Below are 115,343 nucleotides of genomic sequence, written 5' to 3'. Positions count from 1 at the left end.
GCAAGCGTTTAGCATTTTTCAAATAGCCAAAGCCGGATTCATTGCTGAATCCGGCTTTGGCTATTTCTACTATTTTTCAAAAATTGCATTTGATAGAAGACGGAACAAGTAATCCGGGTGGTCGCGGAAACCTGCTTCTAACCCAATAAGAGTTACATCTTTATTCTGTTCTTTTACGATTACGGCTTGGCCCTTGGCGGTTATGTTATTTTTCCAGTGACCAGCTACGAAGAAATTATCTGAATCTGCAAGGGTCGCGACGACTTCATCATTATCCGTACCCGTGAACCATATTGGACGATAGACAAAGCCGATATCATCCTCTCCATATCCTGCTGTTATACCGGTTCCCTCATAATCGACTTTTACGATACCATTACTGTTGGAACCTCCTACATTAATGATGTCGTCTGTAAGACCAAGTGTCTTAGTTGCTCTAGATGCACCAGCACCTACAGCTATATATTTGCCTCCTTCATTTAAGAAGCTTGTCACATTGTCTTTAAACGCATTAAGTTGCCCGTCGTTCTGTAATCCAAATTCTTTATTAGCTTCAGATAGGTTGGTAGAAATGAGACTTTCCGTTCCACTATAGACAAAAATATCAAAACCGTTAAGGGTATTTTTAGCCACTTCGACTGGCGTAACTTCTGTCACATCAAAACCTAGTCTTTTCAAAGCGAGCTTTGTTCCTGCGTGTGATTTCTGTTTACCCATACCTCCATCCTTTAATATAGCCACTTTTAAAGACGTAATAGCCGCTGCATCTAATGGTACCTCAGCAGTTCCAACCTGTAACCCCGATTCTTTCACCGCTGCTGAAACCTGATTAGCTACTGCTTTTGCAAAGAAGTTGCCTTGAGCATCACGTACTATAGGTATTCCTTGCTTAAGCAATGCATTTACTAAATTTACCGATTGGACAGAGCTGTTCGGTATCAGAAACGGTCCTTTTCCTGAAACCGTTCCTTGACCTGTAATCTGTTTTACTTTCGTTGCATTGACTTTAATAGGATTTTGTGTGGCTACTGCCTCGAATCCCCAAAGCTCCGGTAAACTCCATGCGGAAATGTCGTACATTGCTGGGGTATCGTTCGTGATGTCTTCCCCATCCCAGAGCATCGTGTTTGCTAATCCGGCTTTCGCCTGATCCATCTCAACGAGATAAGTTCCTTTTGGATATGGCACTCCATCCGCTTCAAATGCATTCACAGCTTTAACAACTTCAATATCATTATTGATCAAATGATTTACTGCCTTATTCGTAACAGTCGGATCCATAGGGTCTAGTGGAAGTATGTAGTTTTTTGGAAATAACCCTTCCTTATGAAAAGGATGGTCAAAGTTAATTCCTCTTTTAAAAACTTCAATTTGATCAGTAATCATGGATTGCTTGTTAGCTGTTGCAAATTTCAGTGCCCCCATAATCGAATTATACATCCATCGTACGCCATCCCAATCATTTGTTGGCGCTTCTAATGTATGACCGTAAGCACCATGGTACATCGCATACATTGGTGTGAAAATTGGTGGGTAATCATCCCAGCCGGCGGAATCATCGCGCAACGGAATATAGGTACCTTTCATGTTTTGATACAAGGATCCTGAATAGTTCTCATGATCCTTCATTATTTCCGCTTCCATCGCTTCTGCCTGTTTATAGGCCCATTTTCCGTATAAGTCATACTCGTAATTAGGATTATGCGGTGGCGTACAAGGCTCAATTAACCCCTGCAGATTTGGCTGATAATTCTTCACATAACCATGAGTATCAAGGAACACCATCGGGTTCCATTCTTTAATGAGCTCAACCATCTCTTTTGTTTCTGGCTGCGACTGGGTGATAAAGTCACGATTTATGTCAATTCCTTCTCCATTAAAACGGGTGGCATCAATACGTCCATCAGGGTTTTGTACTACATTGAAAATAAGAATATTATTCTCTAAAACGTCTTTGGTTGTTGCATCATTTCGGGTAGCAAAACGTTCAATTAATTGAAGGATTGCATCGCTTCCGACAAATTCAGTCCCATGAATAGAACCATTAATCATGATTGGAACTTTAAAGTCAGGATTATTGGCAACCCATTCTTGAGCTTTGCCTGGATTCTTAAACATTTGCTTTCTAAGTGCCTTCAATTTTCCGAACTTTCCTTGCGTTGTTGGGTCAGCAATCGTGACAACGTAGAGTGGGTTTCCATCAGCTGATGTTCCACGGACTTCAACTTTCACACGGTTTGAAAGTTTTTCAATCTCTTTTAATTTGGAACCAATTTGTGAGAATTTCACAAAGTCATAGTTTTCGCTATTAAACTTGCTTCCGTCCTGTTCCTCATATGTATTCACATTTGTCCATTGAGGTTTCTCAGCATGTCCAGAACTCCACGGAATTACTGTTAGTAAACTCACAGCCATCAGGCCAGATAATGCTTTTTTCTTTTTCATCCTAAAACCTCCAGTATGTATATATAGTGATTTTTTTGTACATATTAATTTATTAATTAATACATAGTTTAATTGAATACAAATGGGCTGAACTAATTCTATTGAAAGCGCTTTAATTTTTAACGTTGAACAAACCACATCGTTAAAAATATTCTGTATAAAATTTGATAAGCTCCCCCAGTAAGTAACGCTACCTAAAGTTGACCGTCCGAAACTAGTGCTGCAATAGGAGCGAATCCCAATAAAATAAACATTGAACGACTTGGTGGAAACGCAATACCTAAACCCGCATTCCCAGCGGCTACTGTAGCTGCTTTAATTCCTTTCTAGACTAATAAATTTCTCCTTTTCTGCATCCTACTAATATTTCCTTTTAAAATAAATTTCCATACATGTTTAAGAGTATCGCCTCCTTATTAAGAAATAGTAACCCACAAACTTAAATAACTGTTTTATAATATTATACACTTATTTTTGTGTAAATTAAGAATTTTCAGTTAATAAACAGCTGAATTTTTATCCTATTTTAATCACTTTAGAAGTATGTTAGTATTTACAAATAATTTCCATGCGCTTCTAAATCGGTAAAAAGCTCGTTTAACTGTTTTGTAGTTTGTCCCCAACGGTCAAGTTACATGGAAAAGCTCTCGAATTCTATGAAATTCATGGGCTTTTTGATTTCCTCTTACCTGTATTATGTGAACAAATGATCTCTTTTAGGTTTGCTTCATCCAAAAATCCTTGATATAAGGATAAATCTTTATAATCGAGTTTGAACTCACCAACATCCCATGTGTTTCCACTTACACTCTACACATGTTGAGACTTTGGTTTTGCTGACAAATGTAAAGATTTGTTATAGGCTAAGAGAGATGGATTTGAGGGTCTTAAATCTAGGGGGAAAAACCTCCAAAAGAAGGAAGTGTTAAACGATGAATTTACAAATGGTTATGCAGGAGCTTGAAGTTCTCGGCAAGGAACGAACCAAGAAAATTTACGAATCCAATGGCGCGCACGAGCCGCTTTTTGGCGTGGCTACAGGCGCTATGAAACCGATCGCCAAGAAGATCAAAAAAAATCAACCTTTGGCTGAGCAGCTTTACGCCACAGGGAACTACGACGCAATGTACTTTGCAGGCATAATTGCAGACCCAAAAACAATGGCTGAGGCGGATTTTGAGCGTTGGATGGATGCGGCATATTTTTATATGCTGTCCGATTATGTGGTTGCAGTAACTTTAGCTGAAACAGATATTGCACAAGACGTTTCCGATAAATGGATCGCAAGCGGTGAAGAGCTGAGAATGTCAGCGGGCTGGAGTTGCTACTGCTGGCTTTTGGGAAATCGCCAAGACGGTGAATTTTCCGAAAGCAAGATTGCCAATATGCTTGGAAATGTGAAAAATACGATTCACGATTCTCCAGAACGAACTAAATACGCTATGAATAATTTTATATACACAGTGGGGATTTCATATTTGCCGCTCCATGATAAGGCGGTCGAGACCGCAAAGGCAGTAGGCCCAGTAGAAGTCAAACGGGACAAGAAAAAAGCAGTTTCCTACTCGCTTCCGAAAGTATTCAAAAGGAAGTAGATAAAGGGCGACTTGGTTTCAAACGCAAAAATGTAAGATGTTAAATAATAGCCTTGCATCGCGAACTATCTTCAATTATCGGGCGCTTTAATAGAAGAAGGATCACAGAAATGATCAAACTTTTTTATTAAGCTACTTCTATTATTTTTGACCATGCCAAATATCCCTCCAAAAATTTTGGAAGGATTTTTCTCTGTTTCACAAAACCATTAATTAGGATAAATCTAGGAACGTTTCTTTTCTCTTTAATAAAGCGTAAATCCAATGAAGCAACTTATTAATACAGGCAACGATTGACACTTTGGCAGGTTTTCCTTCTGATTTTTTCTTATCATAGAATTCTTTAAGCTTTTTGTTCCTTGAACTTCTTATGCCGCATAGTACGGCAAGATACAGAGAATGACGTAGTCTGCTCGAACCTCTTTTAGTCATACGATTAATGGTTGCCGTAAACTTACCCGATGAGTGAACACTTGGATCTACTCCAGCGAAGGCAACCAGTTTTTTCGGATGATTAAACCTATCGATTTCACCAATTTCAGAGATAATCGTGGCTGCGATTTTTTCTCCTATACCGGGAATCGATTGGATGATCTTATATTCTTCCATTTCATTTGCCAGGGCCACTATACGATCTTCCAAATCAGAAAGGTGTCCCTAGTAATGAAAAAGCAACTCAATATACATACGAAGATTGATTACGTGACTTTCATACACGTTTTTTTGAAATGGATTTCTAGATGCGGAATCCATTATTTTTTTTGCTTTCCCCATGCCCATTCACCTGATCGGCTAGAACAGAACTCTATAACACTCTCTGCTAGTCTACTTTCTCCGGCTGTTAATACCGCCTTTGAAGTGGAATATTCCTTTAACATCAATAAAGAAACCTTCGAATATGGATCCCCAAAAACCTTCCGGTATTCAGGAAACACTTGATCTAAAATGGTGTGAAACTGAAGTCTAGCTTTCGCATACATATTCGTTACGATTTCCTGTTGTCTTGAGAAAATTCCGCAGATCTAAAAGCTTAATTCCTCTAATTTTATGAGGTTCAAAATCCTCTTTATAATACAGCACACACAACTGATACACATCGATTGCTTCTGTGTTTACCTTTCGTAAACTGGTCTTCTTTGCCTGATAAGAAATAATCGGATTTAGTAAGATATATAGAATCCCTTGTTCCTCCAAGTATTGAATAACAGGGGTATGGTAATGCCCTGTAGATTCTAAAATGACCATAGGCATCTGCCCAGTCACCTCTTCAATCTCTTTTAAAAAGTCTAAAAAATGATCTAATTCCTCTTTGATGCTTCATTGAAAAGCTCTTCCCATACGGTTTAGATTGATCTAAAAATGCCTGAACTTGACTCTCTCCCTTTGCCACATCCAGACCAACAACTGGATTCATTGTTTTTTCCTCCTCTACTTACTTACTTACTTACTTACTTACTTACTTACTTACTTACTTACTTACTTACTTACTTACCAGTACCCCTAGTCCTCCATGTAGTGTCATAGCCTCGCTTGTTATACGAGATCTACGTCCCAACCAGCCTCAAACATGTTTCTACAAATAGGGGGCGGACAGTTTAGTTCACGGGATCAAGTCCCACGCACCCGTACGTCCAACCCTGGCTACTGATATAATAGATTTTATTAAAAAAGGTCAACCAGTAATTTTTACTGGTCGACCTTATAATACGAACGCACCTGTTAGCATTCCTGTAGATCGTTAAATATCAGGTTTGAAAAAAATAGAGCCCCCCACATTCTCACACCAATATTAGTATAAATATCCAGTTTTGTTTGTAAGTCTTATTCCATTAAATGGCCCTTAAATGTCAAAATGAGCGCTATCCTTCTTACAGGAAAGCGCACTTTTCTTGAATGTCAATTACTTTTATATAAATACTTTTGTTTGCTACCGAATTTGATTTAATTCTTCAATATATAAAACCCAAAATACTTTATGTTTACGAAATGAGAGTAGAAGATTTATCTTCATTTAAAATGGCTTAATGGGAATAGGGTGCATGATTTACACTGATTTTGGTTATGTTTTGGTAACTTGAATGTATAAAAGCGAGTCTAAGATGTCATCATCAATCTTTATTTTATACTCCGAGTGTGACTGAATCTCCTGGGACGTATCTTTTTATGGATTCGCCAACAATTTTTCTCCATTTGACCCAAGCTTGATCGTGTATTCAGTCGGTATCCATAAGCCTGTATTCTCATTTCTTCCTTGGAGAACATATTTCGGGTTGTTTTTGCCCATCCGTTCTGCAGCTGTTTTCGCAAGCTTGCCGATATCACCTGTTTTGAGGCGGTTGATAATTAAACCGAGTTTCAAACTCTTAATTGTCAGCATTTCATAATCTGTGCTGCTGTCTCCCGCTACGAATATCGGACCGTATCCGCCCCGCGTTTTGGAGATGGCGTGTTTGATCACTTCCACCTTACCTTCTCGAGCAGTGATCGGCCAATTTTCTTCATATTCTGCTTGAGTAATTCCTTCCTTCTTTTTTAATCTCATCCCAAAGACATTTTCCTTAGGAAGGTTGTAGCCGTATTTTGGATTTGACGAAAATACCTCCACCACCTCTTCCATCGAAGCCGAAATAACATAAACGTCAATCCCATTCTCCATAAAAGTATGCATTAAGTTTGCGATTTCCGAGGCCAGACGCAGTCCTGTTGTATATGTAACTTGAACAGTACCGGCTTTTCCTAACATGGCCCCAGGACTTATAAGCGTCACCGATGCCATTTCCGCCCCTAAATTATAATCATTTGAAGCCTCTGCAAGCTGCTGAACTTCTTCGGTCGACATGTTGGCAAATAAATAAAGCACCCATGGATATCCGATTTCAACACCGTATGTTTCCCCAATGGCTTCATACAGAAAGTACATTTTCGCTTTAAAATCTTTAAATTGATCAGTTGAATGAAGCGTTTCTAACCGCTCTTTTCCATTCATCCCATTATAGTTGGAATAAAGAAATTCGTAATCGCGCTTCAGATCCTCGGCAATTTCCTTGAGAGTGACCGCATCTCCTTGAAGGTTTTTAAACTCGTGTGAAAAGGGTCCATTCGGCACATTCTTTTTGATCACTTCATAAAACTCATCCGGTTGCATGTTATATGCCAAGTGATCGATTTGATAAAGAAAGAGGGCCTCCTCCGTATCATTCATGATGCTCGTATGATCCCAATCAAAAACAACATAAGGTTTTCGCTTTGGATCGTATCCTGTACTTCCAGCACCATGCTTATCAATTAGGTTTTGAACAGACTTATAGGTGTCAGGAGCCCATTTCCCTTTATCCAATACTTGAATACAATGGCCCTCCCTTTTTTGCGGAGTCGAAACTGCTTTTCCGCTTGCGACCGCTCCTAAGGGAGCATACAAAAACAAGCAAATAACGATCATGCCAAATAAAGCTTTTAATTTGGTTCTATTATTCATATTATCCCCCTAAAAAATGCAAAAGACGCCTGCCCAATAGCTCGTTATTAGCTATTGAAACAGGCGCCATTGCCGATTCATTCTTTTATGCGTAAATATTATCAAGAATTTTCAAAATAGTCAAATATTTATCCGTGGTTCTTTTCTTAACAATTGTAACTTTATAAAAAAGATTGATCATTTCTGTGATCCTTATTCAATTAAGCGCCCGTTTTGCTCAAAAATCACAAAAGAGCTACATTAGTAAGATTTTTAAAATTATGGACGATAAAGTAATATTTAGCTGAATTATCCAAAGAAAAAATTTTATATATTTCACTCTATTTCTTTAATTAAATAAAAAAATATCAGCTAAACAGTGGGATGATTATAAACAATTTTGATTAACTCATATAGTTTGCCTAAATGCCCTTGCCATGGCTGGGAACACTATTATTTCAGAAAACTATAACTTTTCATCTAATCAATTGAACACTACTAAAATTTCTAAGAATTTAAGTATATACAAAACATCGATTGGTCAAGTGAAGGAAGTTTATAATATTTAAAAGGAGTAAGTGGTTCTAAACTCTTAGCGGAGGATTTATACTGATTCTATGGCTGGGTGAGGAAGGTCGATGAACTATGGTGCCATTAGAGCCCATCCGTTAGTCTGACTCCAACGACCTCGGTGCATCACAGACTGTCACTCCCTTACGGGAAGCACTCATGGTAGATTAATCCTATTCTTTCTGGTTTTTGCACCAGCCTCTAATTTTTCGCCATAGGAAGGATGGTTTCAATGGAAGTTATCAGTGAACGAGTATGCGGAATGGATGTGCATAAAAACAACATTACCGCCTGCATTATGACCCCTGAAGGAAAGGAGATTCAAACATTTTCTACAAAAACGGTGTTTTTAATTCAACTGATGGATTGGATTTAATCACATGGTTGCACTAACGTCGCTATGGAAAGCACAAGTGTGTTTTGGAAGCCTATCGTGAACTTAATTGAGGCTGAAGAAATTTAATTTTTAGTTGTTAAACCACAACATATGAAAGCAGTCCCTAGTCGAAAAACAGATGCCAGGATGCTGAGTGGATTGCTCAACTTCTTCCGTCATGGGTTGTTGAAGGCAAGCTTTATCCCTGATAGAAATCAGCGAGAATTGCGTGAGCTTGTTCGGTATCGCAGAAGTATTATTAAAGATCGGCTAGTTTTTTTTCAAATGTAGAATATTTTACGTTTTTTTTGGACGGTGTGTGGAGGGCTGGGGATCCGATAATTGCGGATACATAAGATCAGTTTAGAGGGTTAGAAATTGCCGGATATATCGGTATTATGCTTGCTGGAGCGTTTCCACTGGCCGAAAGTGTAATTAGTGTATTTGACTTTGCATACTAACTAATTAATTAAAAATAGCCACCCCATTAAAGCTTAGAGAAGTGGCTGGTACACATTATTATTTATTTAATATCTTTTATCTGATTCATTTTAGGTGCCGCTCTTTGCTTATTGCCTCGGTCTCTTTTATTTTGAATTCTAATGCCATTATTCCACATAAGCACTATTCTTAGCTGTAAATTGAACTTCAGCAACAGATAGCATAAGAGGACCGCTATGTGATTCCTCAAAAACAATACCTACCTTTGTAAGCTTAGTACCATTTGGGATTTGTGTCTTAGCTTCAGCGATATTGAATGTTACAGATTTATCCTCTTTAGTAACCTCTTTAGTACCTAAATCATAAACTTTTCCAGCTTCATCATATGCTTTGGCACTTAACTTCTTGATTTTACCATTAGTGTATTGTGGACGGTTAAAAACTTCAAATCTAGTAATTTCTTGTGATTTATTAAAGTTAAACTCCACATTTAAAGGTAGTGAAATTCCATCCTCAGATGTTATGCTCCATTTCAATTCGGCCAATGAACCCTCGCTTAGATCTCCATCTATAAGCTTGTCAAAAGCCGCAGCTCCCCCTTGCATTTTTTCTGCTTCTCCTGTAACAGTCAGATCCCTTTTCGTTAATAATAATTCCTTTGGCTCTTCAGGTTGGTCTATCTCACCTGGTTCTTCACCTGAATTTAATACTTCTCCAATTTTATCAATTGTGTCAAAATCTGTATTAACCAGCAATGATCTTGTTATTGGCATATCAAAATCAATATCTTTCTTAGCCTTGAGCCTTATGGTGGCTAATGTATTTTTACCCTCTAATGTTTGTTGAGATCCTTTGTTGGAAAATGCCGCCATAATCCGTTGTTCAGTATTTCCTATACCTGCAAGTATAGAGTAATTTAACATACCCTTAGTTACATTGGTTGGTTGAACAATACTTGAATCACATTTACCATCTGGTTGACATTCTTTAACCAATTCATACTTATTCGGATCTAACTTCAACTCTAAATTAAAGGCATTGATATCCTTTAATCCTACTCCAATTATTTCTACTAAAAATTCTTCTCCTGCCTTTAACTGTTGTTTATTAGGTCTAATATCTAGTAAACCAGCAGTTGGCCTACCTGTTGCTTTAAGTGGTGTTTTTCCTAATTGTCCTGCTACATACATTAAATCATAAGCATCAATTACCCCATTGTAATTAATATCAACCTTTGATACCTGATCCCATGCTGTATCTGTGTTATCAACACCCATGTAGCTAGCAAAGAATAGTAAATCTTCATCATCAATTGCACCATTTGGTATATTTTCTCCCACAACAGTTCCTACTGTTTTATCTTTTTTATATGGTCTAAATTCTTGAGCAGAACCAAATCTTCCTACAGCATCAGTAATTGTCAACTTAATGTATCTAGCTGTCACGTTATCGTTAAAGGAAATGGTTTTAACATCTTTATTTCTTTCAAATGTTCCATTAGTGATAATATTTTTGTAAGTTTTACCATCTAAACTGACATCTAAATTATATTTTAAGATGGTTCCATTTCCAGCATCAGGTCTTGGAAGATACTCTAACTTATCTAATTGATAAGCTAACTTCATATCAATTTCAAAGGTATGAGGTAATACATTCCCATCTGACCATTTAGTATGCCATAAAGTATTATCATCACCATCTACAGCATTAGATCCTTCGCTTCCTGGTTGTTCACTACTTGCTTTTGCTGTCATATTCTTAGGAACGTTTCTATATCGATCAAGCTTTGTTCTAACTTTAGCTTCATCACTCCAGGATGATACTCCCTTTGAGTTTGCTGCTCTAACTTTGTAGGAATATTCTGTATCGGCTGTTAATCCTGAATGAACATAGAAAGGTACTTGTTCACTATCGGTTGCCTTAAACACATTTGTATAAATTACACCATTAATCAATAAATCATAAGTATTCTTACCATCAACTTTATTCCAATTTAATTTGATACTTTTATCCGTAATATTTGCATCTTTTGCTCCCAGGCCTGTTGGAACATTTGGTACTGCTTCATCTACTACATCCTTAACTTGGGTATTATTGAAACCATCTACCATTAATTTAATAGTATTTGCTGTAACATCCGTTTTCCCAACCTTAACATAGAGCTTAGGTGATGCAGAGCAACCTTAGTTTTTTCAAATTCTGAACCCGCTGTAGAATATTTATTTAAGTTTGGATTTTCATTAAAGAAATAAACATTATTAGAATTTTTGTATTCCTTTTCAGTTGTGACCTTTCTTAATACAACATCTTTGCCTCCAACCTTAATAGAAACTTTCTTTGGATTTTTACGTGTATTTACTATAAATTCTGTACCTCTTTTCTTAACCATGCCATTGTAGCCTTTTCCTTTTGCCTTCCCTACTGTTATAACAACTCTTTCACTTTTAACATCTGAAGTAATCTTGGTTTTAGTGTTTTTATCCTTTTTATATTCATTGGTTTTCCCATCATCTTCATATAATGTGAATTTCGACTTACCCGATGGGTACACGTCAAATACTCTATTTTCAGATCCATCTAATTGATTAATAGAATTGTTTTCAGGTGCCATTGGAATAATAGCTCCAGCCTTAACAAATACAGGGGTCTTCCATAATGGGGCACTAAAATTATTAATAACTGAACCACCCTTATACTGGTCACCTGTAAAATAATCGATCCAAACTTGATTTTCATCAGGAAGGTAAATTCCGTTTCTTACACCTGCTGTATGATCATTTTCATTATATACTGGTGCCACTAATAAATTAGGTCCCCACATATATTGATATTGTGTTTCTGTACCATACGTATATGGGTCATTAGGATATTCTAACATCATCCCTCTAATCATAGGCATTGATTTTGATGTTGATTCTTCTGCAATTGTATAAATATACGGCATCATTTGAGCTTTCAATTTTAGATACATTCTATTAATGGATGCATAGGGTTCTCCATAATTCCAAGGATTTTTCGATTTACTATAATCGTTACCTGAAGATGCCCATCCATCCATATCTATTTGAATAGGAGTGAATGCCTTCCATTGGTAATCACGTGTCTGAATGACCTTATCTCCTCCAAATATACCATCCATATCTGAACCAACATTTGGATTTCCTGATAAGCCTGCTCCAATGTAAGTTGGGATATGCATTCTTATATATTCCCAATCTCCGCCATATTGGTCACCAGACCACAATGACGCATAACGTTGCGTACCTGCCCATCCATCAAGAGAAATGACGAAAGGACGTGCTCCTTGAGAGTTTTCTGCTTTTTGTATTCCTTCTGCTGCTTGACGTGTTGCATTTAAAGCCATTGAATAACCTTGTCCAACCCATGCAACATCAGTCTTTATTGCTCTTACACCAGCTTGAACTTCTCCGTCAAGGTCTCTGCGTAAAGGGCTATCCTCTGGTAAACTAGGATCTGGATATAGATTACTTTGTGTCCATAAGCCTACCTCAACATCTTTCGTATTAGCTTCATCGACAAAACTCTTTAAATTGTCTAATCCTCCATAACCGCACCCATACCCATCATTTGGTAAAAACCAACCTAGAGGCATATCATTATTGCCGTATTCATTTAAGCTTTTTAGTCCATTATTTAGTAGTGTTCTTTGGTCCTTATGACCATTATGAGTTCCATTATAGCAATCAGCCTTTCCTAAATAAAACCCATATTTCGGCATAAGAGCAGCTTTACCGGTTAATTCGGTATATTCACCAATGATCTCTGGAATTGAATCTTCTACAAAATAATAAGCATCAAATCTTTTTTCATTATGAGAAAAGGTAGCTGTCTTAGAGAAATTATAGACTCCTGGCTTAAATGTATTACGCATCACACCATAGCCTTCTGTACTTAAATAAAATGGAATTGGACTAGAAGCAGCACCTGCATCCCAACCACCACCAATCGCAATATTTATTGAATTATTTCTATGCGAATAGTATCCATTTTGTTGTCCGCCACCATAAAAATATTCATTCTCTTTTGTATCTAGAGTTTGCAATGTTTTTTCATTATTATATTTAAGTGACACTTTTTCACTCCAAAGTACCTTGGATTTAGTTTTATCATATAAGCTCATCTTTGAAGTAGCTTTTTCAATTCTTAGCTCTACAGATTTTGTAGAAATCTTATAAAAATTAGCATCGCTTTTATTAACCTTTACATTTATTTTTCCGTATTTTTTATTGTAATCGCTCTCATTTTTGTCAATTATCTTTGTGACGTGATCAGGTTTATTAGGAGTCGGATATTCTGGAAAATCACCTGATGGGTCCAAGTGTAATCTAAATAGGTTATCCTTAAGGAAACTAATTTTTATTTTTTCACCTGTTGAAAAATCAAGATATACATTATTTCCGTCTTTTATGATTTTAGTTACTATGCCAATTTCTTTAAACGTTTCATTAGCAACAGCCGAATTATTTACACTATTATCCTCCAAGGCTTTACCAGTTAAAGGAACTACTGTTAACCATAGGATGACTAATACAAACAAGCTTGTAAGCTTTTTAAGATTATTAGAAATCTTTTTCTTTCTTTTTAACAAAATACTACACCTCCAAAAAATATTAATTATTCCCTTAAGCATTATTTTGCTTTTTTGCGACAAAACACTACTAAACTCTTTTCATAATACCCCTCCCTTCAAAAAATGTGATGCAACAATTTCCTAGATTGTCGGTGTACTTCGATTGTGTTTGCCTTTATTCCCCAAGCCCTTCTGTTTGCATTACTTGATTTACACATTTCAACACTTCCTCGTCATCGTCACCTTTAGCAATTACTTTTACTTGTGCACCTTCTGGAATGCCAAGTGACATAACACCCATAATTGATTTTAAGTTAACTTGTTTGTCTTTATACTCAATGAAAACTTCTGATGTAACTGCTTTAACCGCCCCCACTAATACTGTCCCAGGTCGAGCGTGGATACCTGAGTGACTTGTGAATGTATAGATTTTTCAACCATAAGTAATCCTCCATTCTTATTAACATCTTTTTACCATTACGAAATCAATATTCTTTTTCTTATGGTCCAACATGTTCTAATCAGCTTCTCTTCTAAACGAGAAGAATGAAATTAATGGACCGATTTTTAATAACTAATCGATGACCCAACAAAGTTGGGGTTATCGAAACAGTTCTGGTGAAAAACTTGAAACTCTATCAAGAAACAACTAAAACTATCACCTAAATTCCGAACATTATATTAACATTAACCCTAATGGTAGTAATTACGAATAAAAGATCCCTTTTTATTAGTTAAGCTTCATGTTGGTATTTCTATTTTGATTATTTTTGCTCCAGAACCACCAATTATAAGTAAGTTAAGTTGTATTACGGAAATTAAGACTTTAGCTCATACAAACGATGGTACAACCTTCCCTTCGCTGCCTACCATTCTAATTTTAGATTTAGCCATCTCTTTGGCAGCCTCTTTTGCTTTTTGTAAGTAAGCACGTGGGTCAAGACTTTCCGACTCATCCTCAAAATGCTTACGAATTGCTTCTGAGTAGGCATTTTTCAATTCTGTTGATACGTTGACTTTCGCCATACCTAGAGATACACAGCGATATACGTCTTCGTCAGGAATCGCAGAGCCACCGTGTAGAACGAGTGGAACGTCTACAAGTTGCGCAATCTGGGCAATTCTCTCAAAATCAATCTCTGGCTTGCCCTTGTAAATACCATGTGCAGTGCCAATTGCTGGTGCAAGTGTTAGTACACCTGTCAATTCAACAAATTGTTTACATTCTTCTGGTACGGCTTTTTGAGCATCTTCCTCCGCTACCACGATATCGTCCTCTACGCCTCCTACTTTGCCAAGTTCAGCTTCAACATTAACGCCAAGTGACTTAGCGAGATTCATCACTTCTTTTGTTTTTTCGACGTTTTCTTCAAACGGATACATAGATGCATCAATCATGACCGATGTATAGCCAGCTTGAATGGCTTCTTTAATCACTTCAAAGTCCGTGCAATGGTCAAGATGCAAACCAGTTGGAATATGGTAGTGTTCGGAAGCAGCTTTCGCGACCTGAACAATGTTTTTAGCACCGAGTGATTTAACCGTACTAACCGTTGTTTGTAAAATAACAGGTGATTTTAGTTCAGCAGCAGCTTCTAGCACCCAAAAGATGCTATCAAATGAGTGAACATTGAACGCGACAATACCGTGCATATCTTGTTTTGCTTTCTCAAGCATTGGTGTCGTTGATATAAGTGTCATTATTAGTTTTCCTCCTAAATTGTGATTGCATTTTCATAAGTACAGCAATGGATTCCTTAGTTTTTGCATCGAGTAGTTCTTGTCGCTTGTTATCTTTTGACGTAAAATCTATGTTTAGGAACTTACTGGTAATTGAATACGTGTATTTTCTTACTCTAAGAGTGTTAAACTTACAAATACCCTTCATCTAACATTTCAGTAAAACCCTTAACCCTACTATTAAAGGAATCGACATTATTTATATAATTTAGTAGTGATCATCAATATAATAATATTTCTTCTACATGTATCTGCTCGATACACCAATTAATGTTTTCAGGATTAATATGTCCGGTGTTTTCTTCTAGTGCATTCAGTACTCCCATTGCTAGTCCAAATTTTATTAAATCTTCACCTTTGAGCTTACGGGATAGCCCAGTCGCGAAACCCGCAATTACGGAGTCCCCCGATCCAACTGGATTTACTGCTTTAACTTTAGGTATTTGCACACGATAAACATTTGCATTACTCTTGATCATTGCCCCGTCTACACCTAACGTGACAACAATCCATGGCACACCTTCAAACATAGGTGACTTTAGAGCTTCAATAATTTGATCCTCATTTTCAAATTTTCCACCTAGTAAATCGGCTAATTCTTCCTGATTTGGTTTAATTAAGAAAGGTTTATTTTTACTATTTAATGCATTTTCAAGCAACTCACCCTTTGTATCAAGTAAAACTAATGTGCTATTTGCCCCGGCAATTTTAAGCAAATCATCATAAAAATCATTAGGCAAACCTATCGGCAAACTTCCGGAAATTGTAATAATTTCAACCTGCTGAACATAGGAAGTAAAACTTTCTAAAAAGGAAGTAGCTTCTTCATTCTTAATTTCAGGGCCACCTTCCAAGATTTCTGTTTGATTACCTTCATGAATTACAGCAATACAGTTACGAGTGTCGCCAGTAACCCCTACAAAAAAGTCTTGGATCCCAAGCATAGAAATTTCATTTCGTATAAAATCCCCCAAATTCCCGCCTAAAAACCCAGTTGCAGCAACTTCTTCCTCAAGCTGATGTAATACCCTAGTAACATTTAGCCCCTTTCCACCTGCTGTTTTCGAAACATCATTAACTCGGTTAACTGTATCAAGTGAAAATTTATCAAGTTTATAACTAATGTCCACAGAAGGATTCATTGTAACCGTCAAAATCACTTATATCACCCCCTAATAGGTTTTTAGTAATGATATTGAATGTTAAACGAAAAAGGCCAGAGTGATCTTATTTCAATTGCATCTTCAATGACAGTTTGAATGGTTTCTAAGTTATAATGTTAAAGGCCGGTACAGCATAACCTTCCTTTCTAACTTTACTCCCACGATACTTTCTCTTCATATGAAAATAGATTTTAGCTTTCTAGTTTTACAGGAAAATGAATATCACTATTATCCTAAATTTCTATCGGACGTTTATATACGTCACATCACTTCAATCTCTTCTATACCTAACTTCACCATCAACAGCTGTGGCTTGAACAATTAACTCCTCATCCAGGACTACGTAATCAGCTATTTTTCCACTTGATATGCTACCAAACTTCGTATCTTTTCCTATGCTTGCTGCTGGTGATAATGAGGCACTGTGCCATATTTTATACAATGGTTTATTGCTCCAACCTTGTAAATTCTTTACTCCATCAATAAGTTTCAGAGTACTACCTGCTAATGACCCTGTTTCTGTTCGGGCCATACCATCCTTCATTACAACAGTGAATTCTCCTAGTTGATATTCTCCATTGGGCATTAACCCTGCACGCATGCAGTCCGTAATTAGTACAAGCTTGTCCCCTTTAACACGTAATGCCAATGTTGCAATGTCTGGATGTACATGAAAGCCATCACAAATTAATTCCGAAAATGTGCGTGTATCCATTAATGCCGCACCCACCGCACCTGGGTTACGATGATGTAATCCTGACATACCGTTAAATAAATGAACAAAGTTTTGGGCACCCGCAGTAATTGCACTCTTACAGCATTCATAACTTGCTTCAGTATGTGCGATGGTGACAAATACACCATCTTTACTAACTTTCTCAATAAAATTTAAAGTGTTTTCTCGTTCAGGAGCTAGAGCAATTTTTATAATTTGCCCCTCCGAAAGCGATTGCCATTCTCGGAACTCTGAATAATCTGGATCTCGAAAATAAATAGGATTCTGTGCTCCTTTATGTTGTTCAGAAAAGTAGGGGCCTTCCAAAAAAATACCTTCTGATTGTGCGCCAGGTAGTCCTTGTCTGACCGCTTCTGTTATCGCGAAAATAGTTTGATCCAAATCTGTTTTAGACGATGTCAATGTTGTTGGTAAAAAACGCGTAACACCAAGTTGTAAGATTGCTTTCGAGATTTCATGAACTGCTTCCGTAGTTCCGTCCATTATGTCATATCCTTTAATTCCATGAATATGGGTGTCAAATAAACCAGGGGCAATTATATGTCCACTCCAATCAACCACTAAGGAACCTAATGGAATAGTCTCGGCAAATTCGCCGAATATTCCATTAATTATTTTCAAATATCCACCCGATTTTTCTTCATTTTCAAGTAAAAATCGATTTGCTTTTATATAGTATTCCATCTAGTATACGCTTCCTTTTTTCCACTTATATTCCAGCCACATCTTCTTCTGTTTGTTTTTGTTTTAATATAAATTCCTTAATATTTTCCCTACCATCTTTTAACATTTTATCGATAAACGTATCAAGACTGAGTTCTCGTTGAAATAAAGCACTTAACAACATTGGGGCATTTGTTCCACCTATCACTCGAACATTTTCTTTACCCGAAGCAATCTTGGAGCACACATTAAATGGTGTTCCACCCGCTAAGTCGGTAAAACATACAACACCTGCTCCTGTTTCAACATTGTCGATCGCTTTTACGACAATTTGCTTTAATTTTTCTACATCTTCTTCAAACGGAATAACCTCAACTTGCTTTATATCTCCTGCAATTAACTTAACTGACTCAAGCATACCAGTTGGAAAAGAACCGTGTCCTGTTATCACAATTCCAATCATTTACCTCATCCTCTCGCATCAACGATTTCTGTTTTTGTTATGAAATTTATAAAATATTAAAGAATGATCCAATCAAACCGACTACTACAGTTAGGCCAATCAACATTAAAGGTGAACGACCTTTTTTAAGTAACCAATACATTAATAACGTATATGCTAACGGAAGCATTGCTGGCATAATTTGGTCTAATACACCTGTTTGTATGTTTAATTTTGCCTCTCCAGATTTCCAAACATAATCAACTTTAAACGATACATATGTTGCAATTAATCCACCAACTACTGTTAAACCTACGATAGATGCAGCGCGGGATACAAATTTTGTACCTTCTTTTAACTTTGCAATTGCATTAACACCTGTTTTATATCCATACTTCATTAATCCAAACCGGACACCAAAGTGAATAATATTAAATGCGATTAAAAATACGAATGGTCCAAGGGGATTCCCCTCTACTGCTAATGAAGCACCAATACCCGCTGTAATCGGTAGTAAAGTAAGGTAAAACATTGCATCCCCAATACCACCAAGAGGGCCCATCATTGCAACACGAATTCCACGAATAGCCTCTCTATCTTCTTTCTTTTGTTCCATAGCTAAAATTACACCCATAATAAATGTTACTAAAAACGGATGGGTATTAAAGAATTCCATATGGTCTTTCATTGATTTACTTAAATCTTTTTTATTTTTATGAATGTGACGTAGACCTGGCAAAATGGAGTAAAGCCATCCAGCCGATTGCATACGTTCATAGTTAAAAGAAGCCTGCAATAGTAGAGAGCGCCATGCTAGGGTTCGTAATTGTTTCGGTTGTAAATCTGGGGCTTCAGTTACATCTTCATATTGATTAGATGCCATCGGTAATCTCCTCCTCGCCAGGCTGATATTTATTTGGACCTTGTTTTTCTTTATTTTGGTAAAAATCATACAATGCGATTGCCAAACCGATTAATGCAATTGCCAGAATAGGCATTTTTAAATAAGCAGCTACTACAAATCCGATAATAAAGAACATGATATATTCGACTTTCATCATAATTTTCAATAACATTGCAAACCCAATCGCTGGCATTATGCCCCCAGCAATGGACAAACCACCAATAATCCATTGTGGTATTGTTTCAACAAATCCTGCTGCTTTTTCTGCCCCAAAGAAAATTGGTAAAAACGCAATTACAGCATAAAATGTAAACAGAATCGCCAAGCCTAAATAATTTATTCGCTCAATACCTTTATAATTTCCTTCAAGTGCAAATTGATCGGCTTTGTGCATCATTGGTGCAAATGCTGTAAAAAATAAAGTGATTAACCCTTGTACTGCTACAGCAAAAGGAATTGCTACCCCAACTGCAACGGTAGGATCCTGACCAGCAATAATACCAAATGCGGTTCCAATTACTCCACCAATAACAACGTTAGGAGGTTGTGCACCAGCAAGTGGCACCATCCCCATCCAAATTAACTCCAAAGTTCCCCCAACCATTAATCCAGTCTGAACGTCCCCTAAAATAAGACCAACTACAAGCCCCGTAACTACCGGACGGTGAATATGTGTCAACCCATTAAATAGATCGACACCGATAATCCCAGCCCATAAAGCAATTAATAATGCTTCAATTAACATAGGTTTACTCTCCCTTGTAAAAATATAGGTGATTTAATGTTATCCACGATGTTCTTGGTGGCACTAGAAAAGACGGGACCTCGCTAGAGATTGAAGGATCTTTGCTAAATTTATTGCTGATCCTACACATACCTAAAAATGCGGACATCCCGTTGTTCACACACCAGACTTTTCTACTTTAATCCAATTATTTTTAAAATAAATCTAATATATTCTGTCCCTTTTCGCTTGGTACTCTTCTTAAATCTAACTTCACACCTAGTTCGTCCAGACGTTTAAATGCAGCCATATCTTTTTCATCAACAGATACAGTAGATGAAATCTGTTTTTTTCCTTCTTCATAATGCATGTTTCCAATATTCAACTGATCGATTGGCACTCCACCTTCTTTTAGTGCCAATGCATCATGCACATCTTTTACAACTAAGAATATTTTTTGACGAGGAGACGCTTTATGAATGACGTCAATCGTTTTTTGTATTGAAAAATAGCGTGATTGAATAACATCAGGCAATACCATATCCATTAAATTTTGTTGAACTTCATCTGTGGATACCTTGTCATTCGCAACGACAATTAAGTTTGCCCCCAAATGGTTGACCCATGTAACCCCCACTTGTCCATGTATTAAACGATTATCAATTCTGGTTAATAAAATATTTGGAGCTGACATAAAAATTCTTCCTTTCATAAATGAAATTTTTTTCTGACATTTTAAGATTTGAATTTCAACTTGGATTTAAAGTACGAATATTCCATTATTTAAAGTCATGAATTGTTACACCCTTAACAACATGATTTATCCGACCATTTGGACTTGGATTATCTGGAGTAACACCGAGTTGAATTGACTTTTTCATAGCCAGCGCTTAAGCGAAAATAATATTAACAGCACAATGTGAAAATCACAAAGTTTACTGAAACCTGATTGTTCTGCAGCTAATTCTCTTAATCTATCAATCTTGTGACATAAATAATTCATTTACAATTGATATCGGACCATTACGAAAACCTAGTGATGAATCATGAATCGTGACAACTTGACTTGCAGATAGTTCAAGCATCTTCAATGCTGCTTCGTATGAAAGCTGCCCTAGTATTCCTGAAAGACAAATTCTAAAATTGCCTCAATACTCCCTGTTATAGAATCGACTAACCACTCAGCATTACAAATAATCCCCCCTCTTATTCGAAAGCGCTTCCATACCAAATAAAGAAAAGGCAGTCAATGAACTCATAGATATACTAGGTTGCAGACGCCGGATTCTGTTGAGGTTTTTCATAAAAAAACTGATTAACTGATGAAGGAATAGCGGCCAGAAAGTTCACAATTTTGCTTGAATAAATTTCTTTTTCATCAAAATAATCTTCTATAATCCCTGAGCACGCATGTTCAATCATTTCCTCCAGTAACTCAGGGATTTCACGGTAAGCACCCCCTCCCCCGGCAGCTTCCACTTCGTAAAAATACATGCAGGACGATAGGATTTGATTGAGGGCATTGAATCTTACCTCTCAATTAGCTGAGTGACAACCGCTTGATTCATTAATTGTTGAACCAGTTGATGAATCGCTTTTTTTACCTCTAATTCCTGTCTTCATTAAAAGACACAGCGCTTAAATTGAATTATTTTTTTACTTTCTCGAACCAGGAACTGGCTGTCTCTTTCAATACTACATTCAGTTCTTCAATATTTCTTTTACCTGTATCTTGTAACCAGGCACGTCCTGCTTGTTCTCCATTTATAGCAAATGATGCCACACCATCTTTCCAGGTTGCCCGGCCACATAACACACCGTTAAAGGTAGAACCGGATTCTTTGGCAAATTTCAATGTTTCTTGGAATAGTTTTGCACTTACCCCTGCACTTAAGAAGATAAACGGCAGTTCTGTTGCTTCACTCTGTTCTTTGAAAAGAAATGCAGCTTCTTCTTTACTGTAAACAATTTCGCCTTCCGCATAACCTTCCACAAAGTACATATCTACCGGAACTTCAACTTTCAACACATCAACTTGATATTGAGGTTTGGAGAACTCCTTCATGGCCCTGATCACTTTATTCGGTTTCACTTTTGCGTACTCTTTACTTTTCACATCATTATTTCCAGCATCATAAGAGACTATTTCCAAGAAAAATGGAATATCTTCAGCCGCACACTCGGATCCAACCCGTTCCATATAGACATGCTTATAGTTATTGATTTTCTCTTCTTCATCTACATCATAATAAAGTAAGAATTTGATAGCATCAGCGCCGGCTTCCTTCAAACGTTTTACTGAACATTCCGGTAATAAATCAGGCAACCGGCCCACTTCTGACGCATCGTAACCGGTTTTTTCATAGGCCACTAATAAACCTGCGTTCTTGTCGCGGACCTTTGCTGCCGGTAAACCATATTCTGGGTCCAATAGAATAGCAGTTGCAAGCGGTGTTAATTCCTCAGAAACCAATTCTTTGAAACGGATGATACCTTCATCTCCCACTTGATTTGCATCCCCAGACGCAATCATTTTTTTCAATGAGCCACGTTGATCAATGGCTAATGCTCCAATCACGCCATTTTCATCCGATAAACGTTTAAGAGCTTCTAATTTATTTTTGGTGAGATCTAACATTTGCATTCTCCTATCAATCTATTTTTTCCACTTTTACTAAATCAAAGTACTGTTTAAATTTGTTTATATTAATAAAACCGGTTACGGCTTCCATGGTATTTAACATTCCTGTGGTCATAGCCGTTTTCAGTACAGACTCCACCGTTTGATTTCGGTTCAGTGCCACAGCTAACCCAGCAACGTTCGCATCTCCGGACCCTACAGGATTGACCACATCTATTTTTGGAATCGTAACCTGATAATAATCGTCCCAATGCCTGACAAAGGCGCCTTTATCACCCATGGACACGACAACCCCTTTAAAAATCTCATGGTTTAACATTTGTTTCAAATCGATGATTCCAGCCTCAGCTTCGAAGCCCAACAGCTGAGACAATTCCGCAGTATTCGGCTTGATGGCAAATGGTTTTTTCTCATGTATCAAGACTTGTTATAACGATTCCCCTGACGAATCAACTATCACGGGCTTTCCCTTATTACGACTGATTTCAACCATTTTACGGTAATAGTGAGTTGGTAACCCTTTCGGTAAAATTCCTGAAATCGTAACAAGTGAAGCGGTTGTAAGCAGGCATTCGAATTTTTCTAAAAAAGCTGTCCCTTCTTCTTTGGATAACGTCGGTCCAGATTCTAAAATCTCTGTTTGCATTCCCTCATGAATAATAGCGATACAATTTCTTGATTCATTTTTGATTTTCAAAAAGTCATTGGGAATATTACTTTTATTTAATTCCTGAACAATGTAATCACCAATCGTTCCGCCTAACACACCTGTCGACAAGACCTCTTCTTCCATCTGTGCGATCACTCGGGCAACATTCAAGCCTTTTCCACCAGCCCTTTTTCGTACCGTTTCTACCCGGTTGACATCGTCAAACTTGAATCGATCAACCGGATAATAAATATCGGCCGATGGGTTCATTGTTACAGCTAAAATCATCGAAATACTCTTTCTGGTTGTGTTTAGGTTTGATAACGACAAACACCATTCATGTAAGTCGCGATTAAATCAGCTCAGGATTAAACACAATATAGTCAGCAATTTTTCCCACATTCATTATCGAACTGAACACTCTTAGCAAGTGCAGTACATGCCATATAAATGGTTTCTGCGGCAGTGGCAATACCTCATTGCTGATCCATCGGGTCTATTTTCTTAATAAATATCGAATTCTCCATCTTTAATTTCCAGAAAACCAGGAACTACCACCTTCAAGAAAAACTTATCTGCGAAAATAAATGTTGACATGCTTCTTTCCCTTTATTCTATAAAACTACTTAAGCGTTCAAGTACATTCTATTTACTCATATTCGTATACGGTTACGCCTTTAACTACACGATTAACCGTTCCGGTCGGTGAAGGTGTATCCGGTTTATTACCGACTTTTACGGAAGCTAGTAGTGAGACAGTTTGCCCAATCATGACAAAAGGTAATGCCAGGTAAGCATCCGGTACGGATTGAGCATCTCTGCCGAATAAAAACGTGTTCCCAACAAATCTGGTTTTGCCTTCGACTTCAATGGCACAAATGTAGTTGGCAATGTTATCTCGCTGCAATTCATTTAACATATCCAAATCATATTGACGTGTATAAGGATGATTGGAAACAAAAACAAAAACCAACGCCTTTTCATTGACAAATGATTTAGGACCGTGTCGGAATCCCAATGGCGAATCAAATGCGGTAACAATTTTACCAGCTGTTAGCTCTAATACCTTTAACTGCGATTCTCTAGCTAAGCCTTCTAAACTTCCTGAGCCCAGATAAATGATCCGTTCAAAATCACGATCGATGATTTTTTGGATATCCTTTTCTCTACGAATAACACTTTCACCCATTTGGCGAATCGTTTGGACAATTGACCCTTTTTCCTCCAATGGAAGCGGATCAAAAACGAGTAATGTTGTTAGCGCCATGCATGAGTAGCTTCCGGTCATAGCAAATCCTTGATCATTGGCTCTTTCGGGCATCAATAACAAAAGATTGTGTTCATCACCTTTTGCCCTTATCGCTAACTCGCCATCATTTGCACAAGTAATCGTTAACTGGTAGAAGTTCGTTACGATTTGTTCAGCTAATTTTACGGCAGCCACACTTTCGGGGCTATTGCCACTTCGAGCAAATGAAACCAACAAGGTTGGGAAATTTGCTTTTAAAAATTCATAGGGGTTAGACACCAAATGGGTAGTCGGTACACTCAGCAATTCCCACTTTTTTTCATCCACTTTTCCTTTTAAATAAGGTGTGACCGTATCACCGACATAGGCAGAAGTTCCAGCACCTGTAAAAATGACACGAATTCGTTCATGTTGCTCAGCCAGTTTTTGCAAAAATGCTTGAATCTCTACGTGTTTCTTTGTATACAATGAATAGGTTTCATCCCATAAAACAGGTTGTTGCTTGATTTCCTCTGTTGTAATCGATGCACCTAACGATACTAATTTTTCTTTATCAAGTGTAAACATCTCCGACACTCCTCTTTTTTTATAATCTCTCGAATACTCGCAATCCTGCACCAACGACGCCATTGTCTTGCTTCAATGTGCTGATGCTCATTTGGCCTAAAATATGGTGTTGTTCAGGTAATTGGTAGCTTTTTAGCTTTTCTTTCATTAACTTAAGCAGAAAAGGATTGTTTACGATGACACTGCCTCCGAAAACCATTCTATGTGGATCCAATAAACAGGAAATCGTATAAAGTCCTTGAGCTAAGTTGTCAGTTACTTCTTCAATGATGGGTAGATATTCCCCAGTCCCATTTGCATAGCCTGCAAAGACTTCTTTAGTGGAAATTTTTTCAACTTGCAATTCCTTTTCTGCCAACTTTTCGATGGCAGGTCCAGCAGCCACTTTTTCCAATCGCTTATTTCCCTTATTGTCTGCCTTCGAAAGTACCGGTATCAACCCAAGTTCCCCGGCGAATCCGGCCCCCCTGAAAAATGAACCATTTTGAATGATGGAACATGAGATTCCGGTACTAATAGTCACATAGACAAATGTCTCATTCCGCTTTACCTGAGCAGCCTTCCACTCGGCAAATGCCGCCATATAGACATCATTGTCAATACTAATCTGCTCGAGTCCGAATTGCTCCCGTAAACGAGCAGTGATGGGGAACTGTTTCCACGGTAAATTATTTTGAAAAATAGCGATGCCATTTTCACAATCCACTTTACCTGGTACACCCACACCGATGCCCTCTATGTCAGCTAAGGAAAAAGATGATTTTTCAAGAACTTGTTCCACCGCTTCTATGACTCTAGCAAACATATTTTCCCGGTCTGAAGGATCACTTTTTACATCCTCGCGCTTTAGCAATTCTCCCGATTCCGTAATGATACCCGCTGCAATTTTTGTCCCTCCAATGTCAATGCCGATTGCCTTTTTCATTTTCCTGCACCTCTTATTCCTATCCATCGTCTACTTTGTGAACAAGCGATTCTCAACACTTCATAAACTTTTTCCCACTTCCACAAAGAAAATAGTCAATTCTTTCAGACTTTTTATATCCTCTTTACATAGTTGGGTTGTTGGTACAAGTTATATTTAATAAAAACTCATAGCCAAAATACTATGAGTTTTTTAAAACGTAAATTCAGTATAAAAGTGTCTACAATAAGCCTGCCTTCCAAAAACCATACTTACCATCTATACTTATTTATTTTATACCATCACTACTTGTTGGGTCAACCCAACATATTGCAATATTCTAGAAATATTTTAGATTTAGTTTAAAAGTTAGCCCTATTGAAGCATGTATATTTTTCTATTTATTTTCCGCCTGTTACTGCAATTCCTTCAATAAATTGTTTTTGCAAGATGATAAATAAAATCAGCATTGGCATTATCGCTAAAAAGGAGCCTGCCATAAGTATAGGATAGTTTGTTAAATATTGACCTTGGAGCGATGACAATCCGACAGAAAGTGTCATTGCTTCAGGAGAACTATTCACAATCATTGGCCACATCAATTCATTCCAGCTCCAAAGAGTAGTGAAAATACCCAAAGCAATCAAACCAGGTTTGGCGAGGGGAAGCATTATTTTCCAATAAATTTGGAAATGGTTACAGCCATCAAGTCTGGCTGCCTCTTCTAGTTCTTTTGGAAGCCCCATAAAGAATTGCCTTAGCAGGAACGTACCGAATGCACTAAACAGACCTGGGACTATTACCGCCTGTAATGTGTTTAACCAGCCAAGTTCCACCATAATCATATATTGCGGGAGTAAAAACACTTGGCCTGGTACCATTAATACCGATAAAGCTAACATAAACAGAATATTCCTGCCTGGAAATTCAATCCGAGCGAATGCATAGGCGGCTAACGAACACAAAAATAGCTGCCCTGCTGTCCGGACGACCGTAATTATAAAGGTATTAAACATAAATTTGAAAAAGGGCAGAAGTCCAAAAACCTCTATATAGTTCCCCCATTGGAAATCCTTCGGAATTATAACAGGCGGAACATGAATAGACTCAGCATAAGTTTTTAATGAGGTTAAGATCATCCATAAAAAAGGCATGACCATTGCCACAGATCCAACAATAAGGACGAAATGGATAAAGAATGTCTTACTTGTTACAAACTGTCTCGTTCTTTCCAATGGTTCTCCCTCCTTTAGTCATAATGAACCCATTTTTTCTGTAAGACCATTTGGATTGCAGTGATAATCAGGATTACTATTAATAATAGAACAGCGATTGCTGCTGCATATCCCTTATCGTTTAAAACGAAAGCGTGCTGATAGAATAAATAAACAACCGATTGTGTGCTTTCCAAGGCTGTACTACTTTTTCCAATCATCATGAAAATTAAATCAAACACCTGAAAAGCTCCAATTAAAGAAGTGATGCTTACAAAGAAAATAACAGGAGAGAGCAGTGGCAGTGTAATTTTAAAGAACACACTGATTGGACCCGCTCCATCCATTTCCGCTGCTTCATAATAGGACTTTGGAATTCCTTGTAGTCCGGAAAGGAAAATGACCATGTTATAACCAATTCCACTCCAGATTGCTACCACAATAATCGAATATAAGGCAATTTTCGGATCACTTACCCACTGTGGACCCTTGATCCCAAATAAAGACAAAAGATAGTTTAGCAGTCCGTAATCAGAATTATAAAGCCATTTCCAAACCATTGCGATGGCAGCAGGCATAGTAATTACGGGTAAGAAATATAATGTGCGATAAACGGATTTCCCTTTAATTTTCTGATTCAGGAGTACCGCTATTAGAATAGATAAGAAAATCCCAATTGGAACAGTAAAAATAATATAAATCCCCGTATTCTTAAACGATTTTATAAGGTTAGCATCCTCGAGCATCCGCTTATAGTTATCTAATCCCGTCCACTCATAATGACCAAATGCTCCCCATTCAGTGAAACTAAAGTAAAAGGTCTGAATGATAGGCCACAGGTAAAAAATGAACAAGCCTAACATGGTAGGAGCAATCATGACATAAGCCCAAAAGAAGTCTGAACTTTTCCTTGTCTTCGTTAAGTTAGAAACCTTAAGTTTTGTATTCGTTTTCACTTCAACCTGTAGAGGATGTTCCTTCACTGTATTCACTCCTTTTAAGGAAAGAAGAGAAGAAACATCTTCTCTTCTTCATTTTTCTATTTCTTAGATAGCGCCTCATTTGCCTTTTCTGTTAACTCTTTTACGGCATCTTCTACACTTTCTTCTTCGCTCCAAACCTTTTTAAGAACGTCCGTTTCATACTGCCATATTTCTCCTGTGCTTTTCACACTAGGCAGTGGAACAGAATAATCAACACCTTCAATAAAGGCTTGAAGATTAATATTTGGAACGGCTTGTATCCAAGCATCTTGTGTACCATTATAAGCTGGGATAACCGTCCCTGTTTTCGCAAATATCTCTGCTGCTTCTTTAGAGCCTAGGAACTGGACAAACTTCCATGCAGCATCTTTATGCTTTGTGTTAGCCGCAATAACATTGGCTAGCCCATGAATAGCAACCGCGCGCTGTTTTCCTTTTGGTACTACAGCAACATTTATATCAGGATTATTCTTATACTCTTGTACCATCCAAGGACCATCAAACATCATAGCTACTTTTCCTGAAGAGAATAATTCAGAAGCGGCTGTTTCTGTCATTTGAGCTTGTGTTGGAGATAATCCCTCCTTAATGAAACTAATATTATAATTAAGTGCATCAATGGCCTCCGGTTGATCAAAACCTACGGACTTGCCATCGTCAGAAATAATATAACCGCCATTTTGCCAAATGAAATCATAATAGCCACCTTGGTTACCCATTAATGCAGCATAGCCCCAAATACTTTTATCTTTATCTGTCAGTTTTTTAGCGACTTCCTTTAACTTATTCCAATCCCAAGTGTCATCTGGATATGGCACACCTGCTTCATCAAAAATTTTTTTGTTATACCATAAGCCTGTTGTATCAAAGTCTTTTGGAATACCAAATATTTCTCCTTTAACAGTATAAAGATCAATCAAAGATTTCGGATAATTATCTAAGCTAAGGTTTTCTTTTTTTGCAAGGTTAGTAAGTGGGAGGATTACCTTTCCTTCTGCATATTGGTCAACATGGGCACCATTCATCCACATAACATCTGGCAACGCCGCGCCAGTTGCAGCAGTTTCAAGTTTTTGGAAATACTGACCATAAGGAGTAATTTCCGTTTTCACTTTAATGTTCGGATATTTTTCGTTAAATAATTTGATAACTTCATCTATGGCAGTGACTTGCTTCTTATCCCAAAATCCATAAGTAATTTCAACCTTTCCGTCCCCTGATGCAGTGTCATCCTTACTACATCCGGCTAATCCTATTAATCCTAAAATTGCGGTTAAAAGCATTATTAGCCATTTTTTCATCATGTTACCCTTCTTTCAAATAAAGTTTAGTAGATTTCTAACAAAATACTCCTAGAACATGAATGGTTTTATGACAAGTTCCCCCATGATAGCCCTTACATTTATTTCATCCATTAAAACTTTTACTACTACATAACTGAGAAATAAGACGAATGCTGATTTGTATAACGCTTACCACCTCCACTAAATAAAATAGTCTCGGGAAATAATTTTTTTAATTTTTTAAAATACTTTAGTCATAAGACGATGGCTTTATTGTGTCAACCAGAACCCGGGATGTGAACAAACTTTCTTTATATTGAATTTACACTCCAAAGAAGATGGGAGATGGTACTTTTCTCTTAATATAGGGAACATTTATCTCTTGGTATTTTCTTCTAAACTATTAGAATAATCGTCAATATTAATGGATTGACCCTGTTTTAACCTTGACTCTTCAGCGACAAATGCCATTAGGTGACTTCTTACTGAAGCGAATGCGGAAGAAACGCTATCTTGTTTATTTCCATTTTGAATTTCTCTCAAGAAAGTTCTAATGATGCTGTTATCTCCACCACCATGTCCACCAATGGGATTGTCAAATTTTATTACCGTTTCATGCTTGGTAAGAAAATTAAAGATCGAAATACTATTTTCCTCCATATTTCCACGTATTTCTCCTTTTGTTCCCATTATTTGAACAATACGTGTTTGCTCCTTTGTGAATCCGCACATACTAAACGTCGCTGTTGCTCCACCCTCGAATTCCATATTTACAACTTGATGATCCACCACATTATTATCTGAGCGATATACGCATTTTCCAAATGGAGTTTCATTTAATGCTTTTATGATTCCTTCATTCGTATAGTCTTCTGTAAATTTCCTTGCCCATCCTTTTCCTTCACCAAGATAATACCTTCCAGCATGAAATGGACATTCATGTTCAACAGGACAGCCGTCTAAACATCTCTTCGGCGCTCCAATTGGTGCATTATCTTCCTTAAAATGCATAAGCGAACCATATGAACTGACACGTTTACACGCCTTGCCTATCACAAAAGAAATAATATCCATATCATGACATGATTTTTGCAGAATCATCGGACTTGTTCTTTCTTTATTATTCCAATTACCACGAACAAAGCTATGCGACATATGCATCACTTCTACATTTTCATTTAATTGAAGAGATACTACCTCTCCAATTTCCCCTTTGGAAATAACCTTTTTAATCGTTGCCCAAAATTCTGTATACCTCAATACATGGCATATTGTAAGATGTCGATTATACTTTTGGGCTGCTTTTTCCATCGCTATGCATTCCATTGGATCTGGGGACATAGGTTTTTCCAACAGAACATGATAACCCAGTTCCAATGCTTTCATGGTCGGTTTAAAGTGATTGCGATCAAGTGTACATATAATAGCAATATCTGCAATTTTTCTTTCTAGATTGAAAACATCTTCCCACGACTCATAACAATTTTCATTGGAAATATTATGTTCTAGTTGAAATTTAGTTCTTCTTTCTTTACACGGCTCAGCCACACCTGTGATCTTTAATTCATTAGGATAATCTAAGGCATAAGGTGCATAAGCTCTTACCCCTCTGTCACCTGCTCCGATAATTATTGCTGTCATTTGTTTCATGGTATACTCCCCTATCTTCCATTTTCCGAATGTTTTCCTGATTTACTCCAAACGTTTTCCAACAAGTTTCAAAAAAAGAACCGCTTAGGTTCGTTTAATGTTAGATGATTCCCGAAGGACTAATTCAAATGGCAATATGATTTTTATCGGAAGTTTAATTTTCCCTTCTACCATTTCCATAATGGTTTTAGCTGCAATTCTTCCCATTTCATATTTAGGGATTTCTACCGTCGACAGCTGTGGAGACGAATATTTGCCCATTTCAATATTATCGACCCCAAAGAAAGCGATATCCTCTGGAATTCTAAGTTTATTCTCTCTGACAGCTCTCATGGCAGGGATGGCCATCAAGTCACTCGCGCAAACCATTGCTGTTGGCAAATGCAATGGATCTCTTTTAATCAAACTTTTCATTTCCTCATAGCTAGTTTCCATTTTCCACTGTGTATTCTTTACCCATTCAGGTTGGATAGCTAGTCCGGCTTCTTCCATGGCATGTTGAAAACCTTTAAAACGATGTTCAGCATACATATCTTCAAAAGTTTCATTAACACCTCCACCAATAAACCCTATGTCCTTGTGACCTTGCTTAACCAAATACTGAACCACCATTTTAATAGATGCCTCGCGATCGTAGTCTACGATTGCTATATTTTTATCTGTATAAAAAAGTCCAATCCTAATAGAGGTATATTTTGTTGAATATATTCGATAATGCTATCATTAATCTTATCGATAAGAAGCAGTCCTTCAATCCCCGAATCATGTATAGTTTTAAGAAGTAGTGCCTCGTTTTCAAGTTCATCCCTGGTAATACTAATCAAGTTGTAATCATTAATTGTTAATTCATCACGAATACCTGTATAAATATTTGCAAAGTAAGGGTTAATTTCCGCTTGTTTTGGATTGGCTACCCATCCAATTTTCATTGTTCTTATGTTACTCTTTTCTTGCTTGTTAGCAACTAAATTTCGAGCATGCCGATTTGGTATATACCCTAACTCCTTAACAGCCTCCCAAATTTTCGCTTTTGTTTCCTGGTTAACATTTCGAGTCTGATCATTTTGAATTACTCTCGAAACAGTAGAAATAGAAACGCCTACATGTTCTGCAATATCCTTTAATCTTGTCACTAATAAAACACCTCTTAATTATGTACTTAAGCGCTTTCTTAAATAGGATAACAAATTTTTATCCTATTTAAGTAATACTTTTTGAATTTTTATAATGTTTTTAAGAGTAGTTTTACTTCGTTCAGCATACTCCTTTTCACTTAATAGTTAATGGGTTGTAGGTTCAACATTGATTAAAAAAAGTTTCCAAGCTCCGAGTTATTGACAGAAAATTATAACTAATACAAATATATACTCCTGCATGTTAACCTGTCAACCCAACAACTAAAAAAATAAAAAAACAAAATTTGATTCCTTTATACTGTAATATACTATTTTCTCGTATCTTTCATGTTAGCGGGTTTTGGGTATGAGTTGAACTAAAAAAACTCATAGACACAATGCTATGAGTGATTCAACCTTTACGTTAGTTCGGTGTAAAAGCGGCAGCGATCGCCCCGTACAATGGATATACAAAATTCAACAGGCATTCCATTGATATCATAGGCTGTTCGTTCAAGCAACAGTGCCGGACGGCCTTCTTCCGTTTGAAGGTACTCACTTTCTTCAGCACGAATGAGGACGGGTTCAAATGCCTCTTTTGCTTTGGTTACTACGATATTAAATTGTTGTGAAAATAAATCATATAATGAAATTTCGCCAACTTTTTTAAGTTGATCCGTATCAGAAACTACGTTTTTCGGAATGAACGATGATTCCAAAATATACGGCTCATCGTTGGCACAACGAAGGCGCTTCATTTCAATGACATTCTCATCTTCTCCAAGCAGCAACGCTTCCCTGATTTTTGCAGTTGGTTTAACTTCCTCTATTTTTAGAATGATATCTGTGGGGTTCATTCCTTTTTCTTTTAATACTTTGCTAAAGCTGTAAAACCCCATCAATGACTGTTGCAATTTTGGTTTTGCCACGAATGTACCTTTTCCTTGAATTCGGTAAAGGATGCCTTCCTGTACTAGTTCCTCAATTGCTTTTTTTGCTGTGTTCCGGCTCACACCGAATTGGTCCATTAATTGATTTTCAGATGGGATTTTATCACCAAGCGTCCAATTCCCCTCTTCAATAGAACCCTTCAGCCTCTCCATTAATTGGTGATAAAGTGGAATTACACTTTCGTGCTGCAGTGGTTTCATTAAAATAAGCCTACCTTCCATCCATACTTACATTCTTTTAACAAATTATATCATCGGCACTTATAGTGTCAACCCAACAAGTACAGATGGCTAAGGAATTGGATCTTCATTAAGCAGATATTTGAAGAGAAACAACGATAATCTTATCTGGATTGCAACCCAACTTATTATTAATCCTGATAGCCCTTTTTACAGCATCGGGCCTCTTATTGGTAAGAGAAATAAAGAAAAGCATATCACACTACAAAACATCCATAATTTTTTAAAATTATTGACAAGAAAGTTAGATTTAGCTGAATTACACTAAGAAAAAAATTTTATATATTTCACTCTATTACTTTAATGATATAAAAAATATATTGCCTAACCAATGGAGCGATTACAAAAAATATAGACTAACTCATATAGTTTGTTTAAATGCTCTATCCATCGCTGGAAATCACATTATTTCAGACAACTATAATTTTTCATCTAATCAATTGAACAATACTGAAATTTCTAAGAGTTTAACCAATATTCAAAACATTGATTGGTCAAGTGAAGGAAGTTTAAAATATTTGAAAGGAGTAAGTGGCTCTAATCTCTTAGCAGCAGATATAATTACCTCATTTAAAAATTAATTGTTAAAGGTTGGTTTGATATGGAATTACCATTAATGAACTATAGGCCCGCTTGAAAGCATTCCGAACACTTGCCCGTTATGGGGGTTACTCGTAAGGTTAATCAGCTCACTAAAAAAAGAACAAACCCTGTAAAAGGAAGAGAGGGTACCCCAAGGGAGTGACCTCACTATTATGTGGGGCTCTGACCCTTTGGGATAGCCTCTCATTCTTAAACAGTTTTACTTAGTTTCAGATTCATTTTTGCCCATATCTTCAGCTAATTGTTCAAATGATCTGACCTTACCATGTGGAATCTGCGATTGTTTACGATCTTTCCATTGGCGTTCTTGTTGTCGCTTAGATTGAGTCATCTAAATAAGCTCCTTTACATAAAGTTCAGTAAACATACTCGGTGCAGGCATCATTTATCATGAGTCGAGTCTGGCAACTATTAATTAATGCACGCCTTTCCACTCACCTTGATTTTTCGATGCTTTTTCTTTTTTTGCTTTATTTTTATATGCTTGATTAGCGTTTGCAACTGAACTGGAACTTATTATTCACTTTGTTTTTTACCCGAATTACAATCCACCTTCCCATGCAACAATTCAACCACAACAAAAGTGTAAGTGAAAACCTCGCGTTTCTACATTTCTGGATACAAGTAAAAAACACTAGTATTTAAATTTCGGATTAATCCTCCTGAATAGTTTCACATAATAGGAATCTGGTTTGCCATGCCACTCACCCCCTTTCATACTCTATATAAGCTTAAACGGGATGAAGTAGCATGGTCTTGAAATTTTTCAGGGTAACTCGTCAATCCAATAAGATCGAGAAATTCCTTTTACTTTTATTATTGAAATATAGATCAGATTTGAATAGGACATAAAAAAAGCCGCCCATCATTTGAGCGACTCTTTATTAGTAATTGTAGTTTTGGCTTTCAGTGTAAATAAGGGGCTTCTGGACTTACCACCCGTCAAGTAGGGAGTTCAATCTCTCCTCTAAAAAGCAACCGGCAGGGAGATTAACCCCTGTGAGCTCAGCATGAAGTGCCAGTTGACGTTCTCCCGAGGGACGCTGAGCTGCAGGTTAGGCATGCGTCTCAGTAGGGTCGAAAACGCAACGTCTCCTTCCACACGGGCTAGTGGCGCTCCCAAACACATATGGATGCCATGTCCAAAGGCGAGATGACGCTTGATTGCGCGCGTAATATCAAGTCCCTCTGGGTCCGTAAACTGGAGCTCATCTCGATTCGTTGATTTCAATACGGGAATAACCATATCTCCCTGTTTGATTTGCTGTCCTGCGAGCACAATATCTTCAATAGCAAAACGCGGTCCTGCGATTGTGGATGGCCCATTGAAACGCAGCAGTTCTTCCACGGCTGCAGGAACCAGATTGAGGTCGGCTTTTAGCTTCTCCAGTTGCTCGGGATGATCCAGCAACATCAAAGTGCCCGTTGCAATCAGATTCGAGGTTGTCTCATGACCAGCAAAGATCAATAGTGAGATCATCGAGATTAGTTCTGCTTCGTCGAGTCGATCTCCCTCCTCTTCGATAGAAACCAACTGGCTGATTAAGTCATCAGCAGGATGCTGGCGTTTGTCGGCCACAAGCTGCACGATGTATTCCCCAAAGGCTTGAATCTGCTCTGCGACCCCGGGATCTTGCCTTCCTAGGCCCAGACCGTGCGCGATGGCCTCAGACCAGACCCGAATCTGTGCCTGGTCTGCTTGAGGCACCCCAAGCATGTCAGAAATGACGTTGATCGGTAAGGGATAGGCATAGTCCTTGACAAGGTCCATCTCTCCTTTATCTTGTACCTGGTCAAGTAATTCTTCAGCAATTTTCTGAACGCGAGGGCGTAAGCTTTCCATATATTTGGGCGTAAAGGCTTTGGATACCAACCTGCGCAACCGTCGATGATCGGGTTCATCAACAGAAAGCATGGATTTTGCGTTAAGGAAGGTAGGGGGAGCAGATGGATCAGCAATGTTCTGCCTGATATCACTGTTACCATTGATGGAGCCCCCGTCTACAGTAAAGTGGGCATGATCTTTTAACACCTGCATTGCTTCTTCCATACGCGTGACCATCCATGTTTGGCCATATATCCCACCGATCGGGGACGGGATAGGAATAACGGCTCCCATTGTCCGCATCTTGGCGAATATCGGAAATGGGTTTTCAACACTTTTACCACTAAATACGTCCAATATAGATTTATCTGGTAAGTTTTGATCTAGATTTTCCATAACAACCTTCCTTTCTCCTTGTGCCCTTTATGGGTGTGATCTGTTTCTTTAAATATTGTCCTAAGCTCTCTGTTAACCTAAATACTATTTTCAAAAACCAACAGGATGATAATCTTTAGTGTTTATTTAACACCCCCTTAGAGTACAACTAGGATATTTTTATGCTTATTTTATATAGTTGATTTGCCTTCTAAATTCTTGCTGGCTTCTTTAAAGTTATTGTTTTTTCTTCCGAAGCGTTCTTAACACGTCTTATAAAGAAAGAAAGCAATAAACTAAAAATTCCGATGATAAGAATAACAAAATATGCGTCATTTATCCCCTGAATGGAAGCTTCCATAATCATATGTTTTTGTGTTTCACCCTGTGCTCCTCCCGTGGCTAAGTCCTGAAGATGATTCTTTGTACTGTTTGTCATTACTGTCACAAGTAGTGCAGTACCTATTGCGCCTGCTACTTGTCTGATAGTGTTGGAAATAGCTGTGCCATGTGCATAAAGACTGGATGGTAATTGATTTAAACCTGCAGTCTGTATAGGCATAAGGAACATAGCCATCCCAATACGACGAACTGTAGACATCAGAACGAGAAACGTATAGCTAGTCGAGTCCGTCAAATCTATAAAGCCTACGGTTGAGATGATAATAATTGCTATCCCTATAATAGTAAGCCATTTGGCTCCAAATCGGTCGAAGAGCTTTCCAACTGCAGGACTTAGCAACCCCATTAGGAGTGCCCCTGGAAGCATCAGTATACCTGACTCCAATGCAGTAAAACCGCGGGCATTTTGAAGGTATAGAGGAAGCAGCATCATATCTGCATACATCATCATGGTGACACCTATACTTATAAGGGTAGTCAAGGTAAACATATTGTATTTAAAGGCTCTAAGATTCAGTAGCGGATTTTTGGAGATCAGTTGCCGCCAAGTAAACAGGACAAGGGCCAGGATTCCTACAACTAGAGAAACAACTACCTCTGCACTTGACCAACCAGCATTGCCGGCTTCGCTGAAGCCGTACATCAAAGCACCAAATCCGATGGTTGAAAGGGCTATACTAATAAAGTCTACCTTGGAAATGACAGGTTCTGATACATTTTTCAGATAAATAAAACCGCAGATGATAACAATAATAGTAAATGGAATCATGCCATAAAACATGGCTTTCCAAGAAAATGTCTCAAGAACATAACCGGTAAGTGTTGGTCCAATTGCAGGCGCAAAAATAATCGCTAACCCGACGTAACCCATAGCAGATCCTCTCTTCTCTGGAGGGAAAAGGGATAACACAACATTCATGAGTAAAGGCATAATAATGCCAGCACCGGCTGCTTGAATCAGCCGCCCAGTCAGAAGTACAGGGAAATTGGTTGCGACTGCAGAAACAATCGTTCCGGCTAGAAAAATAATCATCGAAGTTTGGAACAATTGACGAGTGGAAAATCTCTGGATTAAAAAGGCGGTGATGGGAATTAAAACGCCATTCACCAACATATAACCTGTTGTAAGCCACTGAGCTGTTGAAGCTTTAATATTAAAATCATTCATTAATTCCGGAATGGCAACGCTCATGATTGTTTGATTAAACGTGGCAAGGAAAGCACCTATTATCAACACAAACATGATTGGTCCCTTTCTGATAGAATTTTTGATTGTTGCATTCTTACTCAATTTCATACATCCTCTCGGGTCTATCGTGGATTAAATTTACACTGTGTTGTATAATTTACAATGTATAAATGAGATTATAAGTACAATTTATAATGTTTTCAAGCTACAAAATTCCAAAAAGTGTATATTAATATACAAAAATAAGGTTTATGTTGTTTATCGAGAAGAAATACGACGTAACACTATGAAGTGTAGCTTACTATTTGATGAGAAAGGAAAGAGGCTATGATGGAAAAGAAACAGCTTCACACAGACCCTCGCATACTCCGTACAAGACAATTAATTAAAGATGCATTTGTTGAATTACTTAAGGAACTGGATCTCCAAAAAATAACGGTTAATCGATTGGCAGAGAGAGCAACCATCAATCGTGTTACCTTTTATCTACATTATCGTGATATTCCAGATATGTTGGAAAAGATGGCAGACGATATGATTGATGACATTTCAACGATTTTTAGTAATACACCAACGGACCAGACATCCTCTGATGAGATTAGTTGGAAAATAGTCGAAAATTTACTTGAGCATATAGCTGAACATTCGAATTTTTATAAAAACCTTCTGGCTTCTAAGAAAGTCCCAATCTTTAGAGAACGTCTAACAATGTTTTTAAGGGAGAGGATAGTTACTAAGATAGAGGAGAACGGAAGGTCATCCCATATTCTAACTGAAATTGTAAAAGAAGAAATTTTGATATGGTATGAAACTTCAGCTTTAATAGGGACAATCATTTCGTGGCTTCAAAATGATATGCCATATACACCAACTTTTCTAGCGAAACAATTCTCTTTGCTTCACCAAAGGAGGATAAATGTAGAAAGTTAATCATTTATAAAGTGTACCTAGTGTAGATATACTGAACCTTCGCTCACTGCATTATGGTTTCTAACTCTTGTAAATCTAATAGATTACGCCATAAAAAACTTGAAAGAATTCCAGAAGGTTTTCCAAAAATCAACTGGCTTATTTTTAGTGGGCTTTAGTATAAAAACAGGAATAAAAATCCTTTAACAACACATCTAAAATGTGTTTCCGTTCAGAAAACTGAACGGTTTTTTTCTTTAATTTCATCATTTAACTCTCCGTGTAACAAACTTTCTTCTTCGTGTCACCTACCCCTTTAGTTCCATAAGAAACTCCTATGGCGGCGCTCCTCGCCGCCACCATCTACCACGAAAACCTGCTCTTTACCCAAAATAAAGTCTAACCCATTAAGCCCTTGACAATAATGGATGATAACAATACAACCAGGCTGAACTTTTTTGGTGGATCTTAAGGAAGATACCCTGTATAAGAAACTGGTTGTGACAGTATTGAAGAACCATTTAGTGTACTACAAGTACGTATACAAAAATTTTTGTAACAAATCTCCTGTCATATGTATTGTTAATCTTTTATTGAGGTGATTCTCCTATGGAAGCAATGATTGAACGGTGTGCTGGCCTAGATGTACACCAAGAAACAGTAGTAGCCTGTGTATTATTTGGTCCATTAGATAAAAAGCCAAAAACCTCTATTGAAACGTTTTCAACTACAACAACGGGACTCTTGGCTTTAAGTGATTGGTTAACTACCCTTCAGGTATCCGATGTTGTGATGGAAAGTACCGGAGTCTACTGGAAACCAATATGGAATATTCTCGAAGATTCTTTTCACCTTGTTCTTGCCAATGCCAGGCATGTCAAAAATGTTCCAGGGCGTAAAACTGATGTGAAAGATGCCGAATGGCTTGCCAAGCTTCTAAGATGCGGACTTATTGAAAGCAATTTTGTTCCACCGGAGGATATTCGTGATTTACGGGATCTTACTCGTTATCGAAAAAAATTGATTCATCATCGCACATCCGAGCAGAATCGCATTCACAAAATTCTTCAAGATGCTAATATCAAGCTAACATCCGTACTATCAGACATTTTTGGTGTATCGGGACGCCGTATCCTTGAAGCGATTCTAAACGGTGAAAAAATAGAGACCGATGGTCTTCGAAAAATGGTGGATTGGCGAACAAAAGCTAGTATTACGGACATTGCCAGTGCAATTAATGGACGTATTCGCCGTCATCATCGTGATATGTTGCGTTACCATTGGGAGCATATGAGTTATTTAGAAAAAGCCATAGAAGAATTGGAAAAACAAATCGATCAACTCCTGTCCCCCTATCGTAAGGAAGTAGAATTATTGGATGGAATACCTGGTGTGAACAAAGGCTGCCGCGACTACTTTTATTGCAGAGATGGGCGTGGATATGTCCGTATTTAAGTCAGCTAAACATCTTGCCTCTTGGGCTGGTGTGAGTCCTGGAAATTACGAAAGTGCTGGTAAAAAAAACGAGTAAAACCACACAAGGTAACAAAGCTTTGAAAACGATGGCTGTAGAATGTGTACTAGCGACATCAAGACAAAATAATCGAATTGCTTCACATCGAAAAAGGATTACCAAACGGCAGGGAAAAATGAAGGGACGAATCGCTTCTGCTCATTTACTACTAACGATTGCTTACAACATCTTAAAAACAGGGGAACCCTATCAAGAACTAGGCTCAAATTATCTTGAAGAAAAACAAAATAACAAAGAATTAAAAATGATCGAATACCTAAAAAAGAAAGGCTATACAATCGATCCATCTGAACAACAAACTGCATAACCAGTTAAAATAACGACATAGTACATTTACGTCCTTCAAAAAAATTAGAATATGGTGGGCTTATTTAAGTATGGCCTTTCACTAAAGTGTTTTCATACAAAAAAGCTGCCTTAAAGACAGCTTCGATCTTTAGCTTCCGCACGTGTTAGTTTAAGTACATTTTTCGCAATCTTAAGTGGAGTAAAAATTCGGAGATTTTTTTTCCCAAAAAAAAGATGGTCTTTTTTAACTAAATTAGCACCCGTTAGTCAAAAAATGATTTTTTATCACGGAAAGGAAAGCCAAATGTCCATTCGGCTGTTCCTCCTTCAGAATGAACTACAGCAATAGAACGTACATCATCTGTCGGCGAGACCCTATTGATGCTACACATTTTCTGAGGTCTTTCGTTTCATTAAAATCTCATTTTCGTACATATCTCCCTAATCTCCCATGAGGTAGATAATAGGTTTTAATGTTTCCCCAAAAGCAGTAAGAGAATATTCGACTTTTGGAGGAATCTCTCGATATATTTCACGATATACAATACCATCTTGTTCCAATTCCCGAAGTTGTAATGTTAACATACGTTTTGTGGTATAGGGCATAAGTTTCCCTAACTCGTTAAAACGTTTAGGTCCGGAAATTAAGTTATATAATATGATCCCTTTCCATTTGCCGCCTATCACATCTACTGTAATTGCAACAGGGCAAGCTGTGGTATCAGGACACTTTTCTGTTTTAAAGTCCTTCATAGTAACACCCCAATTTTTTTAAGTATCAAATTGTATACTATATTACAAATTTTATCCTATTCCACAAAATTGTGCGTACTTTTAAATTTATAATATATAAAGTATCATTGATTTTACAAGTGAAGACTAAATATTCTCTCTTTTTGGACTATTCACCATTAAAGATGTTTTGTAAAAAAATCCGATGAAAATGTCACTAACTAGCACAGCAGTGGATTGGAACAAGATCATCTCATAACACATGAAGGAATCATTTTTATGATCGTTTCGAAGGGAGGGTAAGAAATTGGGATTGTTTTCGGGGATATTATTTACCATTTTATAGGCATCTGGAGCTGTTTCTGTTAAATTTGGTCTTCTGTCATCCCCTCCATTTACCAATGGAACCATCCGGTTTCTTTTAACAGATAATTTACAATTTAATAAATCACCTAGACATAGATTAGTGAAGAAGCTTGGATCATAAAGGTCAAAGGGAAAGTAAAAGTAGGTTTATATTAGCTTTATTCTTAGCACATACCATCATCCTGACCATGAATAGGTAATGAGACATTTTCCTATTTTTAGAAAAAAAAGGAGTGACTAAAATGAAATCACAAATTATTCAATCTTTTGGTGAACCATCCGTATTTCAATATAAAGAGATTTCAAAACCTGAACTGAAACCTGGACATGTACTTATTCAAGTAAAGGCTACAAGTGTAAATCCTATTGATACGAAAGTTCGTGCTGGTGCAGTTCCAGCCGTTGCACCCGAGTTTCCAGCAGTATTACACGGAGATGTGTCAGGGGTGGTATCTGCAGTGGGTGAAGGAGTAACCGATTTTAAAATTGGCGATGAAGTGTTTGGATGCGCGGGTGGATTTAGAGGCACTGGCGGTGCACTTGCAGAGTTTATGCTTGCAGATGCCGATTTACTTGCTCATAAGCCGAAAAATTTGACGATGGAAGAAGCCGCAGCTTTACCATTAGTTTCCATCACCGCTTGGGAAGCATTATTTAATCGTGCAAGGCTTATACCTGGACAAAATATATTGATCCATGGGGCCACCGGAGGTGTAGGACACATCGCCATTCAACTAGCCAAATGGGGAGGAGCAACAGTCTATACAGCTGCCTCTTCGCAAGAGAAACTGGAGATTGGCACGCGCCTTGGTGCTGATATAACTATTAATTATCGAGAAGAAAACGTTCATGACTATGTACAAAAATATACAAACGGAAAAGGATTTGACGTCGTGTTTGACACGGTAGGGGGTGAAAACCTTGATCGCTCTTTTGAGGCGGCAGCGGTACATGGAACGGTAACAGCCATTGCTACTCGTTCGACTCATGACCTCTCCCCCGTGCATTCAAAGGGACTTTCTCTTCATGTTACCTTTATGTTGTTGAAGATATTAAACAAGGACATGCATAAACATTATGGAGAAATTTTGATGAAGGTTGCTAGGATGGTTGAGGAAGGGAAACTGCGTCCGCTTTTGGATTCAAACATTTTTACGTTTGATGAAGTCTCAAAAGCCCATGAGTACATGGAGTCAGGCAAGGCGATAGGAAAAATTGTTTTGAAAAATAGCTGGTAATATTATTGCAAATTTGAAATGCCTCAACAATTTTACGTTCATTTAAAAGTAGATGGTCAATAGAATCTCTATAAGATTCTCGATGTACCGTCTGCTTTTATTTTTAATTACCGTAAAAACCAACAGGGCCTAGTAATAGAAATATCGGCAACTTTAAGATCATTTGAAACCACTACTACTCTTTAAATAAAAGTTTTTGTCAATTTCTTTTCGGTTACATCCTCTTGTTCTTCATTCCAAAAATCATACTTTATACCTCAAGAATTACATTTCTTAATGAACTAACCTGCCCCGTTTGTTCATTAAGAAAAAAGGCCACCAAATGTCAGCCCCGGATCTCAACTAACGCACTAGTCAGTTTAAGAATTTTCTATTTCGAATTGATGTAATAAACCAGATTATCAGTCCATTCACCAAATCTATTTTATTTAATTTTTGCATATAACGTGGAACGTGGAACTCCTGTAGCTTTTACAATGTCATTCACACTCATTCCGTTTGTTTCACGTTCATTATATAGCTGAATAGCTCGTTTTAAAGTCTTTTCATCTTGTCCTGCTCTTCCCATATGCTTCCCTTGCCTTTTTGCTCTCTCCCGGCCTTCTGTAGTTCTTTCTACAATCAAATCACGTTCAAATTGTGCGAATGAACCTTAAATATTAAAAAGCAGTGTTTGTAAGCTATTTCCTTCGTTTGAACCATCAAATTTCATATCCTCTTTTACAAATCTTACATTAACCCCTTTTTCAGCTAATTCATGAACTATCTTATTTAAGTCCATAATAGAATGAGCTAAACGATCTATTTCAGTTACTACTAAAGTATCTCCTTCTCGTGCAAATTCAATAGCTTCATAAAGTTGGGCTCTTTGTTTTGTACTTGTCCCGGTTACTTTTTCAACAAAAAGCTTTTCCCACCCTTCCTTTTCTAATATTTCCAATTGCCTTTCTAAATCCTGGACAGTAGTTGAAACCCTCGCATAACCAATTAACAATATGTATCACCCTTTGTCTAAAAGTCTTAAGTGTTTTATACTAATAATTACAGACTAACGTCTAGACATGAAACAAGAATAAATAAACAAATATGTCATTTTAGGTTTTATTTTGCACTATAAGTAAATATTAAAAGTCCAATTTTTCAGCATTAAAATTGAGAAATTGGACTTTTATCGTTACTACAGAAATGCTCCCGTTTGCTGAAGATCAATAAACTTATATAAACTTGTTTCCTGAATCATTATACCCACAGTTTCCCAAGACTACGTTCTCTCCTTCCAAAGCTTCATTGGATTTTTTTGCCCTTCATTTAATGGCATTTGTATCATCGAAAGTGAGCGTTCTGCTTTTGTTTTTTGTAAATCCTCATATATAATTTTAGATTTCCCTAATCCCACTTCAACCGCATTCTCAACTGAAGCACAATAAAAAACCTTTTCGATTCCAGCAAAGTACATTGCCGTTAGACACATCGGACAAGGCTCCCCACTTGCATACATTGTATAACCTGATAGATCATTCGTTTGTAATTGCTCTTGCGCGCGCCGGATAGCCAGTAATTCCGCATGTCCACTAACATCATAAGTTTTGTGCGACTCATTAACACCTTCAGCTACAACGTTGTTATTTTTCACAAGTACTGCACCAAAAGGTTGTCCACCCTCACGAACATTTTCTACCGCTAGTTCTACTGCTCGTTCCATGAATATATCCATTTCAAAACCTCCATTAATGATTTAAATTAAATACTGTTAATGTAATTATAAGACATTAACAATGGCCTTGCTGAATAATCGTTCACCTATAAACACTATAGTTTTAAAAATTTGAAATTGGGGATACCATTGTCGGAGGAAAAAGTTCAGTTGTCCAGGAATTACTAATTATTTCTTTTCTTGTTAAAGGAAAACAAAAAGGGAACGGAGAAACCCATTCCCTTTTTGACTAGATGCTAATCTTTTTTGACGTTTTTTATTTTATTGAATTTTGGTTTAAGATCACCTTTATAAGATTCATGCTCAACGTAAACGTTTATGTCTTTACCATTTTTGCTTTTATAGAAATTAGGCTTTTTTCGTTGCTCCATTAAATGGCCCTTTAATGGAATAGCGTGACTAACGTTTTAACGACAAAGAGAGGGTACCCCAAGGGAGAGACCTCACTATTATGTGGGGATCTGAACCTTTGGGATAGCCTCTCATTCTTAAACAGTTTTACTTAGTTTCAGATTCATTTTTGCCCATATCTTCAGCTAATTGTTCAAATGATCTGACCTTACCATGTGGATTCTGCGATTGCTTACGATCTTTCCATTGGCGTTCTTGTTGTCGCTTAGATTGAGTCATCTAAATAAGCTCCTTTACTTAAAGTTCAGTAAACAGTTTGAAGCATGATAAGCCTCCACCCTTTGTACTCGGTGCAGGTATCACTTATCATAAGTCGAGTCTGGCAAGTATTAATTAATGCATGCCTTTCCACTCACCTTGATTTTTAGAAGCTTTTTCTTTTTTTGCTTTATTTTTATGTGCTTGATTAGCGTTTGCACTGCCAAATTCTTGAGAGAATTCTGAATCAGCTTTGCTTGAATCAAATCCTTGTTTGTTCTTTTGGTCTGCATCATTTTTCTTTGTTCGTTTTGCCATGGATACCCCTCCTTCTTATCTTTAGTATGAGATCAGAAAGAAGAAATATACCCCGAATTAAAACCGATAGTAACTTGAATCTGTCATGTAATTCGGTTAAAAAACAAAGTGAATAATAAGTTCCAGTTCGGTTATTTTATAAGTTATTACCTACAATGTTGCCGTTTGTACATAAGATGTTTGAAATTAACTTAACACCAGAATTTCTTGACTTGGATTTCTACGAAACAATGGATACCCTAATGCACGAGATGGTTCACTTGTATAATCGGATACATGATGTTCAAGACGTTAGCATGAGTGGGACATATAAGGAATCCAAACTCATTTCCACTGCCAAAGTGTCAATCGTTGCCTGTATTAATAAGTTGCTTCATTGGATTTACGCTTTATTAAAGAGAAAAGAAACTTTCCTAGATTTAGCCTGATTAACGGTTTTGTGTAACAGAGGGAAATCCTTCCAAAAGGATTCTGGAGGGTTATTTGACATGGCCAAATAGTATATCATAAGGGAAATGAAAATTTTAGAGAAAGATATTGACATCCTATTAGCTGGTTTAGTTCTAAAAGGAATAACAAGGAGTGAGGTTTTCCTTCTGTATTCTATCTCATTTCTTGTTCAACAATCCTCCCCCGATAGTTGATAAAAGAAAAAGCTGCCTTAAAGGCAGCTCGGATCTTAAACTAACGCACCGTTAAGTTTAATAATAAGCAATCCCCGAAGTCGTCAGCTATAAAAGCAAATTCTTGCTCAACAACAGCAATAGATAGCCCTCCTTTTTTTGGATAACTATCGCCTCTGTTGAACCTTTACACCCTTAATCAAAAGCCAGAATGCTAATGAAAGCTCTCCAATCACACCGGGTACGGCTACAACCAGTAAGAATATCGTTTTGTAGTCGGTGTAGTTGGGTAGAAGAAAATGTGCAAAACTATCTATTAAATATCCAGCAGATGCAATGACCAAGAAGAACCCAATCATTCTTGGTATGTAGCCTCCTGACTTGATTATTAAATAACCAACGACAAACAAATGAAATCCAAAAAATACTAATCCAATAATCCATCCATTGTTAAAAGCATCGATTAGTAACATCACCTGAGCTTGGAACTGATCTGTTGTGAATACCGTCAAATATTCAGTACCACTTAGAAGTTGTAAAACATTCAAAAAATTATGCAAAGCGATACCAAAAATGGCGGTGTATACCAATCTAAACCACGCGGCGAGCATCGCAAGATTCTTATTAACGGGTTTGAGTAGAACATACAGTGCCCATGCTAACAGCACATCAAGAATAAGCACGATGACAAAGCTAATAAATCCACTTCTAAATAACATCTCATTAGTTATGATGTTATTAGCAGTTGTTGCTGCATCATCCGATATAATAAGACCATTAAAAACAGAAAAGTTAGAAAACATAGCAAGGATAGCCATAAGTAGAAGCCCGAACCCTGCGACTCTAGAATAATAAAGTGGTGAAGCTTCATTGTTACGGTTTGTCATTTCTAACTCCTCCTAATTTTTAACTATACATGAAGCTCTTGATACATTTGTAATTTCACAAATTCGATATGCAGATCATTCTGACTCGAAATCAAATTCAGATATTGTAGACCGAAATTCAAATTGCGATGAAATATCGCCTATTAATCTCGTACACATGAAGAAGTTTCTTTAGATACCAAAAATAATGATTCCAGCTGCTATATTTCCCCGCCAAAGATTGCCACATTCTGCCGGTCAGGACCAAACACATGCCCGTTCCATTTCAATACGGTCTGTACAAATCCGAGTGAGTCAGCATTGTACCTCCCTGCTATCCTCTGATAGGCTTCGAGCTCATAAGTGCCGTCCTTGTTAAAATCGACCGGATATAAACCGGACAAAGGATTGACCCAGCCTTCTATCGATGCCTTCAAAATACCATTCTTATTATAAATTTCAGTTAAATATTCATTTCCCTTGTAAGTAAGTTCAAGAATGTACTTTTCTTTTAGTTTATGACTAATCACAGTCGCTTTGTATTGATCTTGATAGGTCACACTGTACTTATAATCTTCATTGAATGCATCAGAATTAAAAATCTGCCTCATTTGACCGTTAATATAAGAAAATACATACGTATAAATCGTACCGGAGCTTCCTCCTGTATCCATGACTACTAAAATATCATCCACCTTGTTGTCTGTAAAATCACCAAGAAAGAGTGTGGGGTTGTATCCGAGGTTATCCTTTAAGGGGAATTGCTGATAGTGATTTGTTCGCCCATTTTGGATGACAAGAGTTATATTTTGCCATAGTGGACTATCAGGAGTTTTATTTGCTGTAAGAAGGACATTATCAATTATACCGTCTCCGTCAATATCTACCCGATTTTCAGTTACAATTGAAGGGTTGTTCTGATTTATTTCTCTTGAAAGAAAATGCTGGAGCTTCACCTTCATTTCCAGTAGCTCTTGCTTTGAAGGATACGGATTTGGGAACGACAAGGCGTTATCAATTGTTTCCAGTGCTTCGTCTGTTAATCCCACTCTTACCTGCGCATCAGCCAGAAAGAACCAATAATAAGGATCATTCGTTTCTTGTATTTTTGTTTGATAGTAATGGATCGCTTTTCTGAGATCATACATGTCCATATTCAGCCCACCTTCCTTTTTATCAATATAAAATTATATGCAGGAATTTGAGGCTATAGCCTTAAGATCTTTTTTATTGCACTATGAATGTACTACCCTAAATAAATAAAAAGCCAATCTTGCCTGATATGGTTAAAATCGCTCCGTTATTAATGATATGGTTCTCCGTAATGAATCTAAGTGTAGATGTTTATTTTTTCGCCGATAGACTTAGTGCGAATTTAAAGAAATGTCCAACAATCTGGCTCAATTGTTGAATAAAGGTCAAACAACACTCTTCAAGTATCCTGGCCCTTTAGTTCCACAAGAAAAAAAGGTTGCCGCAGCAACCCTTGTTATTGAAGTAAAGCACTGTTAGTGTAAGAAAACACAATCAGTACATAATCTGCCACAATGCAATTGCAAAAGAAAGATTTACATGCCCCTACTTAATAGGGCTTTTTCATGAATACAGGTCAGGTATTTTCGGGATACAGCATTAAAATATCCTACATCAATAATTGCTATTTCTCCTTTATTCGGGCATTGAATATGCGTCAGCTGAAGTGATTCATTGATTATGACCAAGTCAATTGCGTCCAATTCTTTTTTGCACGCCGAACATTTTACAGGTAGTAAGTTTTCTTTTTCCATTAAAGAAGTCCCCTTTTGATAATAGGTATTCTCTATGTCTAGTTGCTAATCCTACCTGTTCACATAACCGTCAAAAATCCCTTTTTCCATTACATATTAATTTTGGTGTCTACATAGCTTGATAAACTTACCTGCCCTTTTTGTTCCATAAGAAACTCCTATGGCGGCGCTCCTCGCCGCCACCATCTACCACGAAAACCTGCTCTTTACCCAAAATAAAGTCTAACCCATTAAACCCTTGACAATAATGGATGATAACAATACAACCAGGCTGAACTTTTTTTGGTGGATCTTAAGGAAGATACCCTGTATAAGAAACTGGTTGTGACAGTATTGAAGAACCATTTAGTGTACTACAAGTACGTATACAAAAATTTTTGTAACAAATCTCCTGTCATATGTATTGTTAATCTTTTATTGAGGTGATTCTCCTATGGAAGCAATGATTGAACGGTGTGCTGGCCTAGATGTACACCAAGAAACAGTAGTAGCCTGTGTATTATTTGGTCCATTAGATAAAAAGCCAAAAACCTCTATTGAAACGTTTTCAACTACAACAACGGGACTCTTGGCTTTAAGTGATTGGTTAACTACCCTTCAGGTATCCGATGTTGTGATGGAAAGTACCGGAGTCTACTGGAAACCAATATGGAATATTCCCGAAGATTCTTTTCACCTTGTTCTTGCCAATGCCAGACATGTCAAAAATGTTCCAGGGCGTAAAACTGATGTGAAAGATGCCGAATGGCTTGCCAAGCTTCTAAGATGTGGACTTATTGAAAGCAATTTTGTTCCACCGGAGGATATTCGTGATTTACGAGATCTTACTCGTTATCGAAAAAAATTGATTCATCATCGCACTTCAGAGCAGAATCGCATTCATAAAAATCTTCAAGATGCTAATATCAAGCTAACATCCGTATTATCAGACATTTTTGGTGTATCGGGACGCCGTATCCTTGAAGCGATTCTAAACGGTGAAAAAATAGAGACCGATGGTCTTCGAAAAATGGTGGATTGGCGAACAAAAGCAAGTATTATTGACATTGCAAATGCAATGAATGGTCGTATTCGCCGTCATCACCGTGATATGTTGCGTTACCATTGGGAGCATATGAGTTATTTAGAAAAAGCCATAGAAGAATTGGAAAAACAAATCGATCAACTCCTGTCCCCCTATCGTAAGGAAGTAGAACTATTGGATGGTATACCTGGTGTGAACAAAGCTGCCGCAGCTACTTTTATTGCAGAGATGGGCGTTGATATGTCCGTATTTAAATCGGCTAAACATCTTGCCTCTTGGGCTGGTGTGAGTCCCGGAAATTACGAAAGTGCTGGTAAAAAAAAACGAGTAAAACCACACAAGGTAACAAAGCTTTGAAAACGATGGCTGTAGAGTGTGTACTAGCGACATCAAGGCAAAATAATCGAATTGCTTCACATCGAAAAAGGATTACCAAACGGCAGGGAAAAATGAAGGGACGAATCGCTTCTGCTCATTTACTATTAACGATAGCTTACAACATCTTAAAAACAGGAGAACCCTATCATGAACTAGGTTCAAATTACCTTGAAGAAAAACAAAATAACAAAGAATTAAAAATGATCGAATACCTAAAAAAGAAAGGCTATACAATCGCTCCATCTGAACAACAAACTGCATAACCAGTTAAAATAACGACATAGTACATTTACGTCCTTCAAAAAAATTAGAATATGGTGGGCTTATTTAAGTATGGCCTTTCACTAAAGTGTTTTCATACAAAAAAAGGTGCCAAAGCAACTCCCTTATTTAAGTAAAGCACCTGTTAGTTGAAGAAAAAAGATATAATTAAAATAGACAATGTGTCAAAAGGGAGGTAAGGAAATTGTTAAATCAAGATTTAGAGAAGATTTTAGCAGATTTGAAGCACTCGAAACTAATGAGATTGAAATAAATTTTGAGGGCGTAGAAGAGGAAACGATCTCCGTTTCTTTTCATCTGTTTTCCAAAGATGAATTTGAAGAAGGACAACTAGGATATAGAGAAGATGAGGAAGGTAACTCCTTTGTAGGCAATAACGAAGGCGATTGGAAAGAAAGTTGGTTTGTTATAGGTTACGATGAAGATTTAGGAGACCCAATATTTGTGGATATACATAATAAAAATTATCCTGTTCTGACTGCTGAACACGGCATGGGTGAATGGGAACCATCTGTATTAAATGATTCCTTAGAAGAATTCTTAAAGGATATTAAATAAAGAGGGTAATAACTCTCTTTATTTAATAATCATCCGTTCGTCCATAAAAAAAGTTGTCGTAGCAACTCTTGTTCTAAAACTAAGCACCTGTTAGTTCAAGAACAACTATTATAGTTTAACCTTCTCAAAATGTTCAACTGTTGGAAATGGGTCATAAAAATTATGTAATTTCTTTTTCCATTCTTGATACTCTTTGGATTGTCTAAATCCAATTGTATGGTCTTCTAATGTTTCCCACTGCACCAGTAGTAAATATTTCCCCTCAACTTCCATACAACGCTGTAATTCGTGAGATATGTACCCTTTCATTGAAGAAATAATTTCTGATGCCCCACGAAATGCTTCTTCATATTCTGCTTCCATACCTTCCTTAACTTGTAGCATAACAGCTTCCAATATCATTTAATTTCCCCCTTATCAAAAGTATAACATTACTCTTTTTTAATGACTTTTTGTTGAACTAACCTGCCCCTTTAGCTCCATAAGAAAAGAGCTGCCACATCAACTCCCTTATTTAAGTGGGTTGATGTGGGATACACCAATCGAATCCTTCTTTTTTTAGATGCGAGTAACATTCTTTAAAAGTGTTACGAATTTATATGTTACTCCATTTAAGTTTCCTACACGGTAAGCGAACTACTTATATTTATACGAGTCTTTTCCGTCTATGCTTGAATTAAAGTGTGACAATAATCGGACCATTTTTAGTAAGGATAATCGTATGTTCCAATTGTGCTACATAGCTTTTTTCTGTAGCATAGGTCCAACCGTCTTCTTTTTGGAATACTTCTTCTTCAAAGGTTGAGATAAATGGTTCGAATGCAATAACCATCCCTTCCTTTAATATTTCATTATCCCATGGATCATTATAATTACAAATATGGTCAGGTGCTTCGTGTATTCTACGTCCAACACCATGTCCTGTAAGGTTTTTGATAACAGTGAATCCATGCTGTCTCGCTGTTTCGAATACTGCTTTTCCGATTCTACTTTTTTTGGAACCGGGTTTTGCTTTCTTAAGACCGGCTTCAAATGCCTTTTTAGCAACGTCGCATATTTTCGTTAATACTTCTTCTCCTTCTCCTACTACAAATGAGATTCCTGTATCTGCGAAATAACCGTTCTTTGAAGCAGATACATCTATATTTACAAGATCCCCTTCATGAATAACCCGATGACCCGGAATACCATGTGCCACTTCTTCATTAAGACTAATGCAAGTATAGCCAGGAAAATCATATTCACCTTTTGGAGCTGAAACTGCACCTGCTTTTTCTAAAAGTTCTCCGGCTATATCATCAAGTTCTTTGGTCGTTATGCCAGGAATTGTTCTTTGTACCAATTCATCTCTAATGGAGGCAATAATTTTGCCAATTTCCTTCAAACCATTAAAATCTTCTTCTGTTTTTGCAATCATTTTTTTCCTACCTCATTATCTTTTATCATCAATAAACTATATAAGTATTAATTGTACCTTTATTTTCTCTAAAAATAAAAGCAATGTAAATTATTTGGTACAATACTCCTCAGCTGAATTTTTCTTCGATCAAGAAATAGACCACAAAAAGGATCTAGTACAAATGACTATACTATTAATTGGATTTAGCTCCATAAGAAAAGAGCTGATCGTGAAGTGAATCCAAAAAGTTAGACACTTTATTTAATTAGGCAGCCTTGAGGGCATGAACCCGGAATTCTACCGGGCTCATGCCTTTTACCTTGATTCGTTGATGATTGTAGTAATGGATATATTCTTCTAATTCTTGTTTGAAATTTCTTGAAGATAAAGTAACTCTGATTTTAATAGGCCAAAGAAGTTTTCTATGACCGCATTATCGAGACAATTCCCTTTACGGGACATGCTTTGTGTAATGTTATGTCTTTTCAAATCATGCGAATATTGTTTCATCTGGTAATGCCAGCCCTGATATGAATGAAGAATGGGTGAATCTTTCGATTCCAAGCGGTCAAAGGTTTTCTCCAGCGTTTTGGAAACGAGGGGATAAACAGGCCGAGATTCGACATTATAGGCGATGATTTCTCCATTAAACAGATCAAGAATGGCCGATAAGTATAGTTTCTCCCCAGCTAGATGGAATTCTGTGACGTCTGTCACCCATTTTTCATTTGAGTTTGTTGCCTTGAAATCACGTGCTAGAATGTTGGGTGCAATCTTGCCGATTTTCCCTTTGTACGAACGGTATTTCTTCATGCGAACTAAAGACTTCAATCCTAGTTCATTCATCAATCGGAGAACTGTTTTATGATTGATGCGAGCACCTCTGTTACGTAATTCTAGGGTGATACGCCGATACCCATAGCGCCCTTTATGCGTATGGAAAATCTCTTCGATAAGGGATTTCATTTCTGTGTATTTATCCTCACGCCCGAAGGCGTTTACCCAATAATAGTATGTACTCCGTGCCATGTTAGAAATGGATAGAAGCAGATTTAAATCAAATTGTTTCCTTAGTTCATGGACTACTTTCGCTTTGTCTTTCTTTGTAGGGCTTCCTTTTCTTGAACTAAGGCATTCAACTTCTTTAGATAGGCATTCTCTGCACGTAAGTATTCTAATTCGGCAAGAAGTGCTTCTTGAGAGCCCTTAGCTGGTGATGTTTTTTTGGTTTCTTTTTTCATGGATAGACGCCCCTTTTTCTTTGGTTTAAGGGCGTCTATACCTCCTTCCTTCAACTGATTTGACCATTTCAAAAGTGTAGAATCGGAAGGAAGATTATAGTGTACAGCGGTCTCGCTGATCGATGCCCCATATTCGTTCATATAATTAAGTACCTCTAGTTTAAAGGGCAGAGTGTAATTTGTATAGGATGAAGCAATTCCTTCCATCCCATGTTCTAGATAGCGAGCGACCCATCTCTTCAGAGGGGATAAACCTACATTTCTTTCTTGTGCGATGGATTTATAGGATTTTTTCCCTTTCATGTACTCTAAAACTGCATGTAATTTTTCGTCTATCGTATATTTAGTCAAAAAAACTGCACCTCCAATTGTTAGATGTTGTCTAACAATTGGGGTGCAGTTCATCGTCACAGCTCTTTAATTCTTGCATCTGAGGGTTGAATAAAAATTGTGTTATATGTGATTTTTTAATCTCTTTTCCATTAGTTCTGCCATTTGTTTCGAATTTGGATTTCCTTCATTTTGTAATTTATCAATGATGTTAATATAATCTGTTTCATTTCGGTTCTGACTTAATTTATCAGCGACCTGAATTTCTCCCACCTTAATCTTAAATCCAACTATACCTTTCAGTTCACTTTCTAAGAGATAAGGAGAAAGTTTATCCCATAAAACAGGATTTTCACGATTTTCTTCATATTTTTCCAGCATTATTGTTAATTCTTCTATTAATTCATCTTTCTCTAAAATGCTTGCTTTACCATATACATGGACGGCTTGATAATTCCATGTTGGAACTTCTTCATGCCCATACCAAGAAGAAGAAATGTAAGCGTTCGATCCCTGAAACATTACAAGCACATCTTCACAGGTTTCAAATGTTCTCCACTGAGGATTTCCATAAGCCATATGCCCAGTAATATAGTAATCATCACCTTTTTTATTTAACCCCAAAGGCAAATGAGTGGCAATTGGTTTCCCTTGTTCTGTTGTGACAATCGTGCCAAAAGAGTTTTTTTGAACAAAACCCCAAATTTCATCAACATTTTTGACCTTATAATATTTTGGAATATACATAATAATCCACCTTTCAAAAAAAGTTATATGAGTGTTTTGGTCATTATAAAGTCCATTTGTCTTTCATCACCCATATAAAAAGAGTGGGCTCCAGTTTGAACAAACCCCAGTTTCTTATAAAAAGCAATAGCATTTTCATTTTTTTCCCATACGCCTAGCCAGATTTTCTTTTTATTACGTTCCATCGCAATTTCCATAGCTTTATTTAGCAGATATTTACCAAGCCCATGTTTTTGAAATTTTTTCTTTATATAAATCCTCTCGATTTCAAGTGATTCAGCACCCATTTCTTCAGACTGAGCATCATTGGTATTGACCTTTAAATATCCAGCGACTACATTATCAAAATAAACAAAAAGAATTGCGAAGAAATATTGGATAATTCTTTTTCTAATTGTTTTAAGTTAAATGCCCTTTCCAAATAGACATTCATATTTTCGGGTGAATTCTGATGCTTAAATGTCTCATTAAATGTTTCATAACTAATTTCTTGAAGTTTGCGTGAATCTTCAAGCGTACACTTTTTTATATTTATAGTCATATATGCCGCTCCTTTATATAATCAATAATTTCTCTTGTTTCCCTTTTTTACAAATTCCCAGTCTTTTTCTATATTTTTTCTTACTCTTTGAAGAAGATTGAAAATGGTTTCTACTTCTCTTTCGGAAAATCCCTCTAATGCAACGATATTGGAATAATCATTTTCTCTTTTTATAAAAGGATAAACATTTTTCCCTTTCTCTGTTGGAAAGAGTTTTTTAATTTTTTTGTTATGTTTATCTTCTTTCTTTTCAATAAAGCCATTAATTTCAAGTTTTTTTATAGCACGAGCTGCTGTTGTTCGATCTACTTTTATCATCTCAGCTAACTTTTCTTGAATGATTCCTGGGTTTTCACAAATTCGCACAAGGTACAAATACTGCCCTTTTGTAAGGTCATATTCTTTAAATTCTATATTACTTATAGAATCTAATGCCCTTGCAATCATTCCAATTTCACGAAGAATTTCATTCATAATTAACTCCTTAGTACATATTTTTGTTGCAAATGCAATAAAAATAACATATATTAAATTTAACCTAACTTTGTTGCGTTTGCAACAAAAAAATAATAATAAAGAGGTCTAGTAAAGTGAAATATGTTTTTATTTATTAGGAATTTTAATATTAACCCTTGGTATTTCTTTCACTATACAATCAGACCTTGGAACTTCACCTTTTGATGCACTTTTAGGACTGTCTATAAATGTGAGGCTTACTGTGGGAAGTTGGGAAATAATAATAGCTTTAATATTGATATGTTGTAATTCATTTTTAAAAAGACAAAGACCATAAGTTTTGGGGTTGTTAACGGCATTTATAACGGGTCTTGGTATTGATATGTGGCTTTTTTTATTGCACAATTTGATAACACCTGAACTATGGTACAGCAAAGATGTTTGTTTTGGAATCGGTTTAGTTGTTATAGGATTAGGAACTGCAACATATTTACATACAAATTTTGCACCGATTCCAGTTGTCCGATTAACATTAATCATACAAGAATTAACTAGAGCAAATATTTTTTTCGAGAACATTCATTTACCTCGTATTCTTGATAATGGCAATGATTTTAAATGGACCAATTGGCGTTGGAACATTATTAACCGTTTGTTAAAGGGGGGCTAATACTTATTTACTTTATGCCATTTACTGAAAAAGTATTAGACCGCATATTAACACACTCTAGTACATCACCAAATTATGATAAAGGTAAAAACCATTCAATATAGAATGCTTTTTATTTTTCTTGTTCAACTAACCTGCCCCTTTAGCTCTACAAGAAAAAACGACACTTCGTTATTGAAGTATCGCACTTTTTAGTTGAACAACAGAAATGTTTAATTCCATAACTACCTGTTTTTATTTTCATAGACTGGCCATGCACCTTGTAATTTTCGATTTACTATGATTTGCCCCGCATGATGAGCGTCATGACGGATTACACCATTAATATGTTTCCATAGGGGATGTTTAGATATATCATTTTCTAAATCTGTTATACTCAATTTTTGAACGTGCTCATATATTTCTTGATTGACTTGATGCATTCTTCTTATTAAAGCATCCCAATCTTCTTGAGAATCTCCCTCAAATGCAAAGGTATCATGGTTATTTGAAGTGTACTCTGCATTTTTTCCTTGTAACCGCAATAACAACCGCTCTTTGTAATATAGCAAGTGAACAGTAGTTTCCCAAATAGAATTTATTGTCTTGTTTTTAGGCTTCCATACTGCCTGCTCAACAGTCAGGTCATTTATTACAAGTTTTAATGGTGAGTACCAGTTATCTTGACTATAAGTATGTTCTATTTCATAAATTATCAGATTAATCACATTCAATGTTTTTCCCCCCTCTTAATAAACTCAATTTAATTTTTGGTCAAAGCAACATTAAATAAGAGCAAATAAACTACCACTTTTTGTTACACAAGTATATGTTTCTAGCATTTTAGAGAAAACCCTTCTTGAATAACCTGCCCCGATAGTTGTATAACAAAAAGCTACCTTAAAGACAGCTCTGATTTTCCTCCTCTACTTACTTACTTACTTACTTACTTACTTACTTACTTACTTACTTACTTACTTACTTACTTACTTACTTACTTACTTACTTACTTACTTACTTACTTACTTACTTACTTACTTACTTACCAGTACCCCTAGTCCTCCATATAGTGTCATAGCTTCGCTTGTTATACGAGATCTACGTCCCAACAACAGCCTCAAACATGTTTCTACAAGTAGGGGGCGGACAGTTTAGTTCACGGGATCATGTCCCCCGCACCCGTACGTCCTACCCTGGTCGCTGATATAATAGATTCTATTAAAAAAGGTCAGCCAGTAATTTTTACTGGTCGACCTTATAATACGAACGCACCTATTAGTTGAACAAAGGGGTTAATATCTTGTTTTTTCTTATTTCTTAATAATACGGACTATGTTATCTAAATCCCACCACTTTCAACTTTAGATATAAGAGAAATAACCTCATATGACAGTTTTTCGTATATGTTTTGCGGAATAGGTTCTTTGTCAATGAGTCGTGTTCGTCTGTTGGTTCAAGCCGTTTAGCTGGAACAATAGTGTTTACCTTATTAGGAGGAATATGCGGTCCACCGGCTACATAGCCGGTGGCTTTTTCATTATGTAAAACAATTAGTTTTTTCCAAGTCCAAAGACTGTACCTTCATTAAAAATCAAATGACAGTTCAGGCATGAATTGATTCATATGTTTTTGGATTTCGTTATATTTGTCGGACTGATCACTCAAGGCTTTCATTGGAATGATCTCATATGGCCGGTTGACCCAGGTTGGCAGGAATTTTGGATTTTGTAGTTCGATTTTCACATCATCCCCGGTTTGGATTTTTTTTACGCCAATTTGCATAATACCGCCGATGTCTTTGTAATCTCCCTGCTGGCCGGATAAGAAATTCCCAAGTGAATAAGCAACAAATGCCCGTTCGCCGTTTGGTTTTGTAAGCCATGAAACAGGCTGCAAAACGTGTGGGTGGTGGCCAATAATAATATCAGCACCTGCATTAGCTGTCGTTTGAGCAAGCAGCTTTTGTTCATCATTAGGCAACCGTTCATACTCTTTACCGAAATGCAGACTGACCACAACGACATCTGAAACTTTCTCTGCTTCTTTAACTTCCGCCTGGATTCTCGAGGTATCAATTAAATTCACAAGATGCGGTTTCCCCGCAGGAACAGGAATCCCGTTCGTTCCATACGTATAGCTGAGAAACGAAAAGGTAATATCGTTTCTTTTTAATACCCGAATGATCTGCTGGTCTACAGACGATTGATAAGCTCCTGTATAAGGCATCCCAATACTGTTCCAATGGTTAATCGCATTCAAAATGGCCTTTTCTCCCCGGTCAAGTGTATGGTTATTGGCGATTGTCACGAGATCAACCCCGTTTGACTTTAGAGCATCTCCCACCTCTACTGGTGAATTAAAGGAAGGATATGAGGAAAGCCCTATTTCTTTCCCGCCAATCATCGTTTCCTGATTAGCCACCGTAATATCCGTTTTTCCCAGATAGGGCTTCACAAATCGGAACATCGGATTAAAGTCATACGAGCCGTTTGACTTGCGGGCGGGTATATACACCCTATCGTGAATTAAAATATCTCCCACAGCGCCTATGGTTGCTGCCGTTACTTTTTGTTTCGGAACAGGTGTATGAGCGTGAGATGAAGCGTTTTCGGCTTTAAGTTTCTTTTTATTTTCAGCCTTTGTTTCCGAGACTTTTGGTTCCTCTTGAAATTGACCTTTTACAAATGGTGCAAGGATCCATAACAAACACATAAATGTAGCTAGAAACACTAGTATTCTTTTCATGGCAAATGCTACCTCCCTACTATTATAGTAGAGTGTTTTTAGGAAATAACAACAAAAATATCTATTTGATATTTAAAATGAACACTTCATTCGTTTGAAACAGAGTACGAAATAGGAAAAAAGTTAGGCATATCATGTGTTGCTATATCAGATGTGCTTGCTATCTCTGATATGCCTACTGTATCTGAAAACACTTGTATGTCACTTTAGGCGGTAATTTGCGTATATTTTAAGTACTATTTTGCACGCTAGATACAATCAAAAGCTTTAGTACGTTTGTTTGAAACTAAGCCGAGACTAATTAATTAGTCTCGGCTTTTGATATTTACGATAGAATAGAAGTAATAATATTTGCCTATAAGTTTCAGTGGATGAATCTTTAACACTAGGCAGAAAATTTTAAAACGAAGTGAGCAGGGAGGCAAATAGGTGAAGAAATGGATCATAATTTTAGTGGTGATTATAGCGCTAGGAACGTATTTCGCTTGGCCTAAAACGCATTTAAAAGAGCCAGTTGTCATGTCGGTTCAATTTTACGAAGCTCCTAAAACTCTAGCAGTCTCCTATATAGTTGAGCAAGATGATAGTATGTAATGGAAATTGCACACGATACAAAAGGTTTTTATCCGCCTCGTTCGAACGGTAATGGGGATGGGGAAACGGATTATACACAAGTATTAGCAAAGCAAAATGGCTATGAGCTGCGAGAAGATATTGTTGAACTGACAGACGATCAACTCGAGTATTTTCTATCTCTAGATGGACGTGCAGTACCCGTTGACATTTCGTTTGAAGCCTATTCACCAATTTAGACAATACTCGTGCTTTTATTGAAAGATGAGGGTGTTGAGGTAACAAAGCAAGATGAAGCACTTCTCTATACATATACAGCACCCGAAGATAAAACGATTGATTCGATTGGCCACTATGACAGCGTAGCGACGATTTCCTTTGAAGAAGCTGTGTTCCCCTTAACTCTTAAAAGAGGACAATCAGTCGATGTCTTCATATATGGCTTACCGTACCAAGTCCATCCAATTTCCAATCGCTTATTATTAAACTGAATATGTCCAAACCTTGTTGAACCAGCAATTTCATTGGTTCTTTTATCAATCACTAAAAAAGGATATGAATAGCCCAACATTCTTTGATTAACGGTTTCATCTATGTACTTGTTGAGTTCTGCATCATTCTTACACTCTATTGTAGAGTAAACCTCTTCATCATAAATGATATTTTTTTACTGCTCTTTGTATTTTTCTTCAAATGGAATTAACTTAACAAGATGATTTTCTAAAATTATTTGGCTTTAATAAAATTCATTCACCACGTTTAACATTTCCCCTTAACCTTACATTTTGATTATTCCAAATTATAGCACATGCGACTTTATTCTTAATAAACCTATCCTGCCCCGTTATTGCCATAAGAAAAAGGCTGCCTCAGCAATCTTCCTTATTGAAGTAAAGCATCTGTTAATTCTATAAGAAAAGCGATTCTTATTAAAGAATCGCGCCCAATTGCTGAAGAACCCTAAATGAAAGGTTACTAGTCTATCCCTTATTTGGGGTTTACTTCATTTTTTATCCAGTCAAGATCTAGTGATTTTTCCAAAGTTATTGTTGCATTTGGACTCCAAAAATTCTTTAACGTTACATGGGTATGTTCGATAATGCGGGGGGCTGATAGGTGATCTGCATCACTCGTGGTATGAGCATCTGTGATGAGGGTGACGTTATAATCTAAATCAAAGGCTCCTCGACATGTAGAATCAACACAGAATTCCGTCTGTGCCCCACAAATGTAGATGTGCGTTGCGTCTAGCTTGTCGAGTGTTTGTTTTAAAGGTGTGTGAGTAAATGAATTTGGTACGGTTTTATAGATGGTAACCTCTTGATGGAGGGGCTTCTCAAGTCGCGGGTGAAACTGCCATCCAGGTTCGCCCTTACTCATCGGACCTTCTGGATATTCGTGTTGAATATATATAATCGGTATCTGTTGCTCTCTTGCACAACGAATTAATCGGTTGATTTTGTCAATTGTCTTATCGCGTTTATACCCGTGTTCAACAACGGCCGTTTGCACATCAATGACAACTAATACTTTCTTTTCCAACCGTAAACACCTCCTTATTTCACTTATTTTTATAGTAACAAAACTCTTATTCGTTAAATATTAAGAAGTGATTTTATTCATAGTTTATTTAGCTATACTGCCTAAATATACCTTAAATGACCTTAACATAAAGAAAGAACACAATTCTTGCTACAGAATTGCGCCCATTGTGGGAATAAGTAAAGCACAATTTCTTTGTTTGTCTATTTAACATAAAATTTCTTATGGGCAATGAAAAAACCACAGAAACTGCCTATGCCCTCCAAGTAACTTCTGGGGTTGAAAATAACGACGTTTTTAATTTTCACAAAAACAAATGGAACTATATATCAATTTGGGAAATTTAAACGAAGTTATCAGATAGCCATCCTTATCCCCAGATGCCGTTCAAGTTTTCTTTTTACTCGTTGGAGAGCATTATCAATCGACTTTACATGCGTGTTTAGTTCTTCAGAAATTTCCACATATGATTGTCCATCCATATATAAGGCCAACACTCTTCTTTCCAAATCACTAAGCAATTCTGATATTTTTAGTTCTATATCATCAGCTTTTTCTTGGTTAATGATTAATGCTTCGGGATTCGTTATTTTTTCTCCGGATATCATATCCATAAGTGTATAGTTAGATTCTTCATCATAAAGAGGCTTGTCAAGAGAAACATACGAATTTAGAGGTGCATGCTTTTGACGAGTAGCCGTTTTGATCGCGGTTATAATCTGTCTAGTGATACAAAGTTCAGCAAAAGCTTTAAAAGAAGTCATCCTGTCCTCTCTAAAGTCACGAATAGCTTTATATAGACCAATCATTCCCTCTTGAACAAGATCTTCTTTATCTGCGCCAATTAAAAAGTATGGGGTTGTCTTCGCACGAACAAAATTCTGATATTTATTAATTAAAAAAGCCAATGACTCGCTATCTCCACTATGAACCATCTTTACCAAAACTTTATCTTCTAATTTAGCATAATTTTCAATCTGCTGTACTCCGATGTTTACCCTCACTCATATCCCTCCGCCAAACTTAATTGAGTTCTGATGTTTAATATACTGATAGATTGTCTTTTCCTTAAGGCAACTAAACCAATAAGAAATAATGTATTCATTATGAAACTAGCGCTTGTTTAATCCACTTTAATATCTCTTGATCATTTCTCTATCAAATTAAAAGTATAAAGGACAACAAATGAAAACGCTGTCGAAATATGAAAAAGTTAAAAATGTTATTGATCTAAGTTATGATTGATTAAACATTTTTGTTAAGATTCTTTTCTTATGCTAAAGGACGGCTTTAGTTTCATAACACATAGTGTATTGTTAAATGATCAAACACTTTTATAAACCAACATCATTTCTAGTAGGGGTAGGGCTTGTATATTCTTTTAGAGTGTGCTTTCTTACCTTCAAGCAATATATCGATTGAATCCATTTCATCATTGCTAGTACTAGCTTCAGTCTTTGCTTTAGCTTTTTGTTTCAATCGTACGAGTAAATACAATTTCACTTTTACTTTTATTTATGGGGCAATACAGTTAGCAGTAATGCCATATTGATCAAGTTCAAGAGCAATCGATTTTGTAAATCCAATGACGCCTTCGTTTCGAACTGGGCAGTTCAGATAGAAAAAAATGTATTATTTTTCTTTAATAGGAAAATATATATATAACTAAATCTCGAGAAGGAGGATACAAATGGAAGTAAGTATGAGTGTTGAAGAAGTCGTGAATCAAATTTCTGAATTAGTAGAAAAAGAAGGGAAGCCACCTCGGAAGAAAGAGGTAAAGAAGTCAGATCCAGAGTTAATGAAAAATGCATTGTATTATTTTCCCAGTTGGGATAATGCAGTAGAACATAGCATTGGAACTTAACCATAAACGATACATAAACATTTATTTTCCAAATTGGGGTATAATTCTTTCGCTTTTGTATTACAAATGTGTTGGATCCAACCACAGAAGCTACCTGAGTTGAAAAGGAAGTTTTTGTGGTTTTTTATATTTGTTCATAAGATAATTAAAGCTCTTTTTTTGATCTGACAAATATCGGTGGCCGCATTAACGTTCATTATTTCCCAATTCCCTGCCCATTTAAAAAGCACTTGTTATCATGACAGGCTAAATCTCTTTGGAAACGCAAACCATGTTTGGGGTAATACTATAATTTGAAACATCTAAATGGTTTACTGCAATTGCCTCTGTTACCAGCCTTAAAAAGTTGGGCAGGGGTATCTTTGTTTTTGCGTTAGTACTGCCCTAGTACCCCAAGTGATAATGATTTGAATGGGAGTAGATTGCTTTTTACACTCGATAAACACCGTTCATAAAAGTGTACTTTTACGGAAAGTAGCAATAATGCTATACCGCCCTTTTCGGAAATTTTATACGCTAAGAGAATTACAACAAAGTAGCCGTTTCGGCTGCTCTCCTTTTGTCTTTTATTCTTTTGATCTTTCAATCCTGATTTTCCGGTTTTCGGCTCGTTGGTATGGTGGCCTTAGCCGTAAATGGAACAGGAATCTACGGAATGTAGGCGTGAGCCGTACAGTCCGTGGTTATCAGTCCGAAGCGACACATACGGAATGACAGAAAGATGCTTTTTTTATCAAGACCTAAATTGTAAAAAGTTATAAAAATAAAGGGTGATACATATTAGACATGTTTAATATGTATCACCCTTTAACTTCTTGTTCGACTAAAGCGCACGATTATTGAATATTAAAAAATCTCAAGAGCTACAACAAATAAGTTATAAAACGCCTTAAATATATTTAAACGTGTAGAAATAAAACATAAATAGGCATGGTTTAGAAAAAACTAAAGAAAAAAGTGGAAGTGAAGTGAATGCGATGCGTATCGTTGTTATTGGTAGTGGATTTGGAGGGTTAAATGCTGTTGTTGAGATTAGAAAAAAATTAAAACATTCTCAACATGAGATCACCGTTATTTCTGATAAGGAAGAATTTATTTTTCGTCCATCACTAATTTGGCTTCCATTTCACAAACATAGTATTAAAAAGCTCTCCTTTCCACTTCGTCCAACATTTGAAAAGATCGGTGTTAGGTTCATTGAAAAAAGTGTTAAATCACTTATGCCAAAACAAAATTATGTGATATGTAATGATGATGTAATCATTGAGTACGATTATTTAATACTTGCATCAGGCGCTTCTCCTGACTGGGCAAGAATAAAAGGATTAGAAGGAAAAAGTGCATCTATCTATGATGTATCATCTGCTCTTAAAACAAGAAAAAAGCTTGAAGAAATGGAAGAAGGTGAACCAATTGTTATAGGAGTTGCGCAGGAGAATCCGAACCAAGGTATTGCTTATGAGTTTTTATTTGAGTTGGATGCATATCTCAATGAGCGTCGTATCAAATGCCCCATGACATTTTTCACATATGAAAAAGAGCTATTTGACGGAAATGGAAAAGAGCCGACAGAGAAGCTTGAAGTATTAATGGCGGAAAAACAGATACCGTACTACTGTAATGTTTCTATTGAACAGGTTGATGATGGAAAGGTCTATTTGAATAACGGAGAACGACTTCCTTATTCATTTTTACTCGTTTTGCCTCCTTATAAAGGAAAGGAATGTATTCTATCATCGAAAGATTTTGAGCATGAAAATGGCATCCTACCTGTTCATGAAACTCTCCAATCCGTTCAATGGGAAAATATTTATGTTGTTGGTGATGCAAATAATATCAAAGGAACAAAAACAGGGCGTGCTGCTGAGCTCCAGGGCGTACTTGCTGTTGAAAATATTGTCAAACAAATGCATCATGAACCACTTCGATCATTCCAACACGAAACACTTTATTTTATGGAGCTCGGAAAAGAAGGTGCTATGTTTATTATGAATAAACCGTCTAAACAAGGAACATTAACATGCACAACGAGTGGCATTATGCCACATATGATGAAGCGAGCGTTTGAAAGTTATTACTTACTTAAATTCAGCTAACTTTATTATTATCTTTCTGTCAATCGTATCTGATTTTTATACATCGTTAATAAATCAATATTACAGGACACTCTGGTACTCCTGATGGCTGTATAAAAAGTGGGGTTTTATCCAACCTATTATTCCATTAAATGGCCCTTTAATGAAATAATATGACTAACGTTTTTAAACAACATATTAATAATGTGTAGCAACTTTATTTACTGGTTTAAACATCTTTATTGCCATTTAACAACAGTAATTTAATGTTTAATGTATTTTCATGTTGTAGCTACTGTCAAAAAGCAAACTTAATGACACGTTGGAAAACAGGTAATATTCCGTGTGTCATTAAGTATGTTTTTTCATTTTGAAACATTTCATATTATTGATATACTTTTTGACATAGATTAATAGTTTTTGGAGGGAGTGGCTATTTTTGCATCCAGATCCCCTTAACGTTGTATATCCGCGTTTTGCTGACGGTACCCCCATAAAAAAAAGAGTTGCCGAAGCAACTCCCATAATGAAATAAAGGACTTAACTAAAATGTGTCCATGAAACTATGCTTACTCCACTGTATTACCTAAGAAGATTTGTAGTTTTGCTCTCACTGAGTGAAACTTTTGGTGAATGATATAATTTTCTTTTCATCATTACATAGTAGAGTAAAGATGGAACAATCAGCCCTACAATCCATGCAAGATCAGCACCCCCAAAAGATTGGGCAATCGGGCCGACATAGATAGATGTATTGATAAAAGGTATTTCAACGATGATGGATATTAAAAATGAAAAGGTTGTAATCCAATTTACCTTTCCATACTGCCCGTTTAAATCAAACATGTCCTTAATATTGTATTCTCCCCTTCGAAGTACATAATAATCAACGAGATTTATGGCCGTCCAGGGGATTAAAAAGTAACTGATCAACAAAATAAAGTTGGTGAAATACTCCAAGAAATTCCCTTTTCCGATTATTGTTAATAAAGTTCCAATAATAGTGATACCTAAGACAAAAAACATTCTTACTTTTGGAGATACCTTTAATTTTGTAAAAGGCTCAATCGTTGATACTGTTGACATGAAAGAACCGTACAAATTAAACACGTTGATAGAGAGTTGGCCTAAAAAAATGGCCAGAAGCATAATAAACACAAATCGATTACCAAGCAATTGAGACAAATAAGTCCCGGAGTTTTCAAGGTAACCAGGAATGGCAACAGCTAAAAGGACTCCTAATAGCATCATCCATACGGTTCCTATGACTGATCCTGCGTACGTATACCAGAATGTTTTAGCTGGAGGGGTGTCAATCGGTAAATACCTCGAGTAGTCTGCAACATACGGAGCAAATGAGAGCTGCCAGGTAGCTACAATACTAACGCATAACATGAAAGTTGAAAATTCAAATCCAGCCGGAGACCAGCTTTCTGCTGGTATTGGCAAATTGAATACGACTATTGTCGCAGCTAAGAATATGATAAAAAAGAACCATGATAAATATTTCTGCATTTTATGAATTAAGTCATGACCTATCATCGTAACGATGAAAGTGATGCCATTCATAATAATAATACTCCATGTCAAATCAATTGATAATGAGTTGCTCAAGACTTGAGCACCTAGCAAACCGCTGCTCGCAAAGAATCCTAAGTACATAAATATGACAAGTATTAAGGGAATCACAGCACCAATAACACCAAATTGCGCCCGGCTTTGTATCATTTGAGGAATACCAAGTTTTGGTCCTTGCGCGGAGTGCGAGGCCATAAAAATGGCTCCGAGTAAATTTCCAGTAATAATTGCCATTACACTCCAGAAAAGATTTAATCCAAAACTAATGCATAAGGCTCCTGTAACTAGAGTGGTCAAATGCATTTGGGCACCAAACCAAACTGGGAATAGCCCTCTTGCTTTCCCATGCCGTTCATTTTCGGGAATATACTCAATGCTCCTTGTCTCTACTTTCATAGACACCCCTCCGGTTCTTTTTTGTAAGTTCCCTGTGATACGTCCGTCGAATCGATTGAAAAGATTTACATAGAAAGTCGTTTTCTATGTAAATCTAAGAGCCAAATAAACCAATGACATATTTTCTAAGTCATAAGGAAATTTTTTCTGTTTTAGTAGCACTCACTATTTCTCTTTCTTTTAAAATAAAACTCATTAAGTCTAAAGTAAGCCGTGTCGCTACTTGTCCAGTCATACCCGCATGGTCATATGGAGGTGCTACTTCGACCATATCAAACCCAATGACCTGCCCCCTTTTCGCAATCCCTTCGAGTAATTCATTTACTTCATCATAAATGAGACCGCCTGGAGAAGGGGTTCCCGTTGCAGGAGCTATCGAAGGATCCAAACCATCAATATCAATGGTAATGAAATAGCGTTCCCCGGCTGGAATTTGTTCTAAAACGCTTTCTATTCCCATTTTTCTCATTTGACGCGGTGATAATATAACACTTCCATATTCTCTTGCAGCATCGACATCTTCCTTTTTGCTGCTACTGATTCCTCGAATACCAAACTGAAAAATCTTATCCACATGATCCATTTCAGACAAACGACGTATGCAGCTTCCATGACCATACCGTTGCCCTGAGCGATGATCTGCCCAATCCAAATGAGCATCTATTTGAATAACATGGAAAGGTCCCGCTTCAGCTAATCCCTTTCCTACTGGAATCGTAATAGAGTGATCCCCACCTAAAATAACCGGCATCGCCCCTTTTGAAACGATTTTTTTTATTGCTTCTTCTGTATTCTCCATACACTGCAGTAAATCTCCATGTACCATATCCACATCGCCACAATCAACAACTTTCCAATCAGGACCTAAATACATAATATCTTTTTCGATATCATAGGCACCATCTAATCCGAAGCTATATAATGTAGATCCTTCACGTATTCCACGCGGCCCCATTCTCGCTCCTGATTTCCATTGTGTACCCATATCATTTGGAACACCAATGACAGCTACATCTGCATCAAGTTGATCGAGGTCAGTACAAATCGGGTATTTTCCAAACGTACAGATTCCTGTAAAGGGAAGATTAAGAAAATCTTTTTCTTTTCTATTAGACATGTTAATTGCCTCCTTCAAAATGTAATTACACTCAAATAAAAGCAATTTCCATGCCATTTTGAAAAGTCAGTATTCATGAGAGGATATAGTCAAAAGTGACTAGCGCTCTTCTATGTACTTTTGTATCTTTCTATTTGCTGTAGACTGGCTAATATTCAATTTTTCTGCAAGCTTAATACTACTTGGGTATTTTTGATACATGCGCATAATAAACTCCTTTTCGATAGATTCCATATACTTTTGCAAAGTGGTTTCTTTCATTTTCTTTTCTGAAAATTGTTCAAAATCTTCACCATCAAACTCGAGGTCAATCTCATCTTCGCCCGAGGTGATAACTGCTTTTTCAATAAAATTACGCAACTCTCTAATATTACCCTTCCATTCTTGTTGACCGAGCCAGGCAAGCATGGCTGGTGTAAACCGTTTATTCATGTCATATTTCTTATTCATTTCTTTCGTTATATCGAAAATCAAGGATAGGATTTCGTCCTTTCTCTCCCTAAGAGGAGGGATAATAATTTTAACAATATTTATACGATAATAAAGATCTTCCCTGAACTGCTTTGCATTTACAAGTTCTTCTAAATTTTGATTCGTGGCACAAATTATTCTGCAAGAAAGCTGAACAGATTTATTCCCGCCTATTCTCATCAATGATTTGTTTTGTAAAACAGACAATAATTTCACTTGAAGGTTCATTGGGAGCTCTCCAATTTCATCTAAGATTAACGTCCCTTCCCCCGCAGCTTCAAAATACCCTTGTTTTCCACCCTTTTTTGCACCTGTAAAAGCACCTTCTTCGTATCCGAATAATTCAGACTCAATTAATGATTCCGGTATGGCGCCACAGTTTACTTCAATAAAAGGGTGAATGCTTCTTTTGGACATTTCATGAATCATTCGTGCGATTCGGTTTTTACCGACCCCCGACTCGCCAACTAACAAAACAGTTACATCCAAATCTGTTACTTTTGAAATGACATCAAGTACTTTTCCCATTTTTTCATTATTAGGAAAATATGTGTTAATAGCCTGTTTTTTTAATTTTTCAATTTCTTTTTTGTATAACTGCACAGCTTTTGCAACCTGTTCGTTTTCATTTTTTAAGTATTCAAATTCTGTTATGTCCCTTGAGAAACTAAGTGCTCCAATCAAAATTCCTTTGTCATCATAGATAGGATAGCCAGAGATGATAGTTTTCCTATTATGTATAGTTTCTTGAATAAGGGTTTCTTTTCTTGCGCTTCTCAATACATTCGCAATGACGGAGGGAGAAAACACGCCATCTTTTTCGAGGTCAAAGATATTTTGATTCATTTTTGGTTTACATGAAATTCCAAACATTTTTTCGGTGGTTTGACTTGTGTATAAAATATTACCCAATGCGTCAGCAATAAAGATTTCATCAAAAGAATGTTCCAAAATATGTTTTAAAAGTATAGAAACGTCTTCTCTTAAATCCATGGTTTACCTCCTAGTCATTTCTGATTATCCATTATTCATAATTGACTGATAATTAAATCTATTCTTATACTAGCACAAAAATTAAATAAGCATTAATAACAGGTTACATCAGATAGTTCCCTACATTGCAAAGCAATAGAGTCGGTCTTTTATTAGTGGAAAACCTTTTTTTTAATGGGCTTCGGCGTTTCTGCATCGTAAAGGGGTTGTTAAGATTCACCAGTAGAGTGTGGGACATCTGAGATTGTGCCGGATGGGGGCGGATGTAGCTTTGAAACAAATACTTTCAAAAGGCCGCCTTTCCGATCTTCTGCTAACGCACCTGTCAGCTCATTAAGAGGTACCTCCAACATTTTATCCTATGAACAGAGGTGGGGGTTTCGCCTTTATAATCGTTTTGTTTATACTCTTAATCATCTTGGAGCTAGCTTTGTTGGTGGATGCGGCGGCGATTACGGATATGGAGCCTGTTGTTAAAAATAGTATGAAAAAAATTGAAGTTGGACAAAGGCTTCGTTTACTAAGCAGTAAATCGGTAACTGCTCGTTTCCATCTATATCGGAAGCTAATTCCGTCCAGATTTTGAAGTATTAATTGATTGCTTCGTATTTTTACTAGCGGAGGCCTAAGTTGAAGATCTGGCTACTATTGGCCGGAATTGTTCGTCTGGGGAAAAGCGATTAAAGATGCGTACCTACGAGAAAAGGTAAAATCGCCCTTACTAGATGTTCATGAAGCGATGAATCAAGAATGTAGATTAGGCCGATGAAAAAATTTTTTAGAAATTGTCAGATAGGAAAAATAGTGTCTGAAGATGTAGATTAGTCTACAAATCTACTCGTCTACATGTAGATTGAAAAATTAGAAAACGAAAAAATCCTTTTTTAATAAAGATTTTAAGAGGTCTATAATCGTCAGTAATTATTGTTTCGCACAAATAAAAAAGCCATCCCCCTAATGTTTTAAGGGACAGGAATGGCTCTCAACAAAATATAGCTGCTCAATTGTCTAGTAAACAATAAAGCAATGGTAAAGTAAATGCCGTTCTACTAAAAAGTAGACAGACGTTGGTAATGTTGACCAAACTTCTATAAGGGGTCCCACCATCTTTTTGGCTAAAATGTACGCTAAGCGTTGAATTCTTGGAATAACAACAAAGTACCAATAACGTTCGTTTATGGTACTGTTCAAGATAAACTGAATTTAGTATGGAAATTAGTTCTAAAAGGCATTTCAAAATCAAAGTGCCTTTATGGAACTGCCTTAGCGTACGGAAATTTATCATTTTTATTGTCGAATAATGCTTTGCGTACAGTATAACTGCTAACAAAAATTAGCCCATTTGAGTCTAATTATTTCTATGGTAGTGAATTCAAAGCAAGTGAAGTTTTTAACTTTGTCCTAGAAGTCTTTCTCAACGGTTGTTTAACAAAAGGAAAATCTGAAGAGATAATAGACGACATGAATAAACCGTTTTGAATGAATTGATTCAAAGCGGTTTATTCATGCTTCTAGTTAATATCCTCGTTTCCGATCTACCAATCCATGTAACGGCTGTTCACTTAAAAATCGCTTTAAATTTCCAATAAAAAAACTGCTTACGCCTTCAATAGTACTCGGTCCTGACAGATGAGAAGTGACATATACATTCGGCATTGTCCAGAAGACATGGTCTTTAGTTAACGGTTCTGTCTCAAAAACATCAAGGATGGCTGTCTGAAGATGTCCTGATTGCATAACAGATATTAAATTCTCTTCATCAATTAATAATCCACGGCCAACATTGATAAGACAAGCTTTTGGTTTCATTGCTAAAAGGAGGTCCCTAGTCATAATATGATGTGTGGAATCCGTTAAAGGAAGGGTTAGGACCAAATAATCTAGATCTTTTACAAATTCACTCAATTGATTTGGAGTAAAGTGACAGTCCACTAATGATGCTTGTTTTCCGCTAAAGCTTAATCCATGTACATTCATATCAAACACTCGAGCTTTACGTACAATTTCGGCACCAATCGATCCGAGTCCGGCTACTCCGATTGTTTTCCCTTTCAGAGTTTCAGAAATGAAAGGATCCCATCTCCGTTCCATTTGTGATTGTCTCATACGGGGATTGTCTTTCACTATGTACAAGAGAAACGAAAATACATATTCAGAAATATAAGTACCAAATTGGTTGACAATTCGGGTTAATATAATGCTCTCAGGTATAGATTTGTCTTCAATTAAATCATTGACTCCGGCTCCCATTGACTGAAACCAGCGGACAGATGAGGCAATTGGTTTACTTAGTAGATGTGTGGGGAAGTTCCATCCCAAAATAACTTCAGTACCAGGTAAATATTTTTCAACTTCATCCAAAGTTGTAGCTGTCTTTACTGACATAAACCCATCATTGCGAATACTTTCAGCATAAGTCTCAACATCTGTTTGCATAGGGCTAAAGACAAGAATATTAGGTTGGATTATACTCATTAAATCGCTCCTTTTTAAATACAAATACGCCACACAGCGAGATCTAGAATCTCATATTATGATAAATTTAATAGTTAAAAATATAAGAAAACTGAATTAAGCTAATTTAATACAACATTCACCGAGAACTTTATTATCCCATACCAATGATAAATGATCTCCGTCTAAAACTGGTCCAACTCCTTCAGGTGTTCCCGTAAAGATTATGTCACCTTCACCCAATCCAAAGTGTAGGGCCGTGAAATCCACGATTGTCTGCAAATCAAAAATCATATTTTTAATATTTCCTTGCTGAACCTTCTCCCCATTTTTAATTAGCATGAAATCTACTTTTTTTATTTCTTCTATTCCTGGAAAAGCAACGAATTCACTCACAATAGCCGAATTAGGGAACCCTTTTGCAAGTAACCATGGATGCCCCTTTTTCTTAAGTTCACTTTGAACTTCTCGTAAAGTAAAATCGATCCCAATCCCCATACTTTCTATCACTTCATCTACCTTCATGCCTACTTCATGTTGTCTTCCAATCTTTATGACAAGTTCAGTTTCAAAATGGACAGAACCACGATTGCCAGGCAGGTAAATCTCTTGACCATTTGCTTCCATGTAGGCATGGGTAGGCTTAGAAAATAGAAATGGGGAAGTAGGTACCTCATTATTTAATTCCTTTGCATGTGCTACGTAGTTTCGACCAACGCAATAAATATTTCTAATCTCATTCATGTTCTTTTCCCCTTTCTATAAATGTAGTGTTGTAGCTTTTAATTCTAAAATGTTACTCTTTATCTAAGTTTCTCGTTAGAAAATAAGAGACAGTGTATGCCAATGTCTTTATTGTAACACACAAAAAAATCTAATAATTATGTGTAAAGACTACGAATAAGCGAATAGAAGACATGCATTGTTAAAGTCTTGAGCTCTGGCTACATGTTTGAATTTTGCGATACCGACACCGACAAAAAGTGTTTAAGAAGTAATTTAAGAGATTTTTTTATTTTGGTTATACTTCATATTTGGCCTCCTGGTTTTGATGTATTTATCCGTTTCGCTGGCGAGCTTTGGGACACTTCCATCATATCAAGAGGTCTTTTTGTGTTCAAATCTCATTTTCATTCATAACAGGAAAACTGCCCCTTTAATTGAAGAAATAAATTGTTTAGATTTCTTTTATCAATCGCCTATCCAAAAAAGGACTACCCCAGCTATAAAAAGAAAAGGGAACATTATAGTTATCCAACAAATGCTGTACTTCGATTTATTTGGTTTCTTGATACTTAGAAAAATAGCTATTATTATTCCAATTACTAAAATAATTACTGCGTATGTCATCTCTCATCCTCCTCCCTTAACGTGAATTACCATGAAATCCCAATAGATTGTCGAACTATCCTGCCCCGATAGTTATATAAAGAAGTTAATGCCTTAAAGACAGCTCTGATCTTCAGGCCCGTTTGTGGAATAATTATCTTCTTAATAAGCTTATGTATGATTTTAAACTGGATCTAAAATACATATAGTTGCCCTCAGTTATTAATAAGATTAAGAAATATTAAGAACATCTTTAACTTCCTTTTTGAGGGCTTTAAAAGGTTTATCGACAATTTGAAAAAAACCTAATCCGTATTTGGATTAGGTTTTTTGATTTGATTAAATTGATTGCTACTTCTCAAATTATATATACTTAATTTGGAAACCAGCCGACCGGCTTTACATCGAGATTAATGTTGATTTGTTTAATTTCTTGGTATTCGTCTAAGCCGTATTTTCCTAAACTGCGTCCAATCCCGCTCTGTTTGTAACCGCCCCATGGCGCCTCGACATATGTGGGATGATAATCATTTACCCATGTAATGCCTGCCCGTACTTTCTTGATCACACGAAGTCCTTTAGCCCCATCGTTAGAGAAAACGCCGCCTGCAAGACCGTAGTCTGTATCATTTGCAAGTTTAATAGCTTCTTCTTCATCTTTAAACTTTTGGATGACAACAACTGGACCAAAGATTTCCTCTTGTACGATGCGCATGTCAGGTGTTACATCGGTGAAGACAGTCGGTGCAATGAAGAATCCTTTGTCAAGGCCCTCATCAACAAGACGGTAACCGCCTGCTGCAAGTGTCGCACCTTCCTGTTTCCCGATTTCAATATAGTTCAAAATGCTATTCATTTGCGCTTCGCTGACAATTGCCCCCATATTACTGTCTTCTGCAAGGCCAGGTCCAACTTTGATTTTATTTGCGCGTTCCACATAGCGTTTTACATATTCATCATAAATACTTTCTTCAACTAGAATTCGGCTACCTGATGAACATACTTGACCGGCACCGAAGAAGATGCCAAATAATCCGTAATCGACGGCTGTCTCTAAATCTGCATCTGCAAAAACGATGTTAGGCGATTTACCGCCAAGCTCAAGGGAAATTTTCTTTAAGTTGCCCGCGGCCGCTTTCATGATAGAGCGGCCAACATCCGTACTTCCTGTAAATGAAACAATGTCAACATCCTTACTTTCTGCAATGGTCTGACCGACAACAGTGCCGCGGCCCATCACCATATTAGCCACACCTTTAGGGATACCTACTTCCTCTAGGATTTCAAATAATTTCATTGCTGTTACAGGTGTCAATTCAGCCGGTTTATATACAATGGTGTTACCTGCCGCAAGGGCGGGTGCGATTTTCCAGACACTCATTAAAAGAGGGAAATTCCAAGGTACAATCAAACCGGCTACACCTACTGGCTCACGAACAACCATCGCTTGCACGGGACCGGGAACTTGGTAAGTTTCACCTTCTGGATGAAGGATTAAGCCAGCGTAGTAACGGAAACACGCGGCGGCATCGGCAATATCGAAGCCCGCCTCTGCTTTAAGTTTCCCGTTGTCCATTGTTTCAAGAATCGTTAACTCTTCCGCACGTTCATCAATTTTATCCGCAATTTTATATAGGTAGGAAGCACGCTCCTGTGCTGTTAGACCTGACCAGATTCCACTTTCAAAAGCTGCTTTCGCTACTGAGATTGCATTTTCTGTATCTTCCTTGGTAGCACGCGGAGCCCTTGCAATGACTTCCTGTGTTGCAGGATTAATTACCGGGATTACTTCATATGAAGATGAGGTCTGCCACTTACCGTCGATGTAATTTTTAAGCTCTAAAACTGCCGTTTCTAAAATTGTCATGTTTTATGCCTCCGGTTTTCATTATTTTTTAAATTTTACCTGTACGGAATCGTTAAAGTTTTAAGACAAGTCTGTCGTCCTTCGCACGTGAGCAGCAAGTCAGGATTGACTTGCGTGTTTGACGGTTTTCTTCGCTAAGGAAGTTATCCCGGTGATCCACTTCACCTTCTGCAACATCTATCTCACAACTTCCGCACCCGCCCACTTTACAAGAATAAGGTGCATCAATTCCTTCCCTTAAAAGCGCATCAAGCAGTGTTTCACCTTCATGAACGTGAATGGACCGATCGCTGTCTGTAAGGTCGACAATGAAAGGTTCTTGCGGCCCATCATTTTTTGTCGCAAATAATTCGAAGTGGATCGCGTGTTCCGGATAACCATATGAACTGGCAGCTTTTCGATACTCTTGTACCATCTCGAGTGGTCCGCAAAAATATACATGTGTGCCAATGCGATGATCCATCATCGTCTCTGGCAACATTCTGCGTTTGTCTTCTGCCTTCGAAAAATAAAAGGTACATTGATCAGGATATTTGGCTTTCAGCAGATCATAAAAAGGACATAATTCCGGTGTGCGTGCTGCATAATGGAGTTCGAAGGTTTGCCCATCGGCAGCCATGTCTTCCATCATTGCCAGAAATGGGGTGATGCCAATTCCAGCTGCATAAAAAGCATGATGCTTAGCTCGAAAGCTGAGAGGGAAGTTGTTTTTAGGGAAACTGACTTCCAACCTGGAATCTACCTTTACATGTTCATGCCAGAAAGCAGAACCTCCGCGTGACGTCTCATCACGCCGAATGGAAATTGCATATTTTTTACGGTCCCTTGGGTTGCTGATAAGGGAATATTCTCTCTCGAAAATCGTATCCCCGGCCGGCATGAAAGTGGTCAAATGCGCACCGCCTGTAAATGCAGGCAACGGTTTTCCATCAACTGGAATTAACTCGAACTGTTTCACGAATGGAGTTTCTTGAATGATCTTATTTACTTTCATTTGAATATTTCCTACTACCCGCATGATGTTCAGCTCCCTACTTCTTCTTCTTTTCCGATTGGGATGAATGGGTAACCAATATAGCCTTCCCGTACGATTGAATAAAAAGGACCTATTTCAAGACTGGCTCTGCAATGGTCACATTCTGCAATCTCTGCTTCTTCTTCGACTTCCGACACTTCGAAACATTTCATGCAATATACGTAACGTCGTTTAGGCCCGATAATCACCGTCTGGATCTCAGCTTCAGATAGACCAGCTTCTACCCCCAGCGAGAAGACCATAACGGCATTGTTCCATGCAGCCGCAATATAAAATTGGGTGCCCATCTTTTGTGACAAGATGAATCTCTTAATCTCCTCTTTATCTTGCATTCCGTTAATAGAAAGATATTCGACAGGCACTGTACCTGCGATTTCAGAAGTGAAACTCTTAGCCTTTTCGTATCCGGCTTGATCTGAAATGACGACAAACTTTCTTCGTTCATTCCGAGGAGTAAATTGATTTACGATCGTAACAGATTTATCAAACAATACTGGACTATTGTACAAGGCCCTCTTCCTCCTACTTATTGTTTATTTTTGCTTTTTGTTCTTCATCAATGCGTCTCAAATATTCGACTGATTGCGGAAGAAACGGGGCGATCCCTTTGTATTCTGCCATAGGTTCTGGAATATCCTGCAGCACGCTATATGTCAGATCAAACCACTCCTTGCGCAATGTCAAATCTTCAAGTGGCAGGAACTGTGTGTTCAATACGAATAGAATGGCATTGCTTCGTGGCATGCGATAAAATTTTTGTTCTTCAACACGCAAACGAACCAGCTTTCCTGCATTTTCTGGTGTTATCTCAGAACGCTGCGGCTCCCACACATCCATCGTTTCATAGTTGACATCCCAACGGTTCGCCATCAGGTTCCAGTTGATGCGTGTCCATGGCTTTCCTGGCTCGATGGATAATAAAAACTTACGAACGCGATCTGCCAGTTCATCACCTTTCCGCGATACAAATGGAACAGGTGCATGGATTTCATCGAAAGACATGCCTTTATTCCAGTTAGCCGAGAAGAGTGCGGCGTATGAAACCTGCCCCACTTCCAAATAGAAATTACTATCGCGATGAACCATTAAAACAAAATCATTGTGGAAATGGCGGCCTATATAATCAAGCGGCTCATTTGGAAGTGTGCTGGCATCGCCATACACAAATGAATCGGATTCCCCGAAAATGTGGTTCTTGAAGGTCCAGTTGTCTCCATCTTTAATGACCTCGAAATGCTCCGGATAGCGATCAGTTGCCATGTCGATTAGCATTTCCAATACTTCCCATTGCATTTCTAATGTGTGTGAAAAAGATTGAAACCTTATATGCGGCTGTTCTTGAAGGAGACGACGCTTCGTTTCCACTTGGAGTTTGTATTCTGGTGTAACTTCAATACAGTTAATGTTTGAGAGTCTTTTCAAGTCGTTTGAATAACGATAGTTACCTGAAGTGAATGGAAATGGGAATGTATCTAAATCAGTTGTTTTGAAATCTAAACTTTGTGTAAACATTGAACAATCTCCTCTCGTTCCCTAGATTCTTTAAAGTGCGTTTTTTTCTATTTAGCTTCCTTTAATTCAACGGATGGACGCTCCATGTCAACTTCAAAACGGAAAATGTATTTAGATGAAACATAATAGGTGACTAAAGCGACAAAGTATGTTGGAATTCCGGCAGCCGTATAAAGGAAAAAGTCACTTGCTTCAAAAGTCAATGGATTATAGAGTGCCCAGTAAACGATCGTTCCTATGACCACCGTGAGAACGGCCGACGGGTTAATGCCTTTCCAATAGGTATAAGAGCCTTGCGTGTCATACAAATCCCTTATCGAAATGCGTTGGCGCTTTACAAAAAAGTAATCTGCAACGACAATGCCGCCAAGAACAGCCATAATAAAAGAAATGACAGCAATGAATGAACCAAATGCATCGTAGAACGTTGAGCTTAGAAGTAGGAATATAGTCGGTACCGTTGTACCCATCGCAATCATCCATGACTTTTTCGGGAATACAGTTTTAAAGCTGACAGCTTGTGAGTACATAAGGAAAATGGCTGCACCGACATTCCCTACCGAAAGTAAAATCAAGCCGATGAATCCGCCCCAACTTCCTGCAATTGAAAACATCCAGTCAGAAGGATTAAGTGATCCAGCGACTAATGCAGCAAGGGCCCCGACTAATGCAGCGATACAGACGATGATTCCAAAGCTGTAGAATCCTGCTTTAAATGCGCCTCCTTCTGTTTTAGATAAACGGCTGTATTGACCAAGGTACGGAAGCCATGAAAACCCGAGACCGATATTTAATTCCAGGGCTGTCGCGAATGATCGAGAAGTCATTTCAAACGGTTCAGAAGGAAGTATATTGGCAACTTTCGTGAATCCCTGTCCAAACAAGACTATTGCGAGAAGGCCAAACATGAGAACCATAAAAACTGGAACGGCTACTGCGGTATATTTTTGAATCGCTACCGGTCCCCTCACCGTTACAAGAAATGCACAGATAAAGAGTAAAATCGAGAAAAACGGCGCTCCCGTTGCTTGGCTTGAGAAAATGGCGGGCATCCCCATCCAATTAGCAGCCTCTGCTAAAGCCTGTCCAGACATAAAAAGCGCAATGGAAATGTAGCCGAGAGTTAAAATAAGAAAAACAAAGAAAAAGATATTGGATCCTAGATACCCTAGTGAACTTCGAAACCCTACAAAAGTGTCTATGCCATAACGCGCAAAATAAAGGGTAATGGGAACAATCAACAGCATAGGGAAGGCGTTACCGAATAAAATCGCTGCGAGTGACTGCTTCGCATCAAGCATTGTACCTGTGTATCCACCAGTTAACAGCCCAAAAGATGAGAGGCCAATAACAACCTGAACTAAAATTAAATCCCGAAGATTAAAAATCCGGTCATTTTTACTTGCCGGTAAAAAGCCAAAGGCCACATCCTTTGAAATGGAGGAATTCTCTTTACTCACACGCTTCTCTCCCAACTATAAAATAATGATTGTATTGCTTGTAAATAAGGCTGTTATTGTTTTGGGTGATCTAAACAAAACTACTTTAAACAAGTGAATAGATGAGGTAAACGATGATTAAAATCATGAAAAAAATAGAACCTGTCGCATCCTTCCATTTCATTTTGTCGATTTTCACGGCATCTTCCTGCTCATACGCATTGATCCGCTCATTCAAATCTGAATATAGGTTTTTAATAAAGGGATCTTCAGAATTGATATTCTGTTGAAACTGATTCTCTTTATTCAAAATAGTTCTCCCTCCTTTGCAAGCATGCATTTTAGTCCCTTCTCTTTACTTTATAGCAATTACCATGCCAATCAGAAACACTATGCTTACAGGGTTTTCAATAGGAAGAATATTCATTTTTGAAACTATTGAACAATTGTGAAATTTCTGTAATATAAAACTATGAAGTTTAATGAAAGGCAGGTAGACATAAATGGATCACTTCACCTCTGCACTCTTGTCTATTTACGATCAGCTTATTGTGACAGATAATAATGGCACCATACTGAAATCGATTGGAACAGGGAATTCATTATTCCATACAGTCAAATCCGCTAATGTCGGTGGTTCCATCAAGGATGTTGAACAAGATTTATTTTCTACAAGCTTGGCAGAAGAGGTAATGGGCAAAAATGAAAAAAGATCTTTCATGCAGCCCTCATGGCAGGGGCCAGAGATGCTGATGACGGCGTACCCGATTGAATCTGGGGCATGGGTCTGGGCCTACAAAGAAATTAAAGACTCTTATCCAGATACATCAATGAGGCAATCGGGGCCTTTGTTGGAATCAAAGAAGCCATCTTTTCCATTTGTGATCCGCAGTAAACCCATGCTTGATGTTCTTCATAAAATGCAAATGGTTTGTGATGTCAGCGCAACAGTCCTTTTATTGGGGGAATCCGGTGTAGGAAAGGAAATAGCCGCCAGGGCCATACATAATATGGGTAACAGAAGCGACGGTCCATTTATACCTGTCAATTGCGGCGCCATCCCGGAAAACCTGATTGAAAGCGAACTGTTTGGCTATGTAGAAGGGGCTTTTACCAGCGCACGGAAAGACGGCGCCAAAGGGAAATTCACACTGGCCCATAAGGGTATCTTATTCTTGGATGAAGTGGGCGAGTTACCGCTTAACGTACAGGTAAAACTGCTTCGCGTCCTTCAGGAACGCGTGGTCACACCAATAGGAAGTACAACCTCACACCCTGTTGATATTCAAGTGATTGCCGCAACAAATAAATCGCTCGAAAAAATGGTGAAAAAAGGTGAATTTCGAGAAGACTTATATTATCGTCTTCATGTCGTACCTATCCATCTTCCGCCGCTTAGGAATCGTGTAGATGAAATCCCTCACCTGGTTCAATTTTTTTTACAAAAGTACAATACACTGTACTATCGAAATGTAGCCTTCACCCCGGATGCAATCGACTTGCTATGTATCTATCAATGGCCCGGTAACGTGCGGGAACTTGAAAATACAGTTGAGAGGCTTGTGATTACAAGCGGAATACCGGAAGTGGATGTTGCTTTGGTTAAAGAGGTCCTCCCTTTTAAAGGGCCCAAACCCACTTCACTACCTGTTATCGATTTTCTAATGCCTTTGCAAGAAGCAGTCGAACTTGTGGAGGAACAACTGATCAACATGGCAATGGAACAATACAAATCATTAAAACTAGCGGCAAAGGTATTGGAAGTCAGCCAGCCGACGATGAGTAGGAAATATAAAAAATTACGTAATAAAATTGAAGAGGCACGCTTTTCACCAGTGAATAAACGGGCAATTTTGGAAGAACAAATAAATCAACGGCTTCGTTCCGTTGCCGCTGTAACCGCAGCTATCATTCCAGCTGAAGAGGTTATCAGTCTACAAAAAAATATGAACCGGCAAACTTCCTATTCCCAGAAATTAAAACAAAAGCTTACCATGATTCAAGAAAAGGAAGGCGTAATTGAATGGGTCTTTATATTTATCATGACGGAGGATGGACGTCTGATTCACCTCGTTGCAGACAAAGGCTTTGTAATTGAACCGGGGGAAGAATATATTGGTCCCCCGGAAATGGTTAATGTCGCTTACCAGGCGTTTAATGGTAAAGCGGGTGTTACTCCCATATACGAAGACAGGTACGGTGAGTGGAAAACAAGCTTTGCGCCAATTATTGATGATGACGGCAATATCGTTGCTATTGTCGGATGTGATTACAGTAAAGCCTATTTTAATTCTGAAATGCAACGACTCCGTAAGCAACTCAATATACATGTTTGATTTCAGGATACAGTCATGTCGGGATTAATTCAAACTGGTTATATGCTATAGTGAAAAAAGAAAAGCTGATTAAAGGAGCCGTCTTGACCGGGCTTTTGTAGTCAGCTTTTTCGTTATTAACATTACATATACAATATTAAGGTTATAAAGGAAATTAAGAGAGGTCTTAACAGTTTGTCTGGGTCTGCTCACTGCAGAATCAAGGAGACCGGGATCTTTTACTCCGATTGATTCAGTAGGAGCATAAACTTTTATTGAATGGCATCGATAGCAATAATTTGATTAGTGGAAAAATAGATAATTATCCAACGTCATATTATCTATCCACCAATCCCTTAAATGCTTCGTCATGTCCTTTAATAACGTTTGAAAATATTTCCATAAATTCTACATCTACACCTTTAGGTAATTTCACATTTTTATTTTTCCTTAAAATGATTTCTTCACCCTTAAACTCAACCTCTAATTCGTCTCCAAAAGCTAAATTTGCAGTTTTCAACATTTCAACTGGAAACGTAATACCCAAACTATTGGCGACTTTAGTTAATTTCCTAATGGCCATTATTCATTCCTCCTTCAAATTGTTTATACTACTTTTATCTGTAATTTGTTATTTTTAATTACACAAAAAAAGCTTGCAGATTTAGACCCTAAAAAGGACCGTATTCTACAAGCTGAACAGCCTCCATTATCCGAAGGTTTTTCTGTTACACTATTGATTAAAATGAAATACATCCCAAATGTCAGGTGTTTCTGATCCAATGTACCAAGCAGATACACCGCCTAGATGATTTTGTTTTACCAGATCAAGCCGAAGCTTCATCGATTTTTTATCTTCTATCCATATTTGATGCTTTTTCCCTTTGGAAGTATACTCCACGTAATTTTGTGATGTCTTTTTATCCCATACCTTTTTAAGTCCATGAGATGAAATGATTTTGTTGACCTCAGCCATGGTACGGTCATGACTTTTCACTTTATTGGTCGATAGATCGGTTACCCATTCTCTCGTATAAAATGGTACAGCCAATATTATCTTATGAGCAGGTACTTCTTTCATTAAAAGCTTAGTTCCTTCTTTGATCCAAGGTAACGAGGAAACGGACCCGGCTACTGGGCTCCCTCCCCAATGCTCGTCATAACCCATTATGATTATATAGTCTGCTATTTTGCCAAGTTCTTTCCTATCTAGACTTTTTGACCAAAAAGGGTCGTCATTTTCTCGAGTGACATCCACCGATAGTTTAATACCATGAGGTTTTAGGGCCTTTTTTAGTTCGCCTATGAAAAGTACAAAGTCCTTCTTATTTTTTGGATCGATGTTTTCAAAATCTACATTTATTCCATCACTTTTAGTTTTAACAAGTGAATCACGTAAAGCTGAAACTAATTTTTGACGTTTTTTTGTACTGCCTAGTATAGAACCAGTTAAAACAGGGTCAAATTTATTACCGATAAGTTGCCAAACTTGTTTTCCTTGGTTATGAGCGTATTGAACGTATTTTGTATCGACAGAAACGGAAACGAAATTACCGGAATCCTTCAGCGTATAGGAACGAGGAGATACTACATTTAAATTGGGGTGTTTAAGTTGTTGGGTGTAGTTTTCTTTCGATCCATTATGTTTCCAGCCCATGACGATAAGGCTTTGCTTCTTTTTTTGAAGTAGAGATTTCTTTATCCATCCCTTTTTACCATCAAGCAGTTGAACCTGGTAGTAATAATCGGGAATCTTCAATTTTTGACCAACTTTAAGGGTAACTGTTCGTAAGTTATTTAATTTCGTCAAATCACTTGTGGTTACCTCATATTTAGTAGAAATCTTCCACAATGTATCTCCTGATACAACCTTATGGATATTATACTTTTGGGGAATCTTCAGGTTTTGGCCAACATTAATTTCGGAAGAGGTTAATTTGTTTTCTTTCTGTAACTCACTTACTGAAACTCCATATTGATTTGCTACTTTCCATAATGTGTTTCCAGTCTTTACTTTATGTATAATAGGCTTCGTAGAATCTCCAACGACAGAAGAAATGATGGGAAACTCCTCACCTTTTTTTAAGGTCATTAGTATAGTGGAACCTAGTTTAGGAGAACTATAAACCTTTGTAGTACCCGCTTTAACAGAACCTATGTAAAGTGTATTACTTGATGCTTTACCACTGGTTGGAAAGAGACAAATACAAAGAAGGCAGAACATAATAAGACATCCAAAGAATTTTTTCACTATTATTTTATTCTCCTTAAATTTTGATAAATTTAACTTTACTAGTTTACTATGGAGAATAGTTATAAAATAGAGGTACTTTGTGGAAAATTTATTTCCTATATTTTAAACTCTTTTTATTTACAATCCTGTACCGTTAGTACAAATAAAGAGCATTAACCGTTCTTGGATCAATGCCCCCATTTGTTTAAGATTCGAAGTTTCATAATCTATTACTATAAATTGGTCTACACATAATAAAAGCCACTATAGTACTTAACTCTATTTCTTTAAATTATGATTACTCTTTTAAAATTCGTATTTAAGGTTTTATAAATAAGGCAATTATTTTTCATAGAAGTATAGACTCCCCATTTTAAATTTCTTCGTGCATATGTTTACGGATAAAGAGTGAGAAAATTGTTGCAACAATAGCTAATCCAATTGTTACAAGTGAGGTATAGTTAATGGCATCCAGTAAAGCTTGTTAGCCTGCTATTGCGAGCATCCATTGTATGACTTAGTTCTGTCGTACGATCTGCGAGCATACGTTGTCATTAATGTAACAAAAATAGCTGTACCGATTGCACCTGCTACTTGTTGTACCGTACTGTATACTGCTATTATTCAAGTTTGCTGTTTGCTTGCGTCTTAAATACAATAAATTCAATAAAATAATGCCTTAGAGAATTAGAGTTCCTCACCACTTGGCCGGATTACATAAACAAAAATAATAGATAATATTCGGAAAGCAATTTAGAGTTATTACAAAGTTTTTTCTTAACCAACTCTCCTTAAAAAACAAAGGATTTATGAGATTATTTACGAAACAATGGATTTCGAGATGCGGAGTCCATTATTTTTTTGCTAGTCTACTTTGCCCTGCTGTTAATCCGTCCTCTGAAGTGGGATATTCCTTTAATATCAATATATTCGTTACGATTTCCTGTTGTCTTTACAAGTTCCGAAGGTCTAAAAGATGAATTTCTCTAATTTCATGCGATTCAAAATCCTCTTTGTAATAAAGCACACACAACTGGTAAGCATCGCACGCACCCGTTAATTGAATAAGAAACAGTTATATAATGGGGTTCATGATATAATTATCATAGATAATCTCTTACAAACAAAACAAATTAATCATTCTGAAAATTAAATCTTTTAAGGAGTCGATGAAAGTTGACAATTGATAGTAAAAAATCAATTAGTAAAGAACAAACTATTTTTAATCACATTGGAAATAAAATCAAAACAGAAGATAGAGAAATTAATATAATTGCTAGATTAGAAGAACCACTAATAGTAATTTTAGGAAATGTTTTGAGTGACGAAGAATGTGACGAACTAATTAGATTGTCAAAAGACAAAATGCATCGTTCTAAAATTGGAGTTACACACGAAGTAAATGAGATAAGAACAAGTAGTAGTATGTATTTTCAAGATAATGAAAATGACATCATTACCAAAATTGAAAAAAGAGTATCATCTATTATGAATATACCCATTGAACATGGGGATGGTATTCAAATTCTTAAATATACTCCTGGTCAAGAGTATAAAGCTCATTTTGATTTTTTTACATCTTCAAGTAAAGCAACAAAAAATAATAGAATTAGCACAATCGTCATGTACTTAAATGATGTGGAGTATGGAGGAGAAACTTTTTTTCCTAAACTAAATCTTTCAGTATCCCCACGAAAAGGAATGGCGGTGTATTTCGAATATTTCTATACTGATAAAAACATAAACGAACTAACATTACATGGTGGAGCGCCAGTTATAACTGGCGAAAAATGGGTTGCAACACAATGGATGAGAAGACAAAAATAGTATATTTTTTACCTAAATTCTTTCGTTCCAAGACAGACACATCCTTTCAAAAATCATTGTAAGGACTAACTAAAATGTGTCCATGAAACAATATTAACTCTAAGTTTGTTGGGTATACACGAAACGATGGAAGGAAAGCCATAACCTACGGCGTGTCCTAGAGAAGTAAGTAAAGGTAACTCTTTACCATCAATATTTTCATTGAACGAAATTACATAACACTAGTTTCCTACACCATGTTTATTAGTAACTTGGAAAATTTCAATATGGTTTGAATTAGGTTTTGAAGTTTCAATCATATATTCTTCACAAAGCGTTTCTTTGAAATTATGGTTAAGTCAAAACAACTCAATCGAGAAGTAATGCGACTATACATCTAGAAAACTGGGCTTATATCTAAAAACCACAACCAACTTCTAGGGCGGCTGGTTGTAGTCTTCAGTTTTTGTTATCCCCAGCTAGAACTGACTCTTTACTTTATAGAGTCTCTTACTTTACGTAAGAATTCAATATGTTGATCAACAATACTCGAGTGAAGTAACTGGCTCTCTTTTAATAAACGAAAAAAAGGGTTTCTGATGCGAATTCTTCTTCTCATAAATAACACTCCTTTCATCTTTTCTTTATTTTATTAATGAATGTCCTTACTTGTAACGGCTAGTCCCTCAAGATGAAAAAAAAGTTAGTAATCTAGTTAATATTCCCTTACTTGTCCAACATCCATTTGTTTTAAATAAGACAAAACAACGCAAACACCTGTGAAGCCATCCCTAAGTCATGTGTTTCCAGCTGGATGATTCCATACCGGGTGAATAGATCAAGAACATTTTCCATCCCTACTTTTAAAACTAGGAAAACAGTAACCGGGGTTTCATTTCTAATTGGTGCCGACCTTTATGGGTATGAAGATGGATATACCAGCATGAATAACTATATTGTGGATTATATTCAGAAGGGCTACAGAAGTCGTTAAGGCATTCTAGAGCGGAAGAGATTCCTATTCTGGGATTCCTGTCTTGGAAGCCCAATGGCTGTCATCTATGCTTCATTTGCTAATGAACCGATAAAAAATCTTATGCTGTCAGCAGCACCATTTGATTGGGTCATTCCCCCCATCGTCAATCGAACCAACGCAACACAGGGCTTTTGAGATCCATGGTGAATAGGCCGTAATCAATGACAACCATTTCATTATCCTCGGAAAATGCGACATTATCTAACCGCAAATCTATTGGAATAATGCCGTATCTTAGGAATTTTAATTCCAACTCGATTAGTTTCGTATATTCCATGATTGCAAGTGGCACTTTTGTGCCCAACTTCTTCATAATAATCCAGCCAGACCCAAACTCCTTAACCGGACATAGGTACTTTTGGGCTTCCTCATTGCAGTTATAATAAATGTATGCTTCATTTGCGTTGCCTATTAATCCTACTTCACACAGTGCAATTTTTAAGATATAGCCATTATTGAGATCATAGACAATTCTGTTATAACCATATCCAATCATTTTATACTTGAATTTTAGAGTTTTTTTAGCAGTAACCATTTTTTGTTTTGCCGTTTTAAAAATTGGTATTTTCCCATTTGAGATATCCAGGATTCAATGGATTTTATCTCTTCACGGGACAACATAGAACTTTCATTAGACTGTATTCTTTCATTACCATTGTTAATTGGGCACATCCCCTAAACGTCTCCTTTTTTTAAAAATTTGTAACTATAGAATGATATTTCCAGGGATATTGAAAAACATATACTTAGAAGAGTCACTAAGTAAAAGATTGTGTTCTAGCTGTTTATATTGGAGCGTTGAGAAATTATTTATTTTGCTACTGGTTGATAGCCGACCGAATTCATTTCTTTTTTCTACGATCATGCGCAATCCTCGCTTGGCCTGAGGGTATTAGATGGATGGGGCTTTACTTCATGATGATTCGAAGCTACCCTTAGCTTGTACCGCTTTGCAATAGTCGCAAGCACAAGCACTGCTTTCATCAATGCAAAATTATTACCAATACAATCTCTCGGACCTTCGCAAAATGAAAAGTAGGCATATATCCGGATGGTTTCCACAAAATTAATTTCAATCGTTCAGGCTTAAAAGACTATATATTATAGAAATACTCGGGCTTTCGGTGCATTACATACTGGCTTACCAGGAACACATTCCTTTTTTTAATTGATACTTATTTATCTCCACCTCCTCTTCCACTTCACATCCAGTGACAAAGACAGGAGAAAAAAAGCATCGATTCCTAGATGATTTTTTGAGTATAGGTAAATTTCATGAAATCCCCAGGCGAAAAAGGGCCGTAATATCGATCATATCCTGCCTTCTATACATGATATGACTTTTATATAAAATGGCTTGTATTGTAGTTGAGAAAAACTAGAGTTATTGACTAAAAAAATTCAACACTATAACTTTTTTTAATAGGTGTTTATAAACTTATTTAACAGAATACTCCCCTTATCCTCTAAAACAGCCTTTTACTCAAGGAGCAAAGGCTGTTATTTTAAACCTATTAGCGATAGTCTATTTTATAAAAAAAGCAACTGCCTAATCAACGCAGTTGCTTTTCATCTTGTTTCGGTAATAGAAAAAATTATTTTATATGAAAGATTCCCTTTCTATCGTTTGCAAAGGAATCCCGCAATGTTGTTTTTAGTATTTTCCCCGATGGGTTTCGTGGGAGCTCATGTACAAAGTCTACTGATTTTGGTTTCTTATAGCCGGCTAATTTTTCTTCGCAGTAACCAATGATATCTTGGGGTTTTTCTTTTGACTCTTATAATCTATCTAGGGTTTTATCATGAGATACTTCCGTTAATGTTTCAAGTACACCACTCAAATCTAGTATTTTTTAAGTGCTTCAATCATTAGCTTCCAAAAACCTTCTACATCAAGTTCTAATCCAAACTTAGCATTAACTTTTCTACCAGTGACCCCATGTAGATCAATTAACGTTGTTCCTGCAGTAAACTCTCCTTTAGTTTCCACTGTAATATTTACATCTTTCGTCTTAAACAATTCTGGTGCAACACAATATGCCACAGTTAATACATCGTGTACTGGTGCCCCATCAAAGTCGAACATCTCCTTATATGTTGATGCAAAAAACACTAATAATTCACCAACTATTTTAGCAACATTGTTATCAATTTTATTCACTTGATCGATAACTTCTCGTGTTGCTATGGCTTGATGTGTTATATCTAATCCCATAACTACTATTGGAATACCACTATCAAATACTTTTTTTGCAGCTTCTGGATCAACCCATATATTAAATTCAGCAGTTGGAGTCCAGTTACCAAATGTTCCACCACCCATAAGAACAATTTCTTCAATATTGTCCTTAATTTCTGGTGCTTTTGATAAAGCTAATGCAATATTTGTTAATGGTCCTGTTGGAAGAATTGTAACAGGCTCTTTTGACTCTTTTAACAGTCTTATGATTGTGTCAGCTCCATGCTCCTCACTCCAGCTACGAGAAGGTTCGGGCAATTCTGGACCATCCAGACCTGAATCTCCATGAATACCAGGTGCAGTTTCTCGTAATCGAATCAATGGCTCGCTTGCCCCTTTTGAAACAACAACATCCGTTAGTGAAACTAAATCACAAATTTTTAATGCATTCATAGTTGTTTTTTCAATTTCAGCATTCCCGGAAACTGTTGTAATCCCTAAAATCTCCAATTCTAGTTGTGCAGCAGCTAAAATAATTGCAATTGCGTCATCATGTCCTGGATCACAATCCATAATAATTCTTCTTTTAATCATCATATCTCACCTCTATCTAAAAATTACATGAAAATACCCATAATTGTAGCTGAAATTACAGATGCTAATGTCGCACCTAACAATAATTTCAATGAAAATTTTGCAACATAGCTCCCTTGTTTTTCACTGATTGATTTGATTGAACCTGAAACAATACCCACAGTTCCAAAATTTGCAAAACTAACTAAATAAACTGAAACAATAGCAACTGTTTTATCGGAAAGATGGTTTGAAATCTCACCAAAATTCAACATTGCAACAAATTCATTTGTAACTAGTTTTGTCGCCATTATTCCACCTGCTTGTACAGCTTCTGCCCAAGGAACACCTATTAAAAAAGCAATTGGTGCAAAAATATAACCAATAACCGTTTGGAAAGAAACATGAAATACACCTAGAAAAATCACATTGATCAATTCCATCAAGGAAATAAACCCTAATAGCATAGCAGCAACGATAATAACAATTTTAAATCCATCCATTACACTTTCTCCAACCATTTGGAAGAAAGGAACTCTTTCATTTTCTTCAATTTGAATTAAATCCTCATTATCGTCTAAATCATATGGGTTAATAATATTAGCAACTATGAGTGCACTAAAAATATTCAATACAACAGCAGTTACAACATATTTTGGCTCTAACATTGTCATATAAGCCCCAACCATCGCCATACTTACTGCACTCATTGCTGATGTACAAATTGTGTAAAGTCTTTTTGGAGATAAGAGTGGTATTTGCTTGATAATGGTTAAGAACACTTCTGGTTGTCCCAGCGCAGCTGTAGATACAGCAAAATAGCTTTCTAGTTTACCCATTCCTGTTATTTTACTTAAAACCAAACCGATATATTTGATTACGAATGGTAATACTTTTATATAATTAAGTATTCCTATTAATACTGACATAAAAACCAGAGGTAATAACGCTACAAAGAAAAACGTTATTGCACCTTCATTCACCATTCCACCGAATACAAATTGAATTCCTGAATCAGCAATCGCCATTAATTTTTCAAAAAACACTCCTATTTTAGTAATCGCAATTAGCCCTATACTAGTATTCATCATGAAGTAAACTAAAATGATTTGCACAGCTAACATAATCAGAATACGTTTATATTGTATTTGTTTTCTATTGTTACTTACTAAAAAAGCAACAACAAAAACAAGTAAAATTCCTGTTATTAAGAAGATAAAATTCATTTTCAGGCTCTCCTTTTAAATGGAAACGTTTACATATGTTATAAAAAACAACTTCTATAAAGTCTAGTTGTTAACAATAATCTGAGACATTTAACTTTATAGAAGTTGAGTTTATGCTAATTACGAACTCAGTTTAGTATTAGTTTAGTTTTGTTGTTGAAACTAACTGCTATTTCGGCTCCTACTTTAGCATTATGTTTTACTAATTCTATATTGGCATCAAGGCTTTTACCGCCGGTTAATTCTTTTATTTTTCCGAGCAGGAATGGTGTACTATCCTTACCAATAATATGATTTTCTTCTGCTTGCTTAATTGCTTGACTGATAATTTCATTGATATAATCTTCATCCATAGCAAATCTTTCAGGAATAGGATTAGCGATAACTGCTCCACCATTAAGATTTAATTCCCATTTCGTTTTTAATGTTTCAGCAATTTCATCGATTGAATCAGTGGAGAAGTTTAATAGATATTCACTATTTCTTGTGTAGAATGCTGGTAGGCACTCCGTTTCATATCCAATTACAGGCACCCCTTTTGTTTCAAGGTATTCTAGTGTAAGCGATAAATCTAGGATTGATTTAGCACCAGCACAAATTACCGCTACATTAGTTTGGGCTAATTCTTCAAGGTCAGCTGAGATATCCATAGTAGTTTCTGCACCTTTATGAACCCCACCAATACCACCTGTTACAAAGATTTTGATTTCTGCCAAATCAGCGCAAATCATCGTTGTAGCAACAGTCGTTGCTCCTAGTTGTTTTGTAGCAATAATTTGAGCTAAATCACGTCTTGATACTTTAGCAACATCTGAACTTTTACCAAATAATTCTAATTCATCTTCTGTTAAACCAATTTTAATTTTTCCATCAATGATAGCCATTGTTGCTGGAACAGCACCGTTATCACGAACAATTTGTTCAACTTCACGAGCCATTTTGACATTTTGAGGATAAGGCATACCATGTGAAATAATAGTAGATTCTAATGCAACGATTGCTTTTCCTTCCTCTTTTGCTTGTTGTACCTCTGCAGATAATTCAATATATTTTTTCATTTAAATTGCCTCCATATCTAACATTAATTGTTTTTTTGATAATTCTTGTCTAACTGTATACTTCGACATAATTGTTTTATGGGAATTGACCAAGCCAGCTTTTATTATGTAATCAATTTCTTTTTTTGTAACCAGGAATAAATAACGCCTGAACAAAATGAATCTCCAGCACCTGTAACATCAACAACAATTGGTGTTTCTATGGCAGGAAAATAATGAATCTCACCATTTTCACTACCTGTCATTACACCTTTTGAACCATTCGTTACAATAACATTTTTGACTCCTAAATCTATCCACTCTTTAACTGAATTTCCCCAATCTTCTTCATCATTGATTTTAATATTCATAAAAGTTTCTGTTTCATCTTTATTTACGATGAGCCAACTAACTGCATTCAAGGTTTTTGGAAGTCTATTCATTTTGGGAGACGAAACAGGAATAATGACTAATGGAATATTATGTTTAGATGTGAAAAAACAAAGAAAATCAATTGTTTCACTAGGACAATTTAAATCCACTACTATACATTTGGCTCTTCTAAGAATATTACTGTTTTTAATCAACAACTCAGGTGTAATATTCTCAAAAACGTCCATGTCTGCTAATGCAATTGATAAATCCCCATTCATATCTAAAACTGCTGTATAAGATCCTGTTGTCAAATTTTCATTTTGAGAGACATGTTCTAAATTCATAAAAGGTGACGATAATTCATAAATCTCTTTCCACTCTGAATCGAGACCACTTGCTGAAATTAATGTAACATCCTCACCTAATCTACCTAAATTTTCAGCAATATTTCTTGCTACTCCTCCAACCGATCTAGAAGATCTTACTGGATTAGATGTTTCATTAGTAATTTTATATTTTGTATAAAATTTCTTATCTACGTTAGCACCTCCTATGCAAACAATAGGAGCTATTTCATTTAAAACATAAGCCTTGCCAAAGACATACTCTTTCTTGATTAATCCAGAAATAATATTAGCAATAGACGACTTTGATATACCCACAATTTCCGATAACTCCTGTTGAGAAATAAAGGGATTTTCTCGAATCATATCTAATATCAACTCTTCTTTTTCATTAATATCATTAGCCATTTTTACACCTCACTTCTTTAAACAATTGTTTATTCCATGAACATAAGTTTAGTATACGCTTACATTTTTAATTGTCAATAATATTTTAAATAATTATTCAATTACAAATGACACCATGTTATTTTATTGAAAATTTTATTTTGCGCCTAATGTTGTACTACTTTCTTTTTAATTAACAATATATTTCTATTAAGCATTGTTGGTAAGCTCATGCCTAGAAGAATGGTTACAATACCTACTATTTGCAGTGAAGTAACATTTTCACTTAACAATATGACTGACACCATCACTGCGATTGGCAATTCAATAGCACCCAATATTGATGACATACTCAATCCAACTTTAGGAACTGCAATAGTGAATAAGAAAACCGGAATAATCATCCCAAATAACCCCAATATCAAACCATAAATCCAAAGTCCTTCGCTAAACAAGGTTCCATTCCAAATAACTTCTGGAGACTGAAAAACAACCGACATCATAAAAGCAAAGAATGAAACCAATACTAAGCGATTAGTGGTATTCATATTTGTAGTTGCTCTACCGTTTACAAATAAAAATAGGGAATAACAAAGAGCAGCTGCTAAACCCCATAACCAACCTTGAAAAGGTATTTGAGATAAATCAACATCTATCAAACCCGCAGCTGGTATGGTCCCTGCAACCAATATTATTAGAGATATCAATTCAATTCGACTGGGAAATTTTCGTTTTGTTATACAAGAAATCAACATGCCTATCCATGTAAATTGAAACAATAGTACAACGGCCAAGGATGCAGGTAAATAGTTCAAAGAAAGACCATAAAAAATATTTGTCAACCCTGTAAATACTCCAGCTAAGAAAAGAATTTTAACTCCATTAAAGCTAAATTTTGTTCGGTTTGTCAGAATGAAAATACATACTGCAATACAAAAACCGAAAAAAATTGACTTGTAACAGCTTCAGATGCCGAAAAACCACTACTCATTGCTAGTTTTATGATAGTTGAAACTAAACCATAACTACTAGTCGCTATTACTACCAACAAGGGGTACAGATAAATCTTCATTATTCTAATTCCTCCTATCATTTTTTAATATTCATTGAATTTTAAATATGATTTTTGAAAATCCAACAAAAAATCATAATCTTCAATATAAATCAAAGATAAACATTTTTACAATCTATTTTTTGTTTATTATTGATTGGCCAATCATTTGTCTGTAATATTTAGATAGCGTATAATTTATTTGTCGCTAGAAATGAGAATACTAAAAAATTTTAATATCTTTCAAAAAAATGAATTAATCCTATTGTTTTACTTGGGTTCGAAAAAAGGGTATTTTGTATACTAAGAAATTTCGGCTATCTTGTAAACAAACAGAAGTTAAAGTTATTATGATTAATCTATTTAAACGTTTACAAACTTTTGTTTATATAATAAACTATCGTTTAATGAGAAGTGAGGCTACTTCATGGATAAAGAGAAACAAATTTTAGATTACATAAAAATAAATCCTTTCATATCACAGCAAGAATTAGCAAGTAAAGTTGGTTTATCACGACCTGCAGTTGCCAATTATATTGCTAACTTGACGAAACGTGGTGAAATAAAAGGACGCGCCTATATTCTCCGAGAAGAATCATCGATTGTCTGTATTGGAGGGGCAAACACAGACCGGAAAGCCCGATCAAATCAGGAGGTGCGTTTATATTCATCTAATCCAGTAAAAATTACTGAAGCTTGTGGCGGTATAGCACGCAACTTTGCCGAAAATTTAAGTCGACTCGGCTGTAGCACTACTCTAATGGCTTGTGTAGGGGACGACAAAGAAGGTAACTGGATACTGAATGAAACGAAAAGACAAGGAGTGGATGTTAGTCAAGTATGGGTTTTACCAACAGAGCGAACAGGGACTTTTACCACCTTATTAGATATTAATGGTGAAAGCATTGTCTCCATGGCTGATATGAATATATACGAAAAAATAACAACATCTATGTTTGAGGAAAAATGGTCCTATATCATTTCCTCCCAAGCTGTTTTTTTGGATACGAATATTCCTAAGGAATGTCTCAGTTATTTAATTAACCGCTGCCGTGAGGAAAACATTCCTATGTACATTGACCCTGTATCTACAGCCAAAGCACGAAAACTTCCATTTCGTCTTGACGGTGTAGAACTGCTGATGCCTAACCGAGAAGAAGCAGAGATACTTGCTGAAATAAAAATCGAATCAATCAAGGATTGCCAATTAGCCTGTGAAAAAATTAGACAGCGTGGCGTTCAAAAAGTTATTATCACACTTGGTGATCAGGGGGTTTATTATTTTTCTACAGAGGAATCTGGACACTTGCCTCCTTTCAAAACTGACGTAGTTGATGTCACAGGGGCTGGTGAAGCATTTTCTTCATGTGCAATCTACGGAATCCTGAACGAAGAATCGCTATTTAGTGCTTGCAAATTAGGTCTTGCTGGTGCTGCTCTTACCATTCAAACTGAAGAATCTATATCATCATTTTTGAAACCTGAAAAAATCCATGAAATAGTAAAGAATTTTTCGTGATGAAATCATATTCTCACCTTAGAAATACTCCATTTCGTTACTTAAGGATGATTATTTCGTTGTGAATGTCATATCCACAAAAAATTAGTCCCCTTTTCTTGAAAGAGCATCTGCCTTTTCCTTAGCAGATGCTCTTTTTAGACGAGTTTCTTCTATATATAATCATCCTTTTTACATCTCTTTCGTATTCTTATGCCAACTTATAAAATGTCAGCTTTTTAACGTCTAATTCTCCCATCGCTTTAAGTTATTCAACCCTCCTGTTTTCCAACAATCAACATATTTTGAGTTCGATTACGGATATTAATATAGATATTGATACTGCGATGACGATTTTTGTGTTCGATATGCCTATTCAGCCTTAGTCTTTAGCTATACTAAAATAAATTAGGAGGTATAATCCATCGTTACAAGGATAATCAACCTTTACATAGAAAAAGCGACTCGGCATACTTATGGTATTGTTCACAAATTCATGTTCGATAAAGATTTGTGTATGTATTTCCCATACAGATTCTCTTTTACTACTTCCACCTAAAAGTTTGATGATAAGGACGAACGACCTGATACTTTTTTCAGAATTGTTGGCGGATAATCGGACCTCCACGCTCTTTGGACATCAAGGTAATCGCTGTCACCTGCCACTGTGATACTCTCTGGATCCATGCCCTGTAATTGGATCCGATATTAAGGGACAAAAATCCCCTTCACAAATAATCCTAAACAGACACATGAATATTCTTAATATTTCTTGGATATTCTCATAAATGATGAATTTGATTACTAATTGACAAAATAGAGAATAACTCACCTTGGTTATGGATAAGAAAAAAGACACTACTCGTAAAGTTAGTGTCTTTTTTTAGAAAACATTCATTTAATAGGAATGGTACATTTTAAGTTGAAATGTCGTAGCAGTGATATTTCTTAGGATCTATTAACATGATTCAACAACTTTATATAATTTTTTGATTGGAAGTGTTTTTGAATTTTTCTTTCGTTGTTTTTTTCATACTGTTTGCTACTAACACACAGACCATACTGAAGATGAATAAACAAAGGAAGAAAATCCAAGCTACACGGTAGCTTTGAGTCACATCATAGATTAAACCAGAAACTATTACCCCAAAGGAACCTGCCGCTACAAAGAAAACTTGCACTATACCAAAAATAGATCCAAAATCTTTCTTTCCAAAGATATCATTAGTCATAAAAGGCGGACCTAATGTGGAAATGACAATACTAAAGCCAAATGCAATTGCAAATAAGAAAGCGAATGCTTGTGTCTTAGCTAACAGAAGCGCTACCATAGCAGTCGTCATACAAAATCCAACATAAATTGCACCACCTGCAGTACCGAACTTATCAAATACTGCACCTAAAATCAACTTCCCTACCGTATTTGCAAGGGAAAGAATACCAAAAATTGTGCCGGCAAAGATGGCTGGATGTCCGATATCCATTAGATAGGCTGGAATATGCATTTGAACGCCGCCTGCAACTAATGCAAAGCAAACGATTCCTAGGACAAAAATCCAAAACATAGCTGTCTTCTTTGCTTCTCCCATGGTTAGGCCACTCTGTTCAGACTCTAAATTCTCCGCAGATTCCATCTTGTCTGCTCCCAGTGGAACTAGTCCTTTTTCTGCAGGACTTTTCTTGGCAAATAGTAGTACTAAAGGCAACGTTAAAACAATGATAAGTGCACCAGCAATAACGTAGGCTGTTCTCCAACCGTAATTTGAGATTAATGTAGTTAAAATTGGACTTAACACTGCAGCTCCAATACCTGAACCCGCAAAGGCTAAACCCATTGCTTTTCCTTTTTTCTCATAAAACCAGTTGGTTACCATAATTGAAATTGGGATATTGGAGAATCCTGCCACACAGATACCTATCATAAATCCTACAATGCTAAAATATAGCGCTGAGTTTGCTAGTGAATATGACATAAATCCTACTCCGGCCATAATTACGCAAATTGACATAATCAATTTCATATTTCCTTTTGCTAACAGTTTACCCATGAATGGAGAAGCAACAGCCACTCCAAGGCCGGCAATCGAAAGTGCGATTGAAAAAGCGGTTCTGCTTATCCCTAAATCATCTGTAACAGGGACCATGAATAAACTATGTAAAGAATTTATTATAGAGAAGCCGGCGAACATAATAAAGAAGCCACACAACACAACATACCATCCATAAAAAACACCATTAGACCCTTGTGCCATTTATTGAACCTCCAGTTTCTCTATTTACAACAAGTTCTTTACTAGCTAGATTACATAATGTGAGGTTCATCCGATTTCAATATAACAGGTCTTCTCACGGGTATATTCAAGGATGGAATCCGTTCCAAATCCACTGTCTTTTTGTCCTCCAAATGGAAGCTCTGGTCCAACTCTACGGAACAAGTTCACCCAGACATTTCCTGATTCTAATTGACGAATCATCCGGTGAGCTCGATCCAAATTCGATGTCCAAACGCCAGCTCCTAAACCAAATGCACTATCATTTGCAATGGCTATTGCTTCCTCTTCCGTATCGAATGGTATCACGGTTGCTACAGGACCAAAGATTTCCTCTTGGCAGATTCGAAGAGAATTACTATTGACCTTAATTAACGTAGGCTCAACCCAATAACCATCCGCTAATTGGGGATCGTCAGGTAATAGAGCGGCACCCCCATGACGACCGCCTATGATAACTTCTCCCCCCTCTTTTTTTCCTAATTCTATATACGAGCATACCTTGTCATATTGTGAGGAGTTAGCAATTGGTCCCATTGAGATTTTTGGATTCATTGGATCTCCTAGTTGAATTTGCTGAGCTATTACTTCTTTCATTTTGATAATCATCTCATCAAAAATCGGCCTTTGAATAAGAATCCGTGATCCACCTACACAGAGTTGACCTGCGTTACCACTAAAGATTCCATAAATTGTAACTCCTTGTGCAGCTTTATCCAGATCAGCATCTGCAAAGACTATGTTTGGTGACTTCCCACCCAGTTCTAAAATCATCGGCTTTGGTTTCCGAGCTATTGATTGCGCAATCGCCCTAGCCGTTCCTCCAGATCCAGTTAGACTAATCTTATTTACTCTAGGATGACTGACTAATGTATCTCCTACTTCCACTCCATTTCCTGATACAACATTTAGAATTCCAGGTGGAAGGATCTTATTAATTAGTTCACCATATCGCAATGAAGCAATAGATGCCATTTCTGATGGTTTGATAATCACCGTATTTCCAGCAGCAAGCGCATAAGCTGCTTTAATAGAAAAAGTAAAAAGCGGGGAGTTCCATGGAAGAACGCCTACTACGACCCCTAATGGTTCCCTCAATGTATATCCAACGCTTGTTGGACCCAATTGAACAGTTTCCCCCTTACTTCCAACAGCCGTTGCTCCTGCTGCATCATACCAAAGACTTGCTAAACTAGGGATTAGACCATAGCTCGTTTCTTTAATTACCCATCCATTATCTCTTGTTTCTAGTTCAGCTAACTCTTCACCATGTTGAATGATTAAGTCACCTATTTGTCTTAAAAAAGCAGCACGCTCCATAGCCGGTCGAGACGACCACTCCTCAAAAGCTGCTCGAGCTGCTTCTACTGCCGATTCAGCATCTTGGCTTGTGCTACAAGGAAATGTAGCCCAGACCTTTCCTGTTGAAGGATCAATACTCTCTATTCGGGTTCCCGAAGAAGAAGTAATCAGGTTTCCATTAATGATATTATGAAACTCTCTTATTTCATTTGCAGTTTTCAATGAAAATCTCCGCCCTTTCAAAATAAGTAAGCCTTTTAAACAGAAATAATAGCTTCATCTTTGTTAGACCAACCTAATGCTGTAGCCGCTTGATTATAATAATGCTCTGTACTGCCTAAATAATTTTCATAGAACCTAGCACGCTTGACAAAAAGATGGCAATCAATTTCTTCTGTAAATCCAATGCCGCCATGAATCTGAATATTATCGGAAGAAATACGGGTAAATGCGTCAGTTGCAAATAATCGAGCGCAAGAAATAGCCTGAACACGATCTTCTGCATTACTTTCCAAAGCCCAGTTTGCATAATAAGCTAAGGACCGAGCTGTCTCAAGATCCATTTTCATATCTACTATTCTATGTTTAATGGCTTGAAATCTTCCGATAGGCTGACCAAACTGTTCCCGAATTTTTGCATACTCTGCAGCCATCTCTACCACTTTCTCCATACTACCGACAATTACTGCGGAAAGAGCCGCATTGAAAGAGAGTAACCCTTCTTGAAGAGTTTTCCAGCCATGATGGAGAGGTCCAAGTATTTGATTCATTGGAATTTCAACATTAGTGAATGTTAGTTCTGCTAATCTTCGCGTTTCATCAATGTTTTTTTGGCTTTGGATAGTCATGTTTGTTGCTGTTCGATCAATAATAATTAATGAAATCCCTTCTTTACCATTACCTGTACTGGTGCGACCTAGTACGATATAATGATCAGCTAACTCCGCATCGGGAACTAATGATTTCACACCATTTAATACCAAATGGTTATTTTCTTCTTTTACTGCTAGATTAATACCAGATGGGTTATAACTTCCACCTGGTTCCAACCAAGCTAGAGAAAATGATTTTGTCCCATTCGAAATTTCAGACAAATATCTTTCTTTTTGTTCTTCCGTACCGAATTTCTCTAGTAATGGAACTGCAAGTGCATTCGTTTCTAAATATAAGCCTGGCAATAAAGAACGACCAGTTTCTTCAAGAACAGGTATTAAATCTAGAGGACCTAAACCCATTCCTCCGTAATTTTCCGAAATATTAATACTTGTACAACCTAATTCGGCCATACCAGTTAATATTGATTGTAATGATTCTGTTTCACCTTTTATAAATTCACGGGCAGTTTTTGTTTGCCCGGCATCATCTAAATACTTTCGGACATATCCTCGAAACATCTCTTGCTCTTGATTTAAAGAAAAATCCATCTTTAATCACCCCTTTTTAGTCTTAACGTCCCATATCTTTCGGCAAACCTAGAATTCTTTCTCCAATTGTGTTTTTTTGTATTTCGCTCGTTCCTCCGCCAATTGTCTGGCCGAAGGAATAAAGATAATTATCTTGCCAGTATGAATTGGCAGTGATTGCATCTTCTTTCCATAAAACGCCTTGATGACCCTGTAGAGATATCGATTGAGAAAGAAGCTCTTTGGTGAGTTCACTTACCATCAATTTATCCATTGAGCCTTCCGCTCCCGGGTGACCGTTTTTTAATGTTTTCGTTAAATTCCGATAATAATTTAATAGCGAACCACGGGTACGAGTATATAAATCTAGCATTTCTTTACGAACAAGCGGGTTAGCCATTAATGGCTGATCATCCTCTTTTAACTCTTTAGTCAAAGACACAAGCTCATTAAACTGCTGCTCTAGTGTAAAAACCTGTCCGCCGATTCCTGTTCTCTCGTGCATAAGCAGGGCGATTGTAACCTTCCAACCTTCATCCACTTCACCAACAATTTCAGCATCATACGCAATCGCATCATTTAAATACACTTCATTAAAATCATGCTGACCATCCATTTGAATGATAGGTCTAGTTTCTACTCCTGGTTGATTCATATCTAAAAGAAACACCGTTATTCCTTTATGCTTCTTATCGAAACGATTAGTTCGAGCTAGTAAAAAGCATCGATCCGCTAAATGACCAAAACTGGTCCATACCTTTTGACCATTTATTATCCAACGATCTCCATCTTTCACTGCGCTTGTTTGAATAGCTGATAAATCGGATCCTGCGTTTGGTTCGGAATATCCTTGACACCATACCTCTTCACCTGTGAGAATCTTTTGGATATACTTTGATTTTTGTTCTTCTGTCCCAATTTGCATTAGAGTCGGTGCTACCATATGAATGCCTACATAATTCACAAGTGCAGGCGCCTTAACACGAACCATTTCCTGTTGATAAACAATTTCCTCCATCAACGTTGCTTCTCGACCTCCATATTTTTCCGGCCAAGCAATCGCTGCCCAACCACCTTCATATAATTTTCTTTGCCAGTTTCTCAAGAAAATAGCATACTCACCTTCATTTTTAGATATTTTGCTAGTTCCATCTAACCAACCTTCAGGTAAATTTTCTTCAAGCCAGGTTCTCAATTCATGTCGGAATTCTTCTTCTTTTGTTGTAAATGAAAAATCCATAGTTTTCTTTCCTCCTTTTAGCTAAACAAAATTATTTTTCTACACTTGAGTCCATTGCGGAAGTGAGCGGTCTTCCGTAATTTCTTTCCAAACCATCTTAACAGGCATTCCTATTTCAATATCATCAGGTGAACATTGAAGAATATTTCCGATTAATTTGACCTGTGGTAACTTATTTAATTCAACAATCGCAATAATGAGCGGTAAATCATCTTGAAACCCTGGAAGAAAAGGACGATAAGAAACAATATACGAATAGACTTTTCCATTTATATCACTGCCTTGGCTTTCCCAGCTTAGTTCAGTACTGCCGCATTTTGCACAACTCGGACCTGGAGGATGTGAATATTCATTACAACTTTTACATTTTTGTAGAATCAGTTCATGACGGTCTGCTCCATCCCAATACGGACTATTATCTTGTGTTTTCAGCGGAATTGGTTTTTGGAATTCCATTTTGTCCCCTCCTAATTTCTAAGAATCATAGCTCCAGCCATATCAGGACCAGCCCAGCCAGTACATATGCCTATTTCGCAATTTTCTACTTGACGATCTGATCCTTTATATTCGTGCCGAACTTGCCTAACAATTTCCAATACGTTATTCATCCCATGTGTATAGCCTTCTGACAGCATTCCTCCTGCTGTATTTGAAGGTAATTCCCCACCCATACGCAAGTTTCCTTCGGCTACAAAATTCCCTACTTCACCTCGTGGAGCAAATCCATATGCCTCTAACTGACGAAGGACAACCCAGCTATAACAGTCATAAATAGAAGCAACATTAATATCTTCAGGTTTTACATCAGCCATTTTATATACTTCAGGGGCAACATAGTCTGCTGCCACTTCAGATAAATCATTCCAATAATGTGCATGTGACACACACTGTCTAGCTGATAAACCCATGATGTATACTGGTTTGGATTTGCAATCTTTAGCTCGGTCTGCTGATGTAACAATAATCGCATTTGCTTCATCAGATTCCAGACAGAAGTCATGTTTTTTAAACGGATAACTTAAATATGGTGTTTTCTGATATTCCTCCATCGTTAAAGGTTTACCGTAAAAGTAAGCTTTAGGATTCCGTTGAGCATGTTCATAAAAACTTAAGCAAACATGTCCAAGATGCTCCTGGGTAAGCCCAGTTTCATGCATATGACGAGTTGCAAAAAGTCCGAACCATTGAGCTGGACTACCAGCTCCGTAAGGAATGATAAAGCTTCCACCTTCAATGGCTGATTGAAGCATATTTACATCCCATCCGCCTCCGCCCATGCGCACACCAGAACGACCATTCATAGAACGATAAATCAACACTGTATTTAATTGGCCTGTTTCAATAAGTCCAACGGCATCAGCAATCAACATTTCCGTACTGCTTCCTCCACCCATAATATCTTTTACATATTTCGGACGGACCCCTAAATATGTTGCTAACTGATGTGATGTACAAGAATCATTTTCTGAATAACTCATAAAACCATCAATATCTTTCGCTTGAAGGCCAGCATCATTCAATGCAGCTCGTGCTGCATCCAATGCCAAATGTAACGGAGTTGTGCCCGAATTCTTGGAACGCTCGCTTTCTCCTACACCAACTATGGCATAGCGATCTTTCATGCTTCCCATAAAAAATACCTCCCCTTTGATTGCTTAAAAACTACTTACTGAAACTGTAAAACTACTTGGCCTGAACCTACTACCTGCTCTGGTTCCTTTTCAGCAATAAGGTCAAGTCTGACAAACCGCTGACCTTTTTCTTCATACACATTATTTACAAACGCAGAACAAGTAATTTGGTCTCCTGGTATAGTTACAGCGCCAAATCTCATTCTAAAGTTAGACGGCACCGCTGTATCACCAGCTAGTTTCATTACATATTCACCTAAAAATCCCATTACCAGCATTCCGTGAGCAATCACACCTTGCATTCCGATTTCCTTTGCGAAGGCATCATCTGTATGTAGCGGGTTAAAATCTCCTGAAGCACCTGCATATTTGACTAGTTGCACCTTTGTTACTGCCGGCTTGATGAGGGACATAAGCTTTTGACCTTCATATAAACCTTCATAAATCAACATTTTCAATTCCTCCTTTCAGTGGCAAATTATCCTTCTGTCTTGGATGATTATTCCTCTCTTATTAATTTGCTTCTCACTTATAATTGATGATGTTTTCAAACAGGCGAATTACTGCCCCTTAAAGGACGGTAAATAATATTCGTTCTGCTAATAACAACCAACACTCCAGATTCATCTTTCATTTCTGTATCAAGTACCAAGAACTGCATAGGTCCTTTTCTGCCTTCACGTTCGTACACATCAGATACTTTCATCTGGCAATATAAGATATCCCCGGGTCGAATTGGACGATTATAAATAAACTCCTGTTCCCCATGCAGCATTCTTTTTTGATCGAGACCCAAGTCAAGGCTTTCTCCACTATCTTGTCCAATTGCTATAGGGAAGGTTGGTGGTGCAATAATGCCGCCATATGACGTTTTTGCAGCATACTCTTCATCCACGTATAAAGGATTAAGGTCGCCTATCGCTTCTGCGAATTGACGTATATGCCTTTTTTCGACTTCAAATATAAATTCTGAGCCCGTTAAACCGTTTAAATTTTCCAAATCCATTTGCTTTCTACCCCCTAATGGTTGCTTTTTCATCGACTTTGTTTCCTACTACAATCATGGCATCTGCCGCTTTGATCCCATTTTCGTAAACTATTAAAGGATTAATATCCAACTCTTCGATGGAGTCTTTATAATCAGTAACCAGAGCAGAAACCTTTAATAACACATCAATGATGGCTTCAATATCAATTGAAGATTTTCCGCGCGCCCCTTTTAGAATTGCATTTCCTTTAATATCTTCAATCATTTCAAGCGCATCTTTTCTCGTTAGAGGGGCTATTCTAAACGAAATATCTTTGTAAATCTCAACAAATATTCCGCCTAAACCAAACATAATAACTGGTCCAAATACAGGATCGTTACTCGCACCAACAATAACTTCAACTCCATCAGGTAACATTTCCTGAACAGAAATTCCATTGATTTTTGCATCTGGTTTATAATTTAGTGCATTACGTTTTATCTCATTAAATGCTTTCTTTACTTCTTGATCATTTTTTAGATTCAATCGAATGGCATCTGCCTCCGTTTTATGAGGAATATCTGGAGAATCAACCTTTAGCACAACCGGGTAACCGATTTTGTTTGCATGTTGGGAAGCTTTTTCTGCATTTTCAGCTATTACCCGCTTTGTTGTCGGAATCTGATAGCGTTCTAAAATATCACTTGCTTGAGATTCACTTAATGTAGTACCGGGTTCCAACAAGTTTTGTAATCTTTGTTTCTCTATTTTCTTTGAGGAATTGAAAACGTTTGCTTCCTGATTTTTCCGATAGTATTCACTGTACTCCACTAATTTAGCTAATCCTCTAATCGGATTTAGATTACCTGGTATAACTGGAATACCATTTTTTACAAGCTCTGGAGTTCCCGGAGGAAGGGACATACCATCTAACGGGAATGTTGTAATAAATACAAATTTATTTGAACGGCTACAAATATCTATAAACTCTTGCAATAATGGATTTTCAGCGGTCCAACTGAACGGAAATTCTGTGAAAATGATGTTATCGACATCTGGATCCTCAATAAGTGCTCGTAATGGAGCTATAAATAATTCTGGATTTGAAACTGATGCAGCAGCTGTTAAATCAACAGGGTTGGAAGCGCTTGCAAAGTTAGGTAAAAAGCGCTTAATCTCTGTTGTTGTCTTCGAACTTAGCGGTATGATATTAAGACCATAGGCCTCACAACGATCTGCTTCATTTATACCCCTGCCACCAGAACTAGTGATTATTACCGTATTCCTTCCATTTGGAAGTTTATTGGAAAGGAAAAGCTTAGAAAAAGAAATGATATCTTCATAATCGTCGGCTCTAACCATGCCTGATTGTTTAAAAAAGGCATCATATACCTTATCTGATCCGGCAAGTGATCCTGTATGAGATGCAGCAGCTCTGCTACCGGCTATACTTCGTCCTGTTTTCATGACAACAATTGGTTTATTTCTATCCAACGCTTCTTTAGCTAAGCTTCTTAATTTATCTGGGTTTTTAGCTCCTTCTAAGTAGCCACTTATTACACTTGTTTTTGGATCATGAATCATATATTCAATAATATCTGAGAATTCAGTTTCCATTTCATTTCCTACACTCACGAAGTAATTAAAGCTTAGCCCATTCTGCGCTGCTGCCATATAAGTTAATACACCAAACGCTCCACTTTGTGAAACATACCCCACACCTCTTTGATCATTTAAAGGTACAGATAGAATAGCAGGTGAAAAAGTACCTATTAAACCATTAGACAAATTCACTAAACCAACGCAGTTAGGTCCCACTATCCGTATGCCATTCTTTCTAGCAAGTTCAGTAAGTGTCTCCTGTTGTTTGACACCTTCTTCCCCGGTTTCAGAAAAACCTGCAGCAAAAATGATCGCTGCTTTTACTTTCTTTTGCGCACAGTCCTCTAAAGCTTGCTGTACCTGTTCAGCACCTAGGCAAAAAATAGCTAAATCAATATCGTTTGGGATATCTGATAAAGATGGGTAACATTTTAAACCCTCGATTTCTTTTGCTTTACGATTGATTGGATATATCTCTCCACTAAACTGGCCATCTAAAAGAGCTTTAACTTGTAAATATCCGATTTTGTATTTACTCTCAGAAGCACCTAGGATTGCGACAGATTTAGGATTAAATAATGGCTCAAGAGTTTCATAAGAATTATTTAACTTATTATCTTTTGTCAAAAATCTTCCCCCCACATATACAGAAAATATCTTTGTTGTAATCTTACCTGGAAGGCAATAAAAATCTATAAAAATCACATTTGTTAAATTCATTTAAACATTAGGGTGTTAATAATTAAAAAATGTCGCAAAAAACTATATGCAGTAAGGTTTTCGAAAATCCTATTAAAAATAAATGTTCTCGATTACCCCGACTTTACGCACCGATAACCCCGACATTGGAACAAGATAAGCGCCGAACTATTTTTCAGAAAACCATATATGGGAAATTTCTTAAAATTAAAAAGTATAACAAAATATGAAAAATACATTCAGGATTTTTCCTTATCAAGAATTCATGAATCTTGAAGAAACATTCACATTTAATAACGAAAAAACCTCTTCCATATAGATGAAGAGGTTTCAGTTTGTAGACAAAAGGGGTTCGGAATGCTTTAATTCCGGACCCCTTTTGAATTTCCCTTTGAATTTTGCTCAAGATTAAGAGATTGGGCCTCTACGAGCCCACTTTATTAAGCCATTCTTGGACCTTGCCATGTCTAATTGGCCATCTTCTTTAAATTCATGGCAGCGAAAGTAAGCATCGCCTGCATCGACAATTTTTTAAGTCCCCTTAAAGTAGTCCAACGCATACCATGCTTTTCTTTTGCATCTGCGAATACACGCTCTATTGTTTCTTTACGTTTCGCATATATAGGTTTTACATCCTTGTGATGACGCAGATGATCTGTTTCTTCCATATAATTTTGCCAGATATGGCGTGTCACCACTTTTTGATGGTCTTTGCTTTCTGTACACTGTGATAAAAATGAGCATGTCGCACAAGTGTGTTTGGGTGGTTTGTACTCGCGATAGCCCTCTTTATTTGTTGTTGAGTACTTTAAAATCTCGCCCGATGGGCAGAGATAACAATCAAAATGTTCATCGTAAACATAGTCATGCTTGCGAAAGAACCCTTCTTTTGTTCGTGGACGTGTATAGGGTAAAGCTGGTGTGATTTCTTTCCCAAAAAGGTAGCTTGTAATGGCTGGTGTTTTGTAAGCTGCATCTGCGGCAACAGCTTCAGGTTTTCCAACTTTCTCAAGCACTTGTTCAACAAGAGCTCTAAGATATGACTATCATGCGTATTTCCCGGTGTTACAATCGTCCCCAGCACAAAACCGTTGCGGTCTGCAGCCGCATGAAATGAATAGGCAAACTGTTTTGTTTGTTCATCTTTTACATAGTAGCCACTCTCAGGATCAGTTGTACTTTCTTTAATTTCTTTGGTTTCTTCTTTATCAAATTTATCCGGTGGAAAAGGCTTCTTTCCATTGTTTTCACGATCTTGATTTATTTCTTCTTGAAGGCGTCCGTGCTCTGCACTTATTAACTTTTCTTTCTGAAGCTGTCATTAAGATACGATAAAAAATCTGTTCAAACAGGTCTGTATCTTTAAAGCGACGCTCATAATTTTTCCCGGGCGTTGAGAAGTGAGGTACTTTATCATGGAAACCGTAACCTAAAAAACAACGGTAAGCCATATTCGTTTCAATTTCTTCAATCGTTTTACGCATCGAACGAATACCGAAGGTATATTGAATGAATGTCAAATTTAACTATAACTGGATCAATACTTGGGCGCCCTATCTCTGAATACATATCTTTCACCAAGTCATAAATGAAAGTGAAGTCAATGGCCCCCTCAATTTTACGAACTAAATGGTTCACGGGCTCCAGTTGATCCGAAGTAATCATTTCAAGTTGATCTCGCTGAATAGAATTATGTTTCGAAAGCATCGTCATCACCTCAAGTTTTAATACTCCTATATTAAAACAAAAAAGACTGTAGACAAAAGTGGTTATATCTAATTGTTAGAACAAAGTTGATTGGAACGGAAGGTGCGAGACTCCTGCGGGAAAAGCGTGTCCAAGGGAGACCCCACAGGCGCAAAGGCGCCGAGGAGGCTCCCTGACCGCCCGCGGAAAGCGAGTGCCCTACGTTCCAATCAACGTTCGAATTTTTACAACCCCTCAAAAAACTGTAGACAAACTCGATTTTCATCGAGTTTGTCTACAGTCTGAAACCTCTTCCATATAGATGAAGAGGTTTAGTATAATGCTATGATTTATTTTTATGTTCCTGTTTTTCCAGCCATTTTATCATTTTCGTTCGAATTTTATGTGATGGCCTTTTGATTCCTCTCTCAATGTTACTCACGTAAGGAGCAGATATTTCTAGTTCTTCTGCTAATTGATATAAAGAAAGATTAAGAATTTTTCTAGTGATTCTTATTTGTTCACCAATATTTTCACTTCTCTTTTGACTATTAGAATCCTGTTGTGAATGCCGAATGTCACTTCGAACTTTTTGTTTTTTTTCAATTGAACGATATTGGTCCTTAATAATCTCCGGTGGCTCAATTAAAATCATAGAATTCAACCAAATACTAGCCCATCCTTTATAATCCGCAATAGATTCATCCCATTTTTCATAATGCCATGACGCGATGACACCATCTTCTAATAATGTATCCATAGCTTTTTCAAAACGCTCTCTAGTACGAGAAGGTGTGCGATTATTCATTTTTTCGCCGATTGATTCCAATAGTGTACTTGTTTTATTTGGCTGTAAAAAGTCTCCTTTTCTAGCTTGAGTCCTCCAACGCCAGCTTAAATACCTTGTAAGTCTTTTCTCCCAAATTTGTCTATAAGGATTATATTGCAATGCCTTAATTGAAAGAAGAGCAACTTGCCTTGCAGAACCATTTAGATACTTAGCAAACACTTTATCAATTGTAAACGTTATCTTTTTTCTACATGTTTCTTCTGAAATACCATATTCTTCTCCCATATAATCTTTAAAAATGAACGTCCGCCCCTGGAGTGTTGTCTGAACAGGTTTACCTTTTTCATAGATGACAGCTTTGTTAATGTTAATCCATATGCTTTGAATATTTGTAAGCGATTTCAAAATTTGTTCGCGTTGTCTTGCTTCATATCCACCTCGACGCCCGTCTCCTCCAAGTTTAGGCTTTAACCCTCTAATTGATAGTAGGTCATTCAAATAGATTTCTACTATTTCTTCATTATGTCTTGCCTTGGATAAAAAAAGGCTGCAAAGTGCATCAAAAACATCCACATCCACATCAGACAATAATTGTACTCGGTTCCATGCTTCTTTAACAATTGCATGCTCAATAATTGATGTTTGATTGTTCTCTATAGGGATAATTTGTATAAAACCTTCTGTATTACCTTTTTGAATAGGTGTTGCAGGCCAAGGGATATCCCCATCATTTCCGAAATTTTTTTTATAGATTGCGTCTCTAACTGATTGGTACGGGGCGCTATTCATCACAAGCAGATGGTCTTGAATAGTTAAGTTGAAAGAAAAATCTCTTATTGTGGATAATAATAAATCTGATGTTTGAAAAGAATCTTTTTTAAAACAAAGAAGATTTTCTATTTTTTCAATCGTACTGGTTTCTAAATTAAATTCAAAAATAATTTTATCAACCCACTCTTGGGTATACCCATTTACTATATATGTTATTTTCGAAACAAATTCTTTGTTTTCAGCAAAATTTTTAGTGAGAAAATGATAAAATAATTTATTCAATTCTTGAACATCAAGTCTTTCCATTTCATTAAAGCCAATTGATATGGCTATTTCTTCAAGGATACATTCTTTTATTTGAAGTCTAAACCAGCTATTGAATTCATCCCAAACAGGTTTTTCAACCAAAAATGTATCCTTTTTCAAAATTTTCTCCATTTGATATATTGAATCTTCTATTAACTGTTTTTCTTTTAAAATAGCATGACTTTTAGAAGAAATTCTTTCATATTCACATAAAAGGTAAAACACAACATTTTGAGCTATTTGTGATATCGTTTCGTTTCTCGCCGTTAGCCTCAACTTGGCAAACAGTTCTTCATTTTCTTTATATGCATTCTCCCAAATAACAAAGCTTTTATTATTTAATCCATCTTTAAACGTTAGAAAACCTGTCGAACCCTCCAGCCTATGTGATTTGAATACCTTATTGAAATCATGATATTGATTGTTTTGTTCATAAATGCAGAGTACCAAAAAATTATTAATTTTACTTGACCAACGATTCGATAGATACTCAATACCATTCGCTTCGCTACGATCCATTGTTTCACTGTGTTTATTATTACTTTTCTGCATAAATACCTCCTAGACAATACCTAAATCGATATACAAAAACACTCAATGTTTTAGATGATATATATGTAGTGAAATATGATTATTTTAACTATGTGAAATAAAAATCAGAATAATATACTATTAGAAATTTTTCTTATGCTGAAAAAAACTGTCTACCTAATATATTCAATATGAAGATATAAAATCCTTCCTTGGTTTATATTAGTAACTGCTCTAATTCCTGCTTGTATATTGATTTGCTCAAGGTATTTATTACTCCAGAAATCAATCATCTCTTCACTAGGAAGTCTAATTTGAAAGAACTGCCCCCTCTCATTAATGAGGTTTGCAGCTCTGTAAGCATCGTGATTATGTACTAATTTAAAACACTGTATTTAAACATAACATATAACCTCGTTAGAAAAGGTTTTGCATGATTCACGGATTGTCAATAGGCTTTTTTTACCATGCCTTTCTCTCTATTCTCAATCGTATAAATATTCAAAAAAATGTCGAGTTGAGTCATCTATCCTTTTACCCTTATACTAGGGAAGAAAAATTGAAGGGGGAGAATTATACATGAAGAAAGAAATTTCAATTATTGGTGTTCCAATGGATCTTGGTCAAACTAGAAGAGGAGTAGATATGGGTCCAAGTGCTATCAGATATGCAGGTTTGAGTGAAAGACTTGAAAACATTGGCTATACTGTCCATGATGAAGGTGATATTAAAGTAGAGATACGAGAGAGAGCACAAAGTGATGCAGATACTAATTTAAAGAATTTACAGGATGTAGCAGAAGGCAATGAAAAATTAAGTCAAAAAGTTGCTGAAGTCACTCAATTAAATCGATTTCCTTTAGTTTTAGGTGGAGATCATAGTATAGCTATCGGAACATTATCAGGTTTAGCACAGCAATCTGAGAACTTAGGGGTAATTTGGTATGATGCGCATGGCGATTTAAACACAGCCGAAACTTCTCCTTCAGGAAATATACATGGTATGTCTCTAGCGGTAAGTTTGGGACTTGGCCATCCTGCACTGACTAACATTGGTGGATATACTCCAAAAATAAAACCAGAGAATATTGTTATTATTGGTGCCCGTTCCTTGGACCAAGGTGAGAAAGAGTTAATTAGAGAAAAGGGTATTAAAGTATATACAATGCATGAGATTGATAGATTGGGAATGACAAGAGTAATGGATGAATCGATTGCCTATCTTAAAGAACGTACAGATCTTGTTCATTTATCCCTTGACCTTGATGGTCTTGATCCAGACGATGCACCGGGAGTAGGAACGCCTGTCATGGGAGGTATTAGTTACCGTGAGAGCCATCTTGCCATGGAAATGCTAGCTGAAGCCAATATCATTACATCCGCAGAGTTTGTAGAGATAAATCCAATTTTGGACGAGCATAATAAAACAGCTGAAGTTGCTGTCGCATTAATGGGCTCTTTGTTTGGAGAAAAATTACTTTATGGAGCGGACGATCACCTTATCACTCCTAATTTACTGGCTGATGTTAAATAGTCGAACTTTTTTTGAGTAACTGTTATTGATAGAAATATAGAGCGATTTTATTAATCTCAAATTTTTAAAAAGATGGTCCATTGAAAAAAGCCCATATTGTCATCTGCGGGCTTCTTCCCCATTGACGGATGGCCCACATGAATCAATTTATATCTATAGTTTCCAGACGTTTGGCTTCTTTTTCTTTCTTAAGAGACGTCATCGAAATTATTTTTGCATTGGTACCTATGTTAACTCCTGTTTCTCTACATGCAGAAGCAATCTCTTATTCAAGGGATAATATCACCTAAGATTGAAATCAAAGCATAAAACTTGTTAATGGAGAAACATTAATTCCCTAAAAACGTCCTAACATAAATGAAACCGTTTGCACCCATCAGGTAAAGGAGTTTTTCAATGAAAACAGTAGAAAATCAACCAAATGAATTAAAACGGAGCATGAAAGCAAGACATTTATTTATGATTTCAATAGGGGGATGTATTGGTACAGGCTTTTTCATTGGTTCAGGCTACACCATTCATGAAGCAGGGGCCATCGGTGCTATTCTCTCTTACATAGTTGGCGGTTTTATCATGTATTTAACGATGCTTTGTCTCGGTGAACTATCGGTTGCCATGCCTGTTTCCGGTTCGTTTCAGACATATGCGACAAAATTCATTGGTCCTGGAACCGGCTTTGCCATTGGATGGCTATACTGGTTAGGGTGGGCAGTTACAGTTGCCTTAGAGTTTTTGGCAGCGGGACAACTTATGCAAAGATGGTTTCCTGAATCACCCGTTTGGATGTGGTGTGCAATCTTTGCTTTTCTCATCTTTTTACTAAACGCTTTATCAGCAAAGGCATTTGGCGAATCGGAGTTTGTGTTTTCAAGCATTAAAGTATTGGCCATTATACTGTTTATCGTAGTTGGCGGTGCTGCTATGTTTGGTATTATTGATATGAAAGGCGGACAGGAGGCACCGTTTTTCTCCAACTTTTTCAGTGAAGGCCTCTTTCCAAATGGGATATCGGCCCTACTTATTACAATGATTACAGTGAACTTTTCATTCCAGGGCACAGAGTTAATCGGAATTGCAGCAGGAGAAAGTGAAAACCCAGAAAAGGTCATACCTAAATCTATCAAACAAACAGTTTGGCGAACTCTTTTCTTCTTTGTGCTTTCAGTCTCTGTACTCTCAGCATTGATTCCAAGGGAAAAAGCAGGAATCGCTGAAAGTCCATTCGTTGTTGTACTAGATAGCATAGGAGTGCCTTATGCGGCGGACATTATGAACTTTATCATTCTCACGGCTTTGTTGTCAGTTGCAAACTCCGGCCTTTATGCGGCGACACGAATGCTGTACTCGCTTTCTAGAGAAGGAATGGCAAGTCCAAAGCTCGGTATGGTAAATAAGAGAGGAATTCCACTAAATGCATTACTTATCACTCTTGCAATAGCCGGGTTGTCTTTACTTTCAAGTGTAGTAGCTGCAAAAACAGTGTTTGTTTTTCTTCTCTCCCTTGCAGGATTAGGAGCACAAATTGGCTGGATTGCCATTGCGGCCTCTCTTCTTGCTTTTAGAAGATCATATATCCGTAAGGGTGGAAAGGTAGAAAATTTAAAATTCAAAGTACCACTATATCCATTCATTCCCATTCTTGCCTTAATAGCAAACTGCATCGTCATGATTAGTCTAGCATTTGTTCCTGAACAGCGGATGGCCCTTTATTGCGGCGGATCGTTCTTCCTTGGTTGTTATGCTGTTTATCACTTTAAGGTGAAGAAAAACAAGCAAGTAAATACACCTCAACAGGAAGTGGAATTAAATTCTGGTAAAAAAATGGTCATTTAATCTTGTCCAGATTATCTAGAGAAGAAAGTAAAGTAATGAAAAGCAATCTTTGTTAAATAAGATTGCTTTTCATACTGGGCATTACATAAAATCAACGCGAGAGTATTTACATAAAGAAAAAATACTCTGGAGATATCTCATTTCCAGAGTATTTTTACACTAAACAACTATTAAACAACTTCTTTTTTCCTTACCTGCTTTAAAAGCAGGAAATTTGTGGTTAAAATGAGAACCGATGATTCATACTACCTTTACTATGGTAACCCAGGTGTCTGAAAGATTGTCCTTTGCTGCAGTCATTACTGAGCGACTATAAATTCTCTTCGCCAAATTCTTTTTATCCATAAACGAAATACATAACTACGGCGTATAACATGACTGTCCATGCAAGATTAAATCTGCAGATCTTTTCCTTCCTCGAATAACAAGAGACTTTCACCCCATGAGTGTCCTTCCGCAAAATAGAGTTTCTATCCCAGCTTTGCGAATAGTGAAATCCCATCAGATGCAGAGGTGGTTGAAAAAGTTATCCCCAGGACCATTGTGAATACTACCAAACCAGTAAGTAATTTCTTCATTGTTCCATCTCCCTCTTTTTTGAGCATCCAAACCACCTTACTAGTTCCCCTCAGATTTTATATTCTCTATGCTTTATACCTCTTTTTAAAAGGTATTATTATCAACTTTCTTTCTAAAACCCTTCAACAGGATCTATCTCTACCGAAAATTACTATATTATCAATAGAAGAAACCTATAGATAACTATCATTGATACACACCAATTGTCCTAAAACACGACATCTAGCAACGAAACTGTAACATTAGAAATTATTTTGTAATCTTAGAAACACTTTTTTATTCTATTTGTCATGGTTTTTATATATTTCATAGCCCTATAATATAAAGGTTAAATATTTTTTTACCACATCAGGAGGAACTTTCCTATATGAAGAATTCGAAAAACTCTTTTATTCTCGCGGGAACTATTATAGGTACCCTATTTGCCAGCACTTCTGCTTATGCAAGTTCTTATCAAGTTAAATCGGGTGACACCCTAGACGAAATTTCTAAAGCGCATAATACAACTGTCCAAAAATTAAAATCTGAAAACAATTTGACTAGTAATCTTATTTTGCCAGGTCAAGTTTTAAAGATTAATGAATTCAACTATAATAAAAGTACAGATACAAAGGAAAAATATGTAGTTAAACTTGGGGATTCTTTATCTACAATTGCTAAAAGATATAATCTTTCTCTTAGTACATTGATTAAATTAAACCCTGAGATTTCTAATTCAGATCGTATTCATATTGGCCAATCTATCCGTGTATCTGGACAAGCCCCTACATCTAGTTCAACGGCTAGCAAAGGTAGTTCAAGTGATACCTATAAAGTCAAATCAGGTGACACCCTAGACAAAATTGCTAAAACACATAATACGACTGTCCAAAA

The 115,343-nt window shown here is 36.9% G+C and carries 95 protein-coding genes and 13 pseudogenes (1 of these 108 cut by a window edge); 27 read left to right on the top strand and 81 right to left on the bottom strand.

The window, feature by feature from the left end; translation table 11 throughout:
* Positions 1–69: 69 nt before the first annotated feature.
* Positions 70–2,445 carry a M14 family zinc carboxypeptidase gene (locus JFU50_RS23285; protein ID WP_201224336.1) on the bottom strand — a complete coding sequence of 792 codons (2,376 nt, stop codon included), beginning with the start codon at positions 2,443–2,445 and terminating at the stop codon, positions 70–72.
* 932 nt (positions 2,446–3,377) lie between these two features.
* Here JFU50_RS23285 and JFU50_RS23280 point away from each other — a divergent pair.
* Positions 3,378–4,084, top strand: a pseudogene (locus JFU50_RS23280) (DNA alkylation repair protein).
* Between the two features lie 169 nt (positions 4,085–4,253).
* On the opposite strand, the pseudogene JFU50_RS23275 reads toward JFU50_RS23280, so the two are convergent.
* A pseudogene (locus JFU50_RS23275) lies at positions 4,254–5,454 on the bottom strand (IS110 family transposase).
* Positions 5,455–5,972: 518 nt separating this feature from the next.
* Here JFU50_RS23275 and JFU50_RS31800 point away from each other — a divergent pair.
* Positions 5,973–6,056: pseudogene (locus tag JFU50_RS31800) on the top strand (leucine-rich repeat domain-containing protein); the annotation flags it as partial.
* A 145-nt stretch (positions 6,057–6,201) separates the two neighbouring features.
* On the opposite strand, the gene JFU50_RS23270 reads toward JFU50_RS31800, so the two are convergent.
* Positions 6,202–7,515: a haloacid dehalogenase-like hydrolase gene (locus tag JFU50_RS23270; protein ID WP_201224335.1), complete on the bottom strand. Its 1,314-nt coding sequence runs from the start codon at positions 7,513–7,515 to the stop codon at positions 6,202–6,204.
* Between the two features lie 781 nt (positions 7,516–8,296).
* Between JFU50_RS23270 and JFU50_RS32040 the strand changes: the two are divergent.
* Positions 8,297–8,710, top strand: a pseudogene (locus JFU50_RS32040) (IS110 family transposase); the annotation flags it as partial.
* Positions 8,711–8,718: 8 nt separating this feature from the next.
* Positions 8,719–8,862: pseudogene (locus JFU50_RS32035) on the top strand (ethanolamine utilization protein EutH); the annotation flags it as partial.
* 186 nt (positions 8,863–9,048) lie between these two features.
* Here the strand turns inward: JFU50_RS32035 and JFU50_RS30985 are convergent.
* The 22 genes and pseudogenes from JFU50_RS30985 to JFU50_RS31585 form a co-directional block, all read right to left on the bottom strand.
* Entirely contained in the window at positions 9,049–10,992 is a 1,944-nt protein-coding gene (locus tag JFU50_RS30985; protein WP_242489087.1) for a discoidin domain-containing protein, read from the bottom strand.
* Entirely contained in the window at positions 10,992–13,490 is a 2,499-nt protein-coding gene (locus JFU50_RS30980) for a glycoside hydrolase family 31 protein (protein ID WP_242489086.1), read from the bottom strand. Before JFU50_RS30980 ends, JFU50_RS30985 begins: the two co-directional genes overlap by 1 nt.
* Positions 13,491–13,647: 157 nt before the next feature.
* Positions 13,648–13,902, bottom strand: coding sequence for an HPr family phosphocarrier protein (locus tag JFU50_RS23255; RefSeq protein ID WP_201225165.1), 255 nt, complete (start codon positions 13,900–13,902; stop codon positions 13,648–13,650).
* Positions 13,903–14,303: 401 nt separating this feature from the next.
* The gene (locus JFU50_RS23250) at positions 14,304–15,173 is read right to left on the bottom strand and encodes a class II fructose-bisphosphate aldolase (RefSeq protein WP_201184967.1); all 870 of its coding nucleotides are present in this window, start codon (positions 15,171–15,173) and stop codon (positions 14,304–14,306) included.
* A gap of 260 nt (positions 15,174–15,433) precedes the next feature.
* Positions 15,434–16,372, bottom strand: a complete 939-nt coding sequence (locus JFU50_RS23245; RefSeq protein ID WP_201224333.1) for a hexose kinase — start codon at positions 16,370–16,372, stop codon at positions 15,434–15,436.
* 274 nt (positions 16,373–16,646) lie between these two features.
* A complete protein-coding gene (gene nagA, locus JFU50_RS23240) occupies positions 16,647–17,795 on the bottom strand; it encodes an N-acetylglucosamine-6-phosphate deacetylase (protein ID WP_201224332.1) in 1,149 nt (382 codons plus the stop codon).
* 25 nt (positions 17,796–17,820) lie between these two features.
* A complete protein-coding gene (locus JFU50_RS23235) occupies positions 17,821–18,237 on the bottom strand; it encodes a PTS sugar transporter subunit IIA (RefSeq protein ID WP_201184974.1) in 417 nt (138 codons plus the stop codon).
* A 46-nt stretch (positions 18,238–18,283) separates the two neighbouring features.
* Entirely contained in the window at positions 18,284–19,099 is an 816-nt protein-coding gene (locus JFU50_RS23230; RefSeq protein WP_201224331.1) for a PTS system mannose/fructose/sorbose family transporter subunit IID, read from the bottom strand.
* Entirely contained in the window at positions 19,089–19,865 is a 777-nt protein-coding gene (gene agaW, locus JFU50_RS23225) for a PTS N-acetylgalactosamine transporter subunit IIC (protein WP_201184978.1), read from the bottom strand. The genes JFU50_RS23230 and agaW overlap by 11 nt, the downstream gene beginning before the upstream one ends.
* A gap of 193 nt (positions 19,866–20,058) precedes the next feature.
* Entirely contained in the window at positions 20,059–20,538 is a 480-nt protein-coding gene (gene agaV, locus JFU50_RS23220) for a PTS N-acetylgalactosamine transporter subunit IIB (RefSeq protein ID WP_201184981.1), read from the bottom strand.
* A 572-nt stretch (positions 20,539–21,110) separates the two neighbouring features.
* The gene (locus JFU50_RS23215) at positions 21,111–21,338 is read right to left on the bottom strand and encodes a hypothetical protein (protein ID WP_201184983.1); all 228 of its coding nucleotides are present in this window, start codon (positions 21,336–21,338) and stop codon (positions 21,111–21,113) included.
* Positions 21,339–21,492: 154 nt separating this feature from the next.
* Positions 21,493–22,482, bottom strand: a complete 990-nt coding sequence (gene lacD / locus JFU50_RS23210; RefSeq protein WP_201184986.1) for a tagatose-bisphosphate aldolase — start codon at positions 22,480–22,482, stop codon at positions 21,493–21,495.
* 13 nt (positions 22,483–22,495) lie between these two features.
* Positions 22,496–23,422, bottom strand: a pseudogene (locus JFU50_RS23205) (hexose kinase).
* Between the two features lie 361 nt (positions 23,423–23,783).
* Entirely contained in the window at positions 23,784–24,950 is a 1,167-nt protein-coding gene (gene agaS, locus JFU50_RS23200; RefSeq protein ID WP_201224330.1) for an SIS domain-containing protein, read from the bottom strand.
* A 19-nt stretch (positions 24,951–24,969) separates the two neighbouring features.
* Positions 24,970–25,875 (bottom strand): ROK family protein, encoded by a 906-nt coding sequence (locus JFU50_RS23195; protein ID WP_201184990.1) that lies wholly within the window; start codon positions 25,873–25,875, stop codon positions 24,970–24,972.
* 380 nt (positions 25,876–26,255) lie between these two features.
* Positions 26,256–27,014: a carbohydrate ABC transporter permease gene (locus JFU50_RS23190; RefSeq protein ID WP_201187862.1), complete on the bottom strand. Its 759-nt coding sequence runs from the start codon at positions 27,012–27,014 to the stop codon at positions 26,256–26,258.
* A gap of 89 nt (positions 27,015–27,103) precedes the next feature.
* The gene (locus tag JFU50_RS23185; protein WP_252433200.1) at positions 27,104–28,024 is read right to left on the bottom strand and encodes a carbohydrate ABC transporter permease; all 921 of its coding nucleotides are present in this window, start codon (positions 28,022–28,024) and stop codon (positions 27,104–27,106) included.
* A gap of 83 nt (positions 28,025–28,107) precedes the next feature.
* On the bottom strand, positions 28,108–29,352 hold the full coding sequence (locus JFU50_RS23180; protein ID WP_201187866.1) for an extracellular solute-binding protein: 1,245 nt from the start codon (positions 29,350–29,352) through the stop codon (positions 28,108–28,110).
* A gap of 357 nt (positions 29,353–29,709) precedes the next feature.
* Positions 29,710–30,984 carry a Gfo/Idh/MocA family protein gene (locus JFU50_RS23175; RefSeq protein ID WP_201224329.1) on the bottom strand — a complete coding sequence of 425 codons (1,275 nt, stop codon included), beginning with the start codon at positions 30,982–30,984 and terminating at the stop codon, positions 29,710–29,712.
* Between the two features lie 84 nt (positions 30,985–31,068).
* Positions 31,069–31,596, bottom strand: coding sequence for a substrate-binding domain-containing protein (locus JFU50_RS30975; RefSeq protein ID WP_242486893.1), 528 nt, complete (start codon positions 31,594–31,596; stop codon positions 31,069–31,071).
* A 35-nt stretch (positions 31,597–31,631) separates the two neighbouring features.
* Complete coding sequence (locus JFU50_RS30970; RefSeq protein WP_342366304.1) at positions 31,632–32,117, bottom strand: LacI family DNA-binding transcriptional regulator; 486 nt, start codon at positions 32,115–32,117, stop codon at positions 31,632–31,634.
* 401 nt (positions 32,118–32,518) lie between these two features.
* The gene (locus tag JFU50_RS31585) at positions 32,519–33,250 is read right to left on the bottom strand and encodes a GntR family transcriptional regulator (RefSeq protein ID WP_201187868.1); all 732 of its coding nucleotides are present in this window, start codon (positions 33,248–33,250) and stop codon (positions 32,519–32,521) included.
* A gap of 359 nt (positions 33,251–33,609) precedes the next feature.
* Between JFU50_RS31585 and JFU50_RS23160 the strand changes: the two genes are divergently transcribed.
* Positions 33,610–33,870: a hypothetical protein gene (locus tag JFU50_RS23160; protein ID WP_201224328.1), complete on the top strand. Its 261-nt coding sequence runs from the start codon at positions 33,610–33,612 to the stop codon at positions 33,868–33,870.
* 221 nt (positions 33,871–34,091) lie between these two features.
* Here the strand turns inward: JFU50_RS23160 and JFU50_RS30955 are convergent, their stop codons facing one another.
* The 3 genes from JFU50_RS30955 to JFU50_RS23150 all read right to left on the bottom strand — a co-directional run bounded on the left by JFU50_RS30955 (position 34,092) and on the right by JFU50_RS23150 (position 37,737).
* Positions 34,092–34,223, bottom strand: coding sequence for a DUF6254 family protein (locus JFU50_RS30955; protein WP_242486894.1), 132 nt, complete (start codon positions 34,221–34,223; stop codon positions 34,092–34,094).
* A 636-nt stretch (positions 34,224–34,859) separates the two neighbouring features.
* Positions 34,860–36,113: a cytochrome P450 family protein gene (locus tag JFU50_RS23155; RefSeq protein WP_201224327.1), complete on the bottom strand. Its 1,254-nt coding sequence runs from the start codon at positions 36,111–36,113 to the stop codon at positions 34,860–34,862.
* A 190-nt stretch (positions 36,114–36,303) separates the two neighbouring features.
* A complete protein-coding gene (locus JFU50_RS23150; RefSeq protein WP_242489148.1) occupies positions 36,304–37,737 on the bottom strand; it encodes a DHA2 family efflux MFS transporter permease subunit in 1,434 nt (477 codons plus the stop codon).
* Positions 37,738–38,013: 276 nt separating this feature from the next.
* Here JFU50_RS23150 and JFU50_RS23145 point away from each other — a divergent pair, with 276 nt between their 5' ends.
* The 4 genes from JFU50_RS23145 to JFU50_RS30940 all read left to right on the top strand — a co-directional run bounded on the left by JFU50_RS23145 (position 38,014) and on the right by JFU50_RS30940 (position 40,433).
* A complete protein-coding gene (locus tag JFU50_RS23145; RefSeq protein WP_201224324.1) occupies positions 38,014–38,613 on the top strand; it encodes a TetR/AcrR family transcriptional regulator in 600 nt (199 codons plus the stop codon).
* Between the two features lie 588 nt (positions 38,614–39,201).
* Positions 39,202–40,047: an IS110 family transposase gene (locus JFU50_RS23140; RefSeq protein WP_242489085.1), complete on the top strand. Its 846-nt coding sequence runs from the start codon at positions 39,202–39,204 to the stop codon at positions 40,045–40,047.
* Positions 40,022–40,123, top strand: a complete 102-nt coding sequence (locus tag JFU50_RS30945) for a transposase (protein ID WP_342366301.1) — start codon at positions 40,022–40,024, stop codon at positions 40,121–40,123. Before JFU50_RS23140 ends, JFU50_RS30945 begins: the two co-directional genes overlap by 26 nt.
* Positions 40,101–40,433 (top strand): hypothetical protein, encoded by a 333-nt coding sequence (locus tag JFU50_RS30940; protein ID WP_231688430.1) that lies wholly within the window; start codon positions 40,101–40,103, stop codon positions 40,431–40,433. The genes JFU50_RS30945 and JFU50_RS30940 overlap by 23 nt, the downstream gene beginning before the upstream one ends.
* 244 nt (positions 40,434–40,677) lie before the next feature.
* Here JFU50_RS30940 and JFU50_RS31580 read toward each other — a convergent pair whose 3' ends face one another.
* Positions 40,678–40,806, bottom strand: coding sequence for a hypothetical protein (locus tag JFU50_RS31580; RefSeq protein ID WP_274608365.1), 129 nt, complete (start codon positions 40,804–40,806; stop codon positions 40,678–40,680).
* A gap of 49 nt (positions 40,807–40,855) precedes the next feature.
* Positions 40,856–41,167, bottom strand: a complete 312-nt coding sequence (locus JFU50_RS23135) for a winged helix-turn-helix transcriptional regulator (protein ID WP_201224322.1) — start codon at positions 41,165–41,167, stop codon at positions 40,856–40,858.
* 587 nt (positions 41,168–41,754) lie between these two features.
* On the opposite strand from JFU50_RS23135, the gene JFU50_RS23125 reads away from it, so the two are divergent.
* Positions 41,755–42,750 (top strand): zinc-dependent alcohol dehydrogenase family protein, encoded by a 996-nt coding sequence (locus JFU50_RS23125; RefSeq protein ID WP_201224318.1) that lies wholly within the window; start codon positions 41,755–41,757, stop codon positions 42,748–42,750.
* Between the two features lie 424 nt (positions 42,751–43,174).
* Here the strand turns inward: JFU50_RS23125 and JFU50_RS23120 are convergent.
* From JFU50_RS23120 to JFU50_RS23110, 4 genes and pseudogenes are all read right to left on the bottom strand, one after another.
* A pseudogene (locus tag JFU50_RS23120) lies at positions 43,175–43,747 on the bottom strand (recombinase family protein).
* Positions 43,748–44,011: 264 nt separating this feature from the next.
* Entirely contained in the window at positions 44,012–44,464 is a 453-nt protein-coding gene (locus JFU50_RS23115; protein WP_201224316.1) for a nucleoside deaminase, read from the bottom strand.
* A gap of 498 nt (positions 44,465–44,962) precedes the next feature.
* On the bottom strand, positions 44,963–45,094 hold the full coding sequence (locus tag JFU50_RS30935; protein ID WP_242489083.1) for a DUF6254 family protein: 132 nt from the start codon (positions 45,092–45,094) through the stop codon (positions 44,963–44,965).
* Positions 45,095–45,208: 114 nt separating this feature from the next.
* Positions 45,209–45,391 (bottom strand): hypothetical protein, encoded by a 183-nt coding sequence (locus JFU50_RS23110; RefSeq protein WP_062185996.1) that lies wholly within the window; start codon positions 45,389–45,391, stop codon positions 45,209–45,211.
* A 176-nt stretch (positions 45,392–45,567) separates the two neighbouring features.
* Here JFU50_RS23110 and JFU50_RS23105 point away from each other — a divergent pair, with 176 nt between their 5' ends.
* Complete coding sequence (locus tag JFU50_RS23105) at positions 45,568–45,819, top strand: hypothetical protein (protein ID WP_201188172.1); 252 nt, start codon at positions 45,568–45,570, stop codon at positions 45,817–45,819.
* A 362-nt stretch (positions 45,820–46,181) separates the two neighbouring features.
* Here JFU50_RS23105 and JFU50_RS23100 read toward each other — a convergent pair whose 3' ends face one another.
* The 3 genes from JFU50_RS23100 to JFU50_RS23090 all read right to left on the bottom strand — a co-directional run bounded on the left by JFU50_RS23100 (position 46,182) and on the right by JFU50_RS23090 (position 48,667).
* Positions 46,182–46,901 carry a DUF4386 domain-containing protein gene (locus JFU50_RS23100; RefSeq protein ID WP_201224315.1) on the bottom strand — a complete coding sequence of 240 codons (720 nt, stop codon included), beginning with the start codon at positions 46,899–46,901 and terminating at the stop codon, positions 46,182–46,184.
* 200 nt (positions 46,902–47,101) lie between these two features.
* Positions 47,102–48,034 carry a VCBS repeat-containing protein gene (locus JFU50_RS23095; RefSeq protein ID WP_397444113.1) on the bottom strand — a complete coding sequence of 311 codons (933 nt, stop codon included), beginning with the start codon at positions 48,032–48,034 and terminating at the stop codon, positions 47,102–47,104.
* A gap of 414 nt (positions 48,035–48,448) precedes the next feature.
* On the bottom strand, positions 48,449–48,667 hold the full coding sequence (locus JFU50_RS23090; RefSeq protein WP_201185001.1) for a hypothetical protein: 219 nt from the start codon (positions 48,665–48,667) through the stop codon (positions 48,449–48,451).
* Positions 48,668–49,100: 433 nt separating this feature from the next.
* On the opposite strand from JFU50_RS23090, the gene JFU50_RS23085 reads away from it, so the two are divergent.
* The 3 genes from JFU50_RS23085 (at position 49,101) to JFU50_RS23080 (ending at position 50,909) form a co-directional block, all read left to right on the top strand.
* Positions 49,101–50,048 carry an IS110 family transposase gene (locus JFU50_RS23085; protein ID WP_242489082.1) on the top strand — a complete coding sequence of 316 codons (948 nt, stop codon included), beginning with the start codon at positions 49,101–49,103 and terminating at the stop codon, positions 50,046–50,048.
* A 5-nt stretch (positions 50,049–50,053) separates the two neighbouring features.
* Positions 50,054–50,332: a hypothetical protein gene (locus JFU50_RS30930; protein ID WP_201253575.1), complete on the top strand. Its 279-nt coding sequence runs from the start codon at positions 50,054–50,056 to the stop codon at positions 50,330–50,332.
* 178 nt (positions 50,333–50,510) lie between these two features.
* Positions 50,511–50,909 (top strand): hypothetical protein, encoded by a 399-nt coding sequence (locus JFU50_RS23080; protein WP_207198821.1) that lies wholly within the window; start codon positions 50,511–50,513, stop codon positions 50,907–50,909.
* A gap of 108 nt (positions 50,910–51,017) precedes the next feature.
* Here JFU50_RS23080 and JFU50_RS23075 read toward each other — a convergent pair whose 3' ends face one another.
* The 6 genes and pseudogenes from JFU50_RS23075 to JFU50_RS23050 form a co-directional block, all read right to left on the bottom strand.
* Entirely contained in the window at positions 51,018–51,311 is a 294-nt protein-coding gene (locus JFU50_RS23075) for an antibiotic biosynthesis monooxygenase family protein (protein WP_201224313.1), read from the bottom strand.
* A gap of 274 nt (positions 51,312–51,585) precedes the next feature.
* Positions 51,586–52,326 carry a type I methionyl aminopeptidase gene (gene map, locus JFU50_RS23070; protein WP_056524056.1) on the bottom strand — a complete coding sequence of 247 codons (741 nt, stop codon included), beginning with the start codon at positions 52,324–52,326 and terminating at the stop codon, positions 51,586–51,588.
* Positions 52,327–52,573: 247 nt separating this feature from the next.
* A pseudogene (locus tag JFU50_RS23065) lies at positions 52,574–53,900 on the bottom strand (IS3 family transposase).
* 102 nt (positions 53,901–54,002) lie between these two features.
* Complete coding sequence (locus JFU50_RS23060) at positions 54,003–54,626, bottom strand: FMN-binding negative transcriptional regulator (RefSeq protein ID WP_201224311.1); 624 nt, start codon at positions 54,624–54,626, stop codon at positions 54,003–54,005.
* 23 nt (positions 54,627–54,649) lie between these two features.
* Positions 54,650–55,167, bottom strand: a pseudogene (locus JFU50_RS23055) (GNAT family N-acetyltransferase).
* A gap of 21 nt (positions 55,168–55,188) precedes the next feature.
* Entirely contained in the window at positions 55,189–55,641 is a 453-nt protein-coding gene (locus tag JFU50_RS23050; protein WP_098177371.1) for a MarR family winged helix-turn-helix transcriptional regulator, read from the bottom strand.
* 121 nt (positions 55,642–55,762) lie between these two features.
* On the opposite strand from JFU50_RS23050, the pseudogene JFU50_RS23045 reads away from it, so the two are divergent.
* Positions 55,763–56,397, top strand: a pseudogene (locus JFU50_RS23045) (YczE/YyaS/YitT family protein).
* Between the two features lie 120 nt (positions 56,398–56,517).
* On the opposite strand, the gene JFU50_RS23040 reads toward JFU50_RS23045, so the two are convergent.
* Both JFU50_RS23040 and JFU50_RS23035 read right to left on the bottom strand, forming a co-directional pair.
* Positions 56,518–57,000 (bottom strand): DinB family protein, encoded by a 483-nt coding sequence (locus tag JFU50_RS23040; protein ID WP_309559279.1) that lies wholly within the window; start codon positions 56,998–57,000, stop codon positions 56,518–56,520.
* Positions 57,001–57,856: 856 nt separating this feature from the next.
* Positions 57,857–59,017, bottom strand: a complete 1,161-nt coding sequence (locus JFU50_RS23035; protein WP_201224310.1) for a CapA family protein — start codon at positions 59,015–59,017, stop codon at positions 57,857–57,859.
* A gap of 429 nt (positions 59,018–59,446) precedes the next feature.
* Here JFU50_RS23035 and JFU50_RS23030 point away from each other — a divergent pair, with 429 nt between their 5' ends.
* The 3 genes from JFU50_RS23030 to JFU50_RS23020 are packed head-to-tail and all read left to right on the top strand — an operon-like array spanning position 59,447 to position 60,081.
* Positions 59,447–59,611 carry a hypothetical protein gene (locus JFU50_RS23030; protein WP_201224309.1) on the top strand — a complete coding sequence of 55 codons (165 nt, stop codon included), beginning with the start codon at positions 59,447–59,449 and terminating at the stop codon, positions 59,609–59,611.
* Positions 59,611–59,829 (top strand): hypothetical protein, encoded by a 219-nt coding sequence (locus JFU50_RS23025; RefSeq protein WP_201185015.1) that lies wholly within the window; start codon positions 59,611–59,613, stop codon positions 59,827–59,829. The genes JFU50_RS23030 and JFU50_RS23025 overlap by 1 nt, the downstream gene beginning before the upstream one ends.
* A gap of 9 nt (positions 59,830–59,838) precedes the next feature.
* A complete protein-coding gene (locus tag JFU50_RS23020) occupies positions 59,839–60,081 on the top strand; it encodes a hypothetical protein (protein WP_201185016.1) in 243 nt (80 codons plus the stop codon).
* Positions 60,082–60,577: 496 nt separating this feature from the next.
* On the opposite strand, the gene JFU50_RS23015 is transcribed toward JFU50_RS23020, so the two are convergent.
* Entirely contained in the window at positions 60,578–61,132 is a 555-nt protein-coding gene (locus JFU50_RS23015) for a cysteine hydrolase family protein (RefSeq protein ID WP_201185017.1), read from the bottom strand.
* A gap of 356 nt (positions 61,133–61,488) precedes the next feature.
* Complete coding sequence (gene sigH, locus JFU50_RS23010) at positions 61,489–62,136, bottom strand: RNA polymerase sporulation sigma factor SigH (RefSeq protein ID WP_201185018.1); 648 nt, start codon at positions 62,134–62,136, stop codon at positions 61,489–61,491.
* Between the two features lie 686 nt (positions 62,137–62,822).
* Here sigH and JFU50_RS23005 point away from each other — a divergent pair.
* Both JFU50_RS23005 and JFU50_RS23000 read left to right on the top strand, forming a co-directional pair.
* Positions 62,823–62,999 (top strand): homing endonuclease associated repeat-containing protein, encoded by a 177-nt coding sequence (locus JFU50_RS23005; RefSeq protein ID WP_200949504.1) that lies wholly within the window; start codon positions 62,823–62,825, stop codon positions 62,997–62,999.
* A 977-nt stretch (positions 63,000–63,976) separates the two neighbouring features.
* A complete protein-coding gene (locus tag JFU50_RS23000) occupies positions 63,977–65,095 on the top strand; it encodes an NAD(P)/FAD-dependent oxidoreductase (protein WP_242489146.1) in 1,119 nt (372 codons plus the stop codon).
* A gap of 561 nt (positions 65,096–65,656) precedes the next feature.
* Here JFU50_RS23000 and JFU50_RS22995 read toward each other — a convergent pair.
* From JFU50_RS22995 to JFU50_RS22980, 4 genes are all read right to left on the bottom strand, one after another.
* Complete coding sequence (locus tag JFU50_RS22995) at positions 65,657–67,048, bottom strand: purine-cytosine permease family protein (protein ID WP_201224307.1); 1,392 nt, start codon at positions 67,046–67,048, stop codon at positions 65,657–65,659.
* Positions 67,049–67,178: 130 nt separating this feature from the next.
* Positions 67,179–68,165 carry an agmatinase gene (speB, locus tag JFU50_RS22990; protein WP_201224306.1) on the bottom strand — a complete coding sequence of 329 codons (987 nt, stop codon included), beginning with the start codon at positions 68,163–68,165 and terminating at the stop codon, positions 67,179–67,181.
* Between the two features lie 99 nt (positions 68,166–68,264).
* The gene (locus JFU50_RS22985; protein ID WP_201224305.1) at positions 68,265–69,629 is read right to left on the bottom strand and encodes a sigma-54 interaction domain-containing protein; all 1,365 of its coding nucleotides are present in this window, start codon (positions 69,627–69,629) and stop codon (positions 68,265–68,267) included.
* A 209-nt stretch (positions 69,630–69,838) separates the two neighbouring features.
* On the bottom strand, positions 69,839–69,982 hold the full coding sequence (locus JFU50_RS22980) for a hypothetical protein (protein ID WP_207198820.1): 144 nt from the start codon (positions 69,980–69,982) through the stop codon (positions 69,839–69,841).
* 8 nt (positions 69,983–69,990) lie between these two features.
* Between JFU50_RS22980 and JFU50_RS22975 the strand changes: the two genes are divergently transcribed.
* The gene (locus JFU50_RS22975) at positions 69,991–70,215 is read left to right on the top strand and encodes a YjcZ family sporulation protein (protein WP_201224300.1); all 225 of its coding nucleotides are present in this window, start codon (positions 69,991–69,993) and stop codon (positions 70,213–70,215) included.
* Positions 70,216–71,144: 929 nt separating this feature from the next.
* On the opposite strand, the gene JFU50_RS22970 is transcribed toward JFU50_RS22975, so the two are convergent.
* The 8 genes from JFU50_RS22970 to JFU50_RS22935 form a co-directional block, all read right to left on the bottom strand.
* On the bottom strand, positions 71,145–72,104 hold the full coding sequence (locus tag JFU50_RS22970; RefSeq protein WP_201224293.1) for a D-2-hydroxyacid dehydrogenase: 960 nt from the start codon (positions 72,102–72,104) through the stop codon (positions 71,145–71,147).
* Between the two features lie 96 nt (positions 72,105–72,200).
* On the bottom strand, positions 72,201–72,827 hold the full coding sequence (locus JFU50_RS22965; RefSeq protein WP_201224291.1) for a fumarylacetoacetate hydrolase family protein: 627 nt from the start codon (positions 72,825–72,827) through the stop codon (positions 72,201–72,203).
* 958 nt (positions 72,828–73,785) lie between these two features.
* Complete coding sequence (locus JFU50_RS22960; protein WP_201224289.1) at positions 73,786–75,279, bottom strand: aldehyde dehydrogenase family protein; 1,494 nt, start codon at positions 75,277–75,279, stop codon at positions 73,786–73,788.
* Positions 75,280–75,331: 52 nt separating this feature from the next.
* Complete coding sequence (locus tag JFU50_RS22955) at positions 75,332–76,297, bottom strand: PDR/VanB family oxidoreductase (protein WP_242486031.1); 966 nt, start codon at positions 76,295–76,297, stop codon at positions 75,332–75,334.
* Positions 76,298–76,302: 5 nt separating this feature from the next.
* Positions 76,303–76,824, bottom strand: a complete 522-nt coding sequence (locus JFU50_RS22950) for a hypothetical protein (protein ID WP_201185029.1) — start codon at positions 76,822–76,824, stop codon at positions 76,303–76,305.
* 13 nt (positions 76,825–76,837) lie between these two features.
* A complete protein-coding gene (locus JFU50_RS22945; protein WP_201185031.1) occupies positions 76,838–77,827 on the bottom strand; it encodes a heme-dependent oxidative N-demethylase family protein in 990 nt (329 codons plus the stop codon).
* Between the two features lie 47 nt (positions 77,828–77,874).
* Positions 77,875–79,287 (bottom strand): purine-cytosine permease family protein, encoded by a 1,413-nt coding sequence (locus JFU50_RS22940; RefSeq protein WP_201185032.1) that lies wholly within the window; start codon positions 79,285–79,287, stop codon positions 77,875–77,877.
* Positions 79,288–79,372: 85 nt separating this feature from the next.
* The gene (locus JFU50_RS22935) at positions 79,373–79,576 is read right to left on the bottom strand and encodes a hypothetical protein (protein ID WP_201185033.1); all 204 of its coding nucleotides are present in this window, start codon (positions 79,574–79,576) and stop codon (positions 79,373–79,375) included.
* A 193-nt stretch (positions 79,577–79,769) separates the two neighbouring features.
* Between JFU50_RS22935 and JFU50_RS22930 the strand changes: the two genes are divergently transcribed.
* A complete protein-coding gene (locus JFU50_RS22930; RefSeq protein ID WP_201224286.1) occupies positions 79,770–81,602 on the top strand; it encodes a sigma 54-interacting transcriptional regulator in 1,833 nt (610 codons plus the stop codon).
* 316 nt (positions 81,603–81,918) lie between these two features.
* On the opposite strand, the gene JFU50_RS22925 is transcribed toward JFU50_RS22930, so the two are convergent.
* On the bottom strand, positions 81,919–82,164 hold the full coding sequence (locus JFU50_RS22925; RefSeq protein ID WP_201224277.1) for an AbrB/MazE/SpoVT family DNA-binding domain-containing protein: 246 nt from the start codon (positions 82,162–82,164) through the stop codon (positions 81,919–81,921).
* A 150-nt stretch (positions 82,165–82,314) separates the two neighbouring features.
* A complete protein-coding gene (locus JFU50_RS22920) occupies positions 82,315–83,673 on the bottom strand; it encodes a LysM peptidoglycan-binding domain-containing protein (protein WP_242489081.1) in 1,359 nt (452 codons plus the stop codon).
* Between the two features lie 1,317 nt (positions 83,674–84,990).
* On the opposite strand from JFU50_RS22920, the gene JFU50_RS22915 reads away from it, so the two are divergent.
* Positions 84,991–85,641, top strand: coding sequence for a 2OG-Fe(II) oxygenase (locus JFU50_RS22915; protein WP_201224275.1), 651 nt, complete (start codon positions 84,991–84,993; stop codon positions 85,639–85,641).
* Positions 85,642–86,759: 1,118 nt separating this feature from the next.
* Here JFU50_RS22915 and JFU50_RS22910 read toward each other — a convergent pair.
* The 8 genes and pseudogenes from JFU50_RS22910 to JFU50_RS22875 all read right to left on the bottom strand — a co-directional run bounded on the left by JFU50_RS22910 (position 86,760) and on the right by JFU50_RS22875 (position 93,843).
* A complete protein-coding gene (locus tag JFU50_RS22910) occupies positions 86,760–87,152 on the bottom strand; it encodes a hypothetical protein (protein WP_201224273.1) in 393 nt (130 codons plus the stop codon).
* A 365-nt stretch (positions 87,153–87,517) separates the two neighbouring features.
* The gene (locus tag JFU50_RS31795; protein ID WP_313888834.1) at positions 87,518–87,718 is read right to left on the bottom strand and encodes a cytochrome P450; all 201 of its coding nucleotides are present in this window, start codon (positions 87,716–87,718) and stop codon (positions 87,518–87,520) included.
* A 533-nt stretch (positions 87,719–88,251) separates the two neighbouring features.
* Positions 88,252–88,407, bottom strand: coding sequence for a hypothetical protein (locus JFU50_RS31790; protein WP_342366362.1), 156 nt, complete (start codon positions 88,405–88,407; stop codon positions 88,252–88,254).
* 92 nt (positions 88,408–88,499) lie between these two features.
* Positions 88,500–89,429: a nucleoside hydrolase gene (locus tag JFU50_RS22895; RefSeq protein WP_053346272.1), complete on the bottom strand. Its 930-nt coding sequence runs from the start codon at positions 89,427–89,429 to the stop codon at positions 88,500–88,502.
* Between the two features lie 23 nt (positions 89,430–89,452).
* The gene (locus tag JFU50_RS22890; protein ID WP_201224272.1) at positions 89,453–90,634 is read right to left on the bottom strand and encodes a NupC/NupG family nucleoside CNT transporter; all 1,182 of its coding nucleotides are present in this window, start codon (positions 90,632–90,634) and stop codon (positions 89,453–89,455) included.
* A gap of 128 nt (positions 90,635–90,762) precedes the next feature.
* Entirely contained in the window at positions 90,763–91,692 is a 930-nt protein-coding gene (locus JFU50_RS22885) for a pseudouridine-5'-phosphate glycosidase (protein ID WP_201224271.1), read from the bottom strand.
* Positions 91,693–92,786, bottom strand: a pseudogene (locus JFU50_RS22880) (carbohydrate kinase).
* A 158-nt stretch (positions 92,787–92,944) separates the two neighbouring features.
* Positions 92,945–93,843: pseudogene (locus JFU50_RS22875) on the bottom strand (EamA family transporter).
* A 412-nt stretch (positions 93,844–94,255) separates the two neighbouring features.
* Between JFU50_RS22875 and JFU50_RS22870 the strand changes: the two are divergent.
* Complete coding sequence (locus JFU50_RS22870) at positions 94,256–95,347, top strand: carbohydrate kinase (protein WP_201224270.1); 1,092 nt, start codon at positions 94,256–94,258, stop codon at positions 95,345–95,347.
* Between the two features lie 956 nt (positions 95,348–96,303).
* On the opposite strand, the gene JFU50_RS22865 is transcribed toward JFU50_RS22870, so the two are convergent.
* From JFU50_RS22865 to JFU50_RS22815, 11 genes and pseudogenes are all read right to left on the bottom strand, one after another.
* Positions 96,304–97,578, bottom strand: coding sequence for an MFS transporter (locus JFU50_RS22865; RefSeq protein WP_201224269.1), 1,275 nt, complete (start codon positions 97,576–97,578; stop codon positions 96,304–96,306).
* A gap of 66 nt (positions 97,579–97,644) precedes the next feature.
* Positions 97,645–99,120, bottom strand: coding sequence for an aldehyde dehydrogenase family protein (locus tag JFU50_RS22860; protein ID WP_201224268.1), 1,476 nt, complete (start codon positions 99,118–99,120; stop codon positions 97,645–97,647).
* Between the two features lie 35 nt (positions 99,121–99,155).
* A complete protein-coding gene (locus JFU50_RS22855; protein WP_201224267.1) occupies positions 99,156–100,322 on the bottom strand; it encodes an acyl-CoA dehydrogenase family protein in 1,167 nt (388 codons plus the stop codon).
* Between the two features lie 22 nt (positions 100,323–100,344).
* Positions 100,345–101,541, bottom strand: coding sequence for an acyl-CoA dehydrogenase family protein (locus JFU50_RS22850; protein ID WP_201185060.1), 1,197 nt, complete (start codon positions 101,539–101,541; stop codon positions 100,345–100,347).
* 39 nt (positions 101,542–101,580) lie between these two features.
* Positions 101,581–101,997 (bottom strand): Zn-ribbon domain-containing OB-fold protein, encoded by a 417-nt coding sequence (locus JFU50_RS22845; protein ID WP_056523585.1) that lies wholly within the window; start codon positions 101,995–101,997, stop codon positions 101,581–101,583.
* Between the two features lie 11 nt (positions 101,998–102,008).
* Positions 102,009–103,172, bottom strand: coding sequence for a thiolase C-terminal domain-containing protein (locus JFU50_RS22840; protein WP_201224266.1), 1,164 nt, complete (start codon positions 103,170–103,172; stop codon positions 102,009–102,011).
* A gap of 35 nt (positions 103,173–103,207) precedes the next feature.
* Positions 103,208–103,624: a MaoC/PaaZ C-terminal domain-containing protein gene (locus JFU50_RS22835; protein WP_201185069.1), complete on the bottom strand. Its 417-nt coding sequence runs from the start codon at positions 103,622–103,624 to the stop codon at positions 103,208–103,210.
* 95 nt (positions 103,625–103,719) lie between these two features.
* Positions 103,720–104,178, bottom strand: coding sequence for a MaoC family dehydratase N-terminal domain-containing protein (locus JFU50_RS22830; RefSeq protein ID WP_201224264.1), 459 nt, complete (start codon positions 104,176–104,178; stop codon positions 103,720–103,722).
* A gap of 7 nt (positions 104,179–104,185) precedes the next feature.
* The gene (locus JFU50_RS22825) at positions 104,186–106,369 is read right to left on the bottom strand and encodes an acetate--CoA ligase family protein (protein ID WP_242489080.1); all 2,184 of its coding nucleotides are present in this window, start codon (positions 106,367–106,369) and stop codon (positions 104,186–104,188) included.
* Between the two features lie 539 nt (positions 106,370–106,908).
* Positions 106,909–108,148 (bottom strand): annotated as a pseudogene (locus JFU50_RS22820) (transposase).
* A 322-nt stretch (positions 108,149–108,470) separates the two neighbouring features.
* Entirely contained in the window at positions 108,471–110,546 is a 2,076-nt protein-coding gene (locus tag JFU50_RS22815; RefSeq protein ID WP_201224260.1) for a helix-turn-helix domain-containing protein, read from the bottom strand.
* Positions 110,547–111,104: 558 nt separating this feature from the next.
* On the opposite strand from JFU50_RS22815, the gene rocF reads away from it, so the two are divergent.
* Positions 111,105–112,058: an arginase gene (gene rocF / locus JFU50_RS22810; RefSeq protein ID WP_201185076.1), complete on the top strand. Its 954-nt coding sequence runs from the start codon at positions 111,105–111,107 to the stop codon at positions 112,056–112,058.
* A gap of 396 nt (positions 112,059–112,454) precedes the next feature.
* Positions 112,455–113,891, top strand: a complete 1,437-nt coding sequence (locus tag JFU50_RS22805) for an amino acid permease (RefSeq protein WP_201185077.1) — start codon at positions 112,455–112,457, stop codon at positions 113,889–113,891.
* A 470-nt stretch (positions 113,892–114,361) separates the two neighbouring features.
* Here the strand turns inward: JFU50_RS22805 and JFU50_RS31575 are convergent, their stop codons facing one another.
* Positions 114,362–114,496, bottom strand: a complete 135-nt coding sequence (locus JFU50_RS31575) for a hypothetical protein (protein ID WP_274606979.1) — start codon at positions 114,494–114,496, stop codon at positions 114,362–114,364.
* Between the two features lie 341 nt (positions 114,497–114,837).
* On the opposite strand from JFU50_RS31575, the gene JFU50_RS22800 reads away from it, so the two are divergent.
* A protein-coding gene (locus tag JFU50_RS22800) for a C40 family peptidase (protein ID WP_201185079.1) crosses the window boundary here: on the top strand, positions 114,838–115,343 show its 5' portion. Its footprint extends 859 nt past the window's final position; 506 of the gene's 1,365 nt are visible here — the first part of the coding sequence; it begins with the start codon at positions 114,838–114,840; its stop codon lies beyond the right edge, outside the window.

This window comes from Peribacillus sp. TH14 (genome assembly GCF_016651145.1).
In the GTDB taxonomy this organism is placed as follows: Bacteria; Bacillota; Bacilli; order Bacillales; family DSM-1321; genus Peribacillus; species Peribacillus butanolivorans.
This window is presented reverse-complemented; position numbering and strand designations above follow the sequence as displayed.

What these genes read in the sequence shown, in the direction of transcription:
- JFU50_RS23230 (WP_201224331.1), bottom strand. Translation starts at nt 19,099, where the DNA reads ATGGCATCTAATCAATATGAAGATGTAACTGAAGCCCCAGATTTACAA.
- JFU50_RS30930 (WP_201253575.1), top strand. Translation starts at nt 50,054, where the DNA reads ATGGCTGTAGAGTGTGTACTAGCGACATCAAGGCAAAATAATCGAATT.
- JFU50_RS22815 (WP_201224260.1), bottom strand. Translation starts at nt 110,546, where the DNA reads ATGCAGAAAAGTAATAATAAACACAGTGAAACAATGGATCGTAGCGAA.
- JFU50_RS22890 (WP_201224272.1), bottom strand. Translation starts at nt 90,634, where the DNA reads ATGAATTTTATCTTCTTAATAACAGGAATTTTACTTGTTTTTGTTGTT.
- JFU50_RS22925 (WP_201224277.1), bottom strand. Translation starts at nt 82,164, where the DNA reads ATGGCCATTAGGAAATTAACTAAAGTCGCCAATAGTTTGGGTATTACG.
- JFU50_RS23175 (WP_201224329.1), bottom strand. Translation starts at nt 30,984, where the DNA reads ATGAAACAAATGACAGCAATAATTATCGGAGCAGGTGACAGAGGGGTA.
- lacD (WP_201184986.1), bottom strand. Translation starts at nt 22,482, where the DNA reads ATGTTAGATCTCACCAAAAATAAATTAGAAGCTCTTAAACGTTTATCG.
- JFU50_RS23075 (WP_201224313.1), bottom strand. Translation starts at nt 51,311, where the DNA reads ATGATATTGGAAGCTGTTATGCTACAAGTTAAGGAAGGTATGGAAGCA.
- JFU50_RS22965 (WP_201224291.1), bottom strand. Translation starts at nt 72,827, where the DNA reads ATGAATGAGATTAGAAATATTTATTGCGTTGGTCGAAACTACGTAGCA.
- JFU50_RS23285 (WP_201224336.1), bottom strand. Translation starts at nt 2,445, where the DNA reads ATGAAAAAGAAAAAAGCATTATCTGGCCTGATGGCTGTGAGTTTACTA.
- JFU50_RS23035 (WP_201224310.1), bottom strand. Translation starts at nt 59,017, where the DNA reads ATGAAAAGAATACTAGTGTTTCTAGCTACATTTATGTGTTTGTTATGG.
- rocF (WP_201185076.1), top strand. Translation starts at nt 111,105, where the DNA reads ATGAAGAAAGAAATTTCAATTATTGGTGTTCCAATGGATCTTGGTCAA.
- JFU50_RS22980 (WP_207198820.1), bottom strand. Translation starts at nt 69,982, where the DNA reads ATGTTGGAGGTACCTCTTAATGAGCTGACAGGTGCGTTAGCAGAAGAT.
- JFU50_RS22995 (WP_201224307.1), bottom strand. Translation starts at nt 67,048, where the DNA reads ATGAAAGTAGAGACAAGGAGCATTGAGTATATTCCCGAAAATGAACGG.
- JFU50_RS22960 (WP_201224289.1), bottom strand. Translation starts at nt 75,279, where the DNA reads ATGACAATTTTAGAAACGGCAGTTTTAGAGCTTAAAAATTACATCGAC.
- JFU50_RS22955 (WP_242486031.1), bottom strand. Translation starts at nt 76,297, where the DNA reads ATGCGGGTAGTAGGAAATATTCAAATGAAAGTAAATAAGATCATTCAA.
- agaV (WP_201184981.1), bottom strand. Translation starts at nt 20,538, where the DNA reads ATGTCAGCTCCAAATATTTTATTAACCAGAATTGATAATCGTTTAATA.
- JFU50_RS23135 (WP_201224322.1), bottom strand. Translation starts at nt 41,167, where the DNA reads ATGAAGGACTTTAAAACAGAAAAGTGTCCTGATACCACAGCTTGCCCT.
- JFU50_RS22910 (WP_201224273.1), bottom strand. Translation starts at nt 87,152, where the DNA reads ATGATTGGATATGGTTATAACAGAATTGTCTATGATCTCAATAATGGC.
- JFU50_RS22930 (WP_201224286.1), top strand. Translation starts at nt 79,770, where the DNA reads ATGGATCACTTCACCTCTGCACTCTTGTCTATTTACGATCAGCTTATT.
- JFU50_RS30985 (WP_242489087.1), bottom strand. Translation starts at nt 10,992, where the DNA reads ATGGTAGATGGTTTCAATAATACCCAAGTTAAGGATGTAGTAGATGAA.
- JFU50_RS22830 (WP_201224264.1), bottom strand. Translation starts at nt 104,178, where the DNA reads ATGGATTTGGAAAATTTAAACGGTTTAACGGGCTCAGAATTTATATTT.
- JFU50_RS22895 (WP_053346272.1), bottom strand. Translation starts at nt 89,429, where the DNA reads ATGATTAAAAGAAGAATTATTATGGATTGTGATCCAGGACATGATGAC.
- JFU50_RS23180 (WP_201187866.1), bottom strand. Translation starts at nt 29,352, where the DNA reads ATGAAAAAATGGCTAATAATGCTTTTAACCGCAATTTTAGGATTAATA.
- JFU50_RS23095 (WP_397444113.1), bottom strand. Translation starts at nt 48,034, where the DNA reads ATGGACATGTATGATCTCAGAAAAGCGATCCATTACTATCAAACAAAA.
- JFU50_RS23270 (WP_201224335.1), bottom strand. Translation starts at nt 7,515, where the DNA reads ATGAATAATAGAACCAAATTAAAAGCTTTATTTGGCATGATCGTTATT.
- JFU50_RS22970 (WP_201224293.1), bottom strand. Translation starts at nt 72,104, where the DNA reads ATGAGTATAATCCAACCTAATATTCTTGTCTTTAGCCCTATGCAAACA.
- agaS (WP_201224330.1), bottom strand. Translation starts at nt 24,950, where the DNA reads ATGTTTACACTTGATAAAGAAAAATTAGTATCGTTAGGTGCATCGATT.
- JFU50_RS31575 (WP_274606979.1), bottom strand. Translation starts at nt 114,496, where the DNA reads ATGCTCAAAAAAGAGGGAGATGGAACAATGAAGAAATTACTTACTGGT.
- JFU50_RS22855 (WP_201224267.1), bottom strand. Translation starts at nt 100,322, where the DNA reads ATGGATTTTTCTTTAAATCAAGAGCAAGAGATGTTTCGAGGATATGTC.
- JFU50_RS23050 (WP_098177371.1), bottom strand. Translation starts at nt 55,641, where the DNA reads ATGAATGAAATTCTTCGTGAAATTGGAATGATTGCAAGGGCATTAGAT.
- JFU50_RS23125 (WP_201224318.1), top strand. Translation starts at nt 41,755, where the DNA reads ATGAAATCACAAATTATTCAATCTTTTGGTGAACCATCCGTATTTCAA.
- JFU50_RS22985 (WP_201224305.1), bottom strand. Translation starts at nt 69,629, where the DNA reads ATGGATTTAAGAGAAGACGTTTCTATACTTTTAAAACATATTTTGGAA.
- JFU50_RS23085 (WP_242489082.1), top strand. Translation starts at nt 49,101, where the DNA reads ATGGAAGCAATGATTGAACGGTGTGCTGGCCTAGATGTACACCAAGAA.
- JFU50_RS22865 (WP_201224269.1), bottom strand. Translation starts at nt 97,578, where the DNA reads ATGGCACAAGGGTCTAATGGTGTTTTTTATGGATGGTATGTTGTGTTG.
- JFU50_RS23060 (WP_201224311.1), bottom strand. Translation starts at nt 54,626, where the DNA reads ATGTATATTCCAAAATATTATAAGGTCAAAAATGTTGATGAAATTTGG.
- JFU50_RS22975 (WP_201224300.1), top strand. Translation starts at nt 69,991, where the DNA reads ATGAACAGAGGTGGGGGTTTCGCCTTTATAATCGTTTTGTTTATACTC.
- JFU50_RS31580 (WP_274608365.1), bottom strand. Translation starts at nt 40,806, where the DNA reads ATGTGTAGCATCAATAGGGTCTCGCCGACAGATGATGTACGTTCTATT.
- JFU50_RS23090 (WP_201185001.1), bottom strand. Translation starts at nt 48,667, where the DNA reads ATGGAAAAAGAAAACTTACTACCTGTAAAATGTTCGGCGTGCAAAAAA.
- speB (WP_201224306.1), bottom strand. Translation starts at nt 68,165, where the DNA reads ATGTCTAATAGAAAAGAAAAAGATTTTCTTAATCTTCCCTTTACAGGA.
- JFU50_RS23235 (WP_201184974.1), bottom strand. Translation starts at nt 18,237, where the DNA reads ATGATTGGAATTGTGATAACAGGACACGGTTCTTTTCCAACTGGTATG.
- JFU50_RS23005 (WP_200949504.1), top strand. Translation starts at nt 62,823, where the DNA reads ATGGAAGTAAGTATGAGTGTTGAAGAAGTCGTGAATCAAATTTCTGAA.
- JFU50_RS22945 (WP_201185031.1), bottom strand. Translation starts at nt 77,827, where the DNA reads ATGTTTACACAAAGTTTAGATTTCAAAACAACTGATTTAGATACATTC.
- JFU50_RS23105 (WP_201188172.1), top strand. Translation starts at nt 45,568, where the DNA reads ATGTTTGAAATTAACTTAACACCAGAATTTCTTGACTTGGATTTCTAC.
- JFU50_RS22870 (WP_201224270.1), top strand. Translation starts at nt 94,256, where the DNA reads ATGGATAAAGAGAAACAAATTTTAGATTACATAAAAATAAATCCTTTC.
- JFU50_RS30955 (WP_242486894.1), bottom strand. Translation starts at nt 34,223, where the DNA reads ATGACTCAATCTAAGCGACAACAAGAACGCCAATGGAAAGATCGTAAA.
- JFU50_RS23150 (WP_242489148.1), bottom strand. Translation starts at nt 37,737, where the DNA reads ATGTTTGTGTTGATAATAGGTGCTTTCCTTGCCACGTTTAATCAAACA.
- nagA (WP_201224332.1), bottom strand. Translation starts at nt 17,795, where the DNA reads ATGGAATACTATATAAAAGCAAATCGATTTTTACTTGAAAATGAAGAA.
- JFU50_RS23140 (WP_242489085.1), top strand. Translation starts at nt 39,202, where the DNA reads ATGGAAGCAATGATTGAACGGTGTGCTGGCCTAGATGTACACCAAGAA.
- JFU50_RS22835 (WP_201185069.1), bottom strand. Translation starts at nt 103,624, where the DNA reads ATGTTGATTTATGAAGGTTTATATGAAGGTCAAAAGCTTATGTCCCTC.
- JFU50_RS23155 (WP_201224327.1), bottom strand. Translation starts at nt 36,113, where the DNA reads ATGGAAAATCTAGATCAAAACTTACCAGATAAATCTATATTGGACGTA.
- JFU50_RS22845 (WP_056523585.1), bottom strand. Translation starts at nt 101,997, where the DNA reads ATGGAATTCCAAAAACCAATTCCGCTGAAAACACAAGATAATAGTCCG.
- JFU50_RS30945 (WP_342366301.1), top strand. Translation starts at nt 40,022, where the DNA reads ATGGGCGTGGATATGTCCGTATTTAAGTCAGCTAAACATCTTGCCTCT.
- JFU50_RS31585 (WP_201187868.1), bottom strand. Translation starts at nt 33,250, where the DNA reads ATGAAACCACTGCAGCACGAAAGTGTAATTCCACTTTATCACCAATTA.
- JFU50_RS23000 (WP_242489146.1), top strand. Translation starts at nt 63,977, where the DNA reads ATGCGTATCGTTGTTATTGGTAGTGGATTTGGAGGGTTAAATGCTGTT.
- JFU50_RS22805 (WP_201185077.1), top strand. Translation starts at nt 112,455, where the DNA reads ATGAAAACAGTAGAAAATCAACCAAATGAATTAAAACGGAGCATGAAA.
- JFU50_RS22850 (WP_201185060.1), bottom strand. Translation starts at nt 101,541, where the DNA reads ATGGATTTTTCATTTACAACAAAAGAAGAAGAATTCCGACATGAATTG.
- agaW (WP_201184978.1), bottom strand. Translation starts at nt 19,865, where the DNA reads ATGTTAATTGAAGCATTATTAATTGCTTTATGGGCTGGGATTATCGGT.
- JFU50_RS23195 (WP_201184990.1), bottom strand. Translation starts at nt 25,875, where the DNA reads ATGAAAAAGGCAATCGGCATTGACATTGGAGGGACAAAAATTGCAGCG.
- JFU50_RS23190 (WP_201187862.1), bottom strand. Translation starts at nt 27,014, where the DNA reads ATGGTCATGCCTTTTTTATGGATGATCTTAACCTCATTAAAAACTTAT.
- JFU50_RS23080 (WP_207198821.1), top strand. Translation starts at nt 50,511, where the DNA reads ATGTGTCAAAAGGGAGGTAAGGAAATTGTTAAATCAAGATTTAGAGAA.
- JFU50_RS30935 (WP_242489083.1), bottom strand. Translation starts at nt 45,094, where the DNA reads ATGACTCAATCTAAGCGACAACAAGAACGCCAATGGAAAGATCGTAAG.
- JFU50_RS23100 (WP_201224315.1), bottom strand. Translation starts at nt 46,901, where the DNA reads ATGACAAACCGTAACAATGAAGCTTCACCACTTTATTATTCTAGAGTC.
- JFU50_RS23250 (WP_201184967.1), bottom strand. Translation starts at nt 15,173, where the DNA reads ATGACACTTATATCAACGACACCAATGCTTGAGAAAGCAAAACAAGAT.
- JFU50_RS23215 (WP_201184983.1), bottom strand. Translation starts at nt 21,338, where the DNA reads ATGTATTTTTACGAAGTGGAAGCTGCCGGGGGAGGGGGTGCTTACCGT.
- map (WP_056524056.1), bottom strand. Translation starts at nt 52,326, where the DNA reads ATGATTGCAAAAACAGAAGAAGATTTTAATGGTTTGAAGGAAATTGGC.
- JFU50_RS22885 (WP_201224271.1), bottom strand. Translation starts at nt 91,692, where the DNA reads ATGAAAAAATATATTGAATTATCTGCAGAGGTACAACAAGCAAAAGAG.
- JFU50_RS23110 (WP_062185996.1), bottom strand. Translation starts at nt 45,391, where the DNA reads ATGGCAAAACGAACAAAGAAAAATGATGCAGACCAAAAGAACAAACAA.
- JFU50_RS23025 (WP_201185015.1), top strand. Translation starts at nt 59,611, where the DNA reads ATGGAAATTGCACACGATACAAAAGGTTTTTATCCGCCTCGTTCGAAC.
- JFU50_RS22920 (WP_242489081.1), bottom strand. Translation starts at nt 83,673, where the DNA reads ATGACCTTAAAAAAAGGTGAGGAGTTTCCCATCATTTCTTCTGTCGTT.
- JFU50_RS23115 (WP_201224316.1), bottom strand. Translation starts at nt 44,464, where the DNA reads ATGGATATATTCATGGAACGAGCAGTAGAACTAGCGGTAGAAAATGTT.
- JFU50_RS22840 (WP_201224266.1), bottom strand. Translation starts at nt 103,172, where the DNA reads ATGGGAAGCATGAAAGATCGCTATGCCATAGTTGGTGTAGGAGAAAGC.
- JFU50_RS30975 (WP_242486893.1), bottom strand. Translation starts at nt 31,596, where the DNA reads ATGGTGGTTCAGTATTTGGTTAAGCAAGGTCACAAGGACATAGGGTTT.
- JFU50_RS23145 (WP_201224324.1), top strand. Translation starts at nt 38,014, where the DNA reads ATGGAAAAGAAACAGCTTCACACAGACCCTCGCATACTCCGTACAAGA.